The sequence below is a fragment of the Mesorhizobium sp. ESP-6-4 genome (genome assembly GCF_020164735.1).
In the GTDB taxonomy this organism is placed as follows: domain Bacteria; phylum Pseudomonadota; class Alphaproteobacteria; order Rhizobiales; family Rhizobiaceae; genus Mesorhizobium.
The window spans coordinates 515,215-629,539 of record NZ_JAIUGS010000001.1 but is presented as its reverse complement, the minus strand read 5'-3'; the positions used below and the strand labels follow the sequence as shown (position 1 = coordinate 629,539).

Annotated in this window: 102 protein-coding genes, 2 other RNA genes and 1 pseudogene (1 of these 105 cut by a window edge); 36 read left to right on the top strand and 69 right to left on the bottom strand. The window is 64.1% G+C overall.

Going from position 1 to position 114,325, the window contains the following annotated elements:
• The 5 genes from modC to LB523_RS02805 form a co-directional block, all read right to left on the bottom strand.
• Positions 1-560: the 5' portion of a molybdenum ABC transporter ATP-binding protein gene (modC, locus tag LB523_RS02825; protein ID WP_224600834.1), read on the bottom strand. 553 nt of this gene lie to the left of the window's left edge; 560 of the gene's 1,113 nt are visible here — the first part of the coding sequence; the start codon lies at positions 558-560; the stop codon falls past the left edge of the window.
• Complete coding sequence (gene modB / locus LB523_RS02820; RefSeq protein WP_224600833.1) at positions 557-1,261, bottom strand: molybdate ABC transporter permease subunit; 705 nt, start codon at positions 1,259-1,261, stop codon at positions 557-559. The genes modC and modB overlap by 4 nt, the downstream gene beginning before the upstream one ends.
• Positions 1,262-1,283: 22 nt before the next feature.
• Positions 1,284-2,078: a molybdate ABC transporter substrate-binding protein gene (modA, locus tag LB523_RS02815; protein WP_095764768.1), complete on the bottom strand. Its 795-nt coding sequence runs from the start codon at positions 2,076-2,078 to the stop codon at positions 1,284-1,286.
• 387 nt (positions 2,079-2,465) lie between these two features.
• The gene (locus tag LB523_RS02810) at positions 2,466-3,260 is read right to left on the bottom strand and encodes a thymidylate synthase (protein ID WP_095764767.1); all 795 of its coding nucleotides are present in this window, start codon (positions 3,258-3,260) and stop codon (positions 2,466-2,468) included.
• 231 nt (positions 3,261-3,491) lie between these two features.
• Positions 3,492-3,803: a DUF2853 family protein gene (locus LB523_RS02805; protein ID WP_042644091.1), complete on the bottom strand. Its 312-nt coding sequence runs from the start codon at positions 3,801-3,803 to the stop codon at positions 3,492-3,494.
• A 166-nt stretch (positions 3,804-3,969) separates the two neighbouring features.
• On the opposite strand from LB523_RS02805, the gene ssrA reads away from it, so the two are divergent.
• Positions 3,970-4,330: a transfer-messenger RNA gene (gene ssrA, locus LB523_RS02800) on the top strand.
• A 94-nt stretch (positions 4,331-4,424) separates the two neighbouring features.
• Complete coding sequence (locus LB523_RS02795; RefSeq protein WP_224600831.1) at positions 4,425-4,982, top strand: AAA family ATPase; 558 nt, start codon at positions 4,425-4,427, stop codon at positions 4,980-4,982.
• 46 nt (positions 4,983-5,028) lie between these two features.
• On the opposite strand, the gene LB523_RS02790 is transcribed toward LB523_RS02795, so the two are convergent.
• Entirely contained in the window at positions 5,029-6,234 is a 1,206-nt protein-coding gene (locus tag LB523_RS02790) for a multidrug effflux MFS transporter (RefSeq protein WP_224522824.1), read from the bottom strand.
• A gap of 187 nt (positions 6,235-6,421) precedes the next feature.
• Here LB523_RS02790 and LB523_RS02785 point away from each other — a divergent pair, with 187 nt between their 5' ends.
• The 4 genes from LB523_RS02785 to LB523_RS02770 all read left to right on the top strand — a co-directional run bounded on the left by LB523_RS02785 (position 6,422) and on the right by LB523_RS02770 (position 8,195).
• The gene (locus tag LB523_RS02785) at positions 6,422-7,105 is read left to right on the top strand and encodes a TetR/AcrR family transcriptional regulator (RefSeq protein ID WP_224600830.1); all 684 of its coding nucleotides are present in this window, start codon (positions 6,422-6,424) and stop codon (positions 7,103-7,105) included.
• A 116-nt stretch (positions 7,106-7,221) separates the two neighbouring features.
• Positions 7,222-7,752, top strand: a complete 531-nt coding sequence (locus tag LB523_RS02780) for an SspB family protein (RefSeq protein WP_224600829.1) — start codon at positions 7,222-7,224, stop codon at positions 7,750-7,752.
• A gap of 9 nt (positions 7,753-7,761) precedes the next feature.
• Positions 7,762-7,959, top strand: a complete 198-nt coding sequence (locus LB523_RS02775; protein WP_224600828.1) for a DUF4169 family protein — start codon at positions 7,762-7,764, stop codon at positions 7,957-7,959.
• An 8-nt stretch (positions 7,960-7,967) separates the two neighbouring features.
• Positions 7,968-8,195: a ribbon-helix-helix domain-containing protein gene (locus LB523_RS02770; protein WP_140727872.1), complete on the top strand. Its 228-nt coding sequence runs from the start codon at positions 7,968-7,970 to the stop codon at positions 8,193-8,195.
• Here LB523_RS02770 and LB523_RS02765 read toward each other — a convergent pair.
• The gene (locus LB523_RS02765; RefSeq protein ID WP_224600827.1) at positions 8,192-9,997 is read right to left on the bottom strand and encodes a chloride channel protein; all 1,806 of its coding nucleotides are present in this window, start codon (positions 9,995-9,997) and stop codon (positions 8,192-8,194) included. The genes LB523_RS02770 and LB523_RS02765 overlap by 4 nt on opposite strands.
• 171 nt (positions 9,998-10,168) lie before the next feature.
• Between LB523_RS02765 and LB523_RS02760 the strand changes: the two genes are divergently transcribed.
• On the top strand, positions 10,169-10,597 hold the full coding sequence (locus tag LB523_RS02760; protein WP_224549771.1) for a MarR family winged helix-turn-helix transcriptional regulator: 429 nt from the start codon (positions 10,169-10,171) through the stop codon (positions 10,595-10,597).
• 36 nt (positions 10,598-10,633) lie between these two features.
• Here the strand turns inward: LB523_RS02760 and LB523_RS02755 are convergent, their stop codons facing one another.
• Positions 10,634-14,611 (bottom strand): AsmA family protein, encoded by a 3,978-nt coding sequence (locus LB523_RS02755; RefSeq protein ID WP_224600826.1) that lies wholly within the window; start codon positions 14,609-14,611, stop codon positions 10,634-10,636.
• Between the two features lie 196 nt (positions 14,612-14,807).
• Between LB523_RS02755 and LB523_RS02750 the strand changes: the two genes are divergently transcribed.
• On the top strand, positions 14,808-15,776 hold the full coding sequence (locus tag LB523_RS02750) for a Dyp-type peroxidase (protein WP_224600825.1): 969 nt from the start codon (positions 14,808-14,810) through the stop codon (positions 15,774-15,776).
• A 15-nt stretch (positions 15,777-15,791) separates the two neighbouring features.
• Here LB523_RS02750 and LB523_RS02745 read toward each other — a convergent pair whose 3' ends face one another.
• Entirely contained in the window at positions 15,792-17,207 is a 1,416-nt protein-coding gene (locus LB523_RS02745) for an FAD-binding oxidoreductase (protein WP_224600824.1), read from the bottom strand.
• 167 nt (positions 17,208-17,374) lie between these two features.
• Between LB523_RS02745 and LB523_RS02740 the strand changes: the two genes are divergently transcribed.
• Together LB523_RS02740 and LB523_RS02735 are read left to right on the top strand one after the other, a co-directional pair.
• Entirely contained in the window at positions 17,375-17,860 is a 486-nt protein-coding gene (locus LB523_RS02740) for a thioesterase family protein (protein ID WP_140839789.1), read from the top strand.
• A gap of 145 nt (positions 17,861-18,005) precedes the next feature.
• A complete protein-coding gene (locus LB523_RS02735; RefSeq protein WP_095770142.1) occupies positions 18,006-18,203 on the top strand; it encodes a hypothetical protein in 198 nt (65 codons plus the stop codon).
• 60 nt (positions 18,204-18,263) lie between these two features.
• Here LB523_RS02735 and LB523_RS02730 read toward each other — a convergent pair whose 3' ends face one another.
• Positions 18,264-18,740, bottom strand: coding sequence for an Lrp/AsnC family transcriptional regulator (locus LB523_RS02730; RefSeq protein ID WP_224600823.1), 477 nt, complete (start codon positions 18,738-18,740; stop codon positions 18,264-18,266).
• A gap of 89 nt (positions 18,741-18,829) precedes the next feature.
• On the opposite strand from LB523_RS02730, the gene LB523_RS02725 reads away from it, so the two are divergent.
• Positions 18,830-19,753 carry an EamA family transporter gene (locus LB523_RS02725; RefSeq protein ID WP_411966429.1) on the top strand — a complete coding sequence of 308 codons (924 nt, stop codon included), beginning with the start codon at positions 18,830-18,832 and terminating at the stop codon, positions 19,751-19,753.
• Between the two features lie 397 nt (positions 19,754-20,150).
• Here the strand turns inward: LB523_RS02725 and LB523_RS02720 are convergent, their stop codons facing one another.
• The gene (locus tag LB523_RS02720) at positions 20,151-21,053 is read right to left on the bottom strand and encodes a dienelactone hydrolase family protein (RefSeq protein ID WP_224600821.1); all 903 of its coding nucleotides are present in this window, start codon (positions 21,051-21,053) and stop codon (positions 20,151-20,153) included.
• Positions 21,054-21,292: 239 nt separating this feature from the next.
• On the opposite strand from LB523_RS02720, the gene LB523_RS02715 reads away from it, so the two are divergent.
• Positions 21,293-21,730 (top strand): hypothetical protein, encoded by a 438-nt coding sequence (locus LB523_RS02715; RefSeq protein ID WP_224600820.1) that lies wholly within the window; start codon positions 21,293-21,295, stop codon positions 21,728-21,730.
• A 1,118-nt stretch (positions 21,731-22,848) separates the two neighbouring features.
• Here LB523_RS02715 and LB523_RS02710 read toward each other — a convergent pair.
• A complete protein-coding gene (locus LB523_RS02710) occupies positions 22,849-25,161 on the bottom strand; it encodes a glucose/quinate/shikimate family membrane-bound PQQ-dependent dehydrogenase (protein WP_224600819.1) in 2,313 nt (770 codons plus the stop codon).
• Between the two features lie 182 nt (positions 25,162-25,343).
• On the opposite strand from LB523_RS02710, the gene LB523_RS02705 reads away from it, so the two are divergent.
• The 3 genes from LB523_RS02705 (at position 25,344) to LB523_RS02695 (ending at position 29,396) form a co-directional block, all read left to right on the top strand.
• Positions 25,344-28,097 (top strand): ATP-dependent helicase, encoded by a 2,754-nt coding sequence (locus LB523_RS02705; protein ID WP_224600818.1) that lies wholly within the window; start codon positions 25,344-25,346, stop codon positions 28,095-28,097.
• A 48-nt stretch (positions 28,098-28,145) separates the two neighbouring features.
• The gene (locus tag LB523_RS02700) at positions 28,146-28,634 is read left to right on the top strand and encodes a Panacea domain-containing protein (protein WP_224600816.1); all 489 of its coding nucleotides are present in this window, start codon (positions 28,146-28,148) and stop codon (positions 28,632-28,634) included.
• Between the two features lie 210 nt (positions 28,635-28,844).
• Complete coding sequence (locus tag LB523_RS02695) at positions 28,845-29,396, top strand: hypothetical protein (protein WP_224600815.1); 552 nt, start codon at positions 28,845-28,847, stop codon at positions 29,394-29,396.
• 42 nt (positions 29,397-29,438) lie between these two features.
• On the opposite strand, the gene LB523_RS02690 is transcribed toward LB523_RS02695, so the two are convergent.
• From LB523_RS02690 to LB523_RS02670, 5 genes are all read right to left on the bottom strand, one after another.
• Entirely contained in the window at positions 29,439-30,497 is a 1,059-nt protein-coding gene (locus tag LB523_RS02690) for an ABC transporter permease (RefSeq protein ID WP_140839771.1), read from the bottom strand.
• Positions 30,494-31,285 carry an ATP-binding cassette domain-containing protein gene (locus tag LB523_RS02685; RefSeq protein WP_224600814.1) on the bottom strand — a complete coding sequence of 264 codons (792 nt, stop codon included), beginning with the start codon at positions 31,283-31,285 and terminating at the stop codon, positions 30,494-30,496. Before LB523_RS02685 ends, LB523_RS02690 begins: the two co-directional genes overlap by 4 nt.
• A 76-nt stretch (positions 31,286-31,361) precedes the next feature.
• Complete coding sequence (locus tag LB523_RS02680) at positions 31,362-32,369, bottom strand: substrate-binding domain-containing protein (RefSeq protein ID WP_224600813.1); 1,008 nt, start codon at positions 32,367-32,369, stop codon at positions 31,362-31,364.
• A 105-nt stretch (positions 32,370-32,474) separates the two neighbouring features.
• Complete coding sequence (locus LB523_RS02675) at positions 32,475-33,383, bottom strand: sugar phosphate isomerase/epimerase family protein (protein WP_224600812.1); 909 nt, start codon at positions 33,381-33,383, stop codon at positions 32,475-32,477.
• Positions 33,380-34,411, bottom strand: coding sequence for a Gfo/Idh/MocA family protein (locus LB523_RS02670; RefSeq protein WP_224600811.1), 1,032 nt, complete (start codon positions 34,409-34,411; stop codon positions 33,380-33,382). The genes LB523_RS02675 and LB523_RS02670 overlap by 4 nt, the downstream gene beginning before the upstream one ends.
• Positions 34,412-34,607: 196 nt before the next feature.
• On the opposite strand from LB523_RS02670, the gene LB523_RS02665 reads away from it, so the two are divergent.
• The 3 genes from LB523_RS02665 to LB523_RS02655 all read left to right on the top strand — a co-directional run bounded on the left by LB523_RS02665 (position 34,608) and on the right by LB523_RS02655 (position 38,970).
• Positions 34,608-35,633: a LacI family DNA-binding transcriptional regulator gene (locus LB523_RS02665; RefSeq protein ID WP_224600810.1), complete on the top strand. Its 1,026-nt coding sequence runs from the start codon at positions 34,608-34,610 to the stop codon at positions 35,631-35,633.
• 273 nt (positions 35,634-35,906) lie between these two features.
• A complete protein-coding gene (locus LB523_RS02660) occupies positions 35,907-37,379 on the top strand; it encodes an esterase-like activity of phytase family protein (RefSeq protein WP_224600809.1) in 1,473 nt (490 codons plus the stop codon).
• A 118-nt stretch (positions 37,380-37,497) separates the two neighbouring features.
• A complete protein-coding gene (locus LB523_RS02655; protein WP_224600808.1) occupies positions 37,498-38,970 on the top strand; it encodes an MATE family efflux transporter in 1,473 nt (490 codons plus the stop codon).
• Positions 38,971-39,002: 32 nt separating this feature from the next.
• On the opposite strand, the gene LB523_RS02650 is transcribed toward LB523_RS02655, so the two are convergent.
• Positions 39,003-40,211: an MFS transporter gene (locus tag LB523_RS02650; protein WP_224600807.1), complete on the bottom strand. Its 1,209-nt coding sequence runs from the start codon at positions 40,209-40,211 to the stop codon at positions 39,003-39,005.
• Between the two features lie 137 nt (positions 40,212-40,348).
• Here LB523_RS02650 and LB523_RS02645 point away from each other — a divergent pair, with 137 nt between their 5' ends.
• On the top strand, positions 40,349-40,924 hold the full coding sequence (locus LB523_RS02645; RefSeq protein ID WP_140839754.1) for a TMEM175 family protein: 576 nt from the start codon (positions 40,349-40,351) through the stop codon (positions 40,922-40,924).
• Between the two features lie 3 nt (positions 40,925-40,927).
• Here LB523_RS02645 and LB523_RS02640 read toward each other — a convergent pair whose 3' ends face one another.
• Positions 40,928-41,209, bottom strand: coding sequence for a hypothetical protein (locus LB523_RS02640; protein WP_224600805.1), 282 nt, complete (start codon positions 41,207-41,209; stop codon positions 40,928-40,930).
• Positions 41,210-41,380: 171 nt separating this feature from the next.
• Here LB523_RS02640 and LB523_RS02635 point away from each other — a divergent pair, with 171 nt between their 5' ends.
• Positions 41,381-42,247, top strand: coding sequence for an SDR family NAD(P)-dependent oxidoreductase (locus LB523_RS02635; RefSeq protein WP_224600804.1), 867 nt, complete (start codon positions 41,381-41,383; stop codon positions 42,245-42,247).
• Between the two features lie 8 nt (positions 42,248-42,255).
• Here LB523_RS02635 and LB523_RS02630 read toward each other — a convergent pair whose 3' ends face one another.
• The 3 genes from LB523_RS02630 to LB523_RS02620 form a co-directional block, all read right to left on the bottom strand.
• A complete protein-coding gene (locus LB523_RS02630) occupies positions 42,256-42,750 on the bottom strand; it encodes a low affinity iron permease family protein (RefSeq protein WP_224522895.1) in 495 nt (164 codons plus the stop codon).
• 299 nt (positions 42,751-43,049) lie between these two features.
• Entirely contained in the window at positions 43,050-43,718 is a 669-nt protein-coding gene (locus tag LB523_RS02625) for a DapH/DapD/GlmU-related protein (RefSeq protein ID WP_224522847.1), read from the bottom strand.
• A 64-nt stretch (positions 43,719-43,782) separates the two neighbouring features.
• Positions 43,783-44,211 (bottom strand): CreA family protein, encoded by a 429-nt coding sequence (locus LB523_RS02620; RefSeq protein ID WP_224600994.1) that lies wholly within the window; start codon positions 44,209-44,211, stop codon positions 43,783-43,785.
• Positions 44,212-44,441: 230 nt separating this feature from the next.
• On the opposite strand from LB523_RS02620, the gene LB523_RS02615 reads away from it, so the two are divergent.
• From LB523_RS02615 to LB523_RS02605, 3 genes are all read left to right on the top strand, one after another.
• Positions 44,442-45,026, top strand: a complete 585-nt coding sequence (locus tag LB523_RS02615; RefSeq protein WP_224600803.1) for an SCO family protein — start codon at positions 44,442-44,444, stop codon at positions 45,024-45,026.
• Positions 45,027-45,105: 79 nt separating this feature from the next.
• Positions 45,106-45,978 carry a 50S ribosomal protein L11 methyltransferase gene (locus LB523_RS02610; protein WP_224600802.1) on the top strand — a complete coding sequence of 291 codons (873 nt, stop codon included), beginning with the start codon at positions 45,106-45,108 and terminating at the stop codon, positions 45,976-45,978.
• Between the two features lie 98 nt (positions 45,979-46,076).
• Positions 46,077-47,921: an aminopeptidase P family protein gene (locus LB523_RS02605; protein WP_224600801.1), complete on the top strand. Its 1,845-nt coding sequence runs from the start codon at positions 46,077-46,079 to the stop codon at positions 47,919-47,921.
• 447 nt (positions 47,922-48,368) lie between these two features.
• Here the strand turns inward: LB523_RS02605 and LB523_RS02600 are convergent, their stop codons facing one another.
• The 11 genes and pseudogenes from LB523_RS02600 to LB523_RS02550 form a co-directional block, all read right to left on the bottom strand.
• Positions 48,369-48,665, bottom strand: coding sequence for an AzlD family protein (locus tag LB523_RS02600; protein ID WP_224600800.1), 297 nt, complete (start codon positions 48,663-48,665; stop codon positions 48,369-48,371).
• Entirely contained in the window at positions 48,662-49,390 is a 729-nt protein-coding gene (locus tag LB523_RS02595) for an AzlC family ABC transporter permease (RefSeq protein WP_224600799.1), read from the bottom strand. Before LB523_RS02595 ends, LB523_RS02600 begins: the two co-directional genes overlap by 4 nt.
• Positions 49,391-49,613: 223 nt before the next feature.
• Positions 49,614-51,008 (bottom strand): glutamine synthetase family protein, encoded by a 1,395-nt coding sequence (locus tag LB523_RS02590; protein WP_224522851.1) that lies wholly within the window; start codon positions 51,006-51,008, stop codon positions 49,614-49,616.
• Between the two features lie 22 nt (positions 51,009-51,030).
• Positions 51,031-52,128: a branched-chain amino acid ABC transporter permease gene (locus LB523_RS02585; protein WP_224544816.1), complete on the bottom strand. Its 1,098-nt coding sequence runs from the start codon at positions 52,126-52,128 to the stop codon at positions 51,031-51,033.
• Between the two features lie 15 nt (positions 52,129-52,143).
• Positions 52,144-53,043, bottom strand: a complete 900-nt coding sequence (locus LB523_RS02580) for a branched-chain amino acid ABC transporter permease (protein ID WP_224600798.1) — start codon at positions 53,041-53,043, stop codon at positions 52,144-52,146.
• 6 nt (positions 53,044-53,049) lie between these two features.
• A complete protein-coding gene (locus tag LB523_RS02575; protein ID WP_224600797.1) occupies positions 53,050-53,754 on the bottom strand; it encodes an ABC transporter ATP-binding protein in 705 nt (234 codons plus the stop codon).
• A 16-nt stretch (positions 53,755-53,770) separates the two neighbouring features.
• A complete protein-coding gene (locus LB523_RS02570; RefSeq protein WP_224600796.1) occupies positions 53,771-54,925 on the bottom strand; it encodes an ABC transporter substrate-binding protein in 1,155 nt (384 codons plus the stop codon).
• Positions 54,926-54,967: 42 nt separating this feature from the next.
• Positions 54,968-55,633: pseudogene (locus LB523_RS02565) on the bottom strand (ABC transporter ATP-binding protein); the annotation flags it as partial.
• 198 nt (positions 55,634-55,831) lie between these two features.
• Positions 55,832-56,416: a helix-turn-helix domain-containing protein gene (locus LB523_RS02560; RefSeq protein ID WP_224600795.1), complete on the bottom strand. Its 585-nt coding sequence runs from the start codon at positions 56,414-56,416 to the stop codon at positions 55,832-55,834.
• Positions 56,417-56,487: 71 nt separating this feature from the next.
• Entirely contained in the window at positions 56,488-57,327 is an 840-nt protein-coding gene (locus LB523_RS02555) for an N-formylglutamate amidohydrolase (RefSeq protein ID WP_224600794.1), read from the bottom strand.
• Entirely contained in the window at positions 57,305-58,714 is a 1,410-nt protein-coding gene (locus tag LB523_RS02550; protein WP_224600793.1) for an aldehyde dehydrogenase family protein, read from the bottom strand. The genes LB523_RS02555 and LB523_RS02550 overlap by 23 nt, the downstream gene beginning before the upstream one ends.
• Before the next feature lie 178 nt (positions 58,715-58,892).
• On the opposite strand from LB523_RS02550, the gene LB523_RS02545 reads away from it, so the two are divergent.
• Positions 58,893-59,651 (top strand): SDR family NAD(P)-dependent oxidoreductase, encoded by a 759-nt coding sequence (locus LB523_RS02545; RefSeq protein WP_224600792.1) that lies wholly within the window; start codon positions 58,893-58,895, stop codon positions 59,649-59,651.
• A 24-nt stretch (positions 59,652-59,675) separates the two neighbouring features.
• Here LB523_RS02545 and LB523_RS02540 read toward each other — a convergent pair whose 3' ends face one another.
• The 21 genes from LB523_RS02540 to mraZ form a co-directional block, all read right to left on the bottom strand.
• Positions 59,676-60,368, bottom strand: coding sequence for a DUF2461 domain-containing protein (locus LB523_RS02540; protein WP_224600791.1), 693 nt, complete (start codon positions 60,366-60,368; stop codon positions 59,676-59,678).
• A complete protein-coding gene (gene ligA / locus LB523_RS02535) occupies positions 60,368-62,575 on the bottom strand; it encodes an NAD-dependent DNA ligase LigA (protein ID WP_224600790.1) in 2,208 nt (735 codons plus the stop codon). Before ligA ends, LB523_RS02540 begins: the two co-directional genes overlap by 1 nt.
• A gap of 137 nt (positions 62,576-62,712) precedes the next feature.
• Positions 62,713-64,386 carry a DNA repair protein RecN gene (gene recN, locus LB523_RS02530; protein WP_140726825.1) on the bottom strand — a complete coding sequence of 558 codons (1,674 nt, stop codon included), beginning with the start codon at positions 64,384-64,386 and terminating at the stop codon, positions 62,713-62,715.
• Between the two features lie 8 nt (positions 64,387-64,394).
• On the bottom strand, positions 64,395-65,264 hold the full coding sequence (locus LB523_RS02525) for an outer membrane protein assembly factor BamD (protein WP_224600789.1): 870 nt from the start codon (positions 65,262-65,264) through the stop codon (positions 64,395-64,397).
• Positions 65,265-65,465: 201 nt separating this feature from the next.
• The gene (lpxC, locus tag LB523_RS02520; protein ID WP_140839717.1) at positions 65,466-66,413 is read right to left on the bottom strand and encodes a UDP-3-O-acyl-N-acetylglucosamine deacetylase; all 948 of its coding nucleotides are present in this window, start codon (positions 66,411-66,413) and stop codon (positions 65,466-65,468) included.
• A gap of 356 nt (positions 66,414-66,769) precedes the next feature.
• The gene (ftsZ, locus tag LB523_RS02515; RefSeq protein ID WP_224544820.1) at positions 66,770-68,431 is read right to left on the bottom strand and encodes a cell division protein FtsZ; all 1,662 of its coding nucleotides are present in this window, start codon (positions 68,429-68,431) and stop codon (positions 66,770-66,772) included.
• 67 nt (positions 68,432-68,498) lie between these two features.
• Positions 68,499-69,806: a cell division protein FtsA gene (ftsA, locus tag LB523_RS02510; RefSeq protein WP_224600788.1), complete on the bottom strand. Its 1,308-nt coding sequence runs from the start codon at positions 69,804-69,806 to the stop codon at positions 68,499-68,501.
• Positions 69,803-70,747 (bottom strand): cell division protein FtsQ/DivIB, encoded by a 945-nt coding sequence (locus tag LB523_RS02505; protein WP_224600787.1) that lies wholly within the window; start codon positions 70,745-70,747, stop codon positions 69,803-69,805. Before LB523_RS02505 ends, ftsA begins: the two co-directional genes overlap by 4 nt.
• Positions 70,735-71,661, bottom strand: a complete 927-nt coding sequence (locus LB523_RS02500) for a D-alanine--D-alanine ligase (RefSeq protein ID WP_224600786.1) — start codon at positions 71,659-71,661, stop codon at positions 70,735-70,737. Before LB523_RS02500 ends, LB523_RS02505 begins: the two co-directional genes overlap by 13 nt.
• A gap of 311 nt (positions 71,662-71,972) precedes the next feature.
• The gene (murB, locus tag LB523_RS02495; protein ID WP_095768996.1) at positions 71,973-72,938 is read right to left on the bottom strand and encodes a UDP-N-acetylmuramate dehydrogenase; all 966 of its coding nucleotides are present in this window, start codon (positions 72,936-72,938) and stop codon (positions 71,973-71,975) included.
• Complete coding sequence (gene murC / locus LB523_RS02490; RefSeq protein ID WP_224600785.1) at positions 72,935-74,341, bottom strand: UDP-N-acetylmuramate--L-alanine ligase; 1,407 nt, start codon at positions 74,339-74,341, stop codon at positions 72,935-72,937. The genes murB and murC overlap by 4 nt, the downstream gene beginning before the upstream one ends.
• Entirely contained in the window at positions 74,338-75,462 is a 1,125-nt protein-coding gene (gene murG, locus LB523_RS02485) for an undecaprenyldiphospho-muramoylpentapeptide beta-N-acetylglucosaminyltransferase (protein ID WP_224600784.1), read from the bottom strand. Before murG ends, murC begins: the two co-directional genes overlap by 4 nt.
• 6 nt (positions 75,463-75,468) lie before the next feature.
• On the bottom strand, positions 75,469-76,620 hold the full coding sequence (gene ftsW / locus LB523_RS02480) for a putative lipid II flippase FtsW (RefSeq protein WP_224600783.1): 1,152 nt from the start codon (positions 76,618-76,620) through the stop codon (positions 75,469-75,471).
• Positions 76,620-78,020: a UDP-N-acetylmuramoyl-L-alanine--D-glutamate ligase gene (gene murD, locus LB523_RS02475; protein WP_224544827.1), complete on the bottom strand. Its 1,401-nt coding sequence runs from the start codon at positions 78,018-78,020 to the stop codon at positions 76,620-76,622. Before murD ends, ftsW begins: the two co-directional genes overlap by 1 nt.
• A 10-nt stretch (positions 78,021-78,030) precedes the next feature.
• On the bottom strand, positions 78,031-79,113 hold the full coding sequence (gene mraY, locus LB523_RS02470) for a phospho-N-acetylmuramoyl-pentapeptide-transferase (protein WP_095768991.1): 1,083 nt from the start codon (positions 79,111-79,113) through the stop codon (positions 78,031-78,033).
• Positions 79,114-79,139: 26 nt separating this feature from the next.
• Positions 79,140-80,573 (bottom strand): UDP-N-acetylmuramoylalanyl-D-glutamyl-2,6-diaminopimelate--D-alanyl-D-alanine ligase, encoded by a 1,434-nt coding sequence (locus tag LB523_RS02465; RefSeq protein WP_224600782.1) that lies wholly within the window; start codon positions 80,571-80,573, stop codon positions 79,140-79,142.
• Positions 80,570-82,024 (bottom strand): UDP-N-acetylmuramoyl-L-alanyl-D-glutamate--2,6-diaminopimelate ligase, encoded by a 1,455-nt coding sequence (locus LB523_RS02460; protein ID WP_224600781.1) that lies wholly within the window; start codon positions 82,022-82,024, stop codon positions 80,570-80,572. The genes LB523_RS02465 and LB523_RS02460 overlap by 4 nt, the downstream gene beginning before the upstream one ends.
• A 54-nt stretch (positions 82,025-82,078) precedes the next feature.
• The gene (locus LB523_RS02455) at positions 82,079-83,800 is read right to left on the bottom strand and encodes a peptidoglycan D,D-transpeptidase FtsI family protein (RefSeq protein WP_224600780.1); all 1,722 of its coding nucleotides are present in this window, start codon (positions 83,798-83,800) and stop codon (positions 82,079-82,081) included.
• Entirely contained in the window at positions 83,797-84,192 is a 396-nt protein-coding gene (locus LB523_RS02450) for a hypothetical protein (protein ID WP_224600779.1), read from the bottom strand. The genes LB523_RS02455 and LB523_RS02450 overlap by 4 nt, the downstream gene beginning before the upstream one ends.
• Before the next feature lie 4 nt (positions 84,193-84,196).
• On the bottom strand, positions 84,197-85,213 hold the full coding sequence (gene rsmH, locus LB523_RS02445) for a 16S rRNA (cytosine(1402)-N(4))-methyltransferase RsmH (RefSeq protein ID WP_224600778.1): 1,017 nt from the start codon (positions 85,211-85,213) through the stop codon (positions 84,197-84,199).
• Entirely contained in the window at positions 85,210-85,668 is a 459-nt protein-coding gene (gene mraZ / locus LB523_RS02440) for a division/cell wall cluster transcriptional repressor MraZ (RefSeq protein ID WP_140839693.1), read from the bottom strand. Before mraZ ends, rsmH begins: the two co-directional genes overlap by 4 nt.
• 389 nt (positions 85,669-86,057) lie before the next feature.
• On the opposite strand from mraZ, the gene LB523_RS02435 reads away from it, so the two are divergent.
• A complete protein-coding gene (locus tag LB523_RS02435; protein ID WP_224600777.1) occupies positions 86,058-87,173 on the top strand; it encodes a cystathionine gamma-lyase in 1,116 nt (371 codons plus the stop codon).
• A 5-nt stretch (positions 87,174-87,178) separates the two neighbouring features.
• Here the strand turns inward: LB523_RS02435 and LB523_RS02430 are convergent, their stop codons facing one another.
• The 7 genes from LB523_RS02430 to LB523_RS02400 form a co-directional block, all read right to left on the bottom strand.
• A complete protein-coding gene (locus tag LB523_RS02430) occupies positions 87,179-87,469 on the bottom strand; it encodes a type II toxin-antitoxin system RelE/ParE family toxin (RefSeq protein ID WP_140839689.1) in 291 nt (96 codons plus the stop codon).
• Positions 87,466-87,750: a type II toxin-antitoxin system ParD family antitoxin gene (locus LB523_RS02425; RefSeq protein WP_224600993.1), complete on the bottom strand. Its 285-nt coding sequence runs from the start codon at positions 87,748-87,750 to the stop codon at positions 87,466-87,468. Before LB523_RS02425 ends, LB523_RS02430 begins: the two co-directional genes overlap by 4 nt.
• A gap of 156 nt (positions 87,751-87,906) precedes the next feature.
• Positions 87,907-88,303: RNase P RNA component class A (gene rnpB / locus LB523_RS02420), an RNA gene on the bottom strand.
• 136 nt (positions 88,304-88,439) lie between these two features.
• Positions 88,440-89,141, bottom strand: coding sequence for a lytic transglycosylase domain-containing protein (locus LB523_RS02415; protein WP_224600776.1), 702 nt, complete (start codon positions 89,139-89,141; stop codon positions 88,440-88,442).
• A gap of 185 nt (positions 89,142-89,326) precedes the next feature.
• Positions 89,327-90,094 (bottom strand): N-acetylmuramoyl-L-alanine amidase, encoded by a 768-nt coding sequence (locus LB523_RS02410; RefSeq protein WP_095768982.1) that lies wholly within the window; start codon positions 90,092-90,094, stop codon positions 89,327-89,329.
• Positions 90,091-90,810, bottom strand: coding sequence for a J domain-containing protein (locus LB523_RS02405; RefSeq protein ID WP_140839681.1), 720 nt, complete (start codon positions 90,808-90,810; stop codon positions 90,091-90,093). Before LB523_RS02405 ends, LB523_RS02410 begins: the two co-directional genes overlap by 4 nt.
• 134 nt (positions 90,811-90,944) lie before the next feature.
• On the bottom strand, positions 90,945-91,157 hold the full coding sequence (locus LB523_RS02400) for a hypothetical protein (RefSeq protein WP_095768981.1): 213 nt from the start codon (positions 91,155-91,157) through the stop codon (positions 90,945-90,947).
• Between the two features lie 175 nt (positions 91,158-91,332).
• On the opposite strand from LB523_RS02400, the gene LB523_RS02395 reads away from it, so the two are divergent.
• The 3 genes from LB523_RS02395 to LB523_RS02385 are packed head-to-tail and all read left to right on the top strand — an operon-like array spanning position 91,333 to position 96,958.
• A complete protein-coding gene (locus tag LB523_RS02395; RefSeq protein ID WP_224600775.1) occupies positions 91,333-94,965 on the top strand; it encodes a hydantoinase B/oxoprolinase family protein in 3,633 nt (1,210 codons plus the stop codon).
• 32 nt (positions 94,966-94,997) lie between these two features.
• The gene (locus LB523_RS02390; RefSeq protein WP_224600774.1) at positions 94,998-96,296 is read left to right on the top strand and encodes a DUF3419 family protein; all 1,299 of its coding nucleotides are present in this window, start codon (positions 94,998-95,000) and stop codon (positions 96,294-96,296) included.
• On the top strand, positions 96,293-96,958 hold the full coding sequence (locus LB523_RS02385; RefSeq protein ID WP_224600773.1) for an SAM-dependent methyltransferase: 666 nt from the start codon (positions 96,293-96,295) through the stop codon (positions 96,956-96,958). The genes LB523_RS02390 and LB523_RS02385 overlap by 4 nt, the downstream gene beginning before the upstream one ends.
• A 9-nt stretch (positions 96,959-96,967) precedes the next feature.
• Here LB523_RS02385 and LB523_RS02380 read toward each other — a convergent pair whose 3' ends face one another.
• A complete protein-coding gene (locus LB523_RS02380; RefSeq protein WP_224600772.1) occupies positions 96,968-98,350 on the bottom strand; it encodes a serine hydrolase domain-containing protein in 1,383 nt (460 codons plus the stop codon).
• 287 nt (positions 98,351-98,637) lie between these two features.
• On the opposite strand from LB523_RS02380, the gene LB523_RS02375 reads away from it, so the two are divergent.
• Both LB523_RS02375 and LB523_RS02370 read left to right on the top strand, forming a co-directional pair.
• Entirely contained in the window at positions 98,638-99,429 is a 792-nt protein-coding gene (locus LB523_RS02375; protein ID WP_095768977.1) for a GH25 family lysozyme, read from the top strand.
• Positions 99,430-99,612: 183 nt separating this feature from the next.
• Positions 99,613-100,791 (top strand): lytic murein transglycosylase, encoded by a 1,179-nt coding sequence (locus LB523_RS02370; protein ID WP_095768976.1) that lies wholly within the window; start codon positions 99,613-99,615, stop codon positions 100,789-100,791.
• A gap of 94 nt (positions 100,792-100,885) precedes the next feature.
• Here LB523_RS02370 and LB523_RS02365 read toward each other — a convergent pair whose 3' ends face one another.
• Positions 100,886-102,106, bottom strand: a complete 1,221-nt coding sequence (locus tag LB523_RS02365; RefSeq protein ID WP_224544844.1) for an alanine racemase — start codon at positions 102,104-102,106, stop codon at positions 100,886-100,888.
• A gap of 217 nt (positions 102,107-102,323) precedes the next feature.
• On the opposite strand from LB523_RS02365, the gene LB523_RS02360 reads away from it, so the two are divergent.
• Positions 102,324-103,244: a DMT family transporter gene (locus tag LB523_RS02360; RefSeq protein WP_224600771.1), complete on the top strand. Its 921-nt coding sequence runs from the start codon at positions 102,324-102,326 to the stop codon at positions 103,242-103,244.
• 371 nt (positions 103,245-103,615) lie between these two features.
• Here LB523_RS02360 and metF read toward each other — a convergent pair whose 3' ends face one another.
• On the bottom strand, positions 103,616-104,533 hold the full coding sequence (gene metF / locus LB523_RS02355; protein ID WP_224600770.1) for a methylenetetrahydrofolate reductase [NAD(P)H]: 918 nt from the start codon (positions 104,531-104,533) through the stop codon (positions 103,616-103,618).
• The gene (locus tag LB523_RS02350; RefSeq protein WP_095768972.1) at positions 104,533-105,555 is read right to left on the bottom strand and encodes an ArsR/SmtB family transcription factor; all 1,023 of its coding nucleotides are present in this window, start codon (positions 105,553-105,555) and stop codon (positions 104,533-104,535) included. The genes metF and LB523_RS02350 overlap by 1 nt, the downstream gene beginning before the upstream one ends.
• A gap of 139 nt (positions 105,556-105,694) precedes the next feature.
• On the opposite strand from LB523_RS02350, the gene tsaA reads away from it, so the two are divergent.
• From tsaA to LB523_RS02335, 3 genes are all read left to right on the top strand, one after another.
• The gene (gene tsaA, locus LB523_RS02345; RefSeq protein WP_224600769.1) at positions 105,695-106,201 is read left to right on the top strand and encodes a tRNA (N6-threonylcarbamoyladenosine(37)-N6)-methyltransferase TrmO; all 507 of its coding nucleotides are present in this window, start codon (positions 105,695-105,697) and stop codon (positions 106,199-106,201) included.
• Entirely contained in the window at positions 106,198-106,512 is a 315-nt protein-coding gene (locus tag LB523_RS02340) for a DUF2293 domain-containing protein (RefSeq protein WP_224600768.1), read from the top strand. The genes tsaA and LB523_RS02340 overlap by 4 nt, the downstream gene beginning before the upstream one ends.
• A 307-nt stretch (positions 106,513-106,819) precedes the next feature.
• Positions 106,820-107,662 (top strand): SDR family oxidoreductase, encoded by an 843-nt coding sequence (locus LB523_RS02335; RefSeq protein WP_224600767.1) that lies wholly within the window; start codon positions 106,820-106,822, stop codon positions 107,660-107,662.
• Between the two features lie 40 nt (positions 107,663-107,702).
• Here the strand turns inward: LB523_RS02335 and LB523_RS02330 are convergent, their stop codons facing one another.
• Positions 107,703-108,332 (bottom strand): MOSC domain-containing protein, encoded by a 630-nt coding sequence (locus LB523_RS02330; RefSeq protein WP_224600766.1) that lies wholly within the window; start codon positions 108,330-108,332, stop codon positions 107,703-107,705.
• 184 nt (positions 108,333-108,516) lie between these two features.
• On the opposite strand from LB523_RS02330, the gene LB523_RS02325 reads away from it, so the two are divergent.
• A complete protein-coding gene (locus tag LB523_RS02325) occupies positions 108,517-109,083 on the top strand; it encodes a methyltransferase family protein (RefSeq protein WP_140839651.1) in 567 nt (188 codons plus the stop codon).
• Here the strand turns inward: LB523_RS02325 and LB523_RS02320 are convergent.
• From LB523_RS02320 to ettA, 3 genes are all read right to left on the bottom strand, one after another.
• Entirely contained in the window at positions 109,080-110,201 is a 1,122-nt protein-coding gene (locus tag LB523_RS02320) for a beta-ketoacyl-ACP synthase III (protein ID WP_224600765.1), read from the bottom strand. The genes LB523_RS02325 and LB523_RS02320 overlap by 4 nt on opposite strands.
• Before the next feature lie 119 nt (positions 110,202-110,320).
• Positions 110,321-111,088, bottom strand: a complete 768-nt coding sequence (gene tam, locus LB523_RS02315) for a trans-aconitate 2-methyltransferase (RefSeq protein ID WP_224600764.1) — start codon at positions 111,086-111,088, stop codon at positions 110,321-110,323.
• A 42-nt stretch (positions 111,089-111,130) separates the two neighbouring features.
• Positions 111,131-112,780 carry an energy-dependent translational throttle protein EttA gene (gene ettA / locus LB523_RS02310; RefSeq protein ID WP_140839641.1) on the bottom strand — a complete coding sequence of 550 codons (1,650 nt, stop codon included), beginning with the start codon at positions 112,778-112,780 and terminating at the stop codon, positions 111,131-111,133.
• A gap of 266 nt (positions 112,781-113,046) precedes the next feature.
• On the opposite strand from ettA, the gene LB523_RS02305 reads away from it, so the two are divergent.
• Positions 113,047-114,324 carry a sensor domain-containing diguanylate cyclase gene (locus LB523_RS02305; RefSeq protein WP_224600763.1) on the top strand — a complete coding sequence of 426 codons (1,278 nt, stop codon included), beginning with the start codon at positions 113,047-113,049 and terminating at the stop codon, positions 114,322-114,324.
• Position 114,325 lies beyond the last annotated feature (1 nt).

Below are 114,325 nucleotides of genomic sequence, written 5' to 3'. Positions count from 1 at the left end.
ACGATCGGGATCTTCGTCTCGTCCCGCAGCCGTTCGATGTAAGGCAGGATCTCGGCCTTGCGCGCTTCGTCGAGCGAGGCGAGCGGTTCGTCCATCAGAAGCAGTCTCGGGCTGGCAAGCAGCGCGCGGCCGATCGCGACGCGCTGCCTTTCGCCGCCCGACAGTTTCGCCGGCCGCCGGTCGAGCAGGTGACCGATGCCGAGCAGGTCGACCACCGCATCCATTTTGGCGTAGCGCTCGGAAGGCGGCGTGAACCAACGGCCGTAGCGCAGATTGCCGGCGACGCTCATATGCGGGAACAGCCGCGCATCCTGGAACACCATGCCGACGCGCCGCTTGTGCATGGGCACGAAGATGCGCGCGGCGGTGTCGACCAGCACATTGCCATCGACCGAGATAAGCCCCTTGTTCGGACGGATCAGGCCGGCGATCAGGTTGATCAGCGTCGACTTGCCCGAGCCGGAGGGCCCGAACAGCGCCGTCAGCCGGCCGGCGCTCTCGAAACGGGCTTCCACGGCGAAATCGCCGAGGCGATGGCTGATGTCGACCGAGAGCGTCATTCGATGTCCATCCGCCGGCCGACGCGCCGCGCCAGCACTTCCGAGGCGATGAGCGCGACCATCGAGATGACGATCGAGATCAGCGTCAGCCTGAGCGCGCCTTCATCGCCACCCGGCACCTGTGTGAAGGTGTAGATCGCCGAGGGCAGCGTCTGCGTTTCGTTAGGGATGTTGGAGACGAAGGTAATGGTGGCGCCGAATTCGCCCATCGCCTTGGCGAAGGAAAGGATCGCGCCGGCGATCAGGCCGGGCAGGATCAGCGGCAGCGTGATGGTGGCGAACACCCAGAGCGGATTGGCGCCAAGCGTGCCGGCCGCTGCTTCGATTCTGCGGTCGACAGCCTCGATCGAGAGCCGGATAGCCCGCACCATCAGCGGAAAGCCCATGACCCCGCAGGCCAGTGCCGCGCCTGTCCAGCGGAACGAGAAAATGATGCCGAAATGCTCGGCAAGGAAGGCGCCGGCCGGGCCGCGCCGGCCGAAGGTGAGCAAGAGCAGATAGCCGGTCACCACCGGCGGCAGGATCAGAGGCAGATGTACCAGCCCGTTGAGCAGCGTCTTGCCCCGGAAACGCCCCCGCGCGAGCAGGAGCGCGATCAGGACGCCTGGCGGCAAGCTGGCGATCATCGCCACCGTTGCCACCTTGATCGACAGCCGGACCGCATTCCATTCGTCGGGAGTGAGGTCCAGCAGCCAGTTCATGATTGTGTTTGTGCGGTCTTTCTCAGTTGCTCGGTGCGAGGACCGTGAAGCCCTGCTCCTTGAACAGGTCGGCGGCCTTGGCCGACTCGACGCATTTCAGGAAGGCTGCTGCATCCTTGTCCTTCGAATCGGCGGTCTGGGCAATCGGGTAGATGATCGGCGGATGCGAATCTTCCGGGAAGGTGCCGACGACCTTGACGCCCTTTTCGGCATGCGCGTCGGTGGCGTAGACGATGCCCAGAGCCGCCTCGCCCGTCGACACCAGCTTGAGAGCTGCACGCACATTCTCGGCCTGCGCGATCTTGCCCTCGACGGACGACCAGACGCCCAGCGATTCCAACGCCGCCTTGCCGTATTTGCCGGCCGGCACGGCCTTGAGATCGCCCATGGCAAGCCTGCCGTCGCCGATCAGCTTGGCGAGGTCGAAGCCCTTCTCGACCTTGGTCTCGACCGCGGAATCCTTCGGTGCCACCAGCACGAGCTGGTTGCCGAGCAGCTTCACTTCGGTATCAGGCTTGGTCAGCTTCTTGTCCGAGAGATATTTCATCCAGTCGAGGTCGGCCGAGACGAAGATATCGGCCGGCGCGCCGCCTTCGATCTGCTTGGCCAGAGCCGAGCTCGCCGCGTAGGAAATGGTCGCTGCTTCGCCGACTTCCGGCTCGCATGCCTTGTTAACCGCGTCGAGCGCTTCCTTGAGGCTGGCCGCGGCAAACACGACGACCTTGTCGTCGGCATGGGCCGCCGGCACCGCCGTCATCAGCATTGCCGCCAGACCGCCAATGGCGATCGTCTTCAACCCGAAACCCTTGCCCGTCATGAAGTCTCTCCCTGGTTTCAAATCCGTACCGCCAAAAGCCTTGGACCGATATATCCGTATGAACATAACAAGGGAAGGCTTTTCACCTGTCGCGGCATTGTGCGCCGGCGCGATCTCAGCCTACGGTGAATGCAAAACGGAAGGGGCGAAGCTCAAGGAAAGACGCATGAAGATCAGCGCCTGCAACACCTCAAGGGGTAAGGTGACCGAGATCGTCAAGGGAAGCCACCGCTTCGCATGTCAGATCGACATCGGCGGCGACGCGTCAGTCACCGCGTCAATCACCAAGCGGTCGCCGACCTCGCGCTCGAGAAGGGCAAGCAGGGGGCTATGCGATGATCAAGGCCTCGGACGTCATGGTTGGCATCGACCAGGCTGAAAACTGGCTCATACCGCGATGGGCGCCTTGATATTTGCATCCGCGAAATAATTCTCGAGGCGGAAATCCTCGAAGCGGAAGGCGAAGAGGTCCTTCACCTCCGGATTGATCCACATCGTCGGCAAGGCCTTGGGCGTGCGCCGGAGCTGCTCGCGCGCCTGCTCGAAATGGTTCGAATAAAGATGCGCATCGCCCAGCGTGTGAACGAAGTCGCCGGGCTTCAGCCCGGTGACCTGCGCCACCATGAGGGTGAGCAAGGCATAGGAGGCGATGTTGAACGGCACGCCGAGGAAAATATCGCCCGAGCGCTGGTAAAGCTGGCACGAGAGCCGGCCTTCCGAAACATAGAACTGGAACAGGCAGTGGCAGGGCGGCAGCGCCATCGCCTCGACTTCGGCCGGGTTCCAGGCCGATACGATCAGCCGGCGCGAGTTGGGATTCCGGCGTATCTCCTTCAAAAGGCCCGCAATCTGGTCGATCTCGCCGCCACGCCCGTCCGGCCATGAGCGCCATTGCTTGCCATAGACCGGTCCGAGATCGCCGTTCTCGTCGGCCCATTCGTCCCAGATGGTGACCCCATGATCGTTGAGATATTTGATGTTGGTGTCGCCGGCCAGAAACCACAAAAGCTCGTGGATGATCGACTTCAGATGCAGCTTCTTGGTGGTCGTAACCGGAAAGCCGCGCGAAAGGTCGAAGCGCATCTGGTAGCCGAACACCGAGCGCGTGCCTGTCCCGGTACGGTCGCCACGGTCGGCACCGGTCTCCAGCACATGCTTCAACAGGTCGAGATATTGGCGCATCGGCTCCGCCTCGATTCGGATGACATATAATCATAGCGAATGTGCGCGCCGACGCCACGTCTGTCTGAAATCCTTCCCTACGCGAGGCGGCAGGACCTTTTCAGAATTCGCTCTGGCGAGTCGAATAGCGTGGTTTTCGAGAACCGGAGCGGAGCGTACTTAAAGTACGTGAGCACCGGAAGCGCAGAAAACCGCGCTAGTCGGCCGCCAGAGTAGAATTATCAAAAGGTCCTACAGAGAGCCGAGTTTGCCGAGATCCTTCGCAACCAGATAGTAGAAGGTCACGCGGCTCTTGGTGTTGTCGGCCTGCATCGCCTTGCAGGTCTTCTCGATCGAGGCATTCGCCTTTGCGGCATCGGCGATGCCGAGCTTCTTGCCGATCCAGTTCTCCCGCACGCGATCGAGTTCCTTCGGGTCGGTGCAGGACACCAGCGAGGAATCGCGGTTCCTGAGCGCAATGCCCAGATGCTTGACGATCTTGTCGACCGCGTCGGCGCTGGCGCCGGCATCATATTTCTTCACATCCGCAAGATAGTCGGCCATCAAACTTCCCCTCGTCGGCGCCACGGATCCGATCGATGAGGGTTGTGGCGCGCCGCGCAACCTGTGCGCTAGGTCAGAGACTCCTCACCGCCAGCGAGATTTGATTGAGTAGGCGCGCAAGTCAACCCTGGCTGCCGTTTGGCACAACCGGTTAAGCGCCGGTTTTGGCCTTTATTTTTCCTTGGCCGCTCCCTATATACGGTTCGTCGGCTTGACCGACTATGGCGATAAACAGGCGATGAAATAAGCCGTTCGGACCCGGGGGCGGTACCCGGCGCCTCCACCAAAAACCGCTCTGGCTGACGGAGCGGCTTTTGCTGGGGGCGAAATAGGATCGACGAAGGTGTAAAGATCGTACTTTTGCCCGGCATTGTACCACCGTTATCGGGCTAAACTTATAGTTGCCAACGACAACTATGCGGAAGCTCGTCTCGCTGCTTAATGCGGCGCGAACGCTTCAAATCAAGTCCTAGGGGTTCGCACTTCTAGGCGGGGTTCGGAGGTACCTGGCAACAGAAACCTCCACCTTCCCCCTCCTTGCTTCTCCCCAATCAACCGAACGGCCAAGGCTGGTCCGGCGCCTGATGCGCGGGCTTGCCGCCCATCATCCATGGACAGGCGATGCAAAACGATACCGATCGATTTTTCGTGCTGACCGGCGGCCCCGGCTCCGGCAAGACCACGCTGATCGAGGCGCTGCGGGCCCAAGGCTTCGCGACCGCGCCCGAAGCCGGGCGCGGCATCATCCGCGACCAGATGGCCATCGGCGGCCCTGCCCTTCCCTGGCAGGACCGCGCGTTCTTTGCCGAGCTGATGCTGTCTTGGGAGCTGCGCTCCTGGCACGCCGCGCATACCGAACCCGGCCGGGTGTTCTTCGACCGCGGCGCGCCCGACACGATCGGCTACCTCAGGCTCTGCGGCCTGCCGGTGCCGGACCACATCACGAGCGCGGCTGATAAATTCCGCTACGCGCGCCGCGTCTTTGTCGCCCCGCCGTGGCCGGAGATTTTCACCCAGGACGACGAGCGCAGGCAAACGCTCCAGGAAGCCGAGCGCACATTCCGTTCGTTGACGGGCGTCTATGCGGAGCTCGGCTACGACCTGGTGCCGTTGCCTCTCGCTCCGGTCGATGAACGGGTGCGCTTCGTCCTCGATCAAACAGCTTCGCCAGGAACATGAAAAAGGCTGGTATCGACCCGGCCTTTCTATCTTCTCAACGGCTGTCCTACTCCGCCGGCGCTTCGACCGCTTCGCGCGCGCGGCCGAGCGTCAGCTTGGCCAGAGTGAAGGAGATCACGGCGCACAGCGCGATGCCGGCCACCATCGGCAACGGTGTGCCGTCGAAAAAGATGCCGGCGACGCCCATCGCCAGCGCGCCGATGGCGAAGTGCAGCGTGCCCATCAGCGCCGAGGCCGTGCCGGCGATCTCGCCATGCTCTTCCATCGCTAGCACCGAGGTGGTGGGGATGACGAGGCCAAGGAAACCGTAGCCGACAAAAAGCAGCGCGGCCATCACGTCGAGCCGGTCGACGCCGGACGCCATGATCGCGAACAGCGCCACCATTACCGTGGCATAGCCGGTGACCGCCACCCAGACGACGCGCTTCAACCCGAAGCGGTCGGCCAGCAACCCGGTCAGCTGCGACATGCCAATGAAGGCGACCGCGTTGATCGAGAAGAAGACGCTGTAGACCGACGGCGACAGGCCGTAATGGTCGATCAGGATGAAGGACGAGCTCGACAGATAGACGAAGAAGCTCGCAATGCCGAAGCCGGCGATCGCCACAAGGCCGAGGAAGTTGCGGTCGCCCATCAGGTAGCGGTAGCCGGCAAGCGCCGTGCCGAACGACGAGCCGGCGCGCTCTTCGACGGGCCGCGTCTCCTTGAGCGAGGTGGCAAGCAGGATGGTGGCCAAAGCGGCCGCGCCCGTCACCGTCCAGAACACGGCGCGCCAGCCGAAGCTCTCGATGATCTGGCTGCCGGTCAGCGGCGCCAGGATCGGCGACACCGAGAACACCAGCATCAAGAGCGACATCAGCTTGGCGGCCTCGTTGCCGGTGTGCAGGTCGCGCACGATGGCGCGCGGCACCGCCATGCCGGCGCTGGCGCCGAGACCTTGCAGAAAGCGGAAGGCGATCAGCCACTCGATGCTCGGCGCCATCGCCGAGCCGACGCCGCCGACCATGAACAGCGCGAGGCCAGCGTAAAGCGGCGCCTTGCGGCCGACCATGTCGGAGATCGGGCCGACGACGATCTGCCCAAAACCCATCGACAGGAAGAAGATCAGAAGGCTCATCTGCACAGCGGCGGTGCCGGCATGCAGGTCCTGGCCGATCGAAGGCAGCGCGGGAAGATACATATCGATCGCAAATGGGCCGATCGCGGACAACAAGCCGAGCACGACCGCGATGCGGAGGAATTTGGGACTCATGATAAGGCTCTTTCGGATCTGGTTGCCGCCGCAAAATGCCGGCGTCTGAACCCAGGACGTTCCATCCCGCGGAAATCCTACGTCCAAGGGCGAATTTCTTCGCCCCTTCCGCGCGGGCTTCCTTTATTGTGTCCACAAATTTAGACAGGCTTGTCCAATTCGTCAATCACCGCTATATAGATTTTTCATGAAGCACGGCGTTTCTCCTGACACTTTCCCGCCACGCAGCCACGAGGCCAAGCGCGTGTCGGTGGTTGACGCCGCCGCTTCCGTTTTCTGCCGCGAAGGCTATGCCGGCGCCAATATCGACCTGATCGCGGCCGAGGCCGGCGTTTCACGGCAGACCGTCTACAACCACCATGGCGACAAGGAAAAGCTGTTCGTCGCGGTCGTACGCGACCTGACGGAGCGCTGCAATGCCGGCATCTTCGCCACCATCGCCAGCTTTCCCGATCAGCCCACGGACCTGGAAGCCGACCTGATCGCCTTCGCCGTGCGCATGAATCGCAACTGCATCTGCAACCGCGACGGCCGTTTCCTGCGCAAGCTGATCCAGGCCGAAGGCGAGCGTTATCCGGAACTGTTTGCCGAATGGCGCGAGCAAGGCCCGGGCCGTACCTGGTCGGCGCTTGCCGCGCGCTTTGCCCGGCTTGCCTTCGCCGGCTACCTGTCGATCGGCGACCCCGACGTCGCGGCGCGTCAGTTCTTCGCCCTCGTCAACGCCGAGCTTCAGATCACTTTCATGCTGGGCGGCGTGCCCACCGAGGAAGAGGTGCTGCGCTCGGCCACGAACGGCGTGCGGACCTTTCTCGGCGCCTTCGCCAGAAGGAAATCGCCAGCCGCCAAGCAGGCTGCGCTCGCTCACGCCTGAGCCATCAAATCGCCGGCACCCCTCTTGGCCTCACGGCTTTGCGCCTATATGCGGTTTACGCCGCGCTCAAGCTTGATTACAGCTATGCGGACGATTCAACGGAACCCGACCATCAGATGGCCGACGACCATATCCGCTACGACATTCTGGCCCAGGAGGCTCTGCGCGGTGTCATGCGCAAGGTCCTGGCCGAGGTCGCGCGCACCGGCCTCCCGGGAAATCATCATTTCTTCATCACCTTCCTGACCGGCGCGCCGGGCGTGCGCATTTCGTCCAGGCTGCGCGAGCGCTATCCGGAGCAGATGACCATCGTCATTCAGTTCCAGTATTGGGACCTCAAGGTCACGGATGCCGGCTTCGAGGTCGGGCTTTCCTTCTCCGATGTGCCGGAAAAGCTCGAAATCCCCTTCTCCGCCGTGCGCGGCTTCTACGATCCGTCGGTCAATTTCGAGCTCGAATTCGACGTCAAGACGGAAAGCGCCGAAGACGAGGCCGCGGCTCCGGTCCCCGAACCGGTCGCCGTCGTCCCCGAGAAGAAGGCGGAAAACAAGAAGAAGGCCGCCGAGGCCGAAAAGAAGCAGGCGGTCGCCGAGACCGGCGCCAAGGGCGCCGACGTCGTTTCGCTCGACGCCTTCCGCAAGAAGTAGCCCGGCGCCATGGGCGAGGTCATCAATCTCCGCCAGACCCGCAAGCAGAAAGCGCGCACCGAGAAGGAACGCCGGGCCGGCGAGAACCGGGCGCTGCATGGCCGCTCGAAGACAGAGCGCGAGCGTGACAGGCTGACATCGCAGAAGGCCGAGAAATTCGTGGCCGGCCATCGCCGGGAAAAACCCGACGACCCTGGCGAGCGCTGAGTCCTGCAATGGCCGCGGTCGAGAAACGTTCGGTAACGATCCGCGGTCACCGCACCAGCTTTTCCCTGGAACAGCCCTTTTATGACGACCTCATCGCCATCGCCGCCGAGCGCTCGCTGTCGCTCGCGGCCTTGGTCGCGGAGATCGATGAGACTCGGACTCGCGACGCGAACCTGTCATCGGCGCTGAGGCTCTACGTGCTGGCCTGGGCAAAACGCGGCGGCGCCGCGTCCTAGACCGCGCTATCGCCGACGTTTTGTTGCGCCTTGCGCTTCGCGCCGAAGCTCAGCAATGCCGTGCGGTCGCGCTCCTCCGCCTGCTTTTTCGACCTTACCCGCATCATGTCTTTCCAGCCGATATAGCCGACGAGCCGTTCATCCTCGCGTGAGACGACCGGCAGATGCGAGACATTGGCGAGCAAAAGCTTGTCGGAAAGCGCTTCGAGATATTCGTCCGGATAGGCCAGCGTGATCTTGCTGCCGGCCAGCAATTCGCCCAGCGTCGCCTTGCGATGCTTGCCGTTACGGCGCCAGCGCAGGATCGCCGGCGGATCGATGACGCCGAGCACATGCCCCGCTTCATCGATGACCGGGAAGCTCGGATGCCGCGTGTCCGGAGCGGTCAGAAAGGTTGCCGCGCCATGCAGCGTCATCGTTCCCGGCACGCTCTCGACCTTGGTGGTCATCACTTCCTTGACCCTGGTCAGGGCGAAAGGATCGACGCGGTATTCGCGCACGAGGTGATGCCCGCGCCGCGCGACTTTTTCGGTCAGGATCGAGCGCTTCATCAACAGCACGGTGACCGCATGCGCGGCGGCGCAGGCCGCGATCAGCGGCACCAGCACATGCGTGTTGCCGGTAAGCTCGGTGGCAAAGAAGGTCGCGGTCAGCGGCGCGCGCATGGTGCCGCCCATCGTCGCGGCCATCGCCAGCAGCGGCCAGAAGCCGGGGCTCGCCGCGGGCAGGATGCCCGAGAGCACCGCGCCCATCGCGCCGCCCATGATGAGCAGCGGCGCCAGCACGCCTCCCGAGGTCCCGGACCCCAGCGCAACCGACCAGATGACGGCCTTCACCACCAGAAGCAGCAGCGCGGCGGCGGCGACGGTGCGGCCGTCGAGCATGTTGGCGATATTGTCGTAGCCGACGCCGAGCGCATGCGGCTCGATCAAGCCGCCGATACCGACCACCAGGCCGCCGATCATCGGCCACCACATCCAGTGGATCGGCAGCTTCAGGAAGGCGTCCTCGCAGGCATAGACCAGTTGCGTCAGCAGTCCTGAAAGAAGTCCGGCGGCAATGCCGATCAGCACCCAGCCGCCCAGCCCGGCGATCGATGAATCCATGCTGCCCGAGAACGGAAAGATCGGGCTCGGCAGGTGAAGCAGGCTGCGCTCGACTTCCGCGACGATTGCCGCGACGGCGACGGGGATGAAGCTGCGCGGCGTCCATTCGAACAGGAGCAGTTCGACCGCAAGCATGATGGCGGCGATCGGCGTGCCGAACACCGTCGTCATGCCGGCCGCTGCACCCGCCACCAGCAGCGTCTTGCGCTCATTGTCGCTGACCGGCAGCATCTGCGCGATCAGCGAGCCGATGGCGCCGCCGGTCATGATGATCGGGCCTTCGGCGCCGAATGGTCCGCCCGAGCCGATCGAGATCGCCGACGATAGCGGCTTCAGCACCGCGACCTTGGCGTCGAGCCGCGAGCGCCCGAGCAGGATCGCCTCGATGGCTTCGGGAATGCCGTGGCCGCGGATTTTCTCGCTGCCGAAGCGCGCCATCAAGCCGATGATCAGCGCGCCGATCACCGGCACGATCACCGCGGCGAGCCCAAGCGGGGTGTCCTCGAGCCTTAGCTCGGCCAGCGAGAACTGGCCGAAATAGGCGATGTTGGTGGCAAGCCGGATGAGCTGCAGGAGCACGATGCCGGCAAAAAGCCCGGCGGTCGCCACCACCACGGCGATGGCTGCAATAATCAGCACGCGCGGATCGGTCGTGAAGTCGCGAAGATGGCCGTTGCCGGCACGAGCGGATTTCATTTTGGGAGCCTGAACTTTCTGACGGCACGTAGACCGCCCGGTTTCAGGTGGCCTCATATCGTAACACGATATAAATCTGCAAGGCTGTTTTCAATCGCTGCGCCGCGTCATTTTGGACAGGGATCGCGACGGCCAGTTGAGCTTTTGCACGAAAAGACCATAAGTCGGGAAATGACGCCGCCGAAACAACGCCCCGCCATCAGCCAGGCCGACTACCAGCGGCTGTCGCAGTTCCGTTATCTGATCCGCCGCTTTCTCGAATTCAGCCAGGTCCAGGCCAACGAGGCGGGCCTCACGCCGCGCCAGCACCAGGCGCTGCTAGCGATCAAAGGATTTCCAGGCGGCGGACCGGTGGCGGTGGGCGACCTTGCCGAGCGGCTGCGCATTCGCCACCACAGCGCGGTGGAACTGGTGAACCGCCTCGCCGAGGCCGGCCTGGTCATACGCGATCAGGACAAGAGCGATCACCGGCGCGTGCTGCTGCAGCTCACCCCTTTGGCCGACGATCGCCTGGCCGACTTGTCGGCCGCGCATCTCGACGAGCTTTCGCGCATCGAGCCGATGCTGCGGCGCCTGCTCTCCCGCCAGGAAGAGTCCTAGGCGCGGTGGCTGATTTCGCTACGTGTGACGTGAAGCTCAGCCGCCGTCGAGCGATTTCAACAGATTGTCGATCGTGAACGGGTTGGCCTTCGGCTTTGCCGGCGCCGGGGTCGCACCGCCGTTGACACCGGGCAGCGACCTATCGGTCTTCGGCTCGGCCGCCTTGCGCTCCGCCTCCAGCTTCTCCTGCTCCGCCTTCTTGCGATCGGCTTCGGCCTGCGCCTTGGCCGCCTCGTCCGCGGCACGCTGCTCGGCCTCGGCTTTCGCCTGTGCTTCGGCCTGAGCCTTGGCGTCCGCTTCGGCCTGAGCCTTGGCGTCCGCCTCCGCCTGCGCCTTGGCGTCGGCTTCCGCCTGCGCCTTGGCGTCGGCTTCCGCCTGCGCCCTCGCCTCTTCGTCGGCCCTGGCTTTTGCCTCGGCCTGTGCCTGCGCTTCAGCCTCGGCTTTTGCCCTGGCTTCCGCCTCGGCCTTCTGTCGCGCCTCCTCCTCTTGCCGGCGCAGCTCCTCGGCCGCCTTGTCGCGCTCCGTCTGCAGCGCCGCGTAATAGCGCACCTCGCGCCGCAGCCGCTGCTTTTCGAGAAGCGCCGCCTGCATCGCCTCGACCCGCTGCTGCTCCTTCTCCAGCGCGCGCTGCGTCAGGAACTGCGCCAGCGGACCACTGTCGAATTGGGGCGCGGCCCCGAGCGGACCGGCCAGGCTGAAATTGACGGCCGGCTCGGAACCGACCAGTGCCTCCTCGCCGGGACGATAGGTCAGCGTCCCCTTTGCCGTGACGGTGCTTGTGTTGAGATCGGCGGTCACGTCGGCGGACAAGGTCGCGCCGGGATTATCGAGGCTGACCGGCGGCACGCGCAGTGTCCCATTGGCGATGGTGAAGGCCACATCGGCGTCACCAGCGGCGAAGCTGCCTTCGCCTGCGATCTGCGGCGCGAACTCCACGGTCTTGGCCGTGTCGATATCGCGTCCAATCGCATCGGCCTTGGCGATGATGGCGCCGAAGCCGTCCGGATTGATGCCGTCCACCTTCAATCCTTTCAGCGCCGCGGTGCCAGAACCGGACAGGGCCGCAATCATGGCATCGACCGATTTGCCGCTGGTCGACAAGGCCGCCGAGAGATCGCCGCTGCCGCCGATGCCGGCGCCGGGCAGGACCGCGGAAAGGTCGCTGCCGGCCAGCCTCATCTGGCCGGAGAACAGGCCGGTGCCCTCCGTGTTCTTCAGGTCGAACAGGCCGGTCAGCTCGCCGCCATAGAGCTTCGCCTTGAGGTCGGAGACATGGATGCCTTCGCGGTCGAGCTTCAGCGAGAATGAAGCGTCATGCGCCGTCGCGAAGGGCCCGACGGCGAGCGCCGATGTGTTGAGATCGAGGTCTGCGTTGAACGGCAAGGTCGACTTCTGGCTGAACGGCGTCGTCGGCCAGCCGCCCTTGGCGGCAGCGAAAGACTGGTCGCCGAACAGCGAGACCGTCAGCGGATCGAGGTCGAGCTCGTCGAGCGCCAGCGCCCCGGCAAGATGCGGCAGACCATCCTTGGCGTCGATGTTGACGTCGCCGGACACCGCCGCCTTGTTGATCGAACCGGTGAGGCCGCTCAGCACCAGAAGCCCATTGCCGAAATCGGCATCGGCCGCCAGCGACGTCGACGTCCCCGTTCCCATGCCGGGCAGGCCTACCCCCGTCGTCATCAGCCACGGCTCGATATCGGCGGCACTAAGATTGACCTTGCCTTTTGCAGTGGGGCCTTGCGCCGTCTCGGCGACGGTTCCGTCGAAGCTTGCCCTGAAGTCGTCGGCCGTCAGGTTGAAGCTGGTCGCGAGACCGCCGGCGACCGAGCCCTTCGCCGAGACCTCGGTGTTGGCATGGCCGAGCATCCCGAGCGGCAGCGCCGGCAGGCCGTAAAGCGCAAGCAGCGTGGCGGCATTGTCGTTGCGGGCGTTGAAGGTGATCGATACCGGCGCCTCGGAGAGCTTGTCCGCGGTTCCCTTGCCGGAAAGCGAAGCCGAAAAGGCCGAACCGCCGGCCTTGCCTTGGGCCGAGAGCGCCAGGCCCGTGGTGCCGTCGCCATTGTCGGCGGCGCTGGTCAAGAGATCGATGCGCGCGTCCTGGAACAGTTCGGGATAGGCCGCCGCACGGCTGGCCAGGCCTTTGAGCATGGGATTGTCGGGATAATGCTGGGCCGCGACGTCGATCAGCGGCTTGAGGTCCACCGCCACCACGGAAGCGTTGAGCTTACCCGTCGGGCTCTGCGGAAAATCCTTGATCCGGCCCGTGGCGCTGATCGAGGCGCCGGCCAGGCCGCCGATCGAAAGCCTATCGATCTCGAGCAGACCCTCGCGCAGCCGCAGTGCCGTATCGACGGTATCGGCGCTGAACCCGCCGGCGCTGACCGGACCTGCCTTGATTTGGAAATCGAGATCGCGATCCGAAAAACGGTTGGCACCCTTGTCGCTGATGAAGATCGAGGCGAAGGCCGCGAGCCCGTCCAGGTCCATCTCGCCGCCCGTCAGCCGCATCAGCACCGATGGCCTGGCGCCGTCCGGCTGGCTGGACTCGATGCTGCCCGAAAATTTCGCCTTGCCGAGGATGAGTTCGAGATCGCTGAACGATTGCCGGTTCTCGCTGAGATCGACCTTGGCCTTGAAGCCTGCCGCCGGGAGCCGCCGGATCGCCTCGTCGACATCCTTCGACAGCCAGGCGGCAAAGCCGGAAGGCTGTCCGACGGCCAGCAGCAACGAGCCGGTGAAGCCGAAATGGTCTTCGACGCTCAACATGCCGTCGGCTTCGAGCGTCGTGCGGCCCGGCAGCGTCGCGGCAAGCGACTTGACCGACCAGCCCCCCTCTACCGGCTCGGCCGACAGTCGCACGTCGCGCACCGTCGTGTCGCCCGCTACCACCGCCGGCAGCCTTACCTCGACCGTGCCCGGTATCGTCGGCTTCGGCATGTGTTGCAGCGTCTGCTCCAATGCCGCGATGCGCTGGTCGAGCGTGAAGCCTAAGCCGGTGGCTCCGCCGACAGCTTCGTCGAACTGCACCTGCGCCCCGCTGGCCTCGACCGAGAAATGCGGCTTCAGGCCGAGATCGACCGAGGCTTTGCCGTCGGCGGTATAGGGATTGTCGAGCGGCCCGGTCTCGAAGCGGAACTCGTCGACATTGAGCTTCTGGTGGTCGAGCGCGAATTTGCCGTTCAGCCGGAAACCCGGATCGGGCTTGCCGGTGCTGACCTTGACCGGCTCGCCATCGTTGCCGCGCAGCTCGACCGAATTCCTGTCGACACCGTTTTTGTCCGCGCCCGAGATCTTGAACTGGCCGGAATAGATTGCGGCGCCCTTGACGATGCCGGCATTGCCGTCGGCTTCGATGATCAGCGGATAGGCATCGGGATCCGCTTTCAGCCGGAGCCGCATCTGGCCGTCCGGCTCCACCTTGCCGGTGGAAGCCGAGACGTCGGCCCGCAGGCCGTCGAAGCGCAGCGTTCCGTCCATGCGCCACGGGCCGGTGAGCGCCTTGGCCGAAATCGTCGTGTTGATCTCCGAGATCAGGTGGCTGCGCCCGCCGGCGGCATGGCGCAGTTCGATCTGCCCTTCGCTCACCGACAGCTTCTCGATCGCGATCTGGCCCGGATCGAAGGGAGCCGAGGGCCGGAGCGTCCAGTCGACGGTGCCGTCACCGGCGATATTGATGACGGCTTTCGGGTGCACCAGCCGCATGTCGAAGATCAGCACCTCGCCGCGCAGGAAGGGTGCCAGCTCCGCATCCATGGAGAAGGTCTCGACCGTCATCGCCGGCCGGCCTTCCGGCCCGCCCGCGACCTCGACATTCGAGAAGGTCACCGACGGAAACGGCAACAGCCGCGCTGTCGCGTCGCCCTTCACCGTCACCTTGCGGCCGAGGACGGCGCTCGCCTCGCGCTCGAAATCGCCCCGGTAACCCGTCCAGTCGATGAAATACGGCACCACCAGCGCCGCGCACAGCACCAGCACGAACAGGCCACCGAAGATCACGAACAGGCGGGCGAGCATCTGTTTCCCGGGTTGAAAGTCAGCCGCACTCTACCCGCATCCGCGTGTCGATAAAGAGGCAATTCAACGCGCGGCAACGGCCAACGTCTCCAGTTGCGCGAAGGCTCGCGCTCGCGATATCTCTTTTGCAAATCCCCTGCCCTTCCGGTCACGTTCGTGACCACCCAAAATCCGAACCCAATACGGAGCGTTCCCGATGTCAGGCAAGAACTGGGACAGAGTGCCGATCGACGCGCAGAGCGTCGACGCTCCGCTCTCGACGGCTGCGATTTTCCTTGTTGTGACCGTCGGCAGCGACGAGGCCGCGCTTTCGAATGTCGCTTCGGTGCTGGGCGAGCTCGACGATCTCGTCAAGAATGTCGGCTTCCGCGACTTGTCGGGCCGCCTGTCCTGCATCGCCGGCATCGGCGCCGCGCTCTGGAATCGTCTGTCGCCCGGCCGCCGGCCGCGCGAGCTGAAACCCTTCGCGCCGATCGAGGGCTCGGCGCATTTGGCGCCCTCGACGCCGGGCGATCTGCTCTTCCACATCCGCGCCGAGCGGCCCGACATGTGCTTCGAGCTCGAGCGCATCCTGTTGGACCGCCTGGCCGGCAGCGTGACCGTCGCCGACGAGGTGTCCGGCTTCCGCTATTTCGACGCGCGCGACCTCCTGGGCTTTGTCGACGGCACCGCAAATCCGACCGGCCTCGACCTGCCCGCCTCTGCTGTGATCGGCGACGAGGACGGCGACTTTGCCGGCGGCAGCTATGTCGTCGTGCAGAAATACCTGCACAACATGGCAGCCTGGAAAGAGACGCCGACGCATGTCCAGGAAGAGATCATCGGCCGCACCAAAATCGACAACATCGAGATCGATGACGACGACAAGCCGCGAAAGTCTCACAAATCGCTGGCCACCATCGAGGACGATGCCGGCAACGAATACGACATCCTGCGCGACAACATGCCGTTCGGCCGTCCGGGGCAGAACGAGTTCGGAACCTATTTCGTCGGCTACACCCGCTATCTGTGGGTGATCGAGAAGATGCTGCAGCGCATGTATATCGGCGAGCCGCCCGGCGCCTATGACCGGCTGCTCGACTTCTCCACCCCGCATACAGGCACGACCTTCTTCGCGCCGACACGTCCGATGCTGCAGAAGCTGGCCGAAGGGGTGGGAGGATAGCCGCCGGCCGGCGGATCAGCCCGCCGCCGGCAGGATCTTGCCCGGGTTCATGATGTTCAGCGGATCGAGCGCCTGCTTGATCGTGCGCATGACATCGACGCCATGGCCGAGCTCGTGGCGCAGGAAGCCGACCTTGCCCTGGCCGATGCCGTGCTCGCCGGTGCAGGTGCCTTCCATGGCGATGGCGCGCATGTTGAGCCGGGCGACGAATTTCTCGGCGAGCGCGATCTCGGCCGGGTTGTCGACATCCATCAGCACCAGCACATGGAAATTGCCGTCGCCGGCGTGGCCGACGATCGGCGCGATAAGTCCCATCTCGGCAATGTCGGCCTCGGTCTCGGTGACGCATTCGGCAAGCCGCGAGATCGGCACGCAGACGTCGGTCGACAGCCCCTTGGCGCCGGGGCGCAGCGTCAGTGACGACCAATAGGCGTCGTGCCGCGCCTTCCAGAGCTTTGTCCGCTCTTCCGCGACGCTGGTCCATAGGAACGGCCCGCCACCCTGCTCCTCGGCGATCATGCCGAACATCTCGGCCTGCTCGGCGACGCCCGCGTCGCTGCCGTGGAACTCGACGAACAGGCACGGGCTCTCCGGATAGTCGAGCTTGGAATAGTTCTTCATCGCCCGCATCTGCAGCGCGTTGACCAGTTCGATGCGCGCCACCGGGATGCCCATCTGGATGGTCGCGATCACCGTGTTGCAGGCGGCCTCGAGGCTCGGAAACGGGCAGACGCCGCCGGAGATCGCCTGCGGAATGCCCTGCAGCCTCAGCGTCAGCGACGTGATGACGCCGAGCGTGCCTTCCGAACCGACCAGAAGCCGCGTCAGGTCGTAACCGGCCGAGCTTTTCTTCGCCCGCTTGCCGGTCGTCACCGTCTCGCCGTCGGCCATGACGGCGGTCAGCGACAGCACGTTTTCACGCATCGTGCCGTAGCGCACCGCGTTTGTGCCGGACGCCCTGGTCGCCGCCATGCCGCCCAGCGACGCATTGGCGCCAGGATCGATCGGGAAGAACAGACCGGTGTCGCGCAGGTGCCGGTTGAGGTCCTCGCGCGTCACGCCGGGCTCGACCGTGCAGTCAAGGTCCTGCGGGTTGACGGCGAGGATCCGGTTCATGCGCGACGTGTCGATGGAAATGCCGCCGCCCGGCGCATTGGTGTGGCCCTCGAGCGACGAGCCGACGCCGAAGGCGATCACCGGCACGCGGTGGGCGGCGCAGGTGCGCACGATCTCCTGCACGTCCGCGCTCCTCTCGACGAACGCGACGCCGTCCGGCGCCTGGGTCGGAATATAGGTGGTGGTGTGCGCGTGCTGGCCGCGTATCGCCTCGCCGGTCTGGAAGCGCTCGCCGAAGCGCTGCTTGAGGATGCCGAGCACTGCGGCGATGCCTTCCTCATTGCGTTCGACGGGGTTGAGGTCGCTCAAAGCCATGATTTCCTCCGCGAATGGACCAGCGGCCGCGCTTGTAGTGCAGCTATGAATGATGCCTAAAGCAATCCTAGGAAAAGTGCCAAGCGATTAGGCTCGGCGACTTTGCGCCAGAGCAGCGAGAATCTTAGCAACCACGCCCCGTCCAGCGACCATCGAGGAAAACCAAAATGACGATCCCCGCACCGATCATTTCCAGCCCAATGGCGATCGAGAAGGAATGGATCGACTATAACGGCCATCTCAACATGGCCTACTACAACGTGCTGTTCGACCGCTGCTCGGACCAGGCGTTCGAGCTGATGGGCATGGGGCCGAACTACGCCAAGGAGCGACGCCTCACCATCTATACGGCCGAAGTTCACGTCTGCTACGTGCAGGAGTTGCACCTCGACCACAAGGTCAACGTCTCGTTCCAGCTGATCGATCATGACGAGAAGCGGCTGCGTGCCTATCAGGAAATCCGCCACGTCGACGGCTGGCTGGCGGCGACGTCCGAATCGCTATCGCTGCATGTCGACATGGAAGGACCGAAGGTCGCTCCCTTCCCCGCCGACGTGATGGCCCAGGTCGAGGCCATGCGCACCGCCCATGCCGGACTGCCGATGCCGGAGCGCGCCGGCCGCTCGATCGGCATCAAGCGCAAGGGCGCTTGAAAACCCGCACGCCCGCGTTAACCTTACCAAGGTTTTAACGTGAACAAGTCGGTTGAGTCCGTTGAACGACTCACTGGCGCGTTCGAAAACCGCCGTACCGGGTTTGCGCGGGGGCGGCTGGCGGAATGCGGTGCGAGGACAGTGCATGAAAACCGACATCAAGGTCGAAGTGGAACGGTTGGCGGCCGATCCACGCATCACCGACTATGATTTCTGGCGATCGCTGAAGAACGTCAACAATGAGATCTTCCACATCGCCAACAACAACGAACCCATCCCGTTCGACATGATCCGCTGGCGCGTTATTCTGAAGCAGGCGCGCATGAAGCGCGGCCACGCTTGATTCATCGTCGCTGCCTCATCCTCCCTGACCAGCCATAGCTGCCGAGTCATAACCGCCGAATCAGGGCTGCTTGAACCCGCACAGAGGTGAGCGCGGCTTGACCGGTGACGACTGGATGATCGCGGTGTTGGTCATCGCATAGGGAATGATCCGGTCGATCACCCGCTCGAGCTCGCTCACCGAGCCGACATGGGCGAGCGCGACGAAACAATCCTCGCCGGTCACGCGGTCGCATTGCGCGATTTCCGGCAGGTCGCGGATGATGTCCGCCACAACGGAAAGCTGTCCCGGCACCGGCCGGATCCTGAGCCATGCGGACAGCTTCATGCCGAGAGCGGCCGGATTGATCCTAACCGTATAGGCCTCGATCACGCCGTTATCCTGCAGCTTGCGGATGCGCTCCGCCACGCTCGGCGCCGACAGCCCGACAGCGCGCGCGAGCTCCGCGGTGCTGATGCGCGCATCCTTTTCCAGGAACCGCAGGAGCTTCAGATCGATCGTATCCAGATCGGCATTTTCACTTCGAAGGTTTTTCAAGCCAAATCTCTTCCATCAGAAAGCAAAGGCGGCAATCAAGCCATTCATCACACATGTAATCCGCGAGTTTCGCCTGCGATAATGCTCGCATGGAAACGCGAACGCAAATTCCAGCTGCAAACCGGGCCGCCGATGCGCCCCCCGCCCTCGCCGGCCCCACCATGCTTGCTGGAATGGCCAACGCGTTGCCGCCGCATGTCTGGTTCTGCGTCAGCGCCGTGTTCCATTATCTCGGGCCGGCCTTCGCCGTGCTGCTTTTCGCTCAGGTCGGCGTGCTCGGCATGGCCTGGCTGCGCATCGCCACCGCCGCTCTCATCTTCGCACCATTGACCAGGCCTTGGCGCGTTTTCGCCGGCGCCGATCGCGCTCAACGACTTCTGCTGCTCGCATTCGGCATCTGCCTGGCGGTGATGAACTGCTCGTTCTATCTGGCGCTCGATCGGTTGCCGATCTCGCTGGTGGCGGCGATCGAATTCGTCGGCACGATCGCGGTCGCGCTGGTTGGCCTGCGCAGCCGGCGTAACTTTGCCGCGCTCGCCATTGCCGTTGTCGGCACCTTGCTGCTCATCGACGTGAAATGGTCCAGCGATCCGGTCGGCTTGTTCTGGGCCTTTTTGAACGGCGCCCTCTTCGTCGGCTACATCGTGATCGGTCACCGCGTCGCCCAGGCAGGCATCGGCATCGGTGGCCTCGGCGCCGCTATGGCGGTCGCTTTCCTCGCCGTGTTGCCCATTGGCTTTCGCGAGGCGCTGCCCGCCTTCGCGTCGCCGCAGCTGCTCGGCGCCGCGATCGGCGTCGGCATCTGCTCTTCGGTCATCCCCTATATCTGCGACCAACTCGCCATGGCGAGGTTGCCGCGCGCGAGCTTCGCGCTGATGCTCTCGCTCCTGCCGCTCACCGCAACGCTGATCGGCGTCATCGTGCTGCGCCAGGTGCCAAGCGTCACCGATTGCCTTGGCATTGCGCTGGTGATCGCCGGCGTCGCTTTCCACAAACCCGCAGCAAATGCCTAGTGGCACTGCACAGAGATTGACCGATCAGCTCTGTTTGCGTTGGCAAGTGGCATGCGTTGGAGATTGGCCGAAATGCCCATCGCGATCGTCATTCCAGGGCGGAGCAGGAGCGAAGCTCCGTCGCGAAGACCCTGGAATCCATGCCGTTACCTTCGCCAAGGCGTGCAACGGAGCAGAATTCCGCACCGTGGCGGCGCTTCCAAGTCACGGCATAGATTCTATGGTCTGCGCCGCGTCGCTTCGCTCCTTGCTCCGCCATAGAATGACGAGGTTAGGGCGGCTTCAGCCAATCCCCGGCGCCGTTCCGTGAAACGGTGAAACGCCCTGGTTACCCGACACAGGGATTTTGAAAGGTTGCCGTTCGTCACTCTTCCTGGAATTGCTCTGGACCGCTCGGCTATGCCAGCTTCTCCTTCAGGAAAGCAATTGTCCGGCCCCAGGCGAGATCGGCGGCCTTCTTGTCATAGCGCGCGGCCGAGGTGTCGTTGTTGAAGGCGTGGTTGGCACCCTCATAGACATAGACCTTGTATTCGACATGGGCGGCGTCGAGCGCCTTCTTGTAGGTGTCGATGCCGGCGTTGGTGCGTTCGTCCAACCCGGCATAGTGGAGCAGCAGCGGCGCCTTGATCTTTTGAGCGTCCCCGGCCTCGGGCTGCATGCCGTAATAGGCGACGCCGGCGCTGAGGTCGGGCGCATGGACGGCGAGTTGGTTCACCGCGCCGCCGCCCCAGCAGAAGCCGACCGCCGCGACCTTGCCGTTGCCGTCCTTGAGGCCCTTGAGATAGGCGATCGTCGCCACGCCGTCGGCGGCGACTCTGGCCACGTCGAGCTTAGTGAACATGTCGCGCGCCTTGTCCTCGTCGGAGGGCGTTCCGCCAAGCGGCGACAGGAAGTCCGGCGCCAACGCGATGAACCCCTCCAGCGCCACGCGCCGGGCGACATCGCGGATATGCGGGTTCAGCCCCCTGTTCTCGTGGATGACGATGACGCAGCCGAGCTTGCCTGACTGGTTCGCGGGCTTGACCAGATAGCCCTTCATCTCGCCGCTTGAGCCGGGATAGGTGATGTCCCCTCCCTTAACGCGGCTGTCGTCTTCGGCGACGATCGCCGCTTGAGCGGAATTGGCGGCCAGCATCGGCGCGATCGCCGCCGCCGCGGCACCCGAGCCCGCCAGCTTCGTCAACTGCTCCATGAAGCGGCGGCGGTCGAGCGTCAGATGCGTGTATTCGTCATAGGCATCGATCATCGCCTGCGTGATGACAGGCTGCGTGACGACGGGCTTGGCAACGGGGCTGGTCATGATTTTCCTCGACGGTTGGCGGTGGACCGCAAGATAGGGTCGAGTATCGCATGGTCCAGTCACGCCCCGGTGACGACCATATGGGCGGAACCCTGGTGGAGCCAACCCGCCGTCGCGCCGACAAGCCAGCGCGATTCATCACATTTTGGTCATTTCCGAAAGGCTTGATGGTGCTGTCACATTAGGACGTGAAGTTGCCTGAGCGCCCTACCGAAACGAATGACGAAAAGGGGAATGCCATGAACATCCAGGATATCATCGACACCGTTTCCTCGAAGGCCGGCCTCGACGAGCCGACCACCGAGAAGGTTGTCGGCACCATTTTTTCCGTGCTCGAGCATGAGGCTGAAGGCACCAGCATTTCGTCCTTCTTCGACCAGATCCCCGGCGCCGGTGAGTTGGCCCAGAAATATGACGTGATGGCCGCCGGCGCGACGGCCAATTCGGGCGGCGGACTTCTGTCGTCACTGCAGGGCGCGCTTGGCGGCGTTCTGGGCGAAAAGGCCGGCGCGCTGATCAACGGCATCGCCGCGCTCAAGGAGTCCGGCCTCGACATGGCGCAGATCCGTCAGGCCGGCGAGACCTTGATCAAGCAGGCCGAGGTTGCCGCCGGCCCTGATCTGACCAACCAGGTGCTGGATCAGGTGCCCAGCTTGCGGGGTCATCTCGGGCTTTGAAGCATTCCGAACCGGTTTTGAACGGCTCGGCCTTTCGACGGCAAAGCTGATCCGCTTTCTGGCGACCGAAGGCCTCCCACCGGCGAAATCGATTAGTCCACCTTATGGGGAACAAGATAGTTCGTAGTTTTTGTGCCTCGGGTGACTGTTAGGGCGGAATATCCAGGCGGCGGCGAATTGGTAACCGTGGCGTCAACCTCCCTGCATCGGCCAATAACTTCGCCGACAGGGGACTTAGCCAAACGATCCGCCAAGGCCGCTCTGCATTCATCGGCGGAGTAGATTTGAGGCGCGATTTCGAGTGGCCGACAAGCCCACCCCGGACTGCACGAAAGCAAAACCAATATCGCTGACGCCTCCGGTCCCATTTCGTATTTTCCTTAACGCTCATCCGACGTGACAAAGGACAGTGCGATCAGGTCATCAACGTCGATGCCGCCGCGACCATTGTCCAAAATGTCGGCGAGAGTTCCCGACCTACGCCGACTGGCAGTGCCTTTGGAAAGGGCCAGCTTAGCCGAGTAGCCAAGGCGCAATTTGGTCTTGCAGTCATCGCACCTGAAGATGCTTACCGCCTTGAACCATGAACCGGTTTTGATGGATCGGCGAGTGGCAGTTAGGGCACTCGTAACGGATGCTGACGTCCCGCAACTCATTGGAAATCGACACCGTCTACCTCTTGCCCGCCCCTCAACGGAGGCCCGCCACCCTGGGGGTGACGGGCATCCATAAACTGGCGATGAAGGGACTCATGTCCGCCAGTCGGGGACACAATGAGATAGTGGGCTATATGTTTCGTCCTTGGGACCAATGCTTGTGATGTGCGACTTCAGTCGGAACCGATAGCCCGACTGGGGACTTGCGCCAGGAACGAACCAACCGACCCTCCGTTGACCCACTGCCGGAGGCTCCCGCTACAGCGGTTGAGCACAAAGCAGAGGCTCCAGCGCTGGCGGGTTACGCGCTGGAGCCGTCTTAAAAGGTTGGAGCGAGAAAATGAAAGACTATCGGAACAGTGTCCTGGAGGCTCGTTGGCTTCTCGCCGTACCCGCGTCGCTTCTCCTGACCGTCCTGCTGGCCGGCTTCTTGCTTTCGTAGCAGGCCGGCCTCGCCTTGTCCTATTTCGGCAGCGTGTAGGCCATCACGTAATCGCCTGGCTTGGTGCCGACCGAGCCGTGGCCGCCGGCGACGATGACGACGAACTGGCGGCCGTCGGCCACCGTATAGGTCATCGGCGTCGACTGGCCGCCCGCCGGCAGCCTCGCCCGCCACAGCTGCCTGCCGGTGGTGAGGTCGTAGGCGCGCAGATAGTCGTCCACCGCGGCGCCTAGGAAAGCGACGCCGCCCGCCGTGATCATCGGCCCGCCGATGCCGGGAACGCCGACCTTGAGCGGCAAAGGCAGCGGCGTCATGTCGTAGACAGTGCCGTTGCGGTGCTTGTAGGCGATGTTTCCCGTCTTGAGGTCGACGCCGGCGACATAGCCCCAGGGCGGCGCCTGGCAGGGAATGCCGAGCGGCGACAGGAACGGTCCCATCACCACCGCGTAAGGCGCGCCTTCATTGCGGTTCAGCCCCTGCTCGCTGCCCTTGGTATCGCCCGGCGGCGGCACGTCCGCGCGCGGGATGAGCTTCGAGGTGAAGGCGAGGTAGGTCGGCATGCCGAACATCACCTGCCGCACCGGATCGACCGCGACGCCGCCCCAGTTGAAGACGCCGAAATTGCCGGGATAGATCAGCGAGCCCTGCAGCGAGGGCGGCGTGTAGCGTCCCTCATAGCGCAGCTTCTTCAATTCGATCCGGCACGCCAGCTGGTCGAACATGGTGATGCCCCACATGTCGGCGCCGGTCAGCGGCTTGGGATTGAAGGACAGGTCCGAGGCCGGCTGCGTCGGCGAGGCATGATCGCCCTCGATCGCGCCGCCGGGCGCCGGCACGTCCTTCACAGGGATGATCGGCTCGCCGGTGCGCCGGTCGAGCACGTAGAGATCGCCCTGCTTGGTCGGCCCGACCAGCGCCGGCACGACGCCGTTCGCGGTGGTGATGTCGACCAGCGACGGCTGCGCCGGCACGTCCATGTCCCACAGATCGTGATGCACGGTCTGCCGGACCCAGCGCAATTGCCCGGTGTTGAGATCGAGCGCGGCGATCGAGGAGGAGAATTTCTCGACATTGGCGCTGCGGCCCATGCCGAGCTGGTCCGGCGTCTGATTGCCGAGCGGAACGTAGAGCAGTCCCAGCTTCTCGTCGGCGCTCGCCGTCGACCACATGTTGGGCGAGTTGTGGGTGTAGGTTTGCCCGGCGGGCAGCGGCGTCGTCACGTCCGGATTGCCGGAATCCCAATTCCATAGGAGCGCGCCGGTGCCGGCGTCGAAGGCGCGGATGACGCCGGACGGTTCCTCGGTCGAATAATTGTCGTTGACCGCGCCGCCGACGATGATCTTGCCGCCGACGATCAGCGGCGCCGACGTCGAATAATAATAGCCCGACTTCGGATAGGGCATGTTGGCCATCAGGTTCAAGGTGCCGCCCTCGGCGAAGGACGGACACACCTGCCCGTTCGCGGCGTCGAGTGCGATCAGCCGGGCGTCGGAGGTCGGCAGATAGATGCGCGCGGCGCAAGGCTGGCCGGGGGCGATCTTGGCATCGGCATAATAGGACACGCCGCGGCAGGTCTGGTGCTGGCGGTTGGGGTCGAGCTTGATCTTCGGATCGTAGCGCCACTTCTCCTTGCCGCTCGCGGCATCGATGGCGATGGCGAAATTATGCGGGGTGCAAATGAACAGCGCATCGCCGATCTTCAGCGGCGTCACCTGATAGGTCGTCTCGCCGATATCGTCGGGGCCTTTCACGTCGCCGGTGCGATAGGTCCAGGCCGGCTGCAGCTTGGCGACGTTGTCCGGCGTGATCTGGTCGAGCGGCGAATAGCGCTGGCCGAAGGGCGTGCGGCCGTAGAACTGCCACTCGCCGGCCGGCATGTCGCCGCCGAGATTGGCGGCCGTCGCCGCCTTTTCGGTGCCCAGCGTGCCGCCGATATCCATGGGATCGGCGGTCATCGAATAACCGGCGACCGCGAGCGAGGCGAGCACGGCCAGGATCAGCGGCGCGCGTCCGTCCGGCCCCCGCAGCCCCCGCCTTGCCCACGGCGTCAAAAGCCACAAGGCGATCAGCACGATGACGCCGCCGCGCGGGCCGAGCTGCCACCAGTCGAAGCCGATTTCCCACACCGCCCAGCATAAAGTGGCAAGCACGAACAGCGCGTAGAGCCAGAGCGAGGTCGACCGGCGCCTGAACAACAGCCAGGCGGTGATCAGGAAGATCAGGCCGGCGATCAGGTAGTACCAGCTGCCGCCCAGCGCGATGAGCCAGATGCCGCCGCCGCCGAGAATGAGACCGATGAGGAAGAGGACGAGGGAGGTGATGGTGACAGCCAAGACGGTGCTCCTTCGACTGTTGCGCCTTTGCGGCCGCTCTGAGGCGACGGCGCGCCGTCCCTGCCCCGCCGGCAGCTTTCCCTCGCTCGCTCCGGCTGTCAAGTTGGGGGCAGACACGCGAAACTAGAACAAAACGTAGACAGTTCTGGTCTTTCGCTGCCGAATCACTACATTCGGGAGCGATGTCGGGCTTTTCCGAAGACATGCCTTTTTTCGATGAACCGAATGCGCGGCCGGCAGCGGCTCCATCCGGCATAGCCGCGCGCGCCATGGCCGCCCGCAGCGGCCAGAACGGCGTGCCCGATTATCTCAAGGGCCTGAATCCGGAGCAGCGGCTCGCCGTCGAGACGACCGAAGGCCCGGTTCTGGTGCTGGCCGGCGCGGGCACCGGCAAGACGCGGGTGCTCACCACGCGCATCGCTCACATCCTTGCTACCGGCAGGGCCTTTCCCTCGCAGATCCTGGCTGTCACCTTCACCAACAAGGCCGCGCGCGAGATGAAGCAGCGCATCGGCATCCTGATCGGCGAAGGCAATGTCGAGGGCATGCCTTGGCTCGGCACCTTCCACTCGATCGGCGTGAAGCTGCTTCGCAGACATGCCGAGCTGGCCGGGCTGAAATCGGACTTCACCATCCTCGACACCGACGACGTGGTGCGGCTGATCAAGCAGCTGATCCAGGCCGAAGGGCTGGACGACAAGCGCTGGCCGGCCAAGACATTCGCCCAGATGCTCGACAACTGGAAGAATAAGGGCCTTGGCCCGGACGAAATAGCGGAAGGCGATGCGCGCAGCTTCGGCAACGGCAAGGGCCGCCAGCTCTACAAGGCCTACCAGGAACGGCTGCAGACGCTGAATTCCTGCGATTTCGGCGACCTGCTCTATCACCCGATCCGCATCTTCCGCGCCTATCCGGACGTGCTGAAGGACTACCACCGCAAGTTCAAATACATCCTCGTCGACGAATACCAGGACACCAACACCGCGCAATACATGTGGCTGCGGCTTTTGGCGCAGAGGCCGGGGACTCCGAGAAATGGGGCCCCGGGCGGCCGCGCACCGAGCGCATCGAAATCGACTATCGATAGAACAGAAGGTGGTCACTACAGACCACCAGTTCCCGAAGAGGGGCCGTTAGCCCGCAGCGATGAATGGGACGTTTCGGCCGAAGGCCGCAAGCCCGACTGGGCGTCCGAGCCGTTGCGAGGCCCCCGCGGAGGGCCCGCGCCGGCAGGCGCGGAACAGCCCGTGAGCGTGAATATTTGCTGCGTCGGCGACGACGACCAGTCGATCTATGGCTGGCGCGGCGCCGAGGTCGACAACATCCTGCGCTTCGACAAGGATTTTCCGGGCGCCACCATCATCCGGCTGGAGCGCAACTACCGGTCCACCGCGCATATTTTGGGCGCCGCCTCTCACCTCATCGCCCACAATGAGGGCCGCTTCGGCAAGACGCTGTTCACCGACCGCGACGACCCCGAGGATGACAAGGTCCACGTCCACGCCGCCTGGGACTCGGAGGAAGAGGCTCGGGCCATCGGCGATGCCATCGAGGCCTACCAGCGCCAAAAACACAATCTCAACGACATGGCGATCCTGGTGCGCGCCTCCTTCCAGATGCGTGCCTTCGAAGACCGTTTCATTACGCTGGGCCTCAATTACCGCGTCATCGGAGGCCCGCGCTTCTATGAGCGCCTGGAAATCCGCGATGCGTTGGCCTTCTTCCGCGTCGTCGCCAATGGCGGCGACGACCTCGCCTTCGAGCGCATCGTCAACGTGCCGAAGCGCGGATTGGGCGAAGCCACCATCCGCCAGATCCACGACACGGCGCGGGCCATGCGCGTCCCCATGCTGGAGGCCGCCGCAACGCTTGCCGAAAGCGACGAGCTGAAGCCGAAGCCGCGCGCGGCGCTGCGCGAGGTCGCAGCCAATTTCGAGCGCTGGCAGAAGGCGCTGGAAACCACCCCGCACACCGAGCTCGCCGAGACCATCCTGGAGGAAAGCGGCTACACCGACATGTGGAAGAACGACCGTTCGGCGGATTCGCCCGGGCGGCTGGAAAACCTCAAGGAGCTGATCCGCTCCATGGAGGAGTATGAATCGCTGCGTTCCTTCCTCGAGCATGTCGCGCTGGTGATGGAGGCCGAGCAGGGCGAATCGCAGGATGCGGTCTCGATCATGACCCTGCATTCGGCCAAGGGCCTCGAATTCGAGACCGTCTTCCTGCCCGGCTGGGAGGAAGGCCTGTTCCCGCATCAGCGCGCGCTGGATGAAGGCGGACGCTCCGGCCTCGAGGAAGAGCGCCGGCTCGCCTATGTCGGCCTGACGCGGGCGAAAAAGAACCTGCATATCTGGTTCGTCTCCAACCGCCAGATTCACGGCCTGTGGCAATCGACGATCCCGTCGCGCTTCGTCGACGAATTGCCCGAAACCCATATCGATATCGCCGACAGCGGCAACAGCTACGGCGGCTACGGCAATCCCTATGGCGGCGGCTCGTTCGCCTCCGGCCGCGGCGGCGGACGACAGAACCCCTATGGTGCCTCGCGCTTCGACAATATCGGCGCCAAGGACCAGGGCAGCTTCTCCAACACCTATGCCACGCCCGGCTGGCAACGCGCGCAGGCCAACCGCACCGAGGCGACCGACCGCAACTGGGGCACGCGCTCCGGCCACCAGGTCGAGCGCATCGGCTATGGCGAGACCGATTCAGGCTACGGCGCCGGCCGCACCAGCGTGAAGGGCCGCACCATCGAGGGCGAGCTGGTCGCCAAATCCGTCGCCGACACGCCATCCGCCTTCAATGTCGGCGACCGCGTCTTCCACCAGAAATTCGGCAACGGCAACATCGCGGCCATCGACGGCAACAAGCTCACCATCGATTTCGACAAGGCCGGCCAGAAACGCGTGCTGGACGGGTTTGTCGCGCCGGTGTGAGAGCTTATCGATTTGTCCTAAAGGAACAAATAGGGTACAATCGCTTGCATGGCTTACGACTCACGATATATTGCAAATTTGGTGCTTGATCGTGCGGACGCCGAGGGGCTTGGAATTACGAATCTTGAAATCAACAAGATAATCTATTTTTTGCATTCTACATATCTGGCAAATTTTGATAGGCCATTAATTGATGCAAAGATAGAAGCCTGGGACTATGGTCCAGTAATTAGAGAAATATACTCAGAGTTTAAGCGATTTGGAGCTTCGGATATTAGTGCAAGGGCCACAAGATTAGACTTAAATTCTCTAAAGAGAGCGCCAGTGTACGAAACCATGAGTAGTTCAGATGAAACTTTCTTGCATCCGCTGATTGATAAATACATGCATTTGGGGGCAACTAAACTCGTTAATATGTCTCACGAAAAAGGTGGACCGTGGGACCTAGTGTATAATGCTTCGGGGAGGAGCAATCCTGGAATGGAGATAACCAACGATCTCATTCAGCGATACTTTTTAAGGCAAACCCGACATTAATGAGGAACGCTCGTGCAGATAAGCAAACTTAGTAGGCCTCCCTACGCTCACAATTGGGTTCGTTACGTTTTCCCTGATCGTGTTCGAACTACCAAGGAACTCGTCAGGTTCGCAACGGGTGTTCCGACCACCACATATTCTGCAGCGTCGCCGATTATTCGAGATCGAATTGTTTATGGGTTAGATCGGCGAACAGCGTTAATCGCAGCAATGTCCAAAGGACGCGCAAATAGTCGCGGCATTGTCGCCGAATATGTTACGGCGTTTTATGACTACGATGAAAAAAGAGGTTACTTCGGCAAGCCCTGTTTTGACGAAATAGTTGAACCATTTCGAGTTGGTAAGGGTCTTGTCGTTCCCGTCAAGCCCCTGATTACCATCGTTGAGAATGGACTACAGGTTCCCATTTTCACTGTGGGTTGGGCGAATTTCCCGCTGACCAAATGGCAAATGCGTCTGCTTGCCACAATTTTCGAAGACGCGGTCTTCTCGCTTACCGACTTTAGAAAATCTCCTGGCGAATTTCTCTGCTTCCCAAAAGTTGGGAAAGGTGATGCATCTAAGCGCCAGCCTCTGGTCTGGAGACGCGGTGATTTTGAGCTTCTCTCAAGAAATGAACTTCGCGAGTGCCTTGATGAATTTTTGCTCGCGCTGGAAGATGCGAAAATAATTCTAGAGGCAGCACTTCGGAAAGAAAAGGCTGAAGCCCCCGCTGCGGAAGAAACACCGCTGAGCGAGACGCCACTGTTTGACTGGCGCTAGGGCGCTGACGACAGTTGGTTCCAGGCTCTGACTTCGGGTGAGTTACCTGTACCTTGCCTGGTTCCACTTATGGCCGAGCAGCGACAGGATAATGATCAGCCCGTTGAAGAACTGCACGTAGAAGCCGCTCAGGCCCGCCGCCACCACGCCGGTCTGGATGAACGACACCGTGACCGCGCCGATCGCGCCGCCGACCACCGTGCCGATGCCGCCCCAGGTCGGCGTGCCGCCGACGAACACCGAGGCCAGCACCGGCAGCAGATAGCCGTCGCCCGCCGTCGGCCACCAGGTGAAATTGATCATCACCGAGAAGGTGCCGGCGATCGCCGCGCCGATGCCGACGAAGACGAACACTTTCACCCGAACCCATTTGACGTCGATACCCATCTGCCTGGCGCTGTCGGGATTGTCCCCGACCACTTTCACCTGCGCGCCGAAACGATGCCGGTTGTAGAGCAGCGCCGAGAACACCACGAAGGCGATAGCCCAGAATATCTGCACCGGGATGCCCCAGACCTGGCTGGAGAAGATCTTGTAGGCCGAGCTGTCGGCAAGGCCGGTCAGCGCCGTCGACTTGCCTTCGTTGATAATCTGGATCAGCCCGCGCAGCAGGAAGTTCATGCCGAGCGTGGCGATCAGCGACGACAGCCCGCCATAGACGACCAGCGAGCCGACCAGGAAACCGAGCAGCGTGCCGGTGACGAGCGCCGCCGCGATGCCGATAAACGGATCGTAGCCGGCCTGCACGACCAGCGCGAAGACCCAGGAGGCAAAGCCCATTGTCGCCGGAAATGACAGGTCGATCTCGCCGCAGGTGACGACGAAGACCAGCGGCACGACCACGAATAGCGCGACGGGAAGCGTCGTCAGCACGGAGCTGTAGAGATACCACGTTGTGAAGACGGTGGGGTTGGCGATGATGAACACCGCCATCATGACTATGAACACGGCGAGCGTGCCGAGCGAGGCGCGGTTGTCGAGGACAAAGCCGCGCAGCCAGTGATTGGACGGATGGCTCCATTCCTTGGCCTGTCCCTTGGCTGCCTTGCCGCTTGCCGTTCCCAAAGGCGTTTGCAGATCGGGTTCCATGGCCTTGCTCATTGCGCTCCCTGCTCCGCGCCCTCGTGCAGTCCCGGCAATCCGCCGGGGTGTGCTACGTCTTCCATGAAGTCGATGAGGTCTTCTGCCGACTTGACCTCGTTGCGGTCGACCGCGAGCGCCACCTTGCCGCGGTCGAGCACGACGAAGCGGTCGGCAATGTCGAAGACATGGTGGATGTTGTGCCCGATGAACAGGATCGAGCGGCCGCTCGCCCGCACCTGGCGCACGAAATGGAAGACCTTGGCGGTCTCGGTCAGCGACAGCGCCGTGGTCGGCTCGTCGAGGATGATCAGTTCCGCCTGCTTGTAGATGGCGCGGGCGATCGCCACGCCCTGACGCTCGCCGCCCGAAAGCTGGCCGACGATCGAGTGCGGCGTGAACACCTTCGAGGTGAAGCCGATCTCGCGCATCAGCCGGCTCGCCTCCTCGATCTCCTTGTCGACCTTAAGCCAGCCCATGAAGCTGGTCAGCTCGCGACCCATGAAGATGTTGCGCACGATGGTCTGCTGCACGGCCAGCGCGCGGTCCTGGAACACCGTCTCGATGCCGGCGTCGCGCGAGCGCGCCGCGCTCCACCCGGTGACCGGCTTGTCGCGCACCAGGATCTCGCCGCTGGTCGGCTTGACCACGCCTGACAGGATCTTGATCAGCGTCGATTTGCCGGCGCCGTTGTCGCCGATAAGGCCGACCACCTCGCCGCGGTCGACGCTGAGGTTGACCCCGCCCAGCGCATAGACCTGGCCATAGGATTTCTTGATGTCGCGCAGTTCGATGATGCGTTCGCCCATGCGATCCTCGCTGGAATTGTCTGTCTGCCGGTCATCTCGCCGGCCGGGCAATAATCCCGGCCGGCGGCTTGGGAGGTCAACGCAATGCCTGCTTGGCGAGCTCTGAGACGATCTCGTAGTTCTGCGGCGTGACGAAGCCGGCGCCGGTGTCGACATTCATCGGCGCCAGCCCCAGCACCACCTGCTGGCAAAGACTGAGGATCGGCAGATAGCCCTGCAGGAACGGCTGCTGGTCGGCCGTCAGCTGCACCCAGCCGCCCTTGAAGCCTTCGACGATCTGCGGACTGGTGTCGAAGCCGAAGTTGAAGATGTCGCCGGGCTTGCGGCCCGCCGCCTGCATATAGGTCGCGACATTGCCGAGCATCTGGCCGCCGGGGTAGCCGACCGCCTTGACGTCGGGGTGGTTGAGCAGCGCCGCGGTGATCACCGGAATGGCGAGGTTGGGATCCGACGCCCATTCGCCGCTCGGCGGCGACGAGAGCTGGATCACCTCGACCCCCGCTTCCTTCAGCGCCGCCACCGTGCCGCGCTCGCGCGCGCCGCGATTCTCGTTCTCGAACGGGCCGATCATGATCGCCTTGTCGCCGGCCTTGAGCTTGCCGAGCTTGAACGCCTCGACACCGAGCGCGCGGCCCTGCTGCTCCTGCTGCGCACCGACATAGCCGCCGCCGAACGCCGCCACCACCTTCGGCACCGGAACGTTCTGGTACATCATCTTGATGCCGTCCTTATGCGCCTGCTCGGCCAAAGGCATGATCGCCGCGTCGCCCGGATGGCCCATCATGGCGATGCCCTGCGGCTTGACCGCGACCGCCTCGCGCAATTGCTGCACCATCTTCTCGACGTCCCACTGCGAGAAGATGTAGTCGACCTTCGGCCCGAGATCGGCCGCCGCCTGCTTGGCGCCATTATAGACGATGGTGCCGAAGGCGTCGCCCTCGGCGCCACCGACGAAGAAGCGGATGTGTACGTCCTTGCACCATTGCGCGTCGAGCGCGTGCGCCGGCAAGGCAGAGATCGAAGCGCAGAGCGCCGTGGCAGCCGCCACGACGGTCGAGCGCAGAACAGTCCTTCTGGTCGTCATGCACGTTCCTCCCTTTTAGATCCTCCCGATGGAGGGTTTCGAATTGATCTGCGTCCTCGGTCGGCCGGCTCCTCCCGCCGGCCAATCCTCACATCGAATCTGACCTCAAGCCGGATTGGGCAGGTAGCTGTTCCCTCCCCGGCATTGCTTCAGATAGTCGAGCGCGCGCGCCTGTCCGGTGATCTCGAGGTCGCCGCGATAGACCGGATCGTGCCAGCCCTCGATGTCGATGGCGCCCTTGTAGCCGGCCAGCCGCAACTCGCTGATCACCCGCGTCCAGTCGCTGTCGCCGAAGCCTGGCGTGCGCATCTGCACGAAAGGCAGTCGGCCGAACACGCCATGCTCTCGGATGACGTCCCAGCGCACGGTCGCGTCCTTGCCATGGACATGGAAGATGCGCGGCGCCCATTTGCGGATCTGCGGGATCGGATCGATCAGGTAGACAAGCTGATGGCAGGGCTCCCATTCCAGCCCGAGATTGTCGTTTGGCAATTCGTTGAACATCAGCTCCCAGGCATCGGGATTGTGGGCGATGTTCCAGTCGCCGCTCGCCCAGTTGCCGTCCATCGCGCAATTCTCGAAAGCGATGCGCACGCCCTTGTCGGCGGCGCGCCTGGCCAGCGGCCCCCACACCTCGCGGAAGCGCGACAGGCTGTCGGTCAGCTTCTTGCCGCGGATGCGGCCGGTGAAGCCGCTCACCGTCTCGGCGCCGAACAGATGCGCATTATCGATCACCGTCTCCCAGGCCGCCAGCACACCGCGATCGACCTCTCCATTCTCGAGCGGGTTGCCGAACACCCCGATCGAGGACACGGTCACATCGGCATCGCCGATCGCCTCGCGGATCTCGCCCGCCAGGCGCTTCAGGTCCTTGCCGCCCAGCGTCTGCCAGAAGAAGGGCTGGATGCTCTCGAAGCCGAGCGGCAGGATCTGCCTGACATAGGCGGCCGGATCTTCGAGATTGGCCCGCACCATGGTGCCGATCCTGATATCGAGAAGCGGGTTTGCCGTCATTGTGCTTCCTTGGCGATTGTCACGCGCCGCCCGTTCTCCGCGCTCTCGATGGCGCCGAAAACCATGGCCAGGCTCTTGATGTTGTCGGCGCCGCGCGTCTCCGGCTCGGCGCCGGTCTCGATCGCGTGCATGAAATCCCGGATGATGCCGAGGTGGCCGTCGACGCGGTCGGCGGGATCGAGCGGCGGCACTTCGATGGGCTGGGTCTTGTCGATGATCCCGTCGCGGCCGGACGCAATCACCTCCGCCTTCAGCCCGTCGTGGCCGTCCCACAAGAGGCTGCCGCGCTCGGCGACGATACGCCAGCTTCCCTCCCAACTCGTGCGGAAACCGTCGGCGCACCAGGAGCCGGCATAGGTGAAGATCTTGCCGCCGCCGAGGTCGAAGACGGCGCTGGCCGACGACCCCTGCCGATACCAGGAATTCACGGGTTCCCATTCCTGGCAATAGACGCTGGCCGGCTCGCCGGCGACCATGTAACGCGCGGCATCGAACGTGTGGATCGCCATGTCGAGCAAGAGCACATGGGCCATCTCCTCGCGAAAACCGCCGAAATGCGGCGCGACGAAGAAGTCGGCGTGGATGCTGGTCGGCTTACCGATGACGCCGGAGTCCAGGAAGCGCCTGATGCGCCTGACATTGGCGACATAGCGGCGGTTCTGGACGACTGCATGGATGCGCCTCGCCTTGCGCGCTGCCTCGACGATGGCGCGCGCATTTTCGGGGCTGTCGGCCAGCGGCTTCTCGGTGAGCAGATGGCAGTTGTGCGCGAAGGCCGAAAGCGCGACCGCGCGGCGTGCGGCGGGAACCACGACGTCGAACACGGCATCGGGCTTGGTCTGGTCGAGAACGGCGTCGAGGTTGGTGCCGATGACGGCGCTGGACAGCGCGTATTCGCGCGCCCTCGCCTGTGCCCGCTCGGCATCGAGGTCGACGAGGCCGACAATGGCGAGCCCGTCGATCTGCTTGACGGCATCGAGCCAGTGCTTGCTCATCGCTCCGCATCCGGCCAGGACGACCCTCATCATCCAGCACTCCTCCTCCGCCGGTCCCTCCAGACCGGACGTCACGGCGTCCACGGCGTCACCGTAAACGTTTTTCCGTAAACGTTTACGAGAACACACCCGATGGCGTAGAATGTCAACCGGCTGCCTGCAAAAATCGTCCCGAAGCCTTGGCCTGAGCGGCAGCCGGTGCTAGCCAAGGCAGGGGGAGAATCCGTCCTTGGCGTCAAGCATCCACGATCTCGCGCGTCACCTGAACATCTCGATCGGCACCGTGTCGCGCGCGCTGAACGGCCGTGCCGACGTCAATGCCGACACACGCCAGCGTGTGCTCGAAGCAGCCAGGAAGCTGAACTATTCGCCCAATCAGTCAGGCCGCAGCCTGCGCCAGGGCGCCACCCGCTCGATCGCCTTCATGCTGCAGCCGCATCCCGGCGACCAGCAATATGGCGAGCCGTTCTTCATCCCGTTCCTGACCGGCCTGCAGGCGCGGCTCGCCGAGCATGACCTGGATCTGATGGTCGTCATGGGTGAGCCGGGCCAATATCAGCAGGAGCGGTTGCGCCGCGTGGTCGAGACGCGCCGGGCCGACGCGGTCGTGTTGGCCAATACGCGAAGGGAAGACGATCGGATCGAGTATCTCAGCAAGGCCGGCTTTCCCTTCGCCACGCTTGGCCGAAGTCAGTCCGGCGGCGACACATATCCTTCACTCGATATCGATTTCGAAAGGGCGGGTGATGAAGCCGTCGACCGGCTGGTCGCGCGCGGCCACCGCCGCATTGCCGCTATTCGCCCTTCGCTTGATCTCAACTTCGGCTACCTGTTCCTCGACGGCTACCGCAAGGCACTGAAGCGGCACGGTATCGAGGTCGACCCCGACCTGATCGCCGACGGCTTCATCAACGAGACCGGCGGCTACCAGGTGACGCCGCAAGTAATGCGCTCCAAAAACCCTCCGACGGCGATCATCTTCAACAATGACGCGATGGCGCTCGGCGGCTGCAAGGCGCTGGCCGAGATGGGTATCAAGCCGGGCCATGACATGGCCGTGATCGTCATCGTCGACACGCCGCTCTGCCGCTACTTTTCGCCGACGCTGACCGCCTTCCGTCCGTCGCTGGAGCCCATGGGCCGGCGGCTGGCCGAGATGCTGCTCGCTTCGCTTCCCGCATTCGCCGGCCCTGAGGGCACACGCATCATCCGCGAAGTCTGGCCGCTGGAGCTGATTGCAAGAGAGAGCGATTGAGCGGAGGCGCTTTCCCTTCTCCCCTTGTGGGAGAAGGTGTCGCCGAAGGCGACGGATGAGGGGTGTTCCAGATGGCACCAGCCTCTCACTCCGCTGGAGCACCCCTCATCCGTCTCGGCGCTACGCGCCGATCCACCTTCTCCCACAAGGGGAGAAGGAAACTGTCACGCAACCATCACGTTCGCGTCCTAGACCGCTCGATGGGAACCGGCTCGCCGCATCGCCGATGCGCGTTCCTTCCAGGCCGCTCTGCTCGTCAAGAAGGGGATATCGATGAAACATCTCAACCGAACCGTCGCGCTCGGCGCGGCACTTGCCTTGTTCACTTCCCTGACCCCGGCGCTCGCCGACGGCGTCGCTTACGTCAACAAGGGACTCGTCGGCATCGGCCGCATCCCGGCCAACCAGAAGGACAAGTTCGGCGAGACCTTCGGTTCAGGTTCAGGCATGGCGATCGACACCAAATCCTGGACGCGTGAAGGGGCCACCTACAAGGGTTCGCTCTGGCTGCTGCCGGACCGCGGCTACAATGTCGTCGGAACCACCGATTATCGCCCGCGCCTCAACACCATCTCGATCGAGCTGGCGCCGACAGCACCCGGCGCGGCGCCCGCTGCCGGACAGGAACAGTCGGGCGTTAAGGCGACGCTCGCCGACACGATGCTTCTGACCGACGACAAGGGCGCCGACGCCACCGGCCTCGATCCGTTGAACGGCGTGCGCGCCGCCGCCGGCGACATGCCGATGCTGCCTGAGGCCAATGGCAAGCTGGCGCTCGATGACGAAGCGATCGTGCGGCTGCCGGACGGCACGATGTTCATCTCAGACGAATATGGTCCCAACATCTACCGCTTTTCGGCCGAAGGCCGTCTGATGTCGGCGACCCAACCGCCCGCGGCGCTGGTTCCGATGCGCCACGGCAAGCCGAACTTCGCGTCCGACAACCCGGGCCCGGGCGCTGCCGAGCCCGATCCGAAGGATCCCGAAACCGGCCGCCAGAACAACCAGGGCCTCGAAGGCATGTCGATGACGCCGGACGGCAGGTTCCTGATCGCCGTGCTGCAGTCGGCGCCCCGCCAGGACGGCGGCGATTCCGGCTCGACCCGCCAGAACACCCGCGCGCTGGTTTACGACGCTTCCGATCTCGCCCACCTCAAGCTGGCGCATGAATATGTCGTGCCGTTGCCGGTGTTCAAGGATGCCAAGGGCAAGACCAAGGTGGCCGCTCAGAGCGAGATCGTCGCACTCTCCGACAAGAGCTTTCTGATGCTGGCGCGCGACTCAGGCAACGGCCAGGGCGTTAAGGGCGACGAGTCGCTCTATCGCAAGATCGAGATCGTCGACCTCTCCGCCGCCACCGATATCGCCAACGGACCGTTCGACGCCGCCGACAAGCCGGTCGCGCCGAAGGGCATGCTCGATGCGTCGGTGACGCCGGCCAAGCTGACGCCGTTCATCGACATCAACGACAAGGGCGAGCTCGGCCGCTTCGGCCTGCACAACGGCGCGCCGAACGACAAGAACAACCTCTCGGAGAAGTGGGAGGCGATGTCGCTGGCGCCGGTGCTCGATCCGAAGCTGCCCGACGACTATTTCCTGTTCGTCGCCAACGACAACGACTTCCTCACCCAGGACGGCTTCCAGGTCGGCGCTGCGTACAAGGCCGAGGACGGCGCCGATGTCGACACCACCTTCCTGGTCTATCAGGTCACACTCCCCGGCCTTTCTGGAAACACCACTCAGTAATGGGATGCGGTCGGCTGCCGCGGCAGCCGACCCTCTTCTGAAGGGATGCATGAGCATCAGGCCTGCGATAGCATCGCGGGCCTGATTCAGTTTCGGCCCCATTGCCATGGGTAACAACATGGATGACGAACAGCCCACCCGCCGGCGGACCGGCGACCTGACCAGCGGCCCCATTCCGCGCACGCTGCTTTTGTTCGCCCTGCCGGTGCTGGGCTCCAACGTGCTGCAGTCACTCAACGGCTCGATCAACGCGGTCTGGGTCGGCCGCTTCCTCGGCGAGGCGGCGCTGACGGCGACCTCCAACGCCAATCTGGTGCTGTTCCTCATCCTCGGCACCGTCTTCGGCATCGGCATGGCGGCGACCATTCTGGTGGCGCAATCGGTCGGCGCCCGCGACCTGCCCGAGGCGAAGCGCATCGTCGGAACCAGCGCCACCTTCTTCTTCCTCGTCTCGGTCGTGTTCGCCGTCTGCGGCTGGATCTGGGTCGACGCCATCCTGACCGGGCTCGGCACGCCGGCCGATGCCTTGCCTTTGGCGCGCGCCTATTTGCGCATCATCTTCGTCGCGGTGCCGATGATGAACCTTTTATCCTTCGTCATGACCGTGCTGCGCGGCGCCGGCGACTCGCGAACCCCGTTCGTCTTCATGGCGCTGGCGGTCGTGCTCGACGTCGTGCTCAATCCGCTGCTGATCCGCGGCATCGGCCCCTTCCCCGAGCTCGGCATTGCCGGTTCGGCAACGTCGACGCTCATAGGCCAGACGGTGAGCGTGATTGCCATCCTGATCGTGCTTTATGTGCGCAAACACCCGCTGCGGCTGGCGGGCAGCGATCTCTCGCTGCTGCGGCCCGACCCGAAATTGCTGCGCATCGTCGTCTTCAAGGGCATTCCGATGGGGCTGCAGATGATCGTCATCTCGGCGGCGGCATTGACCGTGATGGGCATCGTCAATTCCTACGGCTCCCAGGTAGCCGCCGCTTACGGCATCGCCGCGCAGCTCTGGACCTACATCCAGATGCCGGCTCTGGCGATCGGCGCCGCCGTCTCCTCGATGGCGGCGCAGAATGTCGGCGCCGGGCGCTGGGACCGCATCGGCAGGGTCGCGGCGTCGGGCGTCGGCTTCAACTTGGTGCTGACCGGCGCGCTGGTGGCGCTGCTTTTCGTCTTCGACCGCGCAGTGCTCAGCCTCTTCCTCAGCACCGACAGCGCCGCGATCGACATCGCCGCCCACATCAACAAGGTGGCGTCCTGGTCGTTCATCCTGTTCGGCGTCACGATCGTGCTGTTCGCCACGGTGCGGGCCACCGGCGCTGTCATGCCGCCGCTGATCATCCTGATCATCTCGGTGTTGATCATTCGCACCGGCTTTGCCTATTCCATGCGCAGCGTCATCGGCCAGGAGGCGCTGTGGTGGAGCTTTCCGGCAGGTTCGATCGCCTCGCTGGCCCTCGCCGCCGCCTATTACCGCTTCGGCCGCTGGCGCACGATGCACATGATTGAGGACAGGCCGGCGGCCGGCGAGCCGCCCGACACGGGCCTCGGCGTGCCGCGCCAGCGCGCGCAGCTCCTGCCGGAGACGCCGAACGGCTAAAATCCGCGACGACAGGAAAACGTGAAAATCCGCTACCGCGCGTATTTGGCGCCGAAGCCAAGCGCCACCAGCGAGAAGACGACGATCATGCCGGCAAAGGCCAGGCTTGCGATGGTTGCGTTCGCCAGGCTCGACAGGATGCCGATGCCGATCACCGGCAGCGCGTTGCCGCAGAAGCAACAGATGAAGAAGGACGAGACCACCTCGGCGCGGCGGTCGGCGGGCGCGATCTGATTCACCACTTGCAGGCCGCCGCGATAGCCGAGCGCCGCCGCCACGCCGCAGAGCGCCGTCGCAACGATCATCAGGAGCATCGAGGCATAGACCTGCGCCGCCACGATCAGCGCCACGGTCGGGATCATCAGCACCAGCGCGGCAAGCATGGTGGAGCGGCTGGAGAGCCATGTGGTGGCGACGATGGTGATGGCCGCCACAATCGACAGCTCGAAGAAAAGCCCGCCAGCCTCGGCATGATTGGTCACATGCAGCTGCTGCGCCAGGATGCTCGGCGCCAGCGCCGCGTAGAAGCCGACCAGCGCCATGGCGCCGAAGCCAGTCACCGCCGGCGCCACGAATTGCGCGCGGATGTTGTCCGGCACCGAAAGCCGCGGCCTCAGCGAGACGTCGGAGAACCGTCGGGGCCTGGAGACGGTTTCCTGCGTGCGCCAGATCAGTAGGGTGACCAAGGCAAGCAGCACGAGATAGACGGCGAATGTCAGCCTGAGCGGCCAGGGCGCATATTGGGCTAGCAGCCCCGACATGAGCGCGCCGGCCCCGAGACCGACAAAGTTGGTGCTGGTGGCGATGACGGCGGCGCGTGACTTGTCCTTGCCTTCGATCAGCTCGGCCAGCCAGGCGGTGCCCGCCCCCGCGCCGACACCGATGCCGAGCCCGCTGAGGATACGGGCGATGTCGAGCCAGGCGAGGTTTTCGGCGAAGAGGAAAAACAACGCACTGACCACGGCAACGCCCATCGCCGCTAGCGCGGCGGGGCGGCGGCCGACGACATCCGACAGGCGGCCGAAAAACAGCAACGCCGCCAGATTGCCGACCACATAGACGGCGTAAACCAGCGTCAGCGTGACCTGCGAGAAGCCGAAGGCCTGCTTGTAGATCACATAAAGCGGCGTCAGCGCGGTGCTGCCGGCAAAAAGCGCTGCGATCATGGCGGCGACGACGGCCATTGCGGCGCCGCCGCCAAGCTCATTGTCACGCGTCATGGTTTGAGCGTAGCTGGTCATGGCAACCTCCGGGGGTTGCAAGCCCAACGCCTATATAATGGCGCTGTTCCAGCCACCGAATGTCCTCCTGACAATCCTGACAGGATGGTCTTGTGCGAAATCCTCGCGTAGCTTTTGTCGGCCGACGAGGAGGAACCATGGGCAAGGGACGGGTCGAGGCATTCACCGATGGTGTCGTCGCCATCATCATCACCATCATGGTGCTGGAGCTGAAAGTGCCGCATGGCGAAGATTTCTCAGCGCTTCTGCCGCTGTGGCCGGTCTTTTTCTGCTATGTGCTGTCCTTCATCAATGTCGGCATCTACTGGAACAACCTGCACAACATGTTCCACACCGTGCAGCGGGTCGATGGACGCGTGCTGTGGGCCAACCTGAACCTTTTGTTCTGGCTGTCGCTGATGCCGGTGACCACCGCGTTCATGGGAGAGAACCACTTCGCGCCCGTACCGGTCGCCGTCTATGGCATCGACCTCGCGCTTTGCGCCGTCGCCTACACCATCCTGGTCCTCAAGCTGCGCCATCTGCACGGCGCCGACACGACCTTCGCCAAGGCCGTCGGTCGTGACAACAAAGGCAAGATCTCGCTGGCGCTCTATATCGCCGCAGTCCTGCTCAGCTTCCTCAACCAGTGGATCAGCGTGGCGATCTATGTGCTTGTAGCGACCATCTGGTTTGTGCCGGACAAGCGCTTCGAACGGTTGGTAGAGAAATAACGCTTACTTCCGCATGGTTTTCAGCTTTTCCGCCGCCGAGGCGGCAAGGTCGGCATAGCGCTCCTCCAGCCTCTCGGCTGCCTTGATGATCGGAAAGTCATGGCCGAATTTCTCCAGCGCCAGCCTTAGCTTCTCGGCGAAATCCGCCTGCTTCTCCAGCGCCGCAAACAGCGTCTTCACCTGCGTCTCGCTGATGTCGGGATTGGCGAGCATCTTAGGCACGTCGCGGCTCATCTGGTCGCCGTTGACGGTTTGCTCCTTCAGGATTCCGATCCAGTCGGTCAAATGCCGAACTCCTTTTTGGGACAACATGCGCGGCGTGCGCTGCGATGGTCAACCCGTTGCGGCTTTCGCCGTCAACCCGTTGCGGCTTTCGCCGTAATCACCGGACGAACCGGCCTTGCCTCGGCGGCGCCTGGCGTTAAGTTCGGCCCGACCCGAACAAGGATGGAACTCATGACCAGCGACGCCCAGATCCAGACCGCCCTGCCCGCCTTCGCCTCCGGCAATGTCGCCGTCATCACCGGCGGCGCCAGCGGCATCGGCCTTGCCGCCGCAAAACGGTTCGTGGCAATGGGCATGAAGGTGGTGCTTGCCGACATCGGCGGCATGCGCCTCGACCAGGCGAAGCAGGCGGTCGCCGCGATCGGCGGCGAGGATGCCGTCCTCCCAATCCCGACCGATGTCTCCAGGGCGGAAGAGGTCGACCGGCTCGCAGATCTCGCTTACGGTGCCTTCGGTGCGGTGTCGGTGCTGATGAACAATGCCGGCGTCGGCAACAATCCGGGCAAGCCGTGGGAGAACCGCGACGCCTGGAAGCGGCTGCTGGATATCAATTTCTGGGGCGTCGTGCATGGCGTCGAAGCCTTCGCGCCGCGCATGCTCGCCGCCGGAAAGCCGGGCCTGATCATCAACACCGGGTCCAAGCAGGGCATCACCACGCCGCCCGGCAATCTCGCCTACAACGTCTCCAAGGCCGGCGTGAAGACCTTTACCGAAGGACTGGCGCATGCGCTGCGCAACGAGCCGGGAGCCAAGGTGTCGGCGCATCTGCTGATCCCGGGCTTCACCTATACCGGCCTGACCGAAGGCGCGACGGAAAAGCCCGCCGGCGCCTGGACCGGCGAGCAGGTGATCGACTTCATGCTGACATCGCTGATGGAGGACGACTTCTACATACTCTGCCCGGACAACGAAGTGACGCGGCCGATCGACGAAAAGCGAATGGCCTGGGCGATGGGAGACATCATCGAGAACCGCCCTGCCCTGTCGCGCTGGCATCCCGATCACAAGGATGCCTTCGCGGCCTTCATGAACCGCTGACGGCCCTGTCAAGCCGCGGCTTTCTTCTTGGATGCGTTCTTCCCGGCCGCGGTCTTCTTTGTGGCCGCGCCGGCGGTCTTGGGCGCATGCCTGGTGCCGTTCTTTCCGGCGACGGCCTTCTTGGCCGCCTTTTCGGCGATCTCGCTGTCATGCCGTTTTGCCGCCGCCTCGCATTTCGAGCGGATCTCCTCCACCTCTGACTCCGTCAGGTGTTCGATTCCGATGAAATGGTTATGGGCGCGGCTCACCCTGATCAGTTCGTCCAGCTTGGCCTGGATCGCCGCGCCATCGCGATTTTGCGTGTTCTGGATCAGGAACACCATCAGAAAGGTGATGATGGTGGTGCCGGTGTTAATGACCAATTGCCAGGTGTCCGAGAACCCGAAGAGCGGTCCACTCAACGCCCATACAACCACGATCGCCACACAGATGGCGAAGGTGGGCGGCAGCCCCGCCAGATGTGCCACCTGGTTGGCTATCCGCGTGAAAACCTTCTCGATCATGCAAGTCCCTCGAACCGTGGATGTGCTGGCATTTGCGAAGAAACAAGCTGCCGCCCGCTCCGGTTCCGCGGGATCGAATTTTGTGCCGACACGTGCACGCAATCGGCTACACGCAGAAAGCGCAGTTTCGCGAAAAAACACCTTATCCGTTTATTTGCAATAGTGCCGGTGCAGGCCGAAAGCCTGTTCCTTCCGCTTCACGGCGGTTTACCTCCAGCCCCTTCCGCCGCGCCACCCCCGCATGGCGGAAGGGGCATTTAGTTCCGAAGAGTGGAAGGGGACCGGTCAGACAGCGCCGGTCATGTGCTCGACGGCGTTCCGCCCGTGTCGGTAAGCGTTTCTTGCCAACGATCGAGAAAGGCTTCGATCGGCATGGCCTGCATATCGGGGATTGCGCTCGCCAGTTTCTCGGGCGGCCAGTCCCACCAGGCAAGGGCTTCGATGCGCGACGCGACGGTGGCGGAGAACCGCCGGCGCAGCGGCTTTGCCGGAACGCCTGCGACGATCGTGTAGGGCGCGACGTCATGTGTCACCACCGCATTGGCGCCGATGACCGCGCCGTTGCCGATCGCGACACCCGGCATGATCACCGCGCCGTGTCCGATCCAGACATCATGGCCGATGATGACCGATTTTGCTTGCCGTCGCGCGCGAAAAGCCGTGTCGACGCCCAGCCAGCGAAAATACTCGTTCGGCCGGTAGCTGACCTTGTGCTGTGTCAGCCGCTCGATCGGATGCTCTAGCGCGTTGATGCGGCTGTTCGCGGCGATCGAGCAGAACTTGCCGATTGTCGTATAGATCGCCTCGCAATGGCGTTCGAAATAGGAAAAGTCGCCGACGCTCACCTCGCGCAGGATCACCCGCTCGCCGATCGAGGCATAGCGGCCGAGCTTGCATGCCTTCAGCTCCGCGGTCGGATGGATGCGCGGCTCGGGATCCTTGAGGACGAGGGTTTCAGGACGGTCCATGAGGGGGCTTTACGCCGGCGGGGACGGCCCTGCAAGCGCGGCCTGCCCCCGCCAAGCCTATCGCCTATTGCGGCTTGCCCTTGGTCCACACCACGTTCTGGCCGTAAAGCGGCACGGTCGTGACCGACATCTTCGCCGAGCCGTTCTGCACCTGGCGCGAATGCGACAGATAGATCAGCGTCTCGTTCTTCTTGTCGTAGATGCGGTTCACCACCTGCTTTTTCCAGATCAGGCTGAGGCCCTGCTTGAACACCTCCTCGCCGCCCTCGCCCATGTCGATGTCGCCGATGGTGATCGGCCCGGTCTGGCGGCAGGAGATCGACGAATCGGAAGGATCCTCGAACCAGTTGCCCTTATGCAGCCGGTCGATGATGCTGCGGTCGAAATAGGCGACATGGCAGGTGACGCCGTCGACCTTCGGGTCCTTGATCGCATCGACCATGATGTCGTTGCCGACCCAGTCGACACCCACTTTACCCACTTCGTCAGCCATGGCCGCGCCGGCGCTCAGGGCAAGACAGGCGGCGAACAAGCCGATCAGTTTTCGCAAGGAAGCCTCCTCGGTTCACGTTTGCCGATGTCAGGTGGGACAGGATCGTGGCGTTTGCAAGCCGATCGGCCCGCCCGGCGGCTTGCGGCAACGCGACATCTTTGCGCGCCCGGCGCCGACCCGCTAAGACTGTCGCCGAACTGGCTTCCAGCCAAAGCAACGGACATTCACTGATGATGCGCTCAATCCTGGTCGGCATTCTCGTCCTGATGGCGGCGGGCATCGGCTGGCTGACATTCGACTGGTACCGGGGCCACTATGGCGGCGAGCCCTTCGGCGCGCCCTTCACGCTGGTCGACCACAAAGGCGCGCCGATCACCGAAGCCGCCTTCAGGGGACACCCCAGCGTCGTGTTCTTCGGCTTCACCCATTGCCCTGAAGTCTGCCCGACGACACTGTTTGAGCTCGCCGGCTGGCTGAAGACGATGGGCGACAGCGGCAAGGACCTCAGCGCCTATTTCGTCACCGTCGATCCGGAACGCGACACGCCGGAGACGATGAACACCTATGTCAGCAACTTCTCCGACCGGATCACCGGCATCACCGGCGAGCCGGACAAGGTGCATGCCATGGCCAAGGCCTTCGGTATCTATTGGAAGAAGGTCGACACTGGCGACGGCGACTACACGATGGACCACACGGCCTCGGTGCTGCTGCTCAACGCCAATGGCGATTTCGCCGGCACCATCGCCTATGGGGAGAGCGCCGACACCGCGATAGCCAAGCTGAAGCGGCTGGCTGCGGGTGGGCAAACCTGATCCCGAACCGAAGGTCAGCGACCGCAAAAAGTAGGAACCGGTTTTCGGAAAAGATCATGTTCAAACAAGAATCTTTCTGATGGGGCAAACCAGACTCCATCTTACCGCCAACAAGATTGAAGCCGACCGCATCTTCGCGGCGCTGGACGCAGCGTTCGAGGATGACGGCCTGCCGATCGCCGTGCTGGAGCTCGACGAGGAAAAAGATATCCATGAAGTGTCGCTCTATGCCGATGGCGACATCGATCCCATCGAGGCGCGGGTCAGGGATGTCCTCGCCGGTCTCGGCCTGCCGAAGGCGATCGAGCGCGAGGTCCTTCCCGACGTCGACTGGGTGTCGCGCTCGCTGGAAGGCTTGAAGCCGGTCCGCGCCGGACGCTTCTTCGTCCACGGCTCGCACGACCGGGCCAAGCGTCGCAGTGGCGACCTCGCCATCGAGATCGAGGCGGGCCTTGCCTTCGGCACCGGGCACCACGGCACCACCGCCGGCTGCCTCGAAGTGCTGGAGCAGGTGGTGCTGCGCGAGCGGCCGCGCAACGCGCTCGACCTCGGCACCGGCAGCGCCGTGCTCGCCATCGCGCTGGCCAAGCTCGCGCATATCCCGGTGCTGGCGACCGACATCGATCCGGTCGCCGTCCGCGTCGCCGCCGCCAATGCCCGCCTCAATCACGTCAAGGCGCTGGTCGAGACGGTGACGGCGCCCGGCTTCCATCATCCGATCTTCGCCAGGCGCGCACCTTTCGACCTCATCGTCGCCAACATCCTGGCCCGGCCGCTGATGCGGCTCGCGCCCGAAATGGCCAAGCACATCAGCCTGGGCGGCTCGCTGGTGCTCTCCGGCATCCTCGACCGGCAGCGCGACGCGGTGATCTCGGCCTATGTCGGCCAAGCCTTCCGCCACGTGCGCACCTTGCATCGCGAGGGCTGGGTGACCATCCACCTCAAGCGCTGAGGCCGGGTTGCATCCAGCCGATCTGGCCCTGCCGAAATCGATTCCGATTTCCGGGGTCATGCGCTACGCTCGCAACAAGCATCGAAGAGAGGCCAAAAATGTTCCAGACCTTTGATTCCGCTGGTGATCCTGCCGTCGGTAAGCCGCGTGTGGCGCAGCTGCGGCAATGGCTGGCTGAGCATGGTTTGGATGGCTTCCTTGTTCCCCGCGCGGACGAGCACCAGGGCGAATATGTCGCCGACCGCTCGGCGCGGCTGAAGTGGCTGACCGGCTTTTCCGGTTCGGCCGGCGTCGCGATCGTGCTGCGCGACCGCGCCTTCATCTTCGTCGACGGCCGCTACACGCTGCAGGTGCGGGGCGAGGTGGACCTGTCGATCTTCACCGTCGAAAGCCTTGTCGACAATCCGCCGGCCAGCTGGATCAAGGACAATCTCGGCAAGGGCGCAAGGCTCGGCTTCGACCCCTGGCTGCACACGATCGGCGAGATCAAGGCGCTGAAGGCATCGGCCGAGCAATCCGGCGCGACATTGGTGCCGCTCGACAGGAATCCCGTCGACATCATCTGGACGGATCAGCCGGAACCGCCCCGCGCGCCTGTCGAGATCCATCCGCAAAACCTCGCCGGCGAGCTCGCCAAGGACAAGCTCAAACGGCTGGCAGGCGCGATCGAAAAGGACGGCGCCACCCATGCGGTGCTGACCGATCCGTCCTCGATAGCCTGGGCCTTCAACATCCGTGGCGGCGACGTGCCGCACACGCCGCTGGCGCTCGGCTTCGCCATTCTCGCCGCCGATAGCAAGCATCAGCTGTTCATGGACCAGCGCAAATTCCCGCGGCAGGTCGCGGCTTACCTCACCCAGCTTGCCGATCCGCATGATCCAGGCGAGTTCGAAGCCGCTGTCATTGAACTCGCCAAGGGTGGTGCGAAAATCGCGCTCGATCCGGTGCTGGCGGCGGAGAAGCTCCGCACGTTGGTGGAGGACAATGGCGGCAAGGTCGTCTTAGCCGCTGACCCGGCGCGTATTCCCCGCGCGACCAAGAACCAGGCCGAGATCGCCGGCAGCCGCGCCGCGCATCGCCGCGACGGTGCCGCGGTCGCCAAGCTGTTGTGCTGGCTCGATCGCCAGAAGCCCGGCACGCCGGACGAAATCGCCGTCGTCACCAAGCTTGAGGAGGTGCGCCGGCAGACCGGCGAGGAAACGCAGATGCCGCTGCGCGACGTCTCCTTCGACACGATTTCCGGCGCCGGCCCGAACGGCGCGATCATGCACTACCGCGTCTCGCGCGCCACCAGCCGCAAGCTTGAGAGCGGCGAGCTGTTCCTGCTCGATTCCGGCGGCCAGTATCAGGACGGCACGACCGACATCACCCGCACCGTGCCGATCGGCCAGCCGAGCGAGGAGATGCGCGAGCGCTTCACCCTCGTGCTGAAGGGCATGATCGGCATCTCGACGCTGCGTTTCCCCGCCGGCACGCGCGGTTCGGAGATCGACGCCGTTGCCCGCGTGGCGCTATGGAAGCATGGCTGCGACTTCGCCCACGGCACCGGCCACGGTGTCGGCTCCTACCTCGCCGTGCATGAAGGGCCGCAGCGCATCGCCCGCACCGGCACAGAAAAGCTGCTTGCCGGCATGATGCTGTCCAACGAACCGGGCTACTACAAGGAAGGCGCCTACGGCATCCGCATCGAGAACCTGATCCTGGTCACGCCGGCGGAGCAGATCGAGGGCGGCGACATCGCCATGCACGGCTTCGAGACGCTGACGCTGGCGCCGATCGACAAGCGGCTCATCCGCACCGATCTGTTGCACCGGGACGAGTTGCAGTGGCTCGACCGCTATCATGCCCGGGTGCTGGCCGAGATCGGCCCGATGGTCGACGGCGAAACGCTGGCCTGGCTGGAGAAGGCGACAGCACCGCTGCCGCACGATGCGAAGATTTGAGGTGAGCTTCTGTCTCCCGGTTCGACGGCTACGCCATGCACACATCTTCTGTGACTGGCGCGACTGATCAGGCCGAAGCCTTGATTGCCACGTGGTTCCCCCAATCCGTCGCTGCTTCGCAGCGCCACCTTTCCCCCCTCCGGAGGGAAAGGAAGGGAGCCTTGCTGGACGAGCGTTGGCGGCAAAAAGCTCGGCGCCTTTCCTCTCCCCCGTCGATCGGGGGAGAGGTGGCTCGGCGAAGCCGAGACGGAGTGGGGGTCGACCAGCGCAGCGTAAGACAATGCATGCGCCAAGCTGCTATGCACGCTATCGTCCAAAACCAGCCGCTTGGGAAATGTGTGCATCCCCTAGCGCTCCACAGCGAGAAATGCCCAGGTCATCCTCCGAAGCTGCTGCGGAGGACGGGCAGGACAATGAGGGGCAGCGCCAGCCATTCAGGATGGAAAGCTATACGACGAACTGCCTCGCCAGAATCAGGACAGCGGCCCCAGCCAGAAACATCGCCATCAGGCCGCCGCGCAGCGACACCAGCACGGTGACGATCAGCGCCGCCCATTCGGCCGGCCCGGCATGCAGCAGTTCCGGCGCGACGAGCGTCGTCAGCACCGCGGCCGGCACGGCGTTCAACCCGGCCTCGACGCGCGGATGGATGGTCTCAAAGCGCGAGATGACGAGGTGGCCGCCGACACGGGTCAGATAGGTGGCGACGGCGCCGGCCAGGATGATCCAGAAGGTCGTGCTCATGGCCGCTTGCCCACGCCGCTGTGATGCGGCGGCAGGATCACCGCCAGGACGATGCCGGCGACCGCGCCGATCGAGACATGCCAGGGTGAGCCCACGGTTCGATAGGCGATGATCGAGGCGACGGCGCTGGCGGCGACGACGGGCGCCCAGAGCGGCCGTTTGCGAAAGCCGAGCACCAGGCCGAGGAAATAGATCGGCAAAAGGAAATCGATGCCCAGCGCATGCGTGTCGGGGATCAGCTTGCCGAACACCGCGCCCAATCCGCTTTCGATAACCCAGAACACATAGACCGGCAGGCCTAGCCCCAGATACCAGACGAAGCCGACGGGACGGCCGGACTCCGCCCTCGCCTCGGCGATGGCGAATTGCGGATCGGTCAGGATGAAATAGCCGAGCGCCTGCTGCAGCACCGGCCAATGCGCGATGCGCCTGCCGATGCCGGCCGAATAGAGCACGTGGCGAAAGTTCACCGCGAAGATCGACAGCACAATCAGCCATGGCGCGACATGCTGGCCGAACAGTTCGATGCCGACCATCTGGCTGGCGCCGCCATAGATCATGGCGCTCATCAGGAAGGCTTCGAGGACGGAAAACCCATTGTCGACGGCGATCGTGCCGAACAGGATCGCGAACGGCGCGGAGGCGACGACCACCGGCATTGAAAGCCGCACGCCGTCCCAGAAATCGCCGCCCGTTCTGCCTTCAGACATTGCTTCCGCTGCCATGCGCCGCTCCTCGTGCATGTCGCCCAGAAGTGCGCAGCGGTTCTGGGACAACGACATGCATCAACAAAAGACTTAAAGCGCGTCGCCTGGATTCGTTCAGCGCACGCGCTTTAAGAGCGGCTTGATTTAGAGAGCGTCGCCTCCAATGTCACACCAATTCGCTTGACCCAGCGATCAGCGGAACTGATCGCCGGGTTGCGAAACGTTGGAATCTTTAGGCAGCTCAGCTGACGAAATAGCGCTGCCACTCGAAGTCCGTGATATGCGAGGCCTCCCAGGCATCGAAGGCCGCCTGCTCGGCGCGGCGGCTTTCGGCGTAGTTGTCGCGGAACGCTTCGCCGAACGCCTCGGCGCAGAAATCGGATGCGGCGAAGGCTTCAATAGAAGCATTGAGCGTGCGCGGCAGCTTCGGCTTGTCGAGGTTGGCGAGGTTGCTCGTCACCGGCGCCTCGAGCGGCAAATCCTTCTCGATGCCTTCGCAGCCGGCCGCCAGGATCGCGGCGATCGAGAGATAGGGATTGACGTCGGCGCCAGGCGCCCGGTGCTCGAACCGGCACGCGGCATCGTTCGGCGTGGTGATGGCGCGGATCGGCGCGGTGCGGTTCTCGAAGCCCCAGGCGACGTCTTCCGGCGACCACGCGCCGCGATCGAAGCGGCGGTAGGAGTTGACCGTCGGCCGGAAGAAAATATGGGTCTCCTGCATGCGGTTGAGCACGCCGGCGAGGAATTTCTCGGCGACCGGCGTCAGCCGGTTCGGTCCAGCCGCGAAGGCCGGCTTGCCGTCCCGCCACAGGCTGACATGATGGTGCGCGCCGCAGGCGCTTTCCTTGCCCGGCGGCTGGAAGCGCGTCATGAAGGTCGCCACCAAGCCACGCTCGGCGCACAGCTCGCGCAGATGCAGCTTGGCGCGCATCGCGGCATCCGCCGCCGCCAACGCGCTCTTCGGCGTTAGCGCGTATTCATACATGCCGTAGCCATATTCGGTCACCAGCGAGGCGACGCCGATGTCGATGCTCTTCATGCGCGTAATGAATTCGGCGGCGAAATCCTGGTATTCGCCACTGCGCACGAGGTCGTAGTTGATCAGCGAATGGCCCCATGGCTTCAGCTCGCGATAACGGCCGGCGCGCATCAGATCATGGTCGGCGTGGAAAATGCCGAACTCGTATTCGAGCGCGAATTTCGGCTCATAGCCAAGCGCCCTCGCGCGCTCCTCGACGCGCGCCAGCACGCCGCGCGGGTCATACGGACAGACGGCGCCGTCCAGCATGTAGGAGCGCGTGATGGCGGAAGCGAATTTCGGCTTCCAGCCATGCTGCACCACCGTATCCGGATCGATGATACCCTTGATGTTGGGAAAGCCGTTCTCCTCATTGGCGCTCGGCGAGGCGAAGGCGACGTCGCCCATCGGCTGGCCGTCGCCATGCGTGACGCAATAGAGGATGGCATTGATCGACTCACCGGCTGTGGAGAGCTTCAGCGGCGCGATCTTGGAGCGTACGACGCCCGACGTGTCGACGGTATGCACCTCGACGAACTCGACGCCGCGCGATGCAAGCTCGGCCTGCAGCGCCTCGAGCTTCGGCGCATACGCCGCCACCCTGTCCTCAAATTCCACGTTCAACCTCCACCACGAAAAGCTATTTGGCGTTGCGCCGCAACAGGAGCGACAGCAGCTCGTCGAGCTCATGCCGGCCGCTGATGCCGCTCGGCCGGAACGCCATGCAAAGCACGATGACAACGCCGAGCGCCACGCCCGACAGGCCGAGCAGCTGCGGCATCTGGATACCCGCGACCGTCACGCCGGACTCGATGCTGCGGATGAATTCCAGCCCGATCGAAAGCACGATGACGCCGGTGACCGCGCCAGTCACCGTTGCCATGCCGCCGAGGATCAGCATCGCCAGCGTGTTGAAGATCATCTGGAAATAGAACAGTTTTGGGCTGATCGTGCCGGCGAAATAGGCGTAGAGCACGCCGGCGAGCCCGCAGATCAGCGCCGACAGCACCCATGACATGAGCCGCAGTTTCTTCGCATCGATGCCGAGCGCAGCCGCAGCCTGAGGGCTCTGCGCGCTGGCCCGCAGCTGCAAGCCCCAGCGGCTGTCCTTGAACAGTCGCGCCGCCACGATCGCCATCACCGCGAAGACCAGCATCCACGGCAGGCCGACCACTTTCGGAATGCCGAAGAAAGCCTGGTTGCCCTTGAACAGATTGGTCCAGTTGAGGAAAACCGAATGGACGATGATGAGCAGCGCCAGGCTGACGATGGTCGCAGCGACCCCCGACAGCCGGCTGATCACCTTGCCGCTGACCAGCGCCACGATGCCGACCACCAAGAGCGCAATGAGCGCCGACGAAACCGGATCGAGCTCCAGCGTCGCAAAGCCGAACGGCGCGTTGGGGATCGACAGCTTCTTCATGGCAAGCGGCGTCGACAGGATGGCGACGCTATAGGCGCCGAGCCCGACAAAGGCGCTGTGGCCGAGATTGGCGATGTTGGAATTGCCCATGAACACTTGCAGGCCGACCACGACGATCAGGTTTACGAAGGCGCCGAGTGCGAGGAAGGTGTAGTAGGTCGGCGCGAAGTTCAGCACCAGGAGCCCGATCGCCAGCACCGGCAGCGCTGTCACCAGCCCGCCGATCAGCGAGCGGAGGATCGCGTTGCCGGGCTGCGCGGTGGCGGCCGGCGCCGCCATCTGTTCGACCGCTTGCGAGAGTTCGGAGCCTGCCACGTCAGATCTCCCGCCCTAAATCTCTTTGTCGCCGAGTTCGATGCGCTGGCCGAGCAGGCCTTCCGGCCGGTAGACGAGCAGCGCGACGATGATGGCGTAGGTGAGCGCGTCCCGGAAGCCCGCATATTCCTGCGGCAGCGCGACGAGCAGGCCGACTTCGATGAAGCCGAGCAGCATGCCGCCGACCGCAGCACCCGGCAACGAGCCGAAGCCGCCGATGACGCAGGCGACAAAGGCCTTCAGCACCAGGCCGAAGCCGAGATCGGGTGAGACGCTGCCGCGCCGCGCCAGGATGAAGACGGCGGCGATGCCCGCCAGCGCGCCCGAAATCGCAAACGCCGTGGCAATCACCCGGTTTGCCTTGATCCCCATCAGCCGCACGGTGGCGAAGTCGCGCGAGGCAGCGCGAATGGCGAGCCCGAGCGTCGAGCGGTTGAGGAAGAACACGAGCGCAAGGATGGTCAGGCCCGATACGACCAGTTCCATCACTTGCAGCGAGGAGACGGCGAAGGGGCCGAAGAACCACATCTGGTTCAAGCCGTTGAGGATCGAGACCGACTGCGGCTTTGGCGAGATCAAAAGCATGAAAAGGTTCTGCACCACGATCGACACGCCGAAGGCGGTGAGCAGCCCGGTGGTGGTCGGCGCATAGCACACCGGCCGGAAGGCGACGCGTTCGAACACCACCGCCGCCAGCGCCGCCATTCCGACGGCAAGCAGCACCGCGACGAAGGGCGAAGTCAGCCCGAGCGCGGCAGCCAGGAACACGCTGTAGGCCGAGACCCCGATGATCTCGCCATGGGCGAAATTCACCAGGCCCATGATCGAGAAGACGACGGCGAGCCCGAGCGCCACCAGGGAATATTCCGCACCGAAGGCGAGCGCATTGAGGAGTTGCTGCAAGGCGTAATCCATCGCCGCCTACCCGCCGATATAAAGGTTGAACAGGCCGTGCTCGTCGGCGAGTCTGGCCGGCGGTCCGTCATAGCGCAGCGTGCCCGAGCTCACGACATAGACGCGGTCGGCGAAGCGCAGCGCCTGTTTGGCGTTCTGCTCGACCACCAGCAGCGTCAGCCCTTGCGCCTTGAGCTCGCCGATGAAATCGAAGATGCGCGCCACGATCTTGGGCGCGAGCCCCAGCGACGGCTCGTCGAGCAGCAGCAGCTTCGGCCGCGACATCAGCGAACGGGCGATCGCCAGCATCTGCTGCTCGCCGCCCGAAAGCGTGCCGGCCGCCTGGCCGAAGCGTTCGGACAGCACCGGGAACAGCGACAGGAACCGCTCGATATCCTGGCGCACGCTGGCGGGGTCGCGCCTTGTCGCGGCTCCTAGCCGCAGGTTCTCGCCGACGCTCAGGTTGGAGAAGATGTGCCGGCCTTCCGGCGTCGCGGTCAGTCCGGCACGGATGCGGTCCTCGGTGCGGACATGCGAGATGTCCTTGCCGTCGAGCACGATGCGCCCTGAAGCTGGCGTCACCAGACCTGTCAGCGCGTTGATGGTCGAGCTCTTGCCGGCGCCGTTGGGCCCGAGCAGGGCGACAAGCTCGCCCTGCCCGACCTCGAGCGACAACTCACGCACCGCCGTGACGGCGCCATAGCGCACGACAAGCTTCTCGACCTTCAGCACGTGTTCCCGGCCCCGCTTAGTTCAGCGCCGGAACGAAGGTCGGCGGCGTGTCGGTGATCAGCACCCGCTTGCCGTCGGCAAAGCCCATCACCGGCACGGCTTTGACCGGATAGCCCTTCTTCTCGGCGAAGGAGATCGTCGGCGCCGTGGTGCCCGGATAGCCGCCAGGCGCGCGGATCGCCTCGCGTAAGGCGGCGGGGTCGACGGTGCCGGCCTTTTTCGCCGCTTCGTAGCTGATCTGCACCATGTCGGCGCCGAGCGCGTCGAAGATGCCGTTGATCTTGTAGCCGTCGGCCTTGCACTGGGCGAGGAACTTGTCGATCGGGCCGTCGACGCCGGTCGCGCCATGGGTCGCGAACATCACCTTTTCCAGCGACTTCGGATCGCCGACCGTACCTTCCAGCGACTTGTCGTCGAAGGCATCGCAGCCCGCCACCCACCCCTCGTAGCCGTTGGCGCGCAATTGCCGGATCAGGATGCCGACATCGGGCAGCACTGCGCAGATATGGATCGCGTCCGGCTTCTGTGGCAACGCCTTGATCGAGGCGATCTGCGGGGACCAGTCGGTGGTGCCGTAGGAATAGTTGAATTTGGCGACCACCTTGCCACCGAGATGCTCGAACACCTCGCCGAACCACTCCGGCAGCTTCTCCGAGTAGGACCCGGCATCGGGTGACACCATCAGCGCGACGGTCCGCGCGCCTTTGCCGTAAAGCGCGTTGGCGGTGGCCGAGGCATTGATCGGATCGGGCACCGCGCCGGCGATGAAGTTGTCGAGCCCAGCCTGCTGCATCTCGAGCTGCGTGTTCGGCGCCGAGAACACGGTGGCGCCATAAGGCTGCGCGGTCTGCGCCATCGGGATCAGCGCATCGGGAAACGGCACGCCGGTGATCACCTGCGCGCCGGCATCGAGGAATTTCTGGCCGAGCGAGACCGAAAGCTGCGGATCGGAGCGGTTGTCCTCGATCATCAGCTCGACCTTGGGATCGTTCGCGCTTGCGGCCTTGTTCAGCCTGTCGGCCATGCAGCGCGCGCCCTCGGCCTCGCTATAGGGCGCGTAGGCGCCGGTCATGGCGACCGCAAGCCCGATCTTCAGATCGGCGGCGCCTGCATGCCCGGCCTGCAGCAGTCCCGCGGTCAGCACCGCGGCTCCCAGCAAAATCTTTTCCATTCTACCCCTCCTTCCTCTCATTGCGGTTGTTCTTCCGGGCCTTCAGGCCGTCTCTGACTGCCCGACATAGACCTCAATGACGCGCGGATCGCGCCACACGTCTTCCGTCTCGCCCGAAGCGATCACCTGGCCCTGGTCCATCACGCAAAGCCGGTCGCAGAGCCGGTTGATGAAGCGCAGGTCGTGATCGATGACGATGGTCGCGCAGCCGACGTCGCGGCGAATGCCTTCGATGGCGATGGCCAGCGTCTCCGACTCGGCCTCGTTGAGACCGGCGGCCGGTTCGTCGAGCAACAACAGCGACGGCCCAAGCGCCAGCGCGCGTGCGATCTCGAGCCGGCGCTGGCTGCCATAGGGCAGCGTTCCGGCCGGGCTGTCGGCGAAGCCTGCGAGCTCATATTGCTGCAGAAGCTGATCGACGCCGATGCGCATGGCGGCATCGGGGCGCACGGCCCGACAAGTGATATGCGCGACCTCGACATTCTGCCGTACAGTCAGGTCCTTGAATAATCTGATGGTCTGGAAGGTGCGGCCGACCCCTGCCCGCGCGCAATGCTCTGGGCTGCGGCCCGTGATCTCTTCGCCCGCGAGGCGCACGCTGCCGCTGTCCGGCTTGAGCACGCCCGAAATGGCGTTGACGAGGGTGGATTTGCCGGCGCCGTTCGGACCGATGAGACCGAGGATCTCGCCGGCCTCGCAGGTCAGCGAGGCGCTGCGCAACGCCTGCACGCCACCGAATGTCTTGCTGACTGCCTCAACCGACAGCATCGGTCATCTCTCCCATTCCCGGCCGCTGGCTGTTCTCCTGTCGGCCGGTCAAAGGATGCTAGTCCCCGAACTTTTCCATAACAAGTATTTTTTTCCATTCTAGAAAAATTCTTGAGTGGAAGGGCTGAGGCCCGTCGGTCAGACGCCTGCTCCCGGCGGCAGCCCGTCGCGCGGCACCGTGTTCGACATCAGCATGATGACGGGCTCGTCGCCGAGCGCCACATAGGCGTGCTGCATTTCGCCGTCGAACAGGATGCTGTCGCCGGGCTGCAGGACGCTCGGGTCGTAGTGGAGCGTGTGGAGCTGCAGGCTGCCGCTCAACACATGGATGAACTCCTCACCCGAATGGCTGCGCCAGCCGCCGTTTTCCTCGAAGGTTCTGGCGCGCAGCGTCACGCGCCAGAAAATATTGGTCTTGTCGCGGAAATCGCTGCACAAGACCTCGAATTCCATGGCGTTGCCTTTGTGCAGGATGCCGCTGCCGGCGCGCGTGATCGAGCGGCGCGCCTGCGGCCCGGGCTTCGGGCTGAACAGGAAGGAGGCCACCGGCACGTGCAGCGCGCCGGCAATCATCAGCGCGATATCGACGGTCAGCCTGGCCTTGCCGTTCTCCAGCTTCGAGAGCTGGGACACGGAAAGGCCCGAGCGCTCGCTGAGATCGCGCAAGGTGATGTTCTGCTGCTTGCGCGCGTCGCGGATCTTGCTGCCCACATTGCCTTGCATCGTCCACGCCCTTGGCTGCCGTGTTTCCAATTCGACAAGCTCTAGCGTTCCGATATTTGACCGTCCAGCCTTCAGACGGCTACGGCTGATTGCGGCCATAGGGATATCGCGATGGTGGCAAAGGCAGCCTCCAGGAGGCGGCTGACGCGTTCGAAAGTTTCCGGATCGGCAAGCAAGTCGTTGCGCAGCTCGAGGTAGAGGCAGGGCCGGCCCTGCTGCAGCCCGTGCCGGTTCAAGGTGTAGCCGACAGCCTGGCGCCAGTCGTAAGGTTCGTTATCGCCGATTCTGAAGCCTGCTTCCGGGCCTTGAGCCCTGAGCGTTTTCAGCACCGACGCGACGAAGGGCGACTGTTCCCGCCACAGCACGCCGATATCCACATTGCGCTTCACCCCGCCCATCACCGGCGTGAAGGAATGCACCGAGATCAGCGCGCGCCTGCCGGCAGCGGCTTCGATGATTGCCCGTTCGACCGGCGCCCAGGCGACGAGCTTGCGCAGCCTCGCATCCGCCGCGTCCACAGCGAGATTGCCCGGCACCGGGATGCCGCCGAGGTCGGGACGCATGAAGTCCCACTCCTCGGCGGGGCGGTTATAGTCGAGGAACAGCCGTGAATAGCGCGCGATCACCGCCGGCGCCCGCAGCGTTCGCGAGAGCCGGCGCGTCAGCGCGCCGACGCCGATGTCCACCGCGAAATGCGTGCCGAGATAAGGCTCCGCCAGGCCAAGGTCGCGCCACGGCGCCGGCACGACGTTGCCGGCATGCTCGGCAATCAGAAGATAGGGGCTGGCCGCATCCGGCAGCAATCGTTCCACCCCGGCCGCGGCAAGCGCCGCGACGGCCGCGTCGCCAAGCTTTTCAAGGTCCCGCACGACCGGATGCCGCCGGCGGTCAGGCGATGACGGAGCGGACATGATAAGCCTTCGCCGCCGTCGCCTCGATGAGGCCGGCGCGCCCGTTGGCGCGGCCAAGACCGGAATTCTTGATGCCGCCCCAGGGCAGATAAAGGTCGGCGTGATCGCATCGGTTGAGATAGACGGTGCCGGCCTCGACCTCGTCGAGCAAGGCCACGCCGCGTTCGACATCGCGCGTCCAGATCGAGGCGCTGAGGCCGTAGTCGCTGTCGTTCATTAGGCGGATCGCCTCGTCGTCGCCGCCGACGGCCTGGACGCAGGCCACCGGCCCGAACAGCTCGTCGCGCATGATCGGCATGCTGTGGTCGACGCCGGTCAGCACCTCCGGCGCGACATAGGCGATCCCGAGGCTTGCCGCCTTGCGCGCGCCATCCTGCGGCATCAGGCGCTTCGCCCCTGCTCGCACCGCGCCTTCGGTCAGGTCGCGGATGGTGTCGGCCGCGACCGCGCGCACCACCGGGCCGACCATCGGCTTTTCAGCGATCGGATGGCCGATCGACCACTTCGCCGTCTCGGCGACCAGCGCCTCGACGAAACGGGCGTGAATCAGGCGGTCGACATAGATTCGCTCCACCGAGCAGCAGGACTGGCCGGCGTTGGAATAGGTACCCTCTGCGATCAGCGGAACCGCCGCCTCGAGGTCGGCGTCGGAGCGCACATAGGTCGGATCCTTGCCGCCAAGCTCGAGATGGACCTGGGTGAAGGTGCCGGCCGCCGCCGCATGCACGCGCCGGCCGCCATTGACCGAACCGATGAAATTGACGGCGTTGAAGACGCCGGAAGCGATCAGCCGCTCCGCATCCGGATGGTCGAGGTGCAGACACTGGAAGACCCCTTCCGGCCCGCCGGCCGCGCGAAAAGCCTCCTCGGCGAGTTCCGCGATCAGCGGCGTCTGCGGCGAATGCTTGAAGATCACCACATTGCCCGCGGCAAGCGGCGACGTGACCAGATAGCCGAGCATGGCGGTCGGGTAGTTCCAGGCGCAGATCGAAAGATGTAGGCCGCCGGCCACCGGCTTGGCATAGCGGCGGATGTTCTCGTCCGACGGATAGGGCATGTCGGCCAGCGTGTCCGGTGCAGCGCCTGCAAGCAGCTCGCCGATCACCGCCAGGCGCGGCGTCTCGTCGGCTTGCCACAAGGGCCTGCCGATCTGCCACGCCACCGCCTCGGCCAGCGGAGCGGCGCGCGCCTTCATCTCCTCGCCGAAGCGCAGAAGGATCGCCAGGCGCTCGGCCAGCGGCGTGCGCCGCCAGCCCGGCAGCGCCGCGCGAGCGCGGGCGACGGCCGCCTCGATCGCGGCCCCGTCCGCATAGTTGCGCTGGGCATAGATCGAGCCGTCGACAGGAGAGGTCACCGAGAAGGTCCGGGCGCCGGAATGCAGGGTCATGGTCTTGGAATCCACCCAAAAGGAAGCTGTCAGCCACGGCACGATATCGCGATTTTCTATTTTGGCAAATTTTTTCGAATACGGCTTGATGGATTTTTTGTCGGCCCCTATTGTCCCGCCATCGCGCCTTGGCGCAGAGATAGCGCCGCGCCTTGCAGCAAGAACCGAGGGGGGATGAATGGTCGTCTATGATTTCACGGGCCGGCATGCGGTCGTCACCGGAGCTGGCGGCGGGATGGGCGAAGCGATCGCGCTGGAGCTGCTCGATGCCGGCGCCTCCGTCACCGCCATCGACATCAAGCCGCGTCCGGCCTCCCTCGCCTCGTATGACGACCGGCTCACCTTCGCCCAGGGCGATTTGACCGACGCGGCCTTCGTGGAACGGACCATCGGCGCGGCGGGCCGCGAGCGCGGCGGCATCGACTATCTCGCCAATGTCGCCGGCGTATTGTGGTTCGGTCGTGACAAATCGGCGCTCGAAATGGACCTCGATGTCTGGGATCAGGTCTTCAACATCAACTTGAAATCCTTCGTGCACACCGCACGCGCGGTCGTTCCGCAGATGCGCGCCGGCGGCCGCGGCGGCGCCATGGTGCATTTCTCGACCATTCAGTGGTATCGCGGCGACCCGAAGCCTCAGGATGCCTATCAGGCCTCGAAGGCAGGCGTCTGCGCGCTGTCGAAGTCGCTTGCCATGCAGCTTGCCGGCGACGGCATCCGCTCCAACGCGATCTGCCCCGGCATGGCGCTGACGCCGCTGCAGGCGCGCTGGGACACCGAAGAAAAGCGCGCCGCCGTGGCGAAATATACGCCGCTCGGCCGCATCGGCACGCCGCAGGACATGGCAAACGCCGCGCTCTTCCTCCTCTCGGACGCCGCGAGCTACATCACCGGGATCGAGCTTGCCGTCGACGGCGGCCTGCTGATGCGGATGTAAGCCCGGCGACAGCCGGAGGCGGCGTCAGGCCGCGACAGCCGTCCCCTGGATCGCCCGGCCCCAGTCGAGCAGCGGCTTGGCGCCAAGCGTGAAGCCGACGAGATCGTCGACCAGCGCCGGCGAATGGATCGTCGCCGGATCGATGTCGTGCCGGACCACGAAATGCCGGTTGCGCACCGCCTGGGCGAGATCCTCGTCACCGACATCCTCGAAACCGCGCGGCACCCGCTTCATGCGGTCTTCCGCATCGAGCTCCAGGCCGGCCTTCTTGAGCGATGCGACCATGCCGCGGAACGCGGCCGGCTTGGTCACGATCGCCTTGCGCATCGCCTGCAGCAATTCAGGCGCCGGCTGCCACCAGGCCACACCCGCGAAGCAGCGCTCGAGCCCGATATGCACGTAGAAGACGCCCTGCTCCATCTTGGTGCCGTCGGGCGACAGAATCGCCGAGAGATGCCGATTGTAGGGCCGCTTGTCGTTGGAAAAGCGCACGTCGCGATTGATGCGGAACAGCGATTTCTTGCGGTCGCCGCGCAAGCCGAGCTTGGCCGCCTCGAAACGCTCTGTGAGCGTCTCGACCAGATCGCAGAACGGCCCATGCAGCTCGCTGTCGTAAAGGTCGCGGTTTTCCTGGAACCACTCACGGCTCTGGTGGAAGTCGAGCGCCTTCAGGAACGGAATGGCCTTCGGCCCAAAACCCTTGAACGCTCCAGTCATTAGCCGCCCCTGCCGATCCGCTGCAGCCATGTGTCCTCGTCGATCACCTCGATGCCGAGATCGCTCGCAACTTTCAGCTTCGAGCCGGCGCCGGGACCCGCCACCACCAGGTCTGTCTTGGCCGAAACCGAGCCCGCGACCTTGGCGCCGAGCCGCTCCGCCATCGCCTTGGCTTCCGAACGCGTCATCTTTTCCAGCGAGCCGGTGAACACCACCGTCTTGCCCGAGACTTCGCTGCCGGCCGAGATTTCCATGACGTAGGGTTTCGGATGAACCTGCGTCAGCAAGGCGTCCAGCACATCGTCATTGCGCTCATTGCCGAAGAAGTCGCGCAACGCGTTGATCACCGTGTCACCGATGCCGTTGATCGACGGGAAGACGCTGTGCGGATCCTCGGCCTTCGCCGTCTCCTTGCCGATACGGATCAGCTCCTCGATGGTCGAGAATTGGCGGGCAAGCACGGCCGCCGTCGTCTCGCCGATATGACGGATGCCGAGCGCGAAGATGAAACGGTCGAGCTCCGGCTCGCGGCGCGCATCGATGGCCGCAAACAGCTTGTCGAGACCTTCATAATTACGCTCCTCGACGCTGCGAACATTCTTGCGCGCCTTGCCCGAGGCTTCCTCGCGCAGCCTCGCCTGCTCCTCCCGTCGCTCGGCCAGCGCCCTGGTGACGGCGGGCCTTCGGTCCTTCAGCGTGAAGATATCGGCGGCGGTCTTCACCAGCCCCGAATTGAAGAACAGGTCGATGTTTTCGGCACCGAGGCCTTCGATGTCGAGCGCGCCGCGCGACACGAAGTGACGCAGCCTTTCGACCGCCTGTGCGGCGCAGATCATCTCGCCGGTGCAGCGCCGCCGCGAATCCTCCTTGCCCGTCTTCTCGTTGATCTCGCGCGTCGCCGGCGAGCCGCAGACCGGGCAGGTATGCGGGAATTCATAGGGCACCGCGCCAGCGGGCCGCTTATCGATGACGACGCTGACGATCTGCGGGATGACATCCCCTGCCCGCTGAATGACCACCGTGTCGCCGATACGCACGTCGATGCCGTCGCGGATCGGCTGGCCGTTGCTGTCGAAGCCCTTGATATAGTCTTCGTTGTGCAGCGTGACATTCTCGACCACCACGCCGCCAACCGTGACCGGCGCAAGCCGCGCCACCGGCGCCAGCGTGCCGGTACGGCCGACCTGGATGTCGATCCTCTCGACGGTCGTCATCGCCTGCTCGGCCGGAAATTTGTGGGCGACCGCCCAGCGCGGCTCGCCGGTGACGAAACCCCAGCGGCGCTGCAGTTCGAGCTGGTCGACCTTGTAGACGACGCCGTCTATGTCGTAGCCGAGCGAGGAGCGCTGCTCCTCGATGCGGTGGTAATGCGCGATCAGGTCGTCGATGGACTTCGCCCGCACCATCAGCGGGCTGACCTTGAAGCCCCATTCCTTGAACTTCTGTACGGAATCGAACTGCGTCGGCGCTGGGTCCGCTGTCGTATAGCCCCAGGCATAGGCGAAGAATTTCAGATTGCGGCTGGCGGTGACCGATGGATCCTTCTGGCGCAGCGACCCTGCAGCCGTGTTGCGCGGATTGACGTAATCCTGGCCGCCGACCGCCGCTGAACGCTGCTTCAAAGCCTCGAATTCGGCATAGGTCATGTAGACCTCGCCGCGGATCTCGATGATTTCCGGCCAGCCCGAACCCTGCAGCTTCTTCGGGATGTCGGCAATCGTCTTCAGATTGGCGGTGATGTCCTCGCCGACCGTGCCGTCGCCACGCGTCGCGCCCTGCACGAACACGCCGCTCTCGTAGCGCAGCGAGGCCGACAGCCCGTCGATCTTCGGTTCGGCGGTGAAGGCGATGTCGAGGTCCTTGTCGCGGTCGAAGAAACGCCTTCCGCGCTCGATGAAATCGGCGACGTCCTGGTCGGTATAGGCCTTGGCGAGGCTCAGCATCGGCACCGCGTGCCGCACCTTGGTAAAGCCCTCCGCAGGCGGGGCGCCCACCCGCCGCGTCGGCGAATCCTCGCGCACGAGATCGGGGAAGCGCTCTTCGATGGCGAGGTTGCGCCGGCGCAGCGCATCATACTCGGCATCAGTGATCGTCGGCGCGTCCTCGGTGTGATAACGCCGGTCATGCTCGGCAATCTCCGCGGCCAGTTGCTTCAGCTCATCCGCGGCTTCGCCTTCGCTCAACGAATCGACGGGTTTTTCCGACATGCATCAGTCCTTGGATTGTGGCGCGCCACTATAAATCAGGATTTGACGGCAGGGAGTGGGCTTGCGCAAAAATCATTGCTGAACAGCACGATGCAGCCATCTGCTGACTCGGATTGGAATCGACGAGGCCCAACCTTCTATGCGGCAGCCGTATTCTCGCGCAGCAACCGCTCCGCTGCCGCGCGCGCTTCGTCGGTGATGGTGGCGCCGGCCAGCATGCGCGCGATTTCTTCCTGGCGCGCCGCGCGGTCCATTTCGGCAATGCCGGTGGCGACGCGGTCCTTGCCGCCGGATTTGGAGATCAGGAAATGCGTGGCGGCGCGTGCCGCAACCTGCGGCGCATGCGTCACGGAAAGCACCTGTACCCGCTTTGACAACCGCGCCAGCCGCTGGCCGATGGCGTCGGCCACCGCGCCGCCGACGCCGGTGTCGATCTCGTCGAACACGAGCGTCGGCGCCGAGCCGCGATCGGCCAGCGCCACCTTCAGCGCCAAAAGGAAGCGCGAGAGCTCGCCGCCGGAAGCGACCTTCATCATCGGTCCCGGCCGGGTGCCCGGATTGGTGCGCACCCAGAATTCGACCTGGTCGATGCCTTCTTCCATGCGGCTTTCGGCATCGCTTCCCATCTCGACGATGAACTCGGCCCGTTCGAGCTTGAGCGCCGGCAGTTCCGCCATAACAGCCTTGGTCAGACCCGCCGCCGCCGCATGGCGCAGCGACGACAGCTGCGCCGCGGAAATATCGTAGGCCTCGCGCGCCGCGGCGGCCTGCTTGGCCAGCGCGTGCAGCCGCTCCTCGCCGGCATCGAGGTCGGCAAGATCGGCCACCATCGTGTCGCGCAGCTGCGCCAGATCGTCGACCGCGACACTGTGCTTGCGCGAGGCGGCGCGCAGCGCAAACAGACGCTCTTCCGCCTTCTCCAGACGCTGCGGATCATATTCGGTGGCGCGAAGTGCTGCTTCCACGCCGGACTGCGCGGCGTCGAGCGAGATCATCGCTTCGTCGAGCGATTTCACCACGTCGTCGAGCAGGCCGGGGGCTTCGCTGGACTTACGCTGCAGCCGCCGCAACAGGCTGGCGAGTTGCGGCAAGGGCGAGGACGGCCCCGACAGCACATCCTGCGCATCATGGATCTCGGCGGCGATCTTTTCGACGCGCATCATCGTCGCGCGCAATTCCGCAAGCTCCGTTTCCTCGCCCGGCTGCGGGTCGAGTCTTGCGAGCTCGGCCACGGAAGCGCGCAGATAATCGGCTTCGCGCGCCGCCGCCTCGACCTTGGCGCGATGCCGGGAAAGCTCCTGCTCGCAGTTTCGCCAGTACCGCCAGGCTTCGCCCGTGCCGCGCACGGCGCCCAGATGGCCGCCGAAACTGTCCAGCAATTCGCGATGCGCGCCGGGATCGACCAGCGCCCGCTCGTCATGCTGGCCATGGATCTCGACCAGCGCGCGGCCGACATCGCGCATCAGGGTGACGCTGGAGGGCTGGTCGTTGACGAAGACGCGGGTGCGGCCATCGGCGGTCTGTACGCGGCGCAGGATGATGTCGCCATCGTCCTCGATGTCGTTTCCGGCGAGCAACGCGCGCGCCGGATGGTTGCGCGGCACATCGAACACCGCGATGACCTGGCCTTGCGCGGCGCCATGGCGGACGAGCGAGGCATCGCCGCGCGCCCCAAGCGCCAGCGACAACGCATCGAGCAGGATGGATTTACCGGCGCCGGTTTCGCCGGTCAGCACCGAAAGCCCAGGCAGGAAGTCGATGTCCAGCTTCTCGATCAGGACGATATCGCGGATCGACAGTCTGGACAGCATCGCAAGCTTCAGGCGCCGGTGATCAGCTTCCCGGCCTTGGAAATCCACGATCCGGCATTTTCGCGGGGTTCAAGCCCGTTGCTCTGCAGGAGCTTGTAGGAATCCTTGTACCACGGGCTGTCCGGATAGTTGTGACCAAGCACCGCCGCGGCCGTCTGCGCTTCCGAGGTCAGGCCCATCGCATAGTAGGACTCGGTCAGGCGCGCGAGCGCCTCCTCGACATGGCGGGTGTTGGAATAGTTCTCGACCACGGTGCGGAAACGCTTCACGGCGGCGATGTATTCGCGGCGCTCCAGATAGTAGCGGCCGACCTGCATCTCCTTGCCGGCGAGTTGGTCGCTGGCGAAGCGGATCTTGTCCTTGGCGTCGCCGACATATTCGGAGTTCGGCCAGCGCGTCACCAGATCCTGCATGGTCTGGATGGTCTGGCGCGCTTCCTTCTGGTCCTGGGTGACGTCCTTGATCTGCCGATAGTAGGAGAGGCCGATGATGTACTGCGCGTAAGCCGCGTCGTCTGTCGAGGGATAGAGGGTCAGGTAGCGCTTGGCCGAACCGATCGCCTCGTCGTAATTGCCGGCGCGATAATCGGCGAAAGCGCCCATCACCATCGATTTGCGTGCGAATTCCGAATAGGGATGCTGGCGGTCGACCGCGTCGAACTTCTTGCTCGCCTCATCGAGGCGGCCGGCATTCATGTTGGCCAGGCCCTGGTTGTAGAGAACGTCGGCCGGCTCGGTCTGGTCGACATAGGTCGCCAGGTTGACATCCTTCTCGGAGGACATGCAGGCCGACAGCACGAGCGCGGGAGCAACCACCGACAGCCCCAGCAAAACACCCCGACGCGGCGCTACCGATTGACCAACTCGCGAAAAAAACATGTTTGGATTCCGCCCCTTCGGCGTCGTTTCGGTCCGGGCCGAAGCCATAAACCATTATCCCCTTGCCCGGCAACGCTATGTCCGGCCAATCGCACATTTTTGTGGCGGGCTGACGCTACGCCGGAGGTTCTGCAATTTCAGCGATTCGTGATGCAATCATGCAACACAAGCCGCCCTACCAAACCAGAAAACGGTTAAAAATCAGATCACCCAAGGTGCGTAGACCGGCCCGCTGACGGCGATCATCTCGGCGACGCGGCCACGCTCGCGACGTCTCGTCTCTACGATCTCGAAGGCCGTCCGGTCGGAAAGCAGCCGGCGCAATGCCGAGGCATTCATCCGGTGGCCGCCGCGATAGGAGCGGAAGCAGCCGATGAAGCGCGCGCCGGCCAGCGCCAGATCGCCCATCGCATCGAGCGTCTTGTGGCGGGCGAATTCGTTGGGATAGCGCAGCCCGCCGACATTGATGACGCGATTGTCGTCGCCGATGACAAGCGAGTTTTCGAGCGACGAGCCGAGCGCGTAGCCGGCGGCCCAAAGCCTCTCGACGTCCTTCATGAAGCCGAATGTGCGAGCGCGCGCGATGTCGCGGCGGAAGATGTCGGGATTGATGTCGGAGGCGAATTGCTGGCGGCCGATCGCCGGGCTCTCGAAATCGATCTCGACCTCGAACCGCGTGCCGTCATAGGGGCGGAACTCCGCCCAGGACGCGCCGGCTTCCACGCGCACCGGCTTGACGACACGGATGTAGCGACGCCTCACCGCCAGCGTCTCGATGCCGGCCTGGTCGATGGCCTCGACGAAGGCCATGGCGCTGCCGTCGAGAATGGGGACTTCCGAACCGTCGATCTCGATGATCAGGTTGTCTATGCCGAGACCGAACACCGTGGCCATCAGATGCTCGACGGTGCCGATATGATCGCCGGCCGGATCGCCAAGCATGGTGCAAAGATCGGTGGCGCCGACTTCCGCGACCAGGGCGCGGAGCTCCCGGGCTTCGCCGCCATTCGAAAGATGAAAGACGATGCCCGTATCGGCATCGGCCGGCAGGAAGTGAACGGTCACGGTTTTGCCGCTATGGACGCCGATCCCAGCCAGCGTCACGCGCGATTTCACTGTCGTCTGATAGTCGTGCAAGAGCAACCCCATACGCCCTGAATGCCTGCGTCCGCTCCATCGGCCTTGGGTATCTTGCAGCCAGACTGATGGTCTGACGCTCGTGCAAAGGCGGCAAAATAAGCAAGAGCATGCGGCTCTGTATAATCGGCAGGCAGGGCTACTCCCCGAATCCCGGCAAACCGACTTTAGTCCGTGGCGAAGATAATGGTCCGCCCTGGAGACTCCAAATCACGGTTTCTTACCCCGTGTAACCACGGAAACGCATCAGAAACAGCTCGTAAAGCCTTGTTTTAAATGTCTTTTGCAAAAGTAACAGGCAGACGATTTCTCGTCTGCCTGTTAACAACTGTTATATACCGTTAACGATTGGCGGTCCGCCGTATCGATCAGTTGGCCTGGCGGCGCAGGAAGGCCGGGATTTCCAGCTGGTCGTCTTCCTGGACCGTGCGGGCCTGCGGCGTCAGCCGGCCCTGGTCGTCGAGCTGGCCGCGGCGCGGCGCATAGAGCGCAGGATCCTGGCTGGCGAGACGGCGCATCTCGGGCGCGGCCTGACGCAGCTTCGGCTCGCGCGGCTGCGCCGGCTGGAGCCGGGCCGGCTCTTCCTCGCGGCGGGTAAGGCCGTTGGTCAGCCGCTTGATCAGCCCCATCGGACCGCTGTTCTCATGGTCCGCCGGCCGGCTCTTGGCTTCGACTTCAGCCCTTACCACCGGCGGAAAGTCTTCCACGCGCGGCATACGCTGCGGCGCCGCGGCCACCGGCTGCGGCATCTCGCGCTGCGGCGCGGGCTGCTGCATGACCTGCTGCGGCACCACCGGCTGCGGCTGCGGCTGCGCAGGCGGGGCTTGGAAGATCTTGCTCTGCGGCCGGAAGTCGTCCATCGGCACGGCGCGCGGGTGCGCCATGGCGGCGGCATTTGCCTCGGCAAGCTGGATCGCCTCCGCGACCGGATCGGCCGCGCGCGGCTCATAGGCCTGCGGCTGAACCGGAGCGGGGCGGATTTCGGCCACCGGAGCCGCCGCCGGGCGGGCGGCCGGTTTCTGCGGCGCGCGGATCGAGATCGGCGCAGCCGCGATTTCGGCCGCCGACTTGTCGATGCCGGTGGCGACGACCGACACGCGGATCACGCCTTCCAGCTCTTCGTCGAAGGTGGCGCCCAGGATGATGTTGGCGTCCTGGTCGACTTCCTCGCGGATGCGGGTCGCGGCCTCGTCCACCTCGAACAGGGTGAGATCGCGGCCGCCGGTGATCGAGATCAGCAGGCCCTTGGCGCCCTTCATCGAGGTCTCGTCGAGCAGCGGGTTGGCGATGGCGGCTTCAGCGGCGGCCATCGCGCGGCCCTCGCCCGAAGCTTCGCCCGTGCCCATCATCGCCTTGCCCATCTCGCGCATCACCGAGCGGACGTCGGCGAAGTCGAGATTGATCAGGCCTTCCTTGACCATCAGGTCGGTTATGCAGGCGACGCCCGAGTAGAGCACCTGGTCGGCCATTGCGAAGGCATCGGCGAAGGTGGTCTTGTCATTGGCCAGCCGGAACAGGTTCTGGTTGGGGATGACGATCAGCGTGTCGACGCATTTCTGCAGTTCCTCAATGCCCATGTCGGCCGTCTTCATGCGGCGCTGGCCCTCGAAATGGAACGGCTTGGTGACGACGCCGACGGTGAGGATGCCCTTCTCGCGCGCCGCGCGGGCAACGACCGGAGCGGCGCCCGTGCCGGTGCCGCCGCCCATGCCGGCGGTGACGAAGCACATATGGGTGTTGGAGAGATGATCGATGATCTCGTCGATGCACTCTTCCGCCGCCGCGCGGCCGACTTCCGGCTGCGAGCCGGCGCCGAGGCCTTCGGTGACATGCGCACCGAGCTGGATCAGCCGCTCGGCCTTGGACATCGTCAGCGCTTGCGCGTCGGTGTTGGCCACCACGAACTCGACGCCGCGCAGGCCGGCTGTGATCATGTTGTTCACGGCATTGCCGCCGCCGCCCCCGACACCGAACACGGTGATGCGTGGCTTGAGCTCGGTGATGTCCGGCTTCTGCAGATTGATGGTCATTGTCTCCGTCCTTTGCCTTTCCCGCCGCCTCGCCGCTGCGGCCGCCTGTGGGGCTGTCCCCGTCAAATTAAAAACTGTCTCTCAACCACCGACTCATGCGATGCAGTTTTCCGCCCGTTCCGGTCATCCTGAAACCGGAAAGTCCTTTCGCCGAATGGCTCTCGAAGCTCGCCATCTGCGGATAGATCATCAGTCCGACCGGGGTCGAGAACGCCGGTCCCTTGGCCGCCTCCGGCAGGCCTGCGACGCCGAGCGGCCGGCCGATGCGCACATTGCGCCCGAGAATGCGGCGCGCCGCTTCCGGCAGGCCGGCGAGCTGGCTTGCGCCGCCGGTGAGCACCACCCGCTTGCCGACGGCATTGCCGTAGCCGGACTTGTTCAGCCGGTCGCGCAGAAGCTCCAGCGTCTCGTCGATGCGGGCGCGGATGATGCGCGTCATTACCGAGCGCGGGATCTGCAGCGGCACATCGCCTTCCTCGCCGATCGGCTGGATTGAGACGAGGTCGCGGTCGTCGGCGCTGCCGGGCAGCGCCGAGCCATGCATCACCTTCAGCCGTTCCGCGGCATCGAGCGAGGTCGACAGGCCCTTGGCCATGTCGAGCGTCACATGGTTGCCGCCGATGGCGATCGCGTCGCCATGGACGAACTTGCCCTCCGAGAAGACCGAGATGGTCGTCGTGCCGCCGCCCATATCGATGCAGGCTGCGCCCATTTCGAGCTCGTCGTCGACCAGCGAGGCAAGCCCGCTGGCATAGGGCGTCGCCACCATGCGCTCGACCGACAGATGCGAGCGGTTGATGCAAAGCTCCAGATTTCGCATCGGCGCCGCGTCGCCCGTCAGCACATGCATGTCGACGCCAAGCGCATCGCCCATCATGCCGCGCGGGTCGCGCATGCCGCGCTCGCCGTCGAGCGAGAAACCGACGGGCAGCGAATGGATCACCTCGCGCTCCGCCCTGAGCGCCTGTTTGGCGCCGGCGGCGAGCACGCGCTTGATGTCGACTTCCTCGACCTGATGACCGCCGAGATTGATGGTCGCCGAGAAGGCTTCGCTCTTCAGCCGGCCAGCCGTCATGTTGACGATGAGGGAATCGACGGTGAGCCCGGCCATGCGCTCGGCCGCATCGACGGCAAGCCGGATGGCATGCTCGGCGCGATCGAGATCGACCACCACGCCGGACTTCACACCTTGCGATTTCTGGTGGCCGATGCCGATCACCTGGATGCGATGCGAACGTCCGCGCAGCAGCTTGCCGTCCTCGTTCGGCTTCAGCTTCGCCACGACGCAGCAGACCTTGCTGGAGCCGACATCGAGCACCGTGAGCGTGCCCGACCGGCGCGAAGAAGCGTCGCTGCCGCCGCCAAGCCAGCTCATATCTTTCTCTCCACCTTGCGCTTGGCCAGGGACTTCGGCTTGTCGCTGAGCGCTGCTTCGCGCTGTGTCGCCGCTTCCGGCGACAGCTCCACGACGAGCCGGTCGGAAAGCCGCATGTCGACGGCGGCGATGTCGCGGGTCAGCAATCCGTTGTCATGGTCGATCTTGACGAGCTCGGCGATCGCCTGGTCCTCGCCGTCTTCCGGCAGCTTGATCGTGATGCCGTTCTCAAGCCTCAGGTCCCAGCGCCGTTCGCCGACCCGAATGTAGCCTTTGACCCGCGCCGCAAGCTCGGGATAGCGCTCGATCTTAGCGAGGAAGGCCGGCGCCATGGCCGGCGCGCCGGTGCCGATGATCAGCGGCAGCAGCGCCTGCTTGCCGCCCGAGAACGGCGCGATCATCTCGCCCGATCGCTCGATGACCGAGACCGAGGTGCCCTGCTGCCAAAGCGCGAAGGGTTGGCGCTCCTCTATGCGCACTTCCAGCGTATGCGGGTAGATCTTGCGCACCGCGGCTCCCTCGACCCACGGCAGCGTCGCGATGCGCGCGCGCGCGGCCTCGGCGTCGAAGCCGATCAGCGAGGTCCAGCCGTCGAGGCCGAGCCGGTCCAGCACATCGATCTCGGAGGTCTGGCGGTTGCCGACCACCTTGATCTGGTCGACAGCAAAGCCGGTGCGCGCCGTGATGCCTTGCACGATGCTGTCGCCGTAGCCGCCGAGATAGGCGCCGTAGGCGCTGCTCGACGCGATCAGCGCGGCGGAAAGGATCGCCGCCGAAAAGCGCGGCGCCTCATACTCGCCGCCGCACAGGCGCGCCAGCACGCGCATCGGCCGGCGAAGCTGACGCGGCAAAACGAAACGGTCGAATGACAGCGACATACCGAACAGCGCGAGACCAGCCGCGCCGACGCCACTACCCTGCCCCAACCTCAACGCAGACACGAAGCGTCCTCCACCATCCAACTCAACAAATCGCCGAACGAATGTCCCGCTTGCGCGGCGATTTCAGGCACCAGAGACGTCGGCGTCATGCCCGGCTGAGTGTTGACCTCGAGCCAGACAACCTCGCCGTTTTCGGAGTGGCGATCGTCGTAACGGAAGTCCGATCGGGAGACGCCCCGGCAACCAATGGCAAGATGAGCCTTGAGGGCCAGTGTCTGTATTTTTTGGTAAATATTCGGTGAAATTTTAGCAGGGATTTCGTGTTTTGATCCGCCGGGAACGTATTTTGAATCGTAATCGTAGAAGGAATGCCCGGTCGGGATGATCTCGCAGACGCCGAGCGCCACGTCGCCCATCACCGCGCAGGTCAATTCGCGGCCATGAATGTAGCGCTCGACCATGACGATCTCGCCATATTGCCATTCCGTGGAGCCGATCACCTGCGGCGGATGCGACTGCCCCTCATGCACGATGACCACGCCGAAGCTCGACCCCTCATTGACCGGCTTGACCACATAAGGCGGCTTCATCGGATGCTTGTTCTGGACGGCGAAACGGTTGACCACCTTCGACTCCGCGACCGGAATGCCGGACGCCTTGGCGATTTTCTTGGCCTGCTCCTTGTTCATGGCCAAGGCCGAAGCGAGCACACCCGAATGGGTGTAGGGAATTGCGAGATATTCGAGAATTCCCTGGATGGTGCCGTCCTCGCCGAACGGACCGTGCAGCGCGTTAAAAGCGACATCAGGCTTGAGCTCGGCAAGCACAGACCCGACATCGCGCGAAACATCGATCCGGGTGACCTGATAGCCTTCATTCTCGAGCGCATCCGCACACGCCTTCCCCGAGGACAGAGACACGGGCCGCTCCGAGGAGAATCCACCCAGGAGGACAGCCACATGCTTCTTCTTCATCCCGTCATCCCCTCTCACGCCGGGCCTGCAACCGATATTCCCGCACCGCATTTCCAAACATTGAGTCCGAGCCCTCCGGCAGGTTGCCCCCCAGACGGAAAACGCGGCTTAACGCGTCGAACGACTCAAATCAGGAAACGCTTTAGGGCAGAGAATCAGAGAGTTGATTCGCTGGCAAGTACCTATGATTCCGAGAGATTCACTTTCCGCGAAAACAGCCGCAAAAAGTGAATTGTGAGTCTTTGAGGCAACGGTTCTACGGCTGTTTCAGGTCACTGGAAGTTCAAGCATCACATGAACTTAAGCCTAAGCTAAAGAAGCTGCCCGAGAAACTCCTGCACCGCATGGCCGGGCCTGAAATTGCCGAGGCGCTTGATCTCCCAGTGCAGCCGGATGCCCGAATTCTCGAGCACCCGCGCCCGCACCGTCTCGCCCAGATATTCGAGGTCGTAGCCGGTGGCCGTGCCGGTGTTGATCATGAAGTTGCAATGCATCGGCGACATCTGCGCGCCGCCGATCATCAGCCCGCGGCAGCCGGCCTTGTCGATCTCCTTCCACGCCGAGGTGCCTTCCGGATTCTGGAAGGTCGAGCCGCCGGTCTTCTCCCTGATCGGCTGCACCGTCTCGCGATGGTTCTGCACGGCATCCATTGCCGCCTTGATCGCCGCCTTGTCTTCCGCAAACCCTTCGAAAATGGCCGAGGTGAAGATCAGTCCTGCAGGCGCGGACGAATGGCGATAGGCATAGCCCATATCGGCATTGCTCAGCGTATGGAGATTGCCCCTGCGATCCAGGGCCCTCACCTCGACGACCCGCTCACGCGTCTCGACGCCGTTGGCGCCGGCATTCATCCTGAGCGCGCCGCCGACAGCGCCAGGAATGCCGTGATAGAAATGGAAGCCGCCAATGCCGGCTTCATACGCCACCGCCGCGAGGCGCTTGTCCGGCGTCGCCGCGCCGGCTTTGATCGTGGTCGGCCCGGTGGTCTCGGCCTCGCCGAAACCCTTGGCCGAGAGCCTGACGACAAAACCCGGAATGCCGCCGTCGCGCACCAGAAGGTTCGAGCCGACGCCGACCACCACGACCGGTATCTCTTCCGGCACCGCGCGCAGGAAGGCCGCGAGGTCCTCCTCGTCGGCCGGCTGGAACAGCGCCTCGGCGAGGCCGCCGGCCCGGAACCAGGTGATCTTGTCCATCTCGGCGTTCGGCGTGATACGGCCACGCAGGCCGGCAAGCTTGTCGCCGAGTTTATCGATCAGGTCCTGGCCGCGCATCATGACGGCGTCCCACCAAGTTCCTTGGGCAGCGCATAGGCCCATTGCGTGATGTTGCCGGCGCCGAGGAAGACGACGAAATCGCCGGGCTTGGCAAGCTCGCGAATGGCGGGCGCGATTGCTGCCTGACCATCGATATAGCGTGCGTCGCGGTGGCCGCCGGAGCGAATGCGCGACACCAACGCGTCGGAAGTCACGCCTTCGATGGGTTCCTCGCCGGCCGCGTAGACCGGCGCCACCATGACCGTGTCGGCGTCGTTGAAGCAGACCGAGAATTCCTCGAAGAGATCGTGCAGCCGGGTGAAGCGATGCGGCTGCGCGATGGCGATGACACGCCCCTTGGTCGCGCTGCGCGCGGCCTTCAGCACCGCCGCGATCTCGACCGGGTGGTGGCCGTAATCGTCGAACACCTCGACACCGTTCCACGAGCCGGTACGGGTGAAGCGCCGCTTGACGCCCGCGAAGGACGAAAGGCCCTTCTTGATCGCCTCGGCCGAGAGGCCAAGCTCATGCGCCACCGCGATCGCCGCCGTCGCGTTGGAGACGTTGTGCCGGCCGGGCATCGGCAGGCGCAGGTCATTTATCGACGTCGTGCCCCGCCCCTTGCGATCGCGGATGACGATATCGAATTCGGAGATCGCGCCCTGCATGCGGTGGTTGCTGAAGCGCACATCGGCCTGCGCGTTCTCGCCATAGGTGATGACGCGCCGATCCTCGATACGGCCGACCAGCGCCTGCACTTCCGGATGGTCGGTGCACATCACGCCGAAGCCGTAGAACGGCACGTTCTCGACAAACTGGCGGAAGGCCTCGCGCACCTTGTCGAAGCTGCCATAGTGGTCGAGATGCTCGGGATCGATGTTGGTGACGACGGCGATATCGGCCGGCAGCTTCAGGAAGGTGCCGTCGCTCTCATCGGCCTCGACCACCATCCACTCGCCGTCGCCCATGCGGGCATTGGTGCCGTAGGCGTTGATGATGCCGCCATTGATGACGGTCGGGTCGAGCCCGCCGGCCTCGAGCAGCGTCGCCACCATCGAGGTGGTCGTCGTCTTGCCATGCGTGCCGCCGATGGCGACCGCCTGGCGGAAACGCATCAGCTCGGCCAGCATCTCGGCGCGGCGGACAATGGGGAGCAACTTCTCCCGCGCGGCCTTGAGCTCCGGGTTGGATTTCTTGATCGCGGTCGAAACGACCACGACTTCGGCGTCGCCGAGATTCTCGGCCCTGTGGCCGACGAAGCATTCGATACCCTTGTCGCGCAGCCGCTGCACATTGGCGCCGTCGGCCTGGTCGGACCCCTGCACCTTGTAGCCGAGATTGTGCAGCACTTCGGCGATGCCGCTCATGCCGATGCCGCCAATGCCGACGAAATGCACAAGCCCGATCGTTTGCGGCATCTTCATACGCGCGTCCTCCTGTAGTCCGAAACCGTTTTGCCGGACGCAATAGCCTCTGTCAGATCGGCGAGCAACCGCGCCGCGTTCGGTTTCCCGGCCGAGCGGGCGGCGGCGGCCATGGTCGCCAGCCGGTTCGGGTCCTTGACCAGCCCGCCGACCAGCTCGGCGATGCGCGCCGCCGACAGCGTCGACTGCGGATGGAGCTCGGCTCCCCCGGCGGCGGCAAGGGCTGCCGCATTCGCCGCCTGATCGTGGTCGAGCGCATGCGGATAAGGCACCAGCAGCGCCGGCCGGCCGATGACGGCGATTTCCGAAACCGTCGAGGCGCCGGAGCGCGACATCACCAGATGCGCCGCCGCCATGCGCGCCGCCATGTCGGTGAAGAAGGGCGAGACCTGCATGTCGACTCCGAGATCGGCATAGGCGGCCTTCACCCGCGCCACATCCTCGGCGCGCGCCTGCTGGGTGATGACCAGCCGCTTGCGCAGGTCTTGCGGCAGCAGCGCGATCGCCGCCGGCACGGCATCGGAAAAGAACTGCGCGCCCTGACTGCCGCCGAACACCAGGAAGCGGAACGGTTCGCCCTCGTTCGACACCACGTAAGGCATTTTCGCCGCATCGAGGACCTGCGGCCTGACCGGATTGCCGGTGGTCACCGTCTTTGCGCCGTCAGCGCTGGCGCCCTCCGGCAGGAAACCGCCGGCAATTGCATCCACGCGGCCGGCAAGCGCCTTGTTGGCGCGGCCCATGACGGCGTTCTGCTCATGGATCAGCGTCGGCACTTTTCGCCTTGTCGCGGCATAGAGCGGCGGCAGCGTCGGATAGCCGCCGAAGCCGACGACAGCCTCCGGCTTGATCCTGGCGATTACACGGCCGGCCTCCCGCACGCCTTGCCAGATCTTCCAGAAGGCCGAGAGCATGGCGACCGGGTTCTTCGAACCCAGCGTGGCCGAGGGGATGGTGTGAATGTCGGCTGCCGGGAAATGGCGGGAATAGCGCTCGGCGCGATTGTCGGTGGCAAGATGCACCTTCCAGCCGCGCTCGATCAGCTCATGCGCCAGCGCCTCGGCCGGAAACAGATGTCCGCCCGTTCCGCCGGCCGCAAGCAGGATGACACCCTTCGCCATCCTGCCTCATTCCGCCGGCATTGCGCGCTGCGAAAGGGCGAAGCCCACCTGCTTGCGCTTTTCCGGACGCTTGCGGGTCAAGGCGAGAACCATGCCCATCGAGACGGCGATGGCGATCTGCGAGGAGCCGCCATAGGAGATGAAGGGCAGCGTCATACCCTTGGCCGGCATCAGCTGCAGGTTCACGCACATGTTGATGGCCGATTGCAGGCCGAAGACGGTGACGAGGCCGCCCACCGCATAGCGGGTGAAATCGTCCTGCTCCTTGAGCGCGATGCTCAGGCCGCGCAGCACGATGAAGGCGAAGATCGACATGATGAAGAAGCACATTATGAGGCCGAACTCCTCGCCGGCGACCGAGAAGACGAAGTCGGCGTGGCTGTCGGGGATGACCCGCTTCACCGTGCCCTCGCCCGGGCCGACGCCGAACCAGCCGCCATTGATCAGCGCCTCGCGGCCCATATCGACCTGGAAAGTGTCGCCTTCGCCGGTCATGAACTTGTCAATGCGCGCGGCGACGTGCGGAAACACCGTATAGGCCGCGAACACGCCGCCGACCCCGGCAGCCCCCAGCGCGACGATCCAGAACCAGGGCAGGCCGGCCATGAAGAACATCACGCCCCAGGTGCCCAGCACCAGCATGGTCTGGCCCAGATCGGGCTGAGCCACCAGAAGCGAGATGACCAGCGCCAGCAAAAGCATGGCGAACAGATTGCCGGGAATGTCTGGCTGGCGCCTGTGCTCCGCAAACAGCCAGGCGCAGATGACGACGAAGGCCGGTTTCAGGAACTCGGACGGCTGGATGGAAAGGCCGGCGAACGATACCCAGCGACGCGCCCCCTTCACCTCGACGCCGATGTAGAGCACCGCCACCATCAGCACCAGCATGATGCAGATCATCACCAGCGACATGCGCCTTATCTGCCGCGCCTCCAGGAAAGAGACTGCCAGCATCACGATAAGCGCCGGGATCGTGAAGATGATCTGGCGTGTGGCGAAGTGGAAGCTGTCGAGGCCGATGCGCTCGGCCACCGCCGGGCTTGCGGCGAAAGACAGCACGATGCCCAGTCCCATCAGCGACAGGAATGCCGCCAGGAACCAGCGATCGATCGTCCACCACCAGGTGGCGACAGGACTTTTGTCGAGACGGCTTTGCATCAACGTGGCCCTCCGATGGATTTCACCCCATCAATAGCAGTCGCAGCTTGCCTGAAGGCTTCGCCGCGAACTTCGAAATTCTTGAACTGGTCGAAACTGGCGCAAGCCGGCGAAAGCAGCACCACGGCCTCGCCGCCGGTGTCCTTTGCCGCGTCGTTGGCGGCATGCTCGACCGCCGCCGCCAGCGTTCCGGATATTTCGTAGGGTACCGCCTCGCCGAGCGTCGCCGAGAAGGCTGGCGCCGCCTCGCCGATCAGATAGGCCTTGGCGATGCGCGGGAAGAAGCCGCGCAGCGGCTCGATGCCGCCTTCCTTGGGCAGGCCGCCGGCGATCCAATAGACGCGGTTGAAACTCGACAGCGCGGGTGCGGCCGCATCGGCATTGGTCGCCTTGGAATCGTTGACGAACAGCACATGGTCCTTGCGGCCGACCTGCTCCATGCGATGCGCCAGCCCCGGGAAGCTCTCGAGGCCGGCCTGGATCTCGCCGAGATCGAGGCCGATCCTCAGGCACGCGGCGACGGCGGCCAGCGCGTTCTGCGCGTTGTGCTGGCCGCGCAGCGACCCGATGCCTTCGAGGAAGGCGACGCGGCTGTAGCGGCCGTGCACGGCTTCCATCAGATTGGTGCCGTCGGCGAAATAGCCGTCCGTCAAAGGCAGGCGCTTGGAAATGCGGATGACCTGCCGGCCGGCGCGCTCCAGTCGGTCGGCGATCTGGGCGCACCAGGAATCGTCGACGCCGACGATCGCGGTGTCGCTGCCGGCGACCAGCCTCTCCTTGATCGAGGCGTAATGCGCCATCGTGCCGTGCCGGTCGAGATGGTCTGGCGTAAGGTTGAGCAGGATGCCGGCGGTCGGATTGATGGAGGGCGCGAGATCGATCTGGTAGGACGAGCACTCGACCACATAGTGCCGCGTCGGCTCGGGCGGATCGAGCGTCATGACGGCACGACCGATATTGCCGCCCATCTGCGTGTCGCGGCCCGCCGACTTCAGGATATGCGCCGTCAGCGCCGTCGTCGTCGACTTGCCGTTGGTTCCGGTAATCGCGATGAAGGGTGCTGCCGGCGCGTGGCTGTTGCGTTCGCGGCAGAACAGCTCGATATCGCCGATCACCTCGACGCCGGCGCCGCGCGCCAGCTCCACCGTCCAATGCGGCTTCGGATGCGTCAGCGGCACCCCCGGCGACAGCACGAAGGCGGCGAAATGCGGCCAGTCGGCCGCGCGCAGATCTCCGGTCGTAATCCCCGCGGCCGCTGCCTTGGCGACGCTGTCTGGATTGTCGTCCCAGGCCAGCACCTCGGCGCCGCCTGCGATCAGCGCATGCGCGGTGGCGATCCCCGAGCCGCCAAGCCCGAAGAGCGAAATGCGTTTGCCTGAAAAGGAAGCAGCGGGGATCAAGCAGCGAGTCCTATCTGAGCTTGAGGGTGGACAGGCCGACCAGCGCCAGGATGACGGCAATGATCCAGAAGCGTATCACCACCTGGCTTTCGGTCCAGCCGAGCTTTTCGAAATGGTGATGGATCGGCGCCATCAGGAAGACGCGCTTGCCGGTCATCTTGAAATAGCCGACCTGGATGATGACCGACAGGATCTCGACCACGAACAGGCCGCCGACGATCACCAGCACGATCTCGTGCTTGGTAGCGACCGCGATGGTGCCGATCAGCCCGCCCATCGCCAGCGACCCGGTGTCGCCCATGAAGATCGCGGCCGGCGGCGCGTTGAACCAAAGGAAGCCGAGGCCCGCGCCAATCACCGCGCCGAGCACGACGGCGAGCTCACCGGTGCCGGGAACGAAATGGATCTGCAGATATTCGGCGAACACCGCGTTGCCCGAAAGATAGGCGATGACGCCGAAGGACGCCGCCGCGATCATGATCGGCACGATCGCCAGGCCGTCGAGGCCGTCGGTCAGGTTCACCGCATTGCCGGCGCCAACGATGACGAAGCAGGAGAACGGCACGAAGAACCAGCCGAGGTTGATCAGGAATTCCTTGGCGAAGGGAAAGGTCAGCGACGACGAGAACGGCGCCTGGCCGTTATGCATGATCACCCAGGCCGCGATGGCGGCGATGACGAACTCGATCGCCAGGCGAGCCTTGCCGGAGAAGCCCAGATGCGACTGCTTGGTGACCTTGAGATAGTCGTCGTAGAAGCCGATCGAGCCGAAGCCGACGGTGACCAGCAACACGACCCAGACATAGATGCTGGACAGGTTTGCCCATAAGAGCGACGAACCGATGATGCCGGACAGGATCATCAGCCCGCCCATGGTCGGCGTTCCAGCCTTCTTGAAATGCGTCTGCGGGCCGTCGGCGCGGATCGGCTGGCCCTTGCCTTGCCGCAGGCGCAGCGAATTGATGATCGTCGGCCCAAAGATGAAGACGATCAGCGCAGACGTGATCAGCGCGCCACCTGTACGAAAAGTGATGTAGCGGAAGACGTTGAAGAACGAGATCTTGTCCGCGAAATCGACGAGCAGTGTGAACATGGTCCTTCCGTCCCCCGGAGCCCGACCTAGGCCGGCTTAATGTTTGTGGCTTCCGCCGGAAATTTGCCGAGCAATGCCTCGACCAGCTTTGAAAACCCGATGCCCTTCGACGACTTGACCATCACCACGTCGCCGGGCCTGAGCGCGGCGATCACGATCGGCTTCAGTTCTTCCGCTCCCGATCGATACTCGGTTGCAATGTCTGACGGCAGGGCCTCGGCCAGCGCCTGCATTTCCGGCCCGCCGAGAAAGACGTTGCGCGTGCCCGTGCCGACGATCAGCTTGGCAAGCGCTGCGTGGAGATCTGCCGAATGGCTGCCGAGCTCCAGCATGTCGCCGAGCACGGCGATGCGCCGGCCCTCGCCCGCGACCGGCGTGGCGTTGAGCAGCGCCATTGCCGCCGCCATCGACGCCGGATTGGCGTTGTAGCTCTCGTCGATCAGCGTGATCGGCCCGTTGGGATGATGCAGGATATGGCGCCGGCCCCGCCCGCGCTCGGCCGAAAGATCTGCCAGTGCCGCCGCGACCTTGTCGAGGTCGGCGCCGACCAGCTGCGCGGCGCCTAGCACCGCCAGCACGTTCTGCACGATATGGCGGCCGGGCGCCCCGACACGAGCCGTCAGGTCTTTCTTGCCGATCTTGACGGCGATGTCGGAATGGTCGGCATGAAGCTGGCAGCCGACAAGGCGGAACGCCGAGCGGACATTTTCGCCGAAGCCGAAGACATGCTCGACGCCCGCCTCTTTCGCCATTTTGCCGAGCAGCTTCCAGCGTGGATCGTCACGGTTGAGCAGCGCGGCGCCACCCGGCTCGATTCCCTCGAAAATCTCGGCCTTGGCCATGGCGATCTCGTCGAGATTCTTAAAGAAGCCAAGATGAGCGGCGGCGATTATGGTCACGATGGCGACATGCGGCCTGACCATCTTGACCAGCGGCCGGATCTCGCCCGGATGGTTCATGCCGATCTCGAAGACGGCATGGTCGCAGTCCTGCGGCATGCGCGCCAGCGTCAGCGGCACGCCCCAATGGTTGTTGAACGACTGCGCCGAAGCATGCACCTTGCCGACCGCCGACAGCACATGGCGCAGCGCTTCCTTGGTGGTTGTCTTTCCGGCCGAGCCGGTGACCGCGATGATCCTGGCCTTCGAACGAGCCCGCGCCGCCACGCCGAGCTTCTCGAGGGCCGCGAGCACGTCCTGCACGACTATCATCGGCGCCGTCAGCCGGCCAAGCGAAGGCAACTTGCCCTCGGCGACGACCAGCACCGCCGCTCCGGCTTTGACCGCCGCTGTCGCGAAATCATGGCCGTCCATCGCTTCGCCCTTGATGGCGAAGAAGGCGTTTCCCGGTTCCAGGCTGCGGCTGTCGATCGAAATGCCGGTGATGCCCTCCGGCAGCAAGCCGATCGGCCTGCCGCCCATGGCTTCGACGAGCGCTTCCGACGTCCACAGCAGGTTCATGCGGCACGCTCCTTGAGCGCCTCACGCACTTCCTCATGGTCGGAGAAGTGAAAGGTTTCGGTGCCGACGGTCTGGCCTTCCTCATGTCCCTTGCCGGCGACGATGAGCGTGTCGCCGGCGCGAAGCATCGCCACCGCCTCGTGGATCGCCTTGCGGCGGTCGCCGATCTCGATGGCGCCGGGTGCCGCGGCGAGGATCGCGGCGCGGATGGTTTCCGGCACTTCCGTGCGCGGGTTGTCGTCGGTGACGATGACGACATCGGCGAGCCGGGTCGCGATCTCGCCCATGATCGGCCTTTTTCCCCGGTCGCGGTCGCCACCGCAGCCGAACACCACGACGACGCGCCCCGTGGTGAAAGGCCGGACCGAGGTCAGCACATTCTCCAGCGCATCGGGCTTGTGGGCGTAGTCGACATAAACGGGAGCGCCGGCCGCGGTGGCGCCGACGAGGTCGAGCCGGCCCGGCGCACCCTTCAATTTCTCCAATGCCGCCAAGGCCTTGCCCGCGGGTGTTCCAGTCGCGATAGCAAGCCCGGCCGAGACCAGCGCATTGGCGATCTGGAAATCGCCGGCCAAAGGCAGGTCGATCTCGTGCAGCACCCCGTCGGCCACGATTTCGGCGCGCTGGCGATGCCGCTCATGCTCGACCCGCTTCAGCGTCAGGAAATCGCCATGGCGGCCGACGGTCAGCACTTCCAGCCCCGCCGCTTTCGCGGCTTTGATGGTCGGCTCCGACCACGGATCGTCGGCAAAGACGATGGCGGGCGCGCCCTTCGGCAGCAGCGTGTCGAACAGGCGCAGCTTGGCGCGGTGATAATCCTCGACCGTGGGATGATAATCCATGTGGTCGCGGCCGAGATTGGTGAAAGCGCCGGCCGCCAGCTTCACCCCGTCGAGGCGGCGCTGATCGAGGCCGTGGCTCGAAGCTTCCATCGAGGCGTGGGTGACGCCCGCATCCGCCAGCTCCTTGAGCAATCGGTGCAACGCGACCGGGTCGGGCGTCGTCAGCGAGCCATATTCGTTGCGGCCCGGCGCTACGACGCCGGTCGTGCCGATCGAGGCGGCGGCAAAACCCGCCTGCTCCCAGATCTGGCGGGTGAAGGCGGCGACGGATGTCTTGCCGGCGGTGCCGGTGACGGCGACCATGGTCTGCGGCTGGCGTCTGAAGAAGCGCGCCGCGCTGAGCGCCAGCGCCAGGCGCGGATCATCGACGGCAAGGACCGGGATCGACAGGCTGGAGACGCTCGCGCCCTTGCCGGTGACGATCGCAGCCGCGCCGCGGGCCGCGGCATCGGCGGCATAGGTCGAGCCGTCGGCCTTGCTGCCGGCAAGCGCGAAGAAGACGACGCCGGTCTTGACCGCGCGGGAATCGGAGGAAAGTCCGGTCACCTCCAGATCGGGGGAAGCTGTTCCCTCGACAGGCAGGATGCCGGCTAGATCTTTTAGATGCATTGAGTCCCGTTCACCGCAACAAAATAGCGCGCAGTTGCCGGCGCGCCCCAAGAATCACTGATAGGAAACCAGCGTTGCACCATTTTCATGGCTGAAATCTGGCTTCACGCCAAGCATGGCGGCCGCGCGTCTGATGATGTTGCCGGCCATGACCCCCGCATTGTTGGCGGCGACGTCGGTCATCCCGGGCTTTTCAGGATGCGGGGCGTCGGCGATCGTGAACACCAGATATTGCGGATCGTCCATCGGGAAGGCGGCGACGAAAGTGTTGAAATTCAAGTCCTTGGAGTAGCGGCCGTTGATGACTTTCTCAGCCGTTCCGGTCTTGCCGCCAACGCGATAGCCGGGAACCCGGGCGTTTCTGGCCGAACCCTTCTCGGCGTTGAGCGTATAGAGATAGCGCATGCCTTCGACCGTCTTGTCGCTGACCACTTTCTTGGCCACCGCCATTGCCTCCTGCTCGCTACGCACCAGGAATGTCGGCTCGATCAGATAGCCCTGCATCAGCGCCGCGCAGCCGACGGCGGCCTGCAGCGGCGTCGTCGACACGCCGTGGCCGAAGGCGATGGTGAACGAGTTGACCTGTTTCCAGACCTTAGGTTCGGTCGGGCGGGCGACTTCCGGCAGTTCGGTCTGCATCCGGTCCAGAATGCCGAGGCGGTGCAGGAATTCGCGATGTCCTTCGATGCCGACCAGCTCGGCCTCCCTGGCCGACCCGATGTTGGACGAAAAGAGGAACACCTCAGGCAGCGACAGCACGCGGTTCTTGCCGTGGAAATCGTGGATGGCCTGATGGCCGACCCGGATCGGATGCGACGCGTCGAAGCGGCTGTTCATTGTGGCCTTGCCGGAATCCAGCGCCATGGCCGAGGTGAAGCTCTTGAAGGTCGAGCCCATCTCGTAGAGCCCGGCCGACATGCGGTTCAGCCGGTCTTTCTCTTGGGCGTTGTAAGGATTGTTCGGGTCGAAATCCGGCACGGAGGCCATGGCGATCACTTCGCCGGTCTTGATGTTCAGCACGACGGCGCCGGCGCCGATGGCGCGATAGCGCTCCAGGCCGGCGGCGATCTCGTCGCGCACCACATGCTGGACGCGCAGATCGATCGAAAGCTTGACCGGCTTGAGATCCTTGGCCACGGCGAGCCCCGACGCCTGCAGGTCGCTCAGCCCCTGCTCGTCGATATACTTCTCCATGCCGGAGATGCCCTGGTTGTCGATGTTGGTGAGGCCGACGATATAGGACGAGGTCTCGCCGCTCGGATAGAAGCGGCGCTTTTCGGTGCGGAAGCCGAGGCCGGGAACGCCCAGCGCCAGGATGTCGGCCTGCTGCTTCGGCGTCAGCTGGCGCTGCAACCAGACGAAGCCGGCGCCGCTCTTGAGCTTGCGATAGGTCTGCTCGTAGTCGATCTCCGGCAGCACGGTCGACAATCTCTCGATCGCTTCGTCGGCGTCTACAATGCGGCGCGGCTCGGCAAACAGCGACGCCGTCTTGATGTCGGTCGCCAGCACCTCGCCATTGCGGTCGACGATATCCGGACGTGATGCAGTGACGCGGTTCTCCGGGCCGCCCGAAAGATCGGGATTCTGCAGCCCGAGATAGACGAGCCGGCCGGCAATGGTTGAATAGATGGTGAAGAACACCGCCATGGTCATGACGATGCGCGTCTTGGCCTTGCCGCCAGTCGCCTTGCGGGCGGCGTCGACGACGATCGAGCCGTCCTCAGCCTGCTTCTTCCGGCGCGTCAGCAGGCCGCCGATCCTTGGAAGGCCGATCATTGAACGGTGCTCCCGGTGACCACCGGATCCTTGCCGTCCGAGGGCTCCTTGCCCGAATTGTCGGCCATGCCGCCAAGCTGCTGCGAGGAGAGGTCCTCGATGTTCACGGGTTTCACGGGAATGTCGTCGAGCCCGCCGATCTGGTGCGCGTTGACCGGTTCGAGCCCGAGCTGGCTCTTATAGACGTCGGCAAGCTTCTGCAGTCGCGACGGCTGAGTGAGCAGGCTCCAGTCCGCCTTGAGGAGATCGATCGTCTCTTCCTCGTAGTGGATCTGCGCCTGGATCTTCTGCACCGCCGCCTGTTGCTCTTCGGCTTCGCGCTTCGTTTTGTAGGTCAGCGCCGCGGCCGAGACCATGACGGCGATCAGGACTATGTCGCTGGTACGAAACACGTGCTCACCTCTCCCCCGGCCGCTCGACGGCGGGAAGCTTTGGAAGGCCGAAAATCGAAAAATCGCCGGCGCGCGCCGGCGCCTCGGTGCGGATCGCGGCGCGCAGCCTGGCCGAGCGCGCCCGCGGGTTGGTGTCCAGCTCGGCCTCTCCCGCCGTCACGCCGCCCCCGGCTTTGCGGAAGGTGGCAACGCGCACGGGCGCGTCAGGCATGTGCCGCGAGCCGCTGGCCGCCTCGGAGCGGTCGGCGATGAAGCGCTTGACGATGCGATCTTCCAGCGAATGGAACGTCACCACGGCTAGCCGTCCGCCGGGTTTCAGCGCCCGCTCGGCAGCCAGCAGCGCCCTTGCGAGCTCGCCAAGCTCGTCATTGACGAATATGCGCAGCGCCTGGAAGACACGCGTGGCCGGATGGATCTTGTCCTTCGGCCCGCGTCCGATATGGGTTTCGATGGCGTCGGCGAGATCGAGCGTGCGTTCGAAGGGCTTCTTCTCGCGACGGCTCTCGATCATGCGCGCGATGCGGCCGGCATGGCGCTCCTCGCCGAGAAAGCCGAAGATGCGGGCAAGGTCGCCCGCCTTGAAGGTGTTGACGACGTCGGCGGCGGAGAGACCCGCCTGCGCCATGCGCATGTCGAGCGGCCCGTCGGCGCGAAAGGAAAAGCCCCGCTCCGCCTGGTCGAGTTGCATCGAGGAAACACCGATGTCGAGCACCACGCCGTCGGCGCCCTCGACATGCTCGTCCAGCGTCGAGAATGGCGCCCGGACGAGCCTCAGCTTCCCGCCGGCCTGTCGTTCGAGCGCCCTGCCCGCCGCGATCGCGTCCGGGTCGCGGTCGATGGCGACGACGGAGGCGCCGCGCTCGAGGATAGCGCTGGTGTAGCCGCCGGCGCCGAATGTCCCGTCGACGATCGTCTCGCCGGCCTTCGGCGCAAGCGCGTCGATCACCTCGGCAAGGAGGACCGGAATGTGACGGGCCGGTCCGCCAACGGCGTGAGGGTCATCGCCGTGGCCAGCCATCATTCCGATCGCTCCCCGGGCTTCGTCCCCTGCCGAAGCTGCAAAAGCCTGGCCCGCGCCTGCGCCCCATAGGCGGCAAGCCGTCCGGGCTCCCAGACTTGAAAGAAATTGCCGCGGCCGACAAAGGCCACCTCGTTCGAGATGCCCGTATGCTCGCGGATGAAATCGGTCATGGTGATGCGGCCGTCCTGGTCGAGCTTCAGAAATGTCCCGTCGCCATGGCAAAAGAACGACATGTCGTCCGCCGTCTGCAGAAAGGGATCCTCCAGCGCGATCCGCTGCTCGTAACGGTCGAGCAGGTCGAGCCCGCCGACATCCATGGCCGGCAGATCCAGACAGCGTAGCGCGTAGAGTTCCGAATAGCCGCGTTTTTGCACCACGGCGCGAAAATGCGCCGGAACGGACACCCGCCCCTTCGCATCGATCTTGCTCACCGTGTTTGACAGAAACCGGTCCAATAAACGCTACAGCCGCTGTTGCCGCTGCACCCCTCATGTTGTTCTCCGCGCCCCTGCCGCATTTGCGGCAAATCGCTTCATTCACCGGGGCGAAAACCGACAAACGCGCAGCCGCCGCGGCTGCCCGATGGGCGTACGCTTCACCCTGACGCGGAACGAAAGCTTGATCTGAATGGGATATCATGGGGCACTATGGGCGTCAACGGGAACAGGCATCACAAACAAACGCGCCACAACCAGAAAGCGCAGGCTGAAGACACGTCTCGTCTTTATCGTCCATTAAGCCTAACGAAGCGTTTAGAGCCCTCTGGCCTAAAAAGACCCAGCTTGCCGCGCACAGCCGGCGCGCATAGCGTCGGTTGAAGTTTTCTGCCCAAAGGATCAAGCCGATGTCCGACACTGCGAAGTCACGCGCCGCGACACTTGCCCATTTGCGCAGCGCCGATTTCGCCAAGGGTGATCCCATTCCCTTGCCGCTGACCATGGCCTCGATCTTCCACGCACCGGGCGATGCGACGGGTTTCGATCAATATGGCCGCTTCAGCAACCCGACCTGGCATGCAGTCGAGCACGCGCTCGGCCATCTGGAAGAGGCGCAATGCATTATTTTTCCGTCGGGCATGGCCGCGATTTCCGCGGCTTTGTTCGCGCTCGTCAAATCGGGCGACCGCATCCTCTTGCCGTCGGACGGCTATCACACGACACGGGCCTTGGCCGAACGTTTTCTGAAACCGCTCGGCGTCGCTTATGACGTGAGGCCGACGGAAAGCATGCTCGATGGCGGCTTCGCCGGCTACCGGGCGGTTTTCGTTGAAAGTCCGTCGAACCCGCGACTGGACATTTGCGACATCGCCGCCGTCGCCAGGGCAGTCCATGCGCAAGGCGGAACCCTGATCGTCGACAACACGACGATGACGCCCTTCGGCCAGCGCCCGCTCGATCTTGGCGCCGACATCGTGGTCTCGGCCGACACCAAGGCGATCAATGGCCATTCGGACGTTCTCTTTGGCCATGTCGCCAGCCGCGATCCCGACATTGTCGCCAGGGTGAAGGATTGGCGCGAGACGGCCGGCGGCATCCCCGGTCCGTTCGAAGCATGGCTGGTGCATCGCGGCCTCGAAACGCTGGAAGTGCGCTTCGATCGCATGTGTTCGTCGGCTGAAACCATCGCGCAGCGGCTGAAGGGTCATCGCGCCGTCAGCGGCCTGCGCTTTCCCGGGCTCGAGGGCGATGCCTCGCACAATCTGGCGCGCGCTCAGATGGAGCGCTTCGGCTTCCTGATTTCGTTCGAGCTGGCCTCCGAAGAACAGGCAGAGGCGTTCATCGACGGCTGCGCGCTGATCGAATCGGCAACGTCCTTCGGCGGCGTGCACACATCGGCCGAGCGGCGCTCGAAACGCGGCGACGCCGTTCCGCCGGGCTTCGTTCGCCTGGCCATCGGTTGCGAGCCGGTCGAGGAACTCTGGCAGGCGATCGAGGCGTCGCTGGACAAGCTCGGCGCCTAGTCCCGCTATATCAGGTCGTCAGCCTCGATTTTGCGTCGGCCATGCAGGACGCGAAGGATTTCGATCGCGTCGTTGCCAATCCGATAAAACGTAAGATACTCCCCGACAACGAGGTGGCGGATGCCCGGCAAGATATCATCGCGCGGCGCGCCTGATTGGGGATGAAGGGTCAGCAAATCCCATCGCCTCTGAAGAGCTTCCACAAAACGGACTGCGGCGTTTGGGTTGCGGGCAGCGATGTAGTCGCCGATAGTTTCGAGGTCCACCAATGCCTGTGGAAGCAGGCAGTACTTCACTCGTCAGCGCCTTTGGCTTCCGCCATCTTCGCATATTTGGCGCGCAATCGCTCCATTAAGGGGGGGCCGTCCAGCGCAGGTCCGCTGTCGATGCCTTCCTGCACCAGTTCCCGCAATTCCTCGACGGTATAGCCGAGCAAGTCGCGCCGCTCCTTCCATTGCCTGAGCGCATCGCGGATCACCTCGCTGGCCGAGGCGTATTCGCCAGCCGCGACGACATCGTCGACCGCGGCCGCCAGTTCCGGTGAAAGCGTGATACTGCGTTTATCGACCTGGCCCATGATGCACTCCTGCTCTTCCGTATGGTACGATTTAATCGCACCAGCTTCAAGGACGGGTTCGACCACGCCGCCGAAGCTGTCTTGCAGAATAATTGAATCGGAAGATACGCCTGTCGGCGTAACCTCCTGATGCCGTTCATCTATCGCTACGAGAAAAATGCCAGCTGGCCTGTAAGCCGGGTTCTGTATGGCCCTCGCCTCGCGGCGAGAACGTGGCGGCCATTCATCTTGGGCGCATGTTGCCACGCGCCTCACGCAACCTACCCGGACGGTGGGCCGGAAACAGCCCTCGAAGGTTTCCCCTCGCACCGCCCCTATTCGGTTTTGCTCCCGGTGGGGTTTGCCCTGCCGCTTCTGTTGCCAGTCGCGCGGTGGGCTCTTACCCCACCCTTTCACCCTTGCCGTGGCCGAAGCCGCGGCGGTTTGCTTTCTGTGGCACTTTCCCTGGGGTCGCCCCCGCCGGCCGTTAGCCGGCACCGTGTCTCCATGGAGCCCGGACTTTCCTCACCCGCAACCTTTCGGCACGCGCGGGCGCGGCCGCCCGGCCAGCTGACAAGGGCGTATAAAGGGATTCCCGCCTGAAAACGCAAACGAAAAAGCTGTTGCCGTCGCCCAAATGCGCAGCGGTTTGGGACAACGACGCGCTTGAAACAGACACGCGTCGCCCAAATCCACTTCGGCGGACGATCTTAGGCCGGCGAACCCAGCGCTGCCATCTGCACCTTCACCTTGCTGCAATAGGCGGCCGAAATCGGATTCATCCGCGTCGCGCCGTGACCGGCATTGTATTTCAGGATCGTGCCGCAGGTGGTGCCACCGCCAAGACCCTGCGCCATGGCGAGGTACTTCATGCCGTATTTGATATTGGTGTCGGGATCGAACAGTCCCTTGGCGGAACCGGTGTAACCCATCATGCGCGCCGTGGCCGGCTTGATCTGCATCAGGCCGATCTCGCCGGCGCTGCCGACCAGATTCGGCCGGTAGTTGCTTTCGATCTTGATGACGGCGCTGGCCAGGGACACCGGCACGCCGTAGCTCGCGGCATAGCGGGCAATGATCGACGAATACTGGCCGCCGCCGGGTGCGGCGGATGTCGCCAGAGCGATCTTGCCCGCGGGGATCGAGGCTGTCGTGGTGAGATCGATCGTCTTTCTGCCGCGCTTGGCGCGCTTGGCCGTCGATTTCGCCGCCCTGGTCGTGGCGGCCTTCTGCAGCTTAGCCGGGGCTCTCTTGATCTTTGGCGCTTTGTTCGCCGGGGCAGCCTTGGTCGTCGGGGCGACGGCAAGGCCGTTGTCTGCCCTGAGGCTTAAGGGGGCGCTGTTTGCCGGACTGAAGGCAAAGCTTATTACTCCGGCAGCAACGGCTGCCGTTACAACGGTCAATTTCTGCATGTAATCCTGTTCTGTTAGAACCGCGCGAAGAACTTCGCGCAGTTGTGTCAATTCAACATCGGAGCATCAGAGGGGCTAGACGTCCAACAACTTGCGGGAGAGGCATTTGGCGGCGGAATTGGCGGCAATGAAGGCGGCGCAATTCACTTTAAGTAACGGGTTGTAATTTAATGACCTTATCGCGACTATTTGGCAGAGGCTGCCGTGACGGAAGTCAGGAGCCTCTGCAGCGTGCGGATCGTCGAATTGTCGGCCACGCCATCCACCAGCCGCCGCCGGAAATGCCGCTGGAACGCCGCCACCGCGATTTCCGTCTGCCGGTCGTAAATACCCGATATCTCAATACCATAGCCATAGAGCGCCAGCATCGACTGCAGCGCCTCGACACCGGAACCGGTGTCGCCGGCCTTCAACGCGGCGCCCGGTTTTATCGGCGCCGCCGGTACGAGGTGGCCGATACCGGCCGCGAACAGCGCCTTCCACGGAAATTTTTCGCCCGGGTCGACCTTGCGGCCCGGCGCCACGTCGGAATGGGCAAGCACCCTTGTCGCTGGGATGGAATAACGGCCCACGATGCCCGCGCACAAACCGATCACGGCATCGATCTGCCGCCTCGGGAAGGCTTTGTAGCCGAGTGAATGCCCGGGATTGACGATCTCGATACCGACCGAACAGGAATTGATGTCGGTGCGCCCGAGCCAGGAGCTCTTGCCGGCATGCCAGGCGCGATCGCTCTCGCGCACCATCTGGATGATGCGGCCATCCTCGTGGACAAGATAATGCGAGGACACTTCACTTGCTGGATCGCACAGCCACGCCTCGGCGCCGGCGCCGGTTGCCATGCCGGTATAATGCAGCACGATCATGTCGGGCCGGAGCGTCTCGCGGCGCGGACCGAAATTCGGCGACACCCGGACCTCGGCACCTGGCTGGTCGGGCAGGAAACCGCTCATGCGTGCCTGAGGCCCCGCTCGATCATTTCATAAGCGGCATTGATCGCCGCGACCCTGGTCGTGGCGATCTTGATGAATTCCTGCGGCAAGCCGCGTGCGATCAACCTGTCGGGATGATTGTCCGAGATCAACTTGCGGTAGCGTTTTCTGATTTCCTCGAACGGCTTGCCGCGCTCGATGCCCAATACGACGTAAGGATCGGCGGCGCCGAGATTGACGTGCCTGGACAGGATCGTCTCGTAATGCGCCTCATCGATCCGGAAAATCTCCGCGATCCGATGCAGGAACTGCCCTTCCCGCTCATGGATCAGGCCGTCAGCCTTAGCGATATGGAATAGGCCGTCGAGTATGTCTTCCAGCATCATGCAGTTGGCATGGCCGGAACCGCAGAGTTGCGCCATGCGCCGCGCGTAGGTCTCGAACCCGGCGACGTCCTGCTTGGCGATGTCGTAAAGCCGCGCCACGTTGCGCGTCTCGCTCGGCGGCACCTCGAAGATGTCCTGGAAGGCGCGCACCTCGTCCTGGGTGACGATGCCGTCGGCCTTGGCCATCTTGGCCGAGAGCGCGATCATCGCCACCGAGAACGCAACGCGCCGGCGCAAGTCCGGATCGCCGGAAAACACGGTGCGCACAGCTTCAACAACATCCGCGACGCCCGAGGACGCCGATGACGAAACACGAGCGATAAAGTCGCCAAGGCGGTCCCAAATCGACATGTCGGCTTCATAGAGCGAACCGGGCGGTTCTATCAAGCCGGGACGATGCCGCAGCTGACTGGCGATGCGCGGGATCGACAGCGCAAAAAAGAAGGCCGGCAGTGCCGGCCTTCTTCGGTATTGTGGGACGGCCCTTACTGCGCAGGCGCGGTAGGAGCCGGTTTTGTTGCCGGAGCCGGTTCAGCAGGCTTCGAAGCGTCGGGCGACGCCGGTTTCATCGGCTGTTCGTTGGCCGGCGGATTGGTGCTCTGGGTGGTGGTATTGTCAGTGCCGGTGCCACTGTCGCTACAAGCCGCGACCCCCAGCAGGGCGAGCGCCGAGACCGACGCCAGAATGAGCTTCTTCATGCTATCTCTCCTTCGACAGACGCTCACATTTCGGTGAGCGGTCGCAGGGGAAATGCATCAGCCAGCTGCCGGTTTCGTAACGTTGCATTTCCACGTGTAACATCAACTTGCGATTGCTGGCGCCGAAATCCCGAACTAACACAACATACGCCCAAAGAGATTACGGATAAGCAGAATGCCGGCAGCCGTGGGAACTGGGAAATGGGACTTCTGGATCGACCGCGGCGGCACCTTTACCGACATCATCGGCCGTGATCCGCGGGGCCGGCTGCACCCCCGAAAACTCCTGTCCGAAAATCCCGAGGCGTATGCGGATGCCGCCATCCAGGGCATCCGCGACCTGTTGGGCCTGAAAACCGGCGCCGCCATCTCCGCCGACGCGATCGGCGACGTCAAGATGGGCACGACCGTTGCCACCAATGCGCTGCTCGAGCGCAAGGGCGACCGCGTGCTGCTGCTGATCACCAAGGGTTTTCGCGACGCATTGCGCATCGCCTATCAGGCGAGGCCGGACATCTTCGCCAAGGAGATCATCCTGCCGGAGCAGCTCTATGAGCGCGTCATCGAGATCGACGAGCGCGTGCGCGCCGACGGCTGCGTCGAACGCCTGCTCGACATCGCGGCCTGCCGCCCGGCGATCGAACAGGCGAAGGCCGACGGCATCGATGCGGTCGCTATCGTCTTCACGCACGCCTGGAAATATCCGGACCACGAAAAGGCCGTGGCGAAAGTCTGCCGCAAGATCGGCTTCAGCCAGATCTCGGTCTCTCACGAGGTCTCTCCGCTCATCAAGCTGGTCGGCCGCGGCGACACCACCGTGGTCGACGCCTATCTGTCGCCGATCCTGTCGCGCTATGTGCAGCGCGTGGCCGGCGAACTGGGCGCCGGACCGCGCCTGATTTTCATGATGTCGTCGGGCGGCCTCACCGCCGCCGACATGTTCCAGGGCAAGGACGCGCTGCTTTCGGGACCGGCGGGTGGCGTCGTCGGCATGGTCGAGACGGCGAAGCTCGCCGGCTTCGAAAAGGTCATCGGTTTCGACATGGGCGGTACGTCGACCGACGTCGCCCACTATGACGGCGAATATGAGCGCGCCTTCGACACCGAGGTCGCCGGCGTTCGCATCCGCGCGCCAATGATGCGCATCCACACCGTCGCCGCCGGCGGCGGCTCGATCCTGCACTATGAGGCGGGCCGCTTCCGCGTCGGCCCGGATTCCGCCGGCGCCAATCCCGGGCCTGCCGCCTACCGGCGCGGCGGCCCGCTCGCCGTCACCGATGCCAATGTCATGCTCGGCAAATTGCAGTCCGATTTCTTTCCGGCGATTTTCGGCGCGGGCCAAGACCAAGCGCTCGACATCGGCACGGTTGGCGAAAAATTCGCGGCGCTTGCCGCCGAAATCGGCGACGGCCGGACGCCCGAGGCGGTCGCCGAAGGCTTTGTCACCATCGCCGTCGAGAACATGGCCAACGCCATCAAGAAGATCTCGGTGCAGCGCGGTTATGACGTCACCGAATATCTCTTGAACTGTTTTGGCGGCGCCGGCGGCCAGCACGCCTGCCTGGTCGCCGATGCACTCGGCATGGAGGCGGTGCTGATCCATCCCTTCTCCGGCCTGCTTTCGGCTTACGGCATCGGCCTCTCGTCGGTCTTCGCCACGCGCCAGCAGGGTCTGCTGCAGCCGCTTGCCGAAGAATCCCGCGCGGCGATCGAGGCGCTCATCACGGCACTGCGCGGCGACGTCATTGCCGAGCTCGGCGAGCAAGGCATTGCCGGGGACGCGATTTCAACGAGGCCTGTCCTGCATATCCGCTATGACGGCACCGATACGGCGCTGCCGGTGAATTTCGAGCATGGCTCGATCTTCCGCGCCAGAAGCGATTTCGAGGCCGCGCACAAGGCGCAGTTCGGGTTCGTCTATGACGATAAGCCGATCGTCGTCGAGACCGTCGCCGTCGAAGGCATGGAAGTCGCCCGACAGGACAAGGCTGAAGCCCCGGCGCTCGCCGGACCGGCAGGAATTGACGCCAAACCCTTGGAAAGCCGGCGCATCTACACCGAAGGCCGCTGGCACGAGGCCGGCGTCTATCGCCGCGAAGGCCTGCGGCCGTCCCACACGGTCGCCGGGCCCGCGCTTATCATCGAGCCGAACCAGACCATCGTCGTCGAGCCGGGCTGGCGCGCCGAAATCACCGGTCTCAATCACGTCGTGATACGCCGGACAGAAAGAAAGGCGCGTGCCGCGGCGCTCGGCACCGAGGCCGATCCGGTGATGCTGGAAGTCTTCAACAATCTCTTCATGTCGATCGCCGAACAGATGGGCGTGACGCTGCAGAACACCGCCTATTCGGTCAACATCAAGGAACGGCTCGACTTCTCCTGTGCCGTGTTCGACCGCCATGGCGCGCTGGTCGCCAACGCGCCGCATATGCCGGTGCATCTGGGTTCAATGGACCGTTCGGTGGAGACAATCATCCGCTTGAACTCCGGCGATATCCATCCCGGCGACGTCTTCGCGCTCAACGCGCCCTATAATGGCGGCACGCATTTGCCCGACATCACCGTGGTGACGCCGGTGTTTGACGACGCCCGCAAGGAAATCCTGTTCTGGGCGGCCTCGCGCGGCCATCACGCCGATGTCGGCGGCACCGCGCCGGGCTCGATGACGCCGCTTGCGACAACGGTCGACGAAGAAGGCGTGCTGTTCGACAATTTCCGCATCGTCGATCGCGGCCGCTTCCGCGAGAAGGAGCTGGAAACGCTGCTGACCGACCATCCTTATCCGGCGCGCAATCCCGTCCAGAACATCGCCGACTTGAAGGCGCAGATCGCCGCCAACGAAAAGGGCGTGGCGGAGCTGCGCAAGATGGTCGCGCATTTCGGGCTCGATGTGGTCGAGGCCTATATGGGCCACGTGCAGGACAATGCCGCCGAGAGCGTGCGCCGCGTGATCGAGCGACTTCCCGACAGCGCGGCGTACGAATATCCGACCGACACCGGCCAGGTGATCAAGGTGAAGATCACCGTCGACCGGCCAAGGCGCGAGGCGACCGTCGATTTCACCGGCACGTCGCCTGTCATGAAGAACAACTTCAACGCGCCGGAGCCCGTCGCCCGCGCCGCGGTGCTCTATGCGTTCCGCGTCATGGTGGAGGACATGATCCCGATGAATGCCGGCTGCCTCAGGCCGATCAACATCGTTATTCCGGATGGTTGCATGCTCAAGCCGTCCTATCCCGCGGCCGTCGTCGCCGGCAATGTCGAGACCTCGCAGCATGTCACCAACGCGCTGTTCGGCGCGATGGGCGCGATGGCCAACGCCCAAGGCACGATGAACAACCTCACCTTCGGCAACAAGAAATACCAGTATTACGAGACGATCTGCTCCGGCTCGCCGGCCGGCCGGATGAATTCGGGCCGGGGCTTTGCCGGCACCTCCGGCGTCCATACCCATATGACCAATTCGCGCCTCACAGATCCGGAGGTGCTGGAACTGCGCTTCCCCGTCGTGCTGGAAGACTTCCATATCCGCAAGGATTCCGGCGGCAAGGGCAAGTGGAATGCCGGCGACGGCACCAGGCGCACCATCCGCTTCCTCGAAAAGATGGAATGCGCGATCCTGTCCTCGCACCGCAACCGGCCGCCCCAGGGCCTCGACGGCGGCGGTGACGGCGAGGCGGGCTCGACCAAGGTCAGGCGCAATGACGGCTCGGTCGACATCCTGAAGGCCTGCGACCAGACCACGCTCGATGCCGGCGAGACCGTCATCGTCACCACGCCGACGCCCGGAGCGTTCGGAAAAGCGTAAGAACAGCGTCAACAGGCTGTCACCTGCCTGTCATGCCGCTGCGCTACCGGCTTGCGCCAAAGCAAACGGGGAATCACCTTTCCATGTCGGACGTATCCGGAGAACTCGTTTATCGTCGAGGCAAGGAAGTCGGAAAGGCCGTCTACCAGAACCGGGCATTGTCGAAGGACGGCATTTCCGAGCGGCTCTTCGCGTTCCTGTTCTCCGGCCTCGTCTATCCACAGATCTGGGAAGATCCCGATGTCGACATGGAGGCCATGCAACTTGGCGCGGGGCACCGAGTCGTCACGATCGCCTCGGGCGGCTGCAACATCCTGGCTTACCTGACCCGCACGCCGGCCCGGATCGACGCCGTCGATCTCAACGCCGCGCATGTCGCGCTGAACCGCATGAAGCTGGAAGCGGTGCGCCACCTGCCGTCGCAGGGCGACCTGTTCCGCTTCTTCGGCGCCGCCGGCACCAGCCACAATTCCGATGCCTATGATCGCTTCATCGCGCCGCATCTCGATCCGGTCAGCCGCCATTACTGGGAACGCCGCAACTGGCGCGGCCGGCGCCGCATCTCGGTTTTCGACCGTAACTTCTACCAGACCGGCCTGCTCGGCCTGTTCATCGCCATGGGCCATCGCGTCGCAAAACTGTTCGGCGTCGATCCCGCCGGCATCATGAAGGCCGGGAACATCGGCGAGCAGCGCCGCTTCTTCAACGAGGAACTGGCACCCGTCTTCGACAAGAAGCTGCTGCGCTGGGCGACCTTGCGCAAAGCTTCGCTGTTCGGCCTCGGCATCCCGCCGGCACAGTATGACTCGCTGATCACATCCGGCGACGGCTCGATGGCGAGCGTGCTCAAGGCGCGCCTTGAAAAGCTCGCCTGCGATTTCCCGCTCAAGAACAATTACTTCGCCTGGCAGGCCTTTGCCCGACGCTACCCTCAACCCGGCGAAGCGGCGCTGCCTGCTTATCTGGAAGAGCGCAATTATAAGACGATCCGCGACAACATCGATCGCGTCGCCATCCACCACGCCAATCTAATCAAGTTCCTGGCCGCCAAGGATGCCGGCACCGTCGACCGCTTCGTCCTGCTCGACGCGCAGGACTGGATGACCGACGACCTGCTCAACGCGCTGTGGACCGAGATCACCCGCACGGCCTCGGCCGGCGCCCGCGTCATCTTCCGCACCGCGGCCGAACCGAGCCTCCTGCCCGGCCGTGTCTCCAGTTCGCTGCTCGACCAATGGACCTACGAGGCCGACGCCTCGCGCGAATTTTCGGCAAAAGACCGCTCGGCGATCTATGGCGGCTTCCACCTTTATGTGAAGCGTCCCGCATGAGCACGACGGAGCTGCCGGCCAGCCATGCCGAACTGATGGACGGCGTCTACCGCTGGCAGCGCCATATCTATGACCTGACCCGCAAATACTTTCTGCTCGGCCGTGACCGTCTGATCGACGGGCTGGACGTGCCGCAAGGCGGCACCGTGCTGGAGCTTGGCTGCGGCACCGGCCGCAACATTGCGCTTGCCGCCCGCCGCTATCCGGATGCGCGCTTCTTCGGTTTGGACATCTCGGCCGAGATGCTGGAGACGGCTAGCGCGGCCATTGCTCGCGAAGGCCTGTCCGACAAAGTCAGGCTGTCGCGTGGCGACGCAACCGACTTCGATGCCATGGCTCTCTTCGGCATCGAGCGCTTCGACCGCGTCTTCATCTCCTATTCGCTATCGATGATCCCCGGTTGGGAAAAGACCGTATCGGCCGCCCTTGCCGCGCTCGCCTCTGGTGGTTCGCTGCATGTCGTCGATTTCGGCCAGCAGGAAGGCCTGCCGCGCTGGTTCTGCGCCCTGTTGCGCGGCTGGCTGCGGAAATTCCATGTCGCGCCGCGCGCCTCTCTGCGCGACGTGCTTGAATCGGAATCGCAGCGCACCGGCGCAACCTTCCGTTTCAGAACGCTTTATCGCGGCTATGCTTATCTTGGCGTGATCGGATCCCGCAAATAGCAAACGCGATCAGTGCAGGGCCTTTACCAGCGCGCTGACCATCGCTTGTGGCCGATAGCCAAACTTGCCCGGCGTCAGACCTAGCCTCACCACCACCAACTGCTCGGACGGAATGATCGCCACCGTCTGGCCGTCATGGCCCTCCATCCAATAGGTGTCCTTGGGCAGGCCTGCAGCGACGCCCGCGCCGGGATTTTCTTCATCGCCCGGCCCCTCGATCCAGACCTGGCCTTTGCCATACACCTTTGAGGCCGGTGCGGCCTCGCGCATCCAGTCGACGAAACCGGCAGGCAGGATCTGGTTTCCGTTCCAGGCGCCGCCCTGCAGCAGGAACTGGCCGAAGCGAGCCCAGTCATGCGCCGTGGCATAGAGATAGGACGAGCCGACGAAGGTGCCTTGCTCGTCGGTCTCGAGCACCGCGCTCTTCATGCCGAGCGGATCGAACAGCGCCGTACGCGGCCATGCCAACGCCTTCGCCTTGTCGCCGATCGCGTCCTGCCACAGCCGCGACAGCATCACCGCCGTACCGCTCGAATAGGAAAACACTTTTCCCACCTCGCCGGTCAGAGGTTGGGCCGCGGCGAAGTGAGCCATGTCCGGTTCGAGATAAAGCATGCGCGTCACGTCAGCGACGTCGCCGTAATCCTCGTTGAACGCCAGCCCGCTTGACATCGCCATCATGTCGGCAAGGCTGATGGCGGCGCGGCCATCGGCCTTCCACGGTGCGAAGAGCCCCTTGTTATCGAGCGCCAGCTTGCCGTCCCTAACCAGCGTGCCGACGATCGCGGCATTCACCGTCTTGGTCATCGACCAGCCAAGCAGCGGCGTCTTGGCCGAAAAGCCCTCGCCATAACGCTCCGCGATGATCCGGCCGTTCTTCACCACCACGATGGCGCGCATGCCGGTGCCGGCCATGGCGACATCGTCGACGATCTTCGCGACTTCGGGGTGCTGCGAAGCATCGACCCGCTCGCCATCGGGCCAGAGCGCGTCGGGTTGCGCCGCGGTCGGCGGCGCGGCGCGCAGCGACGTCTGCCTTGCCTTGCCGGTGTCGCCGTCGGCAACCGACGCGCAACCGACGCCGTCGCGCTCGACCGCGACACTCTTGCCGAAAACCCAAAGCAGGCCGGCCGAAACCAGTCCCCTTTCCTTGTCGACGGAGACCTTCATCAGCTTGAGCAGCGGATGGCCTGGTGCCTGCACATCGACGGCCAGGACCTCTTTGGCGTCGCGGCCGGCGATGAAGACGTTCGAGCAGACGATCTTGGCCGAGTAGCCGGAGCCGACGCGGATGAGTTCTGGCGGCGCGAAATAGAGCCAGGCGAAGAGCGCCGCCACCGCCAGGATCACAAGCCCAAGCAGCCATTTGATGAACTTCACGACGGTCCGCATCTTTCCCCGCCTTATGGATTCGCCGGCTCGATTTATGTCATCGATTTGCCGCCATTGCTTCCGCAAAATCGCCGGCGTCGTCGAGCGTCGTCAATGGATTATCAACCATGTTCGGCGATCAAATGATCCCATGTCGCCCAAAAGTGCGCAGCGGTTTTGGGATAACGATTTGGACGGAATAAATCGGGACGGTCCTGTGGGGAGATCGTCCGGAGGGGGCCCGCGTAAGCGACCGCCATCAATGAAGGACCCATCAGCGGCCGGCTGATCCCGGCTCGGGGGATATCATGCGCCGTCTTGCGGCCATCCTGATGCTTACGTTGCTGGGCGCCTGCTCGACCGTGGAGGACCTCTCACCATTGTCGCCGTCGTCGCAGACGGTTGCTGTGCGCGCGCCCAAATTCGAGGACTCCAAGCCGCATGAGTGGGACAGCGGCGCACCGTGGACCTACGCCATCCACGGCACGGATGTCTCCAAATACCAGACCTCGGTCGACTGGCCGACCGCCAGGGCCAGCGGCATCTCCTTTGCCTTCATCAAGGCGACGGAGGGTGGCGATCGTTTCGACGACTATTTCAACGAGCACTGGGCGCGTACAAAAGCGGCCGGAATTCCGCGCGCCGCCTATCATTTCTTCTATTTCTGCACGCCGGCGGAAACCCAGGCGCGCTGGTTCATCGCCAATGTCCCGCGAGACCCGTCGGCGCTGCCGCCGGTGCTCGACATGGAATGGAACCCGAAATCGCCGACCTGCAGGCTGCGTCCCGATCCGGCCACCGTGCGCAGCGAAATGACCGTCTTCCTCCAAACGGTCGAGCGCTACTACGGCAAGAAGCCGATCATCTACACCTCGGTCGACTTCTTCGACGACAACCAGTTGGCGACCTTCCGCGGCTATCCCTATTGGCTGCGCTCGGTCGCCGGCCATCCGCGCGAGAAATACGGCAGCCACCCCTTCACCTTCTGGCAGTACACCGGCACCGGCATCGTGCCAGGCATGACCGGCAAGTCCGACATCAACGTCTTCAACGGCTCGGAAGCTGCCTGGAAGAAGTGGCTGCGGCAGAACACCCGTTGACATCGGCCGCCGCGCCTGCTTTTCGACACGGCGGGCGGCGAAACATGCAACCGCTGGTAATCTGGAGCGGCGTACTCGTGCGAGTGCCTAGCGAGGCTCCCGAACTTTGAAATCCTCGCATGCGCCCGTCCGATCCCGTCCGGGGTCGCGATCGGGTCATGCGCCGGTCTCGAAAGGAAAGCGATGCGATTGCGCGTTGAAATCCTGGCGGCGCTCTTCGTCGGCGCGCTTGCGATGCCCGCGGCGGCGCAGGAATGCGGCGGCGATTTCGAGGCTTGGAAACAGGGCGTCGCGGCAGAAGCCAAGGCAGCCGGCGTCGGCGCCGTCGGGCTCGACGCGCTGGAGGACGCCACCATCGACCAGCGGGCGCTGGCGCGCGACCGCGCCCAGGGCGTCTTCACCCAGACTTTCACCGAATTTGCCAACCGCATGATTTCGACCTACCGCCTGAAGCAGGGTGCGGCCAATCTGAAGAAATATGCCGAAATCTTCGACCGCGCCGACAAGGAGTTCGGCGTCCAGCCGGCCATCATCGCTGCTTTCTGGGGGCTGGAGACCGACTTCGGCGCTGTCCAGGGCGACTTCCATACGCTGAATGCGCTGGTGACGCTTTCGCATGATTGCCGCCGCCCTCAGCTGTTTCGGCAGCAATTGGTGCCGCTGCTTACCTTGATCGACCGCGGCGTGCTGCCGGCCGACGTCAAGGGCGCCTGGGCCGGCGAAATCGGCCAGACGCAGATCCTGCCGACCGACTATCTGGCGCGCGGCGTCGACGGCGACGGCGACGGCAAGGTCGATCTGAGGAACAGCGTGCCGGACGTCATCATGACCACGGCCGACAAGATCATGTCGCGCGGCTGGAAGCGCGACCAGCCCTGGGTCCAGGAAGTGCGCGTCCCCGACGAAATGCCATGGGACCAGACCGGCCGCACCAACAAGCTGCCGCTGTCGCAATGGGCGCAGTGGGGCGTCACCGAACCCAACGGCAACCCGCTCATCGACAATGGTCTCAAGGCTGGCCTGGCGCTGCCGATGGGCCGCAAGGGTCCCGCCTTCCTGACCTATGACAATTTCGACGTCTATCTGGAATGGAACCAGTCCTTCACCTACGCGCTGACGGCGGCAGTGCTTGCGAGCCGCCTTGCCGGCGCGCCGCAATTCGATCCGCGCACGCCCGAGCAAGGCCTGAGCGGCGACCAGATGAAGGCGCTGCAGACAAAGCTCGAGGCCAAGGGCTACGACGTCGGCACCGTCGACGGTATCCTGGGCACCAACACGCGCGAGGCGGTCCGCAAGGAGCAGATGCGGCTTGGCCTGCCGGTGGATGGTTGGCCGACGCCGGAGCTTTTGGCGAAATTGTGAGAGCGAATAGCGAATAGAGAGTAGCGAATAGGGTTGGCCGGCGCTTCTTTCGCTTACACACTATTCGCTATTCGCTATTCGCTACTCCCTACTCCTAATCCGCCATCGTCTCCAAACTCGCGAACCCCTGCGGCGCGTCGCCCTCGTCGAACGGCGTCGTCACCTCGACAAATGTGTCTGGGAAGAAGCCGTTGAAGCGGGTCCTCAGCGACAGCGAGTAGGCGCCGATATGGCCGATCTCGATCCAGTCGCCGGTGTCGACCGTTTCCGGCAGCCAGAATGGCCTGGAAAGGATATCGACGGAATCGCAGGTCGCGCCGCAGACCTTGAACGGTACGATGGTTTTCTCGTCGCCGTTGCGGGTACGGATCGCGGGATCGGGAATGAAGCGGGCCGGCAGCGTGATCTTGCCGGTCCATGAATCCGACAGCGAGGCCCAGATGCCGTCATTGATGTAGAGCCGCTTGCCCTTGCGCAACAGCACCCGCACGATCAGCGAGAGACACCGCGCCACGATCACGCGTCCGGGCTCGGCCACCAGGGGCATCTGGTCGAACTGATATTCTTTCAGGTCGCCGGCCAGCCGCGACATCAATTGGCCGAGCGACGGCATCTCGATGTGCCTGCGATTGGGGTCGTGGCCGTATTCGGCGGGAAAGCCGCCGCCGACATCCAGGCCGGCAATGTCGAAGGTCAGGCGGTTGCGCACCCAGTCCGCCGAGGCGAGCGCACGTTCATAGGTATCGGGATCCTCGATCTGGCTGCCGACATGGAAGCAGAGGCCGACCTTGTAGCCGGTGCGATTCAGCCGCTCGGCAAGCTCGACCGCATTGGCCGGCCCGGCGCCGAACTTCTTCGACAGCTCGTAAGCCGCGTGGCCCTTGGTCTGGATGCGCACGAAGACGGTGAGAGCGCCCGGGTCGATATCGAGCGCACGCACGACGCGCGTCAGCTTGGTGATCTCGTCCTCATGGTCGAGCGAGATCACCCGGATGCCATATTTTTCAAGCGCCAGCTTGATGTCCGACTGCGCTTTGACCGGGTGCATGTAGAGCATCTCGGCGTCGGGCGAGACGGCGCGCACGGCGGCGAACTCGCCGGGCGAGGCGACGTCGAAGGCGCTGACGCCGGCTTCCACCAGCGTCTTGAGAACGATCTGCTCGCCATTGGTCTTGACCGCGTAAGCGGTCTTGCCGGGAAACATGCCCATGAACTGCAGGGCATCCTCCTTCAGCACCTGCGGGCGGAAACAGTAGACCGGGTCGTCGGGACGAAGCGCCAGTGCCGCCTCACGGGCATTTTCGAATCGCTGCATGGACGAATCCTCAGGTCTGGAGCGCGCACAATTAATCCTAGCTAGCCGCCAAAGAAAACAGTTCTGTGTCTTGGCGATCCGGAGCGGCCTGCTGCACATTTTGGCGACGCTAAAACAGCGGTCATGTTTCGGGTGGCTCTTGCCGCCGAACCCGATATCGGTTCTTGAGATGCTTTACGGGCCGAGGTTGCGATCGGCCCCCGGGGAGGAACAGGACATGTCGATTACGGCCGGCGCCGCGCCGACGCGCGGAGCGATGACGCTCAAGGATTGGGGGCAGCTTCTCCTGCTCGGCGCGATCTGGGGCGGTTCGTTCTTCTTTGCCCGCATCGCCGTTTCCGAGATCCATCCGCTGGCGCTGGTGCTGTTTCGCGTCGCCATCGCCGCGGCTGCACTTCACCTCTATCTGGCAGCCCGCGGCCCTTCGTTCCGGCTCGCCTTCCCGCATGCCGGCCTGTTCTTCCTGCTGGCGCTCACCAACAATGTCGTGCCCTTCTCGCTGATCTTCGCCGGCCAGACGCAGCTCGGCGCCGGCGTCGCTTCGGTGCTCAACGCCACGACGCCGTTCTGGACGCTGATCCTGGCCAATGCGCTCACGACCGACGAGAAGCTGTCCTGGAACAAGTTCGCCGGCATCGCGCTCGGTGTCGCCGGCACCGCGGTGATGATCGGACCCGGCCTGCTTGCCGGGCTTGGCGGACCGGTGTGGGCCAAGTTCGCACTGATGGGCGCTTCGATCTCCTACGCCGTCGCCCTGATGATCGCGCGCCGCTTCAAGGGCGTGCCGTCGCCCGTCATCGCCACCGGACAGCTGACCGCATCGACCATCATCATGATCCCGCTCGTGCTGATTGCGTATGGCCCCGCGGGGCTTTTCTCGGTCTCGCCGCCCGTCTGGGCCGCGGTTTTGGGCCTGGCGCTGCTTTCAACCGCCTTTGCTTACATCCTCTATTTCAACCTCGTCGCCTCGGCCGGCGCCACCAATGCCTCGCTGGTCACCCTGGTCGTGCCGGTCAGTGCGGTGCTGCTCGGCTTCCTGTTCCTCGGCGAACGGCTGGCCCTGTTCGAGATCGGCGGCATGACGCTGATCGGACTCGGCCTGGTCACCATAGACGGTCGCCTGTTTGGCCGATGGTAGCGGTGTCATGCCACGGCTCCGCCACAATTTATTCACAACGCTTGAGGCGGCTTTTGCCGAAGAGTTTCAACGGCTAACGATAAATCGGAAGTCGCAAATCCCACAATCATGTCGCATTGCAGCACGTTTTCCGCTTGCCTGTAACCCAAATGACTCTAGATTCCGGCCATAGCTCTGAAGAGGAGGCTATGGCATGGGACTGACGAGGCCGATCAACGCGTTGATGATTTGTGCCGCATTCGCATTCATCGGTGCCCTTATCATAGGTGTTCTTCCCTGACCCGCCAAAACCGGGAAGACCAGTACCGAGATATAGTCCAAACAGTTCGAAAAGGCCGGGTTCTACCCGGCCTTTTCCGTTGCAGCCTGCCCTATGCGGCGGCCGAACCCGCCGCCTCCGTCTCATGCGAGCGGATGCCGATCATGTGGCAGACGGCAAAGACGAGGTCGGCGCGGTTCATCGTGTAGAAATGGAAGTCGCCGACGCCGCGCTCGACAAGGTCGAGCACCTGTTCGGCGGCCACGGCGGAGGCCACAAGGGCATGCGTCTGCGGGTCGTTCTCCAGCCCCTCGAACCGCTCGGCCAGCCAGGCCGGCACCAGCGCCCCGCAGCGCGACGAGAAATTGGCGACCTGGGTGAAATTATGCACCGGGAGGATGCCCGGCACGATCGGGATGTAGATGCCGGCGCGGCGCGCCCGCTCGACATAGCGCTCGTAAAGGTCGTTGTCGAAGAAGAACTGGGTGATCGCCCGCGTCGCGCCATTGTCGGCCTTGCGCTTCAGCATATCGATGTCGGTGGCAAAATCCGGGCTTTCCGGATGCTTTTCCGGATAGGCCGAGACCGAGATGTCGAAATCGCCGGCGTTCTTCAGCGCCCCGACCAGTTCGGCGCCATTGGCATAGCCATCGGGATGCGGGTGGTAACTTGCGCCGACACCGGCCGCCGGATCGCCGCGCAACGCGACGAAACGTTTGACGCCCATATCCGCGAATTCGCGAATGACCGTGTCGACCTGATCGCGCGCGGCATCGACGCAGGTCATGTGCGCCGCCGGCGTCAGCGTCGTCTCGTTCAAGATGCGCATGACCGTGCGCGCCGTGCGCTCGCGGGTCGAACCGCCGGCGCCGTAGGTCACCGAGACGAATTTCGGCTTGAGCGGCTCCAGCTTTGTAACCGTGTCCCAGAGCCTTGCTTCCATCTCGTCGGTCTTCGGCGGGAAGAATTCGAACGAGACCCGGACCTTGTCACCGATGTCGGGGCGGCGGGAAAAGCGGAACTGGTTCATCAGGCTGTTTCCCCCATTGGATATGCCTTGGCGGGTAGCGAGTCATTGGATGGATCGGCGATCAGCAGTCGCCGATCGCGGCCGAGCCAGAGCTTCACCGTAAGCCTTGCCTCGTTACCGCCACGCGGCTCGAATTCCTGGCTGTCCTCGAGATCGAGGCCGGCCTCGGCGAACCAGTCGGACATCTGCCGGTCGGAAAAGCCCAGCCGCATATGGGCGTGCTGGTCGCGTAGGAATTCGAGCGCGTGGGGCGCGAAGTCGACGACGATCAGCCGGCCTGATGGCCTGAGCAGCCTCGCCGCCTCGGCGATGGCGCGCGCGGGATCGTCGAGATAGTGCAGCACCTGGTGGATTGTGACGAGATCGAAGGCGTTGCGCTCGACCGGCGGCGAAAAGATGTCGCCCTGGCGTACCTGCGCATTGGCGATGCCGGCCTTGTCGAGATTGGCGCGCGCCACGCTCAGCATCTCGCGCGACATGTCGATGCCGACGCCGCGCCGGTAGAGCGGCGCGAAGATTTCGAGCAGCCTGCCCGTGCCGGTGCCGAGGTCGAGCATCGACTGGAACGGCCGCTTGCCGACGAGCTTGATGAGTGCCGCTTCCACCGCGCGGTCCGGCACATGCAGCGAGCGGATATGATCCCAACTCGCGGCATTCTCGGAGAAATACTCGGCAGCCCGGTCCTGCCGCTTGCGCTTGACCGCCGCCAGCCGCTCGAGATCTCGCACCACCTGCGGATCGGCCTCGCTTATGGCCGAGACCAGACGCTGGACGAAATCGCGCGAATTATCGATGTCGGTCAGCCTGAAAAAAGCCCAGGACCCTTCCTGATAGCGGCCGATCAGCCCGGCATCGAGCAGCAGCTTGAGGTGCCGCGAGACGCGCGGCTGCGACTGGCCGAGGATCTCGGTGAGGTCGGAGACGGTGAGATCCCCGCGTGAAAGCAGCACCAGGATGCGCAGCCGGCTGGATTCGGCCGCCGCCTTCAATGTATCTACCATTGTGTCGAGCGAGACATGCATGAGCGGGCTCTCGTTGAAAGATATAAAGATATGTTTATGTCGATTTTGATACCCTGGCAAGCACTATGTCGCTTCCGGACAAGAAAATGGCGCAGCCGCGATCCGCGCCGGCAGGCGGTTTCTGGGCGGGATGAACAGGATGTTTGAGACACGCCAAGGTGAAATGCTTCTTGCGGCCGACCCGGCGCAGTTGCCGCCGGACGGCCAAGTGGTCTTCATCGGCCGCATCGTCTCACCATGGACCAGTCGCGAGGATTGCCCCAAGAACATGCGCGCCGCCCGGGAAACCGGGCGACCCGGGACAATCCTGATCGACCAGCCCTATCGACCGGGGTTGCAAAACCTGGAACGCGCCAGCCACGTCGTCATCCTGTCCTGGCTCCATCACGCGCCGCGGAATCTGATTGTGCAGAAACCGCGCCACGCGGCTGAAGCGAAAGGCGTTTTCTCGCTGCGCTCCCCTGCCCGGCCCAACCCTGTCGGCCTGCATGTAGCGAAGCTCGCCGCGCTCGACATCGAGGCCGGCCGGATCGGGATCGACGCCATCGATGTGCTCGACGGGACACCGGTCATCGACATCAAGCCCTATTACGCTTCCACGGATGCTTTCTCCGAAGCGACGGTCGCCGGGCGAGACGAGAAATGAGCGTCCCCACCGGCCGCCGCCGCGCCATCGCCAAGGCGCTGACTGCGCTTTTGCCGCTCGCGCCTTACGCCGACATGGAAAAGATCCGCGCCGACGCCGGTTCCGTGCACATGAAGAGCTTGCCGCCGACGATCGCGGTATGGCTGGCCACCATCGCCCATGTCCGCCACGTCCACACCGATTACGAAAAGCTGCTGGCCGAAGGCTACGACCGGGATTCGGCGCGCTTCTTCGTCATCGGGCGGACCAATGAGGTGCTCACCCGTTGGCGGGCGACACGGTTGCTTGAGGAAGACGAGGAGGACTCGTAAGGTCGACACTATCACCGACGTCTGATGGCGCTTGTTGGAAGAGGCGTGACGATCCCGCCGGCCGAGCGCAGCACGCTATCCTTGACCCGCGCCAAATAAATCCGCCAGCGCCTCTGGAAAAACGTCGAAAGCGCCGTACATGCAGCAAGCGGAGTATCCTCCGCTTATATCCGGAATACATCGTCCTCAAAGCAATTCCAGGAACGCTCGCAGTGGTTTTCCGTTCGATTACGCAAAAACAAGGACTTGGAGCGACTCGGCGATGCCGTAAACCGCAGAACCGTTCCAAGGGCAAGGATCGCAGATCATGACTGATAAAGTTTGGTTCATCACCGGATCGTCGAAGGGCTTTGGCCGCGTTTGGGCCGAGGCCGCGCTCGCCCGCGGCGATCGCGTCGCCGCAACTGCGCGCGATGCCGGCACGCTCGCCGATCTCGTCGAGAAATATGGCGACAAGGTCGCTGCCATGCAGCTCGATGTCACCGACAAGCACGCCGTCGACGCCGCTGTTGCCGAGGCGCACAGGCGTTTCGGCCGGCTCGACGTGGTCGTCAACAATGCCGGTTACGGCCATTTCGGCGCCATCGAGGAGGTCACGGAGCAGGAGGCGCGCGACCAGATCGAGACCAACGTCTTCGGAGCGCTATGGGTGACCCAGGCCGTGCTTCCCGTCATGCGGGCGCAACGCTCAGGCCACATCATCCAGATCTCCTCGATCGGCGGCGTCAACGCCTTTGCCTCGCTCGGCCTTTATCACGCCTCAAAATGGGCGCTGGAAGCCTTCAGCCAGTCGCTCAGCCTCGAGGTCGCCGGCTTCGGCATCCACGTCACCCTTGTCGAGCCGGGCGGCTTCTCCACAGACTGGGCCGGGCCGTCGGCCAGGGTCTCCAAGCCGTTGGACGCCTATGAGCCGGTCCGCGCAGCGATGGCCGAGCGCCGCAGCCGTTCCGTCGCTGGCGATCCGCAAGCGACCGGCCCGGCGATGCTGGCGATCGTCGATGCCGCCGAGCCGCCGCTCAGGGTCTTCTTCGGCGACGGCGGACTGCCGATGATCCGGCAGGAATATGCCAACCGCATCGCCACTTGGGAGAAATGGGATCACGTCTCGGTAATGGCGCAGGGCGCCAACAAGAACCGCAGGGCGGCCTAACCGCGAACGCCGCGCCGCTTTCGCGGCGCGGCCTCTTTGTTCAGGCCCGATAGATCCACTGCTCGGGCACCCGGATGGAAATCTCTTCGCCAGCTCTTATGACGCCCGGCTTCTCGACCCAGGCGACAAGGCCGCGCAGCCGTTTCGCCTCCTTTGGGAAGAGCAGCGCGGTGGCCTCCTGATCCGCTGCGCCGACATGCTCGGCGATCGACTGCCCGGCGAACCGGCACGGCTTGTTCTGGCCGTCGACCTTGAGCGTCACGCCGCCCTTGAAGAACATCAGCGAGCCGGCCGGCAGCATCGAAAGATGCGGCACGCCCTCGACCACAAGATTGGCGCCGATCCACTCCGGCTTGATCTGCTCGATCCCCATGCGTTGCGCGATGATGGCGAGCTCGTCCGCGGCCACAAGCGACAATTGCCGCTCGTTGCGCATTTCGGTGCCGCGCGGATACCAAGGCTCGCGCCCGCCCGACCGCCGCGTTGCGCCGGCATGGAAATCGCCCTCGATGCCGTCGAAGCCGAGCCGCAGTTCCTCCACCCGTTTTGTCTCGAAATGATCGTGCGGAGCGGCATAGAGCGCCGCCGCCTTTGCCGTCAGCTTGCGGCCGGGCACGATGTCGATTGTCGGTTCGGCCGCTGGAAAAAGCTCTAGGTTCGTTTCCTGCATGCCGCTGGTCTAAAGGCCGCTGAGAAGGCGGTCCAGTCGAAAGCGCTGATGATCCGATCACATCGTTTGATGGCGATCACGACGTTATTACCAGAAAACGCCGCCCCGCTGCACACGCGTCGCATTGCCGCCGTGCGGCCGTCATAAACGATGCGCGCTATATCGGGAGGGAGGAGGCTCGATCATGCAGGTCGGACACGCTGTAGCGGCGCTTTGGCTGTTCTGGGTGGTATCCTGGATCCTTGCCGCTGGCTGGGCAGACCCAGCGCAAAAGCGCGCCGATCTCAAGTCGGAGGCGCGTTATCGGGTCCTTTGGCTCGCCGGCACCATCCTGCTGTTCGTGCCGGCGCACGGCTATGCCGGCAGGCTGCGGCTGTGGACGCCGACGCTTGCCGAAGCCTGGATCTGCGTCGCCCTGATCGCCATCGGCATCGCTTTCGCCTGGTGGGCGCGCCTGCATCTCGGCCGCTTGTGGTCGGCAAATGTCACCGCCAAGGCTGATCATCGCGTCATCGATACCGGCCCCTATGGCCTGGTCCGCCACCCGATCTACACCGGACTGCTGCTGTCCGTCCTGGCGACCATGGCCGTCAAGGGCACGGTCTGGGGCATCGCCGGCGCCGCGCTGCTGCTCGTCGGCGTCGTCGTCAAGGCGCGGCTGGAAGAGAGCTTCCTGCGCGGTGAGCTCGGCCCGGCCTATGACGACTACGCCAGGCGCGTGCCGATGCTGGTGCCCTTCGCGCCGGCTTAAAGCATCCTGAGCAGCGCACCGCCGATCGAATAGCCGGCGCCGAAGGCGCAGATCAGGCCGAAATCGCCGGCCTTCATGTCGGCATGGTTCTCTGATAGCGCCACGATCGCGCCGGCGCCGGCGGTGTTGCCGAGCCGCTCCAGCACCATCGGCGCGCGGTCATGGTCGACGTCGTGGCCAAAGGACAGTTTCAGGATCATCGCATTCATGCGCGCATTGGCCTGATGCAGCCAGAAGCGGCGGATGCCTGCCGGCGTCAGCCCGTGCTCGGCCAGGAACTCGACGATGAATTTCTGGCCGGCGACGGTGACTTCCTTGAACACCTTGTTGCCGACCTGCTTGATGAGGTTGCCTTCCAGGTTGATCATGTAGGGATCGTTCTGGGCGGTGCGCGTGTAATACCCGAGATTGGTGCGGATGTTGTTCGACATCTGCGTCCAGGTGCGCGTGTCGAGCACCTCGAAGCGCCCCGGCCGCTTCTCACCTTGCGCCAGTCCCTCGACGACCATGGCGACCGAGGCGTCGCCGAAGATGAAATGCGTCTGCCGGTCGCGGAAGTTGAGATGCCCGGTGATGATCTCCGGCGTCGACACCAGGATGCGCTTATGCGCCCCTGCCCTCACCAGGTTGACCGCGACATGCAGCGCCGCCGCGGCGGAAGAGCAGCCAAGCCCCATGTCGAAGCCGGCGCCCTTGGTGCCCAGCGCCTCCTGCATCTCGATGGCGATGGCCGGATAGGGCCGCTGATGATGCGAGGCCGAGCAGATCACCAGGTCGATGTCCGACCCGTCGACCCCGGCATGGGCAAGCGCCTTCCTGGCAGAGGCGAGGCCGAACTCCGCCTCCAGCGACAGCGCGTCGTCGGGCCGCGCCGGAATGCGCGGCGACATGCGGGTCGGGTCGAGAATACCCTCGCGCTCGATTACATGACGGCTTCTCACGCCCGAGGCATGCACGATGAAGTCGCTGTCCGACTTTTGCAAAAGCGGCTCGCCGGTGTCGGCGCGGCGCGCATTCTCGGTATCGACCCAGCTGTTGAAGCTTGCAACCAGCTCTTCATTGGTGATGACGGGTTCAGGGATTTCGGCACCGATGCCGCTGATGATGACGCGATGCATGTTCAATCCGTCCGAGGGGGCGCCAAGTTATGCCGAGGCGAGGCGCTACACTTGTCGCATTTGCCCGATTTATTCCAGCTTAATTCGACAACCACCGCTGGCATTCAGGTGGTGGATGCTCAAGCGCGCTTGGCCACAATGAAGATGCGCGGGAAGCGCAGCAGCACCTTGCCGGTAGCCGTTCTCGGATAGGCTTTGGCGATCTTGGCGGTGTAGCTGTCGAGGAACAGCTTCTTCTCATCCGCATCGAGCGGATCGAGGAAGGGCTTCAGCCCCGTCGCCTCGACCCATTCGACGATCGCCTCAGCATCGGCCAGCGGATGGTTGTAGATGGTGTGCCAGATGTCGAGCCGGTCGGCGAGCGGCGACAGAAGATCGTAGTAGAAGGAAACCGGCGGCAGCGGCCCGCGCGCCGCGCCCTCGAGCTTGCCCGCAAACGGCACTTCCGCCGCGGTCTCGCGCATCAGTCGGTGCGAAGGCTCGCCGAGATTGTCGGGCATCTGGATGGCGAGGGCGCCGCCGGGCGCAAGCAATCCCGTCAGCCGTTGGAACACCGCCGGATGCTCCGGCAGCCACTGGAAGACGGCGTTGGCGAAGATGACGTCGACGGGATGCTGGGGCTGCCATCCGGCGGCATCCGCCAGCTCGAAATTGACATTCGGCAGCCGCGCCCGCGCCTTCTCGATCATGTCGGGCGAAGTATCGAAACCAAGCACCTCGGCGTCCGGCCAGCGCTCGACCAGAAGCTCGGTGGAATTGCCCGGACCGCAGCCGATATCGACGACGCGGCGCGGAAAATCGACCGGCACCTGCGCCACGAGATCGCGCGCGGGTCGCGTGCGCTCATCCTCGAACTTCAGATATTGGGCGGCGGACCAGTCAGCCATGTGAGAGAACCTTGCTTTGTTCGCCGCCCTTGGGGACTGATCCTACCGCGTCAGCCGCTTGTGGGTCATGCGGTGCGGAGTCGCCGCTTCGGCGCCCAGGCGGCGCAGCTTGTCCTTCTCATATTCCTCGAAATTGCCTTCGAACCATTCGACATGAGCGTCGCCTTCGAAGGCGAGCATGTGGGTGGCCATGCGGTCGAGGAACATGCGGTCGTGGCTGATGATGACGGCGCAGCCGGCATAGGCTTCGAGCGCGTCTTCCAGAGCGCCCAGCGTTTCGGTATCGAGGTCGTTGGTCGGTTCGTCGAGCAGAAGCACGTTGCCGCCGCCCTTCAGCATCTTGGCCAGGTGGACGCGGTTTCGCTGGCCGCCCGACAGGTTGCCGACCTTCTGCTGCTGGTCGCCGCCGCGGAAGTTGAACGACGAGCAGTAGGCGCGGCTGTTGACCTCGTGCTTTCCGAGCTTGATGACCTCGGCGCCGCCGGAAATCTCTTCCCATACGGTCTTATTCGGGTCGAGCGCGTCGCGGCTCTGGTCGACATAGCCGAGCCGCACCGTCTCGCCCTTGCGGATCGAGCCGGCATCCGGTGTTTCCTGGCCCGTGATCATCTTGAACAGCGTCGTCTTGCCGGCGCCGTTCGGGCCGATGACGCCGACGATGCCGCCCGGCGGCAGCTTGAACGAAAGGTTCTCGATCAGGAGTTCGTCGCCGAAGCCCTTGTTGAGGCCTTCGACCTCGATGACGAGATTGCCGAGGCGCTCGCTCGACGGGATGACGATCTGCGTGTCGGTCGGCTTGCGGTTCTGCGACTGCTCGACAAGTTCCTCATAGGCCTTGATACGCGCCTTGGACTTGGTCTGGCGCGCCTTGGGCGAGGACTGGATCCACTCGCGCTCGCGCCAGATCGACTTCTGGCGGGCGTCGTCCTCGCGGCCTTCCTGGATCAGGCGCTTGGCCTTGGCGTCGAGATATTTGGTGTAATTGCCCTCGTAAGGGATGCCGCGGCCGCGATCGAGCTCGAGGATCCAGCCGGTCACGTTGTCCAGGAAGTAGCGGTCGTGGGTGATGATCAGCACCGAGCCCGGATAGTCGCGCAGATGCTTTTCCAGCCATTGCGTGGTCTCGGCGTCGAGATGGTTGGTCGGCTCGTCGAGCAGCAAGAGGTCGGGCTGCTCGAGCAGCAGCCGGCACAGCGCCACGCGGCGGCGCTCGCCGCCCGACAGGTTGGTCACTTCGGAGTCAGGTGGCGGACACTGCAGCGCGTCCATCGCCATCTCGACCTGCTGCTCCAGGTCCCAAAGATTGAGCCGGTCCATCTCGTCCTGGAGCTTGGCCGACTCGTCCGCCGTCTCGTCGGAATAGTTCATCATCAGCTCGTTGTAGCGCTCGATGATGGCGGTCTTCCTGGCGACGCCGTCCATGACGTTCTCGCGCACGGTCTTGGTGTTGTCGAGCTGCGGCTCCTGCGCCAGATAGCCGACGGTAGCGCCCTCGGCCAGCCACGCCTCGCCCTGGAACTCCTTGTCGAGCCCGGCCATGATGCGCAGGATCGTCGACTTGCCCGAGCCGTTGGGACCGAGAATGCCGATCTTGGCATCCGGATAGAAGGACAGGTGAACGTTGTCGAGCACCTTCTTGGTGCCGTAGGCCTTCGACAGGCCGGACATGTGATAGATGAACTGGCGAGCCACGCGCGCTTTCCCTGGAAACTGAAGTGTCAAGGTGGATGGGGGTTGGGCGCTATGTAGGCGATGAAGCGCCGAACGGCAATCGCTTTCGGCGCGAAACGCGCCAATCCGCGCGGATTCGCCGGTTTGCGGCGCCCAAATTCACTCAGGGCTTTTTCGCCGCTCTCGCGATCGTGCGAAATCAGAGCTTAACCATTCGCCTTCAAAACGATGTTAGGTTGGCAAATCGCGGCCATGCTGCGGTTTCGGGGAAGGATCGGATCGACGACGTGCTGAACGGTGCCCTGCTCCTTGCCGAAGCGGTTCTCTATTTCGGCGCCATGGTCACGCTTTTCCGTTTCCGGCGCCGCATCGGGCTTGGCGTGTTCATCTGCGCGCTCGGCGTCATGCATTTCCTCGAAACCTACCTTGCCAGCGTCTTCTATGTCGCGCTGCCGTTCGGGCTGGTGTCGCCGGGCTCCGCCGTGCTCTTCTCCGGCAAGCTCGTCATGCTGCTTCTGCTCTACATGAAGGAGGATGCGGCGACGGTTCGCCAGCCGATCTACGGCCTGCTGCTTGGCAACGCCGTGATGATCGGGCTGGTGCTGGTCCTGCGCCTGCACGCGATCGCTCCACTTCCAAGCGGCAAGCTTCCCGATATCGCCTTCATCGACGAGATGGGTTGGCTGATGGTCTGGGGCACCTCGCTGCTCTTCGTCGACTCCATCCTGATCATCCTGCTCTACGAGAAGCTCGGCAGCTATCTGCGCGCTAGGCCATTCATGCGCATCCTCGCATCGGTCGCCTGCGTGCTCACCTTCGATCAGGCCGGCTTCTTCACCGCGCTGCATTTCGTCGCCGGCGCGCCGCTCGAGGTCTTCTTCGGCGGCTGGTTCGCCAAGATGGGCGCCGCGCTTGCCTATAGCGGCATGCTCGTCGCCTATCTGAAATGGATCGAAGACCACGATATCGCCGTGCCACGCGGCCTCTCCGACATTTTCGACGCCCTCACCTATCGCGAACGCTACGAAGCGCTGATCAAATATGTCGGCCGCGACGGCCTCACCGGCCTGCTGCATCGCGGCAGTTTCGATGCCGACGGCGAGTCCGCGGTGTCGTCCGCCATCAGGATCGGCAAGCCGCTCAGCCTGCTCATCGTCGACGTCGACCATTTCAAGTCGATCAACGACAGCTTCGGTCATGCCGAGGGCGACAAGGTGCTGAAATCGATGGCTGCCCTGCTGGCCGAGACCGTCGGCGGCAACGATCAGGTGTTCCGCATCGGCGGCGAGGAATTCGCCGTGCTGACGCAACAGTCGCACGCGCCGGCCAGGCTGCTCGGCGAGACTATCAGGAACGCCACGAAGACCTCGGCGCATACCGGCCGCTACAACATCACCGTGAGTGCCGGCGTCTCCACCGTCAGCGAGACGACGCGCTGTCTTGCCGACATTTTCGCGCTGGCCGACCAGCGCCTCTACAAGGCGAAGTTGAGCGGCCGCGACCGCGTCGTCGGCGAACCTGGCAGCGAGGCTATCATCCTGCAGACGGCCTCCCGATCAGCCTGAC

Excerpts from the sequence above, each read along its gene's own strand:
- modB (WP_224600833.1), bottom strand. The coding sequence starts at position 1,261 with ATGAACTGGCTGCTGGACCTCACTCCCGACGAATGGAATGCGGTCCGG.
- modA (WP_095764768.1), bottom strand. The coding sequence starts at position 2,078 with ATGACGGGCAAGGGTTTCGGGTTGAAGACGATCGCCATTGGCGGTCTG.
- LB523_RS02810 (WP_095764767.1), bottom strand. The coding sequence starts at position 3,260 with ATGCGCCAATATCTCGACCTGTTGAAGCATGTGCTGGAGACCGGTGCC.
- LB523_RS02805 (WP_042644091.1), bottom strand. The coding sequence starts at position 3,803 with ATGGCCGACTATCTTGCGGATGTGAAGAAATATGATGCCGGCGCCAGC.
- LB523_RS02795 (WP_224600831.1), top strand. The coding sequence starts at position 4,425 with ATGCAAAACGATACCGATCGATTTTTCGTGCTGACCGGCGGCCCCGGC.
- LB523_RS02790 (WP_224522824.1), bottom strand. The coding sequence starts at position 6,234 with ATGAGTCCCAAATTCCTCCGCATCGCGGTCGTGCTCGGCTTGTTGTCC.
- LB523_RS02785 (WP_224600830.1), top strand. The coding sequence starts at position 6,422 with ATGAAGCACGGCGTTTCTCCTGACACTTTCCCGCCACGCAGCCACGAG.
- LB523_RS02780 (WP_224600829.1), top strand. The coding sequence starts at position 7,222 with ATGGCCGACGACCATATCCGCTACGACATTCTGGCCCAGGAGGCTCTG.
- LB523_RS02775 (WP_224600828.1), top strand. The coding sequence starts at position 7,762 with ATGGGCGAGGTCATCAATCTCCGCCAGACCCGCAAGCAGAAAGCGCGC.
- LB523_RS02770 (WP_140727872.1), top strand. The coding sequence starts at position 7,968 with ATGGCCGCGGTCGAGAAACGTTCGGTAACGATCCGCGGTCACCGCACC.
- LB523_RS02765 (WP_224600827.1), bottom strand. The coding sequence starts at position 9,997 with ATGAAATCCGCTCGTGCCGGCAACGGCCATCTTCGCGACTTCACGACC.
- LB523_RS02760 (WP_224549771.1), top strand. The coding sequence starts at position 10,169 with ATGACGCCGCCGAAACAACGCCCCGCCATCAGCCAGGCCGACTACCAG.
- LB523_RS02755 (WP_224600826.1), bottom strand. The coding sequence starts at position 14,611 with ATGCTCGCCCGCCTGTTCGTGATCTTCGGTGGCCTGTTCGTGCTGGTG.
- LB523_RS02750 (WP_224600825.1), top strand. The coding sequence starts at position 14,808 with ATGTCAGGCAAGAACTGGGACAGAGTGCCGATCGACGCGCAGAGCGTC.
- LB523_RS02745 (WP_224600824.1), bottom strand. The coding sequence starts at position 17,207 with ATGGCTTTGAGCGACCTCAACCCCGTCGAACGCAATGAGGAAGGCATC.
- LB523_RS02740 (WP_140839789.1), top strand. The coding sequence starts at position 17,375 with ATGACGATCCCCGCACCGATCATTTCCAGCCCAATGGCGATCGAGAAG.
- LB523_RS02735 (WP_095770142.1), top strand. The coding sequence starts at position 18,006 with ATGAAAACCGACATCAAGGTCGAAGTGGAACGGTTGGCGGCCGATCCA.
- LB523_RS02725 (WP_411966429.1), top strand. The coding sequence starts at position 18,830 with ATGGAAACGCGAACGCAAATTCCAGCTGCAAACCGGGCCGCCGATGCG.
- LB523_RS02720 (WP_224600821.1), bottom strand. The coding sequence starts at position 21,053 with ATGACCAGCCCCGTTGCCAAGCCCGTCGTCACGCAGCCTGTCATCACG.
- LB523_RS02715 (WP_224600820.1), top strand. The coding sequence starts at position 21,293 with ATGAACATCCAGGATATCATCGACACCGTTTCCTCGAAGGCCGGCCTC.
- LB523_RS02705 (WP_224600818.1), top strand. The coding sequence starts at position 25,344 with ATGTCGGGCTTTTCCGAAGACATGCCTTTTTTCGATGAACCGAATGCG.
- LB523_RS02700 (WP_224600816.1), top strand. The coding sequence starts at position 28,146 with ATGGCTTACGACTCACGATATATTGCAAATTTGGTGCTTGATCGTGCG.
- LB523_RS02695 (WP_224600815.1), top strand. The coding sequence starts at position 28,845 with ATGTCCAAAGGACGCGCAAATAGTCGCGGCATTGTCGCCGAATATGTT.
- LB523_RS02690 (WP_140839771.1), bottom strand. The coding sequence starts at position 30,497 with ATGAGCAAGGCCATGGAACCCGATCTGCAAACGCCTTTGGGAACGGCA.
- LB523_RS02685 (WP_224600814.1), bottom strand. The coding sequence starts at position 31,285 with ATGGGCGAACGCATCATCGAACTGCGCGACATCAAGAAATCCTATGGC.
- LB523_RS02680 (WP_224600813.1), bottom strand. The coding sequence starts at position 32,369 with ATGACGACCAGAAGGACTGTTCTGCGCTCGACCGTCGTGGCGGCTGCC.
- LB523_RS02675 (WP_224600812.1), bottom strand. The coding sequence starts at position 33,383 with ATGACGGCAAACCCGCTTCTCGATATCAGGATCGGCACCATGGTGCGG.
- LB523_RS02670 (WP_224600811.1), bottom strand. The coding sequence starts at position 34,411 with ATGATGAGGGTCGTCCTGGCCGGATGCGGAGCGATGAGCAAGCACTGG.
- LB523_RS02660 (WP_224600809.1), top strand. The coding sequence starts at position 35,907 with ATGAAACATCTCAACCGAACCGTCGCGCTCGGCGCGGCACTTGCCTTG.
- LB523_RS02655 (WP_224600808.1), top strand. The coding sequence starts at position 37,498 with ATGGATGACGAACAGCCCACCCGCCGGCGGACCGGCGACCTGACCAGC.
- LB523_RS02650 (WP_224600807.1), bottom strand. The coding sequence starts at position 40,211 with ATGACCAGCTACGCTCAAACCATGACGCGTGACAATGAGCTTGGCGGC.
- LB523_RS02645 (WP_140839754.1), top strand. The coding sequence starts at position 40,349 with ATGGGCAAGGGACGGGTCGAGGCATTCACCGATGGTGTCGTCGCCATC.
- LB523_RS02635 (WP_224600804.1), top strand. The coding sequence starts at position 41,381 with ATGACCAGCGACGCCCAGATCCAGACCGCCCTGCCCGCCTTCGCCTCC.
- LB523_RS02630 (WP_224522895.1), bottom strand. The coding sequence starts at position 42,750 with ATGATCGAGAAGGTTTTCACGCGGATAGCCAACCAGGTGGCACATCTG.
- LB523_RS02625 (WP_224522847.1), bottom strand. The coding sequence starts at position 43,718 with ATGGACCGTCCTGAAACCCTCGTCCTCAAGGATCCCGAGCCGCGCATC.
- LB523_RS02620 (WP_224600994.1), bottom strand. The coding sequence starts at position 44,211 with ATGGCTGACGAAGTGGGTAAAGTGGGTGTCGACTGGGTCGGCAACGAC.
- LB523_RS02615 (WP_224600803.1), top strand. The coding sequence starts at position 44,442 with ATGATGCGCTCAATCCTGGTCGGCATTCTCGTCCTGATGGCGGCGGGC.
- LB523_RS02610 (WP_224600802.1), top strand. The coding sequence starts at position 45,106 with ATGGGGCAAACCAGACTCCATCTTACCGCCAACAAGATTGAAGCCGAC.
- LB523_RS02605 (WP_224600801.1), top strand. The coding sequence starts at position 46,077 with ATGTTCCAGACCTTTGATTCCGCTGGTGATCCTGCCGTCGGTAAGCCG.
- LB523_RS02600 (WP_224600800.1), bottom strand. The coding sequence starts at position 48,665 with ATGAGCACGACCTTCTGGATCATCCTGGCCGGCGCCGTCGCCACCTAT.
- LB523_RS02595 (WP_224600799.1), bottom strand. The coding sequence starts at position 49,390 with ATGGCAGCGGAAGCAATGTCTGAAGGCAGAACGGGCGGCGATTTCTGG.
- LB523_RS02580 (WP_224600798.1), bottom strand. The coding sequence starts at position 53,043 with ATGGATTACGCCTTGCAGCAACTCCTCAATGCGCTCGCCTTCGGTGCG.
- LB523_RS02570 (WP_224600796.1), bottom strand. The coding sequence starts at position 54,925 with ATGGAAAAGATTTTGCTGGGAGCCGCGGTGCTGACCGCGGGACTGCTG.
- LB523_RS02560 (WP_224600795.1), bottom strand. The coding sequence starts at position 56,416 with ATGCAAGGCAATGTGGGCAGCAAGATCCGCGACGCGCGCAAGCAGCAG.
- LB523_RS02555 (WP_224600794.1), bottom strand. The coding sequence starts at position 57,327 with ATGTCCGCTCCGTCATCGCCTGACCGCCGGCGGCATCCGGTCGTGCGG.
- LB523_RS02550 (WP_224600793.1), bottom strand. The coding sequence starts at position 58,714 with ATGACCCTGCATTCCGGCGCCCGGACCTTCTCGGTGACCTCTCCTGTC.
- LB523_RS02545 (WP_224600792.1), top strand. The coding sequence starts at position 58,893 with ATGGTCGTCTATGATTTCACGGGCCGGCATGCGGTCGTCACCGGAGCT.
- LB523_RS02540 (WP_224600791.1), bottom strand. The coding sequence starts at position 60,368 with ATGACTGGAGCGTTCAAGGGTTTTGGGCCGAAGGCCATTCCGTTCCTG.
- ligA (WP_224600790.1), bottom strand. The coding sequence starts at position 62,575 with ATGTCGGAAAAACCCGTCGATTCGTTGAGCGAAGGCGAAGCCGCGGAT.
- recN (WP_140726825.1), bottom strand. The coding sequence starts at position 64,386 with ATGCTGTCCAGACTGTCGATCCGCGATATCGTCCTGATCGAGAAGCTG.
- LB523_RS02525 (WP_224600789.1), bottom strand. The coding sequence starts at position 65,264 with ATGTTTTTTTCGCGAGTTGGTCAATCGGTAGCGCCGCGTCGGGGTGTT.
- lpxC (WP_140839717.1), bottom strand. The coding sequence starts at position 66,413 with ATGGGGTTGCTCTTGCACGACTATCAGACGACAGTGAAATCGCGCGTG.
- ftsZ (WP_224544820.1), bottom strand. The coding sequence starts at position 68,431 with ATGACCATCAATCTGCAGAAGCCGGACATCACCGAGCTCAAGCCACGC.
- ftsA (WP_224600788.1), bottom strand. The coding sequence starts at position 69,806 with ATGAGCTGGCTTGGCGGCGGCAGCGACGCTTCTTCGCGCCGGTCGGGC.
- LB523_RS02500 (WP_224600786.1), bottom strand. The coding sequence starts at position 71,661 with ATGAAGAAGAAGCATGTGGCTGTCCTCCTGGGTGGATTCTCCTCGGAG.
- murB (WP_095768996.1), bottom strand. The coding sequence starts at position 72,938 with ATGATGCGCGGCCAGGACCTGATCGATAAACTCGGCGACAAGCTTGCC.
- murC (WP_224600785.1), bottom strand. The coding sequence starts at position 74,341 with ATGAAGATGCCGCAAACGATCGGGCTTGTGCATTTCGTCGGCATTGGC.
- murG (WP_224600784.1), bottom strand. The coding sequence starts at position 75,462 with ATGGCGAAGGGTGTCATCCTGCTTGCGGCCGGCGGAACGGGCGGACAT.
- ftsW (WP_224600783.1), bottom strand. The coding sequence starts at position 76,620 with ATGCAAAGCCGTCTCGACAAAAGTCCTGTCGCCACCTGGTGGTGGACG.
- mraY (WP_095768991.1), bottom strand. The coding sequence starts at position 79,113 with ATGTTCACACTGCTCGTCGATTTCGCGGACAAGATCTCGTTCTTCAAC.
- LB523_RS02465 (WP_224600782.1), bottom strand. The coding sequence starts at position 80,573 with ATGAACCTGCTGTGGACGTCGGAAGCGCTCGTCGAAGCCATGGGCGGC.
- LB523_RS02460 (WP_224600781.1), bottom strand. The coding sequence starts at position 82,024 with ATGCATCTAAAAGATCTAGCCGGCATCCTGCCTGTCGAGGGAACAGCT.
- LB523_RS02455 (WP_224600780.1), bottom strand. The coding sequence starts at position 83,800 with ATGATCGGCCTTCCAAGGATCGGCGGCCTGCTGACGCGCCGGAAGAAG.
- rsmH (WP_224600778.1), bottom strand. The coding sequence starts at position 85,213 with ATGATGGCTGGCCACGGCGATGACCCTCACGCCGTTGGCGGACCGGCC.
- LB523_RS02435 (WP_224600777.1), top strand. The coding sequence starts at position 86,058 with ATGTCCGACACTGCGAAGTCACGCGCCGCGACACTTGCCCATTTGCGC.
- LB523_RS02425 (WP_224600993.1), bottom strand. The coding sequence starts at position 87,750 with ATGGGCCAGGTCGATAAACGCAGTATCACGCTTTCACCGGAACTGGCG.
- LB523_RS02415 (WP_224600776.1), bottom strand. The coding sequence starts at position 89,141 with ATGCAGAAATTGACCGTTGTAACGGCAGCCGTTGCTGCCGGAGTAATA.
- LB523_RS02410 (WP_095768982.1), bottom strand. The coding sequence starts at position 90,094 with ATGAGCGGTTTCCTGCCCGACCAGCCAGGTGCCGAGGTCCGGGTGTCG.
- LB523_RS02405 (WP_140839681.1), bottom strand. The coding sequence starts at position 90,810 with ATGTCGATTTGGGACCGCCTTGGCGACTTTATCGCTCGTGTTTCGTCA.
- LB523_RS02400 (WP_095768981.1), bottom strand. The coding sequence starts at position 91,157 with ATGAAGAAGCTCATTCTGGCGTCGGTCTCGGCGCTCGCCCTGCTGGGG.
- LB523_RS02395 (WP_224600775.1), top strand. The coding sequence starts at position 91,333 with ATGCCGGCAGCCGTGGGAACTGGGAAATGGGACTTCTGGATCGACCGC.
- LB523_RS02390 (WP_224600774.1), top strand. The coding sequence starts at position 94,998 with ATGCCGCTGCGCTACCGGCTTGCGCCAAAGCAAACGGGGAATCACCTT.
- LB523_RS02385 (WP_224600773.1), top strand. The coding sequence starts at position 96,293 with ATGAGCACGACGGAGCTGCCGGCCAGCCATGCCGAACTGATGGACGGC.
- LB523_RS02380 (WP_224600772.1), bottom strand. The coding sequence starts at position 98,350 with ATGCGGACCGTCGTGAAGTTCATCAAATGGCTGCTTGGGCTTGTGATC.
- LB523_RS02375 (WP_095768977.1), top strand. The coding sequence starts at position 98,638 with ATGCGCCGTCTTGCGGCCATCCTGATGCTTACGTTGCTGGGCGCCTGC.
- LB523_RS02370 (WP_095768976.1), top strand. The coding sequence starts at position 99,613 with ATGCGATTGCGCGTTGAAATCCTGGCGGCGCTCTTCGTCGGCGCGCTT.
- LB523_RS02365 (WP_224544844.1), bottom strand. The coding sequence starts at position 102,106 with ATGCAGCGATTCGAAAATGCCCGTGAGGCGGCACTGGCGCTTCGTCCC.
- LB523_RS02360 (WP_224600771.1), top strand. The coding sequence starts at position 102,324 with ATGTCGATTACGGCCGGCGCCGCGCCGACGCGCGGAGCGATGACGCTC.
- metF (WP_224600770.1), bottom strand. The coding sequence starts at position 104,533 with ATGAACCAGTTCCGCTTTTCCCGCCGCCCCGACATCGGTGACAAGGTC.
- LB523_RS02350 (WP_095768972.1), bottom strand. The coding sequence starts at position 105,555 with ATGCATGTCTCGCTCGACACAATGGTAGATACATTGAAGGCGGCGGCC.
- tsaA (WP_224600769.1), top strand. The coding sequence starts at position 105,695 with ATGTTTGAGACACGCCAAGGTGAAATGCTTCTTGCGGCCGACCCGGCG.
- LB523_RS02340 (WP_224600768.1), top strand. The coding sequence starts at position 106,198 with ATGAGCGTCCCCACCGGCCGCCGCCGCGCCATCGCCAAGGCGCTGACT.
- LB523_RS02335 (WP_224600767.1), top strand. The coding sequence starts at position 106,820 with ATGACTGATAAAGTTTGGTTCATCACCGGATCGTCGAAGGGCTTTGGC.
- LB523_RS02330 (WP_224600766.1), bottom strand. The coding sequence starts at position 108,332 with ATGCAGGAAACGAACCTAGAGCTTTTTCCAGCGGCCGAACCGACAATC.
- LB523_RS02325 (WP_140839651.1), top strand. The coding sequence starts at position 108,517 with ATGCAGGTCGGACACGCTGTAGCGGCGCTTTGGCTGTTCTGGGTGGTA.
- LB523_RS02320 (WP_224600765.1), bottom strand. The coding sequence starts at position 110,201 with ATGCATCGCGTCATCATCAGCGGCATCGGTGCCGAAATCCCTGAACCC.
- tam (WP_224600764.1), bottom strand. The coding sequence starts at position 111,088 with ATGGCTGACTGGTCCGCCGCCCAATATCTGAAGTTCGAGGATGAGCGC.